The organism is Caulobacter sp. GW821-FHT09B11 (genome assembly GCF_059418205.1).
In genome coordinates this window covers 1-109,612 of the sequence record NZ_JBWKPK010000005.1, presented here as the reverse complement: position 1 = coordinate 109,612, position 109,612 = coordinate 1, and the positions used below count along the sequence as shown (strand labels likewise).

The 109,612-nt window shown below is 69.6% G+C and carries 106 protein-coding genes and 3 pseudogenes; 56 read left to right on the top strand and 53 right to left on the bottom strand.

From position 1 onward, the window contains the following. Positions 1-54 precede the first annotated feature (54 nt). Entirely contained in the window at positions 55-654 is a 600-nt protein-coding gene (gene hslV, locus AC07N1_RS05115) for an ATP-dependent protease subunit HslV (protein ID WP_161934963.1), read from the bottom strand. A 5-nt stretch (positions 655-659) separates the two neighbouring features. Between hslV and AC07N1_RS05110 the strand changes: the two genes are divergently transcribed. Further along, positions 660-1,397, top strand: coding sequence for a HesA/MoeB/ThiF family protein (locus AC07N1_RS05110; RefSeq protein ID WP_494670824.1), 738 nt, complete (start codon positions 660-662; stop codon positions 1,395-1,397). A gap of 26 nt (positions 1,398-1,423) precedes the next feature. Here AC07N1_RS05110 and AC07N1_RS05105 read toward each other — a convergent pair whose 3' ends face one another. Both AC07N1_RS05105 and AC07N1_RS05100 read right to left on the bottom strand, forming a co-directional pair. Further along, entirely contained in the window at positions 1,424-3,385 is a 1,962-nt protein-coding gene (locus tag AC07N1_RS05105) for an alpha/beta hydrolase family protein (RefSeq protein WP_494670823.1), read from the bottom strand. Between the two features lie 122 nt (positions 3,386-3,507). Continuing rightward, positions 3,508-4,494, bottom strand: coding sequence for a 2-hydroxyacid dehydrogenase (locus AC07N1_RS05100; RefSeq protein ID WP_494670822.1), 987 nt, complete (start codon positions 4,492-4,494; stop codon positions 3,508-3,510). A gap of 72 nt (positions 4,495-4,566) precedes the next feature. Here AC07N1_RS05100 and AC07N1_RS05095 point away from each other — a divergent pair, with 72 nt between their 5' ends. From AC07N1_RS05095 to AC07N1_RS05055, 9 genes are all read left to right on the top strand, one after another. Then, positions 4,567-5,112, top strand: a complete 546-nt coding sequence (locus AC07N1_RS05095; protein WP_494670821.1) for an SH3 domain-containing protein — start codon at positions 4,567-4,569, stop codon at positions 5,110-5,112. 107 nt (positions 5,113-5,219) lie between these two features. Next, entirely contained in the window at positions 5,220-5,735 is a 516-nt protein-coding gene (gene fabA, locus AC07N1_RS05090) for a 3-hydroxyacyl-[acyl-carrier-protein] dehydratase FabA (RefSeq protein WP_110119995.1), read from the top strand. Positions 5,736-5,803: 68 nt separating this feature from the next. After that, positions 5,804-7,018 carry a beta-ketoacyl-ACP synthase I gene (gene fabB / locus AC07N1_RS05085; RefSeq protein WP_494670820.1) on the top strand — a complete coding sequence of 405 codons (1,215 nt, stop codon included), beginning with the start codon at positions 5,804-5,806 and terminating at the stop codon, positions 7,016-7,018. Positions 7,019-7,250: 232 nt separating this feature from the next. Next, the gene (locus AC07N1_RS05080) at positions 7,251-7,976 is read left to right on the top strand and encodes a hypothetical protein (RefSeq protein ID WP_494670819.1); all 726 of its coding nucleotides are present in this window, start codon (positions 7,251-7,253) and stop codon (positions 7,974-7,976) included. Between the two features lie 29 nt (positions 7,977-8,005). Then, the gene (locus AC07N1_RS05075) at positions 8,006-8,929 is read left to right on the top strand and encodes a phytanoyl-CoA dioxygenase family protein (protein ID WP_494670818.1); all 924 of its coding nucleotides are present in this window, start codon (positions 8,006-8,008) and stop codon (positions 8,927-8,929) included. Positions 8,930-9,052: 123 nt separating this feature from the next. Next, positions 9,053-9,955: a phytanoyl-CoA dioxygenase family protein gene (locus tag AC07N1_RS05070; RefSeq protein ID WP_494670817.1), complete on the top strand. Its 903-nt coding sequence runs from the start codon at positions 9,053-9,055 to the stop codon at positions 9,953-9,955. Positions 9,956-10,032: 77 nt separating this feature from the next. After that, positions 10,033-10,848, top strand: a complete 816-nt coding sequence (locus tag AC07N1_RS05065) for an enoyl-ACP reductase FabI (protein WP_494670816.1) — start codon at positions 10,033-10,035, stop codon at positions 10,846-10,848. An 86-nt stretch (positions 10,849-10,934) separates the two neighbouring features. Further along, positions 10,935-11,195, top strand: a complete 261-nt coding sequence (locus AC07N1_RS05060) for a ribbon-helix-helix domain-containing protein (RefSeq protein WP_494670815.1) — start codon at positions 10,935-10,937, stop codon at positions 11,193-11,195. After that, on the top strand, positions 11,164-11,481 hold the full coding sequence (locus AC07N1_RS05055) for a type II toxin-antitoxin system RelE/ParE family toxin (protein ID WP_494670814.1): 318 nt from the start codon (positions 11,164-11,166) through the stop codon (positions 11,479-11,481). The genes AC07N1_RS05060 and AC07N1_RS05055 overlap by 32 nt, the downstream gene beginning before the upstream one ends. On the opposite strand, the gene AC07N1_RS05050 is transcribed toward AC07N1_RS05055, so the two are convergent. The 4 genes from AC07N1_RS05050 to AC07N1_RS05035 all read right to left on the bottom strand — a co-directional run bounded on the left by AC07N1_RS05050 (position 11,482) and on the right by AC07N1_RS05035 (position 16,914). After that, positions 11,482-12,090: a TetR/AcrR family transcriptional regulator gene (locus AC07N1_RS05050; RefSeq protein WP_494670813.1), complete on the bottom strand. Its 609-nt coding sequence runs from the start codon at positions 12,088-12,090 to the stop codon at positions 11,482-11,484. Further along, positions 12,090-13,679, bottom strand: coding sequence for a DHA2 family efflux MFS transporter permease subunit (locus AC07N1_RS05045; protein ID WP_494670812.1), 1,590 nt, complete (start codon positions 13,677-13,679; stop codon positions 12,090-12,092). Before AC07N1_RS05045 ends, AC07N1_RS05050 begins: the two co-directional genes overlap by 1 nt. Before the next feature lie 12 nt (positions 13,680-13,691). Beyond that, positions 13,692-14,813, bottom strand: coding sequence for an HlyD family secretion protein (locus AC07N1_RS05040; protein ID WP_494670811.1), 1,122 nt, complete (start codon positions 14,811-14,813; stop codon positions 13,692-13,694). 304 nt (positions 14,814-15,117) lie between these two features. After that, positions 15,118-16,914, bottom strand: coding sequence for a DUF885 domain-containing protein (locus AC07N1_RS05035; protein ID WP_494670810.1), 1,797 nt, complete (start codon positions 16,912-16,914; stop codon positions 15,118-15,120). A gap of 142 nt (positions 16,915-17,056) precedes the next feature. Here AC07N1_RS05035 and AC07N1_RS05030 point away from each other — a divergent pair, with 142 nt between their 5' ends. After that, the gene (locus AC07N1_RS05030; RefSeq protein ID WP_494670809.1) at positions 17,057-18,046 is read left to right on the top strand and encodes a TraB/GumN family protein; all 990 of its coding nucleotides are present in this window, start codon (positions 17,057-17,059) and stop codon (positions 18,044-18,046) included. 172 nt (positions 18,047-18,218) lie between these two features. Here AC07N1_RS05030 and AC07N1_RS05025 read toward each other — a convergent pair whose 3' ends face one another. After that, positions 18,219-19,016 (bottom strand): MipA/OmpV family protein, encoded by a 798-nt coding sequence (locus AC07N1_RS05025; RefSeq protein ID WP_494670808.1) that lies wholly within the window; start codon positions 19,014-19,016, stop codon positions 18,219-18,221. 372 nt (positions 19,017-19,388) lie between these two features. Between AC07N1_RS05025 and ffh the strand changes: the two genes are divergently transcribed. From ffh to rimM, 3 genes are all read left to right on the top strand, one after another. Further along, positions 19,389-20,912, top strand: a complete 1,524-nt coding sequence (gene ffh, locus AC07N1_RS05020) for a signal recognition particle protein (protein ID WP_494670807.1) — start codon at positions 19,389-19,391, stop codon at positions 20,910-20,912. Between the two features lie 24 nt (positions 20,913-20,936). Continuing rightward, positions 20,937-21,452 (top strand): 30S ribosomal protein S16, encoded by a 516-nt coding sequence (rpsP, locus tag AC07N1_RS05015; protein WP_494670806.1) that lies wholly within the window; start codon positions 20,937-20,939, stop codon positions 21,450-21,452. Positions 21,453-21,538: 86 nt separating this feature from the next. Beyond that, positions 21,539-22,090, top strand: a complete 552-nt coding sequence (gene rimM, locus AC07N1_RS05010) for a ribosome maturation factor RimM (protein ID WP_494670805.1) — start codon at positions 21,539-21,541, stop codon at positions 22,088-22,090. A 220-nt stretch (positions 22,091-22,310) separates the two neighbouring features. On the opposite strand, the gene AC07N1_RS05005 is transcribed toward rimM, so the two are convergent. Genes AC07N1_RS05005 through AC07N1_RS04995 form a run of 3 tightly spaced genes read right to left on the bottom strand, consistent with a single transcriptional unit; the run spans position 22,311 to position 24,808 of the window. Next, positions 22,311-23,411, bottom strand: a complete 1,101-nt coding sequence (locus tag AC07N1_RS05005; protein WP_494670804.1) for a dipeptidase — start codon at positions 23,409-23,411, stop codon at positions 22,311-22,313. A 50-nt stretch (positions 23,412-23,461) separates the two neighbouring features. Next, positions 23,462-23,968, bottom strand: a complete 507-nt coding sequence (locus AC07N1_RS05000) for a MarR family winged helix-turn-helix transcriptional regulator (RefSeq protein ID WP_494670803.1) — start codon at positions 23,966-23,968, stop codon at positions 23,462-23,464. A gap of 51 nt (positions 23,969-24,019) precedes the next feature. Further along, the gene (locus tag AC07N1_RS04995; protein WP_494670802.1) at positions 24,020-24,808 is read right to left on the bottom strand and encodes an alpha/beta hydrolase; all 789 of its coding nucleotides are present in this window, start codon (positions 24,806-24,808) and stop codon (positions 24,020-24,022) included. A gap of 127 nt (positions 24,809-24,935) precedes the next feature. Here AC07N1_RS04995 and thpR point away from each other — a divergent pair, with 127 nt between their 5' ends. From thpR to AC07N1_RS04965, 6 genes and pseudogenes are all read left to right on the top strand, one after another. Then, positions 24,936-25,502: an RNA 2',3'-cyclic phosphodiesterase gene (thpR, locus tag AC07N1_RS04990; RefSeq protein ID WP_494670801.1), complete on the top strand. Its 567-nt coding sequence runs from the start codon at positions 24,936-24,938 to the stop codon at positions 25,500-25,502. Then, positions 25,499-25,610, top strand: a pseudogene (locus AC07N1_RS04985) (hypothetical protein); the annotation flags it as partial. The gene thpR and the pseudogene AC07N1_RS04985, both read left to right, overlap by 4 nt. A 99-nt stretch (positions 25,611-25,709) precedes the next feature. Further along, the gene (locus tag AC07N1_RS04980; RefSeq protein ID WP_494670800.1) at positions 25,710-26,174 is read left to right on the top strand and encodes a DUF4126 domain-containing protein; all 465 of its coding nucleotides are present in this window, start codon (positions 25,710-25,712) and stop codon (positions 26,172-26,174) included. Next, positions 26,174-27,556, top strand: coding sequence for an FAD-containing oxidoreductase (locus tag AC07N1_RS04975; RefSeq protein WP_494670799.1), 1,383 nt, complete (start codon positions 26,174-26,176; stop codon positions 27,554-27,556). Before AC07N1_RS04980 ends, AC07N1_RS04975 begins: the two co-directional genes overlap by 1 nt. Positions 27,557-27,651: 95 nt before the next feature. Continuing rightward, complete coding sequence (locus AC07N1_RS04970; protein ID WP_494670798.1) at positions 27,652-28,230, top strand: TetR family transcriptional regulator; 579 nt, start codon at positions 27,652-27,654, stop codon at positions 28,228-28,230. A gap of 27 nt (positions 28,231-28,257) precedes the next feature. Then, positions 28,258-29,292, top strand: coding sequence for an NAD-dependent epimerase/dehydratase family protein (locus tag AC07N1_RS04965; protein WP_494670797.1), 1,035 nt, complete (start codon positions 28,258-28,260; stop codon positions 29,290-29,292). On the opposite strand, the gene AC07N1_RS04960 is transcribed toward AC07N1_RS04965, so the two are convergent. Beyond that, positions 29,226-29,675 carry a MerR family transcriptional regulator gene (locus AC07N1_RS04960; RefSeq protein WP_494670796.1) on the bottom strand — a complete coding sequence of 150 codons (450 nt, stop codon included), beginning with the start codon at positions 29,673-29,675 and terminating at the stop codon, positions 29,226-29,228. The genes AC07N1_RS04965 and AC07N1_RS04960 overlap by 67 nt on opposite strands. Positions 29,676-29,747: 72 nt before the next feature. On the opposite strand from AC07N1_RS04960, the gene AC07N1_RS04955 reads away from it, so the two are divergent. Then, a complete protein-coding gene (locus AC07N1_RS04955; protein WP_494670795.1) occupies positions 29,748-30,731 on the top strand; it encodes an aldo/keto reductase in 984 nt (327 codons plus the stop codon). 9 nt (positions 30,732-30,740) lie between these two features. Here the strand turns inward: AC07N1_RS04955 and AC07N1_RS04950 are convergent, their stop codons facing one another. Both AC07N1_RS04950 and AC07N1_RS04945 read right to left on the bottom strand, forming a co-directional pair. Further along, positions 30,741-32,114: a sensor histidine kinase gene (locus AC07N1_RS04950; RefSeq protein ID WP_494670794.1), complete on the bottom strand. Its 1,374-nt coding sequence runs from the start codon at positions 32,112-32,114 to the stop codon at positions 30,741-30,743. Positions 32,115-32,149: 35 nt separating this feature from the next. Beyond that, on the bottom strand, positions 32,150-32,545 hold the full coding sequence (locus tag AC07N1_RS04945; RefSeq protein WP_487291304.1) for a DUF2237 family protein: 396 nt from the start codon (positions 32,543-32,545) through the stop codon (positions 32,150-32,152). A gap of 156 nt (positions 32,546-32,701) precedes the next feature. On the opposite strand from AC07N1_RS04945, the gene AC07N1_RS04940 reads away from it, so the two are divergent. The 3 genes from AC07N1_RS04940 (at position 32,702) to AC07N1_RS04930 (ending at position 35,447) form a co-directional block, all read left to right on the top strand. After that, positions 32,702-33,580, top strand: a complete 879-nt coding sequence (locus AC07N1_RS04940) for an HpcH/HpaI aldolase/citrate lyase family protein (protein WP_494670793.1) — start codon at positions 32,702-32,704, stop codon at positions 33,578-33,580. 11 nt (positions 33,581-33,591) lie between these two features. Beyond that, positions 33,592-34,686: a hypothetical protein gene (locus tag AC07N1_RS04935; RefSeq protein ID WP_494670792.1), complete on the top strand. Its 1,095-nt coding sequence runs from the start codon at positions 33,592-33,594 to the stop codon at positions 34,684-34,686. Between the two features lie 62 nt (positions 34,687-34,748). Continuing rightward, complete coding sequence (locus AC07N1_RS04930; RefSeq protein WP_494670791.1) at positions 34,749-35,447, top strand: endonuclease NucS domain-containing protein; 699 nt, start codon at positions 34,749-34,751, stop codon at positions 35,445-35,447. On the opposite strand, the gene AC07N1_RS04925 is transcribed toward AC07N1_RS04930, so the two are convergent. The 3 genes from AC07N1_RS04925 to AC07N1_RS04915 all read right to left on the bottom strand — a co-directional run bounded on the left by AC07N1_RS04925 (position 35,439) and on the right by AC07N1_RS04915 (position 37,635). Next, entirely contained in the window at positions 35,439-36,500 is a 1,062-nt protein-coding gene (locus AC07N1_RS04925; RefSeq protein WP_494670790.1) for a proline iminopeptidase-family hydrolase, read from the bottom strand. The two genes, AC07N1_RS04930 and AC07N1_RS04925, sit on opposite strands and share 9 nt — an antisense overlap. A gap of 170 nt (positions 36,501-36,670) precedes the next feature. Further along, positions 36,671-37,015 carry a DUF5076 domain-containing protein gene (locus AC07N1_RS04920; protein WP_494670789.1) on the bottom strand — a complete coding sequence of 115 codons (345 nt, stop codon included), beginning with the start codon at positions 37,013-37,015 and terminating at the stop codon, positions 36,671-36,673. 35 nt (positions 37,016-37,050) lie between these two features. Beyond that, positions 37,051-37,635, bottom strand: a complete 585-nt coding sequence (locus AC07N1_RS04915; protein ID WP_494670788.1) for a hypothetical protein — start codon at positions 37,633-37,635, stop codon at positions 37,051-37,053. Positions 37,636-37,809: 174 nt separating this feature from the next. On the opposite strand from AC07N1_RS04915, the gene coaBC reads away from it, so the two are divergent. Together coaBC and dut are read left to right on the top strand one after the other, a co-directional pair. Further along, positions 37,810-39,021, top strand: coding sequence for a bifunctional phosphopantothenoylcysteine decarboxylase/phosphopantothenate--cysteine ligase CoaBC (coaBC, locus tag AC07N1_RS04910; protein WP_494670908.1), 1,212 nt, complete (start codon positions 37,810-37,812; stop codon positions 39,019-39,021). Then, positions 39,018-39,479: a dUTP diphosphatase gene (dut, locus tag AC07N1_RS04905; RefSeq protein ID WP_487291294.1), complete on the top strand. Its 462-nt coding sequence runs from the start codon at positions 39,018-39,020 to the stop codon at positions 39,477-39,479. Before coaBC ends, dut begins: the two co-directional genes overlap by 4 nt. 171 nt (positions 39,480-39,650) lie before the next feature. On the opposite strand, the gene AC07N1_RS04900 is transcribed toward dut, so the two are convergent. Continuing rightward, the gene (locus tag AC07N1_RS04900) at positions 39,651-39,761 is read right to left on the bottom strand and encodes a hypothetical protein (protein ID WP_494670787.1); all 111 of its coding nucleotides are present in this window, start codon (positions 39,759-39,761) and stop codon (positions 39,651-39,653) included. 383 nt (positions 39,762-40,144) lie between these two features. On the opposite strand from AC07N1_RS04900, the gene AC07N1_RS04895 reads away from it, so the two are divergent. Further along, positions 40,145-41,941 carry a methyl-accepting chemotaxis protein gene (locus tag AC07N1_RS04895; RefSeq protein ID WP_494670786.1) on the top strand — a complete coding sequence of 599 codons (1,797 nt, stop codon included), beginning with the start codon at positions 40,145-40,147 and terminating at the stop codon, positions 41,939-41,941. A gap of 260 nt (positions 41,942-42,201) precedes the next feature. Here AC07N1_RS04895 and AC07N1_RS04890 read toward each other — a convergent pair whose 3' ends face one another. Then, complete coding sequence (locus tag AC07N1_RS04890; RefSeq protein ID WP_494670785.1) at positions 42,202-44,328, bottom strand: M3 family metallopeptidase; 2,127 nt, start codon at positions 44,326-44,328, stop codon at positions 42,202-42,204. Positions 44,329-44,484: 156 nt separating this feature from the next. Between AC07N1_RS04890 and AC07N1_RS04885 the strand changes: the two genes are divergently transcribed. Both AC07N1_RS04885 and AC07N1_RS04880 read left to right on the top strand, forming a co-directional pair. Further along, positions 44,485-45,336: a glutamate racemase gene (locus AC07N1_RS04885; RefSeq protein WP_494670784.1), complete on the top strand. Its 852-nt coding sequence runs from the start codon at positions 44,485-44,487 to the stop codon at positions 45,334-45,336. A 183-nt stretch (positions 45,337-45,519) separates the two neighbouring features. Then, positions 45,520-46,053, top strand: a complete 534-nt coding sequence (locus tag AC07N1_RS04880; protein ID WP_494670783.1) for an SRPBCC family protein — start codon at positions 45,520-45,522, stop codon at positions 46,051-46,053. Positions 46,054-46,240: 187 nt separating this feature from the next. Here AC07N1_RS04880 and AC07N1_RS04875 read toward each other — a convergent pair whose 3' ends face one another. The 5 genes from AC07N1_RS04875 to AC07N1_RS04855 form a co-directional block, all read right to left on the bottom strand. Then, complete coding sequence (locus tag AC07N1_RS04875) at positions 46,241-47,326, bottom strand: GNAT family N-acetyltransferase (protein WP_494670782.1); 1,086 nt, start codon at positions 47,324-47,326, stop codon at positions 46,241-46,243. Between the two features lie 93 nt (positions 47,327-47,419). After that, positions 47,420-49,564: a prolyl oligopeptidase family serine peptidase gene (locus AC07N1_RS04870; protein WP_494670781.1), complete on the bottom strand. Its 2,145-nt coding sequence runs from the start codon at positions 49,562-49,564 to the stop codon at positions 47,420-47,422. Then, on the bottom strand, positions 49,565-51,718 hold the full coding sequence (locus AC07N1_RS04865) for a prolyl oligopeptidase family serine peptidase (RefSeq protein ID WP_494670780.1): 2,154 nt from the start codon (positions 51,716-51,718) through the stop codon (positions 49,565-49,567). Between the two features lie 188 nt (positions 51,719-51,906). Further along, on the bottom strand, positions 51,907-52,683 hold the full coding sequence (locus AC07N1_RS04860) for a potassium channel family protein (protein WP_494670779.1): 777 nt from the start codon (positions 52,681-52,683) through the stop codon (positions 51,907-51,909). After that, positions 52,676-53,275, bottom strand: a complete 600-nt coding sequence (locus AC07N1_RS04855; protein ID WP_494670778.1) for a hypothetical protein — start codon at positions 53,273-53,275, stop codon at positions 52,676-52,678. Before AC07N1_RS04855 ends, AC07N1_RS04860 begins: the two co-directional genes overlap by 8 nt. A 59-nt stretch (positions 53,276-53,334) precedes the next feature. On the opposite strand from AC07N1_RS04855, the gene dapF reads away from it, so the two are divergent. Genes dapF through AC07N1_RS04835 form a run of 4 tightly spaced genes read left to right on the top strand, consistent with a single transcriptional unit; the run spans position 53,335 to position 57,309 of the window. Continuing rightward, complete coding sequence (dapF, locus tag AC07N1_RS04850) at positions 53,335-54,189, top strand: diaminopimelate epimerase (protein WP_494670777.1); 855 nt, start codon at positions 53,335-53,337, stop codon at positions 54,187-54,189. Then, positions 54,102-55,016, top strand: coding sequence for an SDR family NAD(P)-dependent oxidoreductase (locus tag AC07N1_RS04845; RefSeq protein WP_494670776.1), 915 nt, complete (start codon positions 54,102-54,104; stop codon positions 55,014-55,016). Before dapF ends, AC07N1_RS04845 begins: the two co-directional genes overlap by 88 nt. Then, on the top strand, positions 55,013-56,344 hold the full coding sequence (gene mtaB, locus AC07N1_RS04840; protein WP_494670775.1) for a tRNA (N(6)-L-threonylcarbamoyladenosine(37)-C(2))-methylthiotransferase MtaB: 1,332 nt from the start codon (positions 55,013-55,015) through the stop codon (positions 56,342-56,344). The genes AC07N1_RS04845 and mtaB overlap by 4 nt, the downstream gene beginning before the upstream one ends. Beyond that, positions 56,341-57,309 (top strand): endonuclease/exonuclease/phosphatase family protein, encoded by a 969-nt coding sequence (locus AC07N1_RS04835; protein WP_494670774.1) that lies wholly within the window; start codon positions 56,341-56,343, stop codon positions 57,307-57,309. The genes mtaB and AC07N1_RS04835 overlap by 4 nt, the downstream gene beginning before the upstream one ends. A 2-nt stretch (positions 57,310-57,311) precedes the next feature. On the opposite strand, the gene AC07N1_RS04830 is transcribed toward AC07N1_RS04835, so the two are convergent. Then, a complete protein-coding gene (locus tag AC07N1_RS04830; RefSeq protein WP_494670773.1) occupies positions 57,312-57,713 on the bottom strand; it encodes a thermonuclease family protein in 402 nt (133 codons plus the stop codon). 178 nt (positions 57,714-57,891) lie between these two features. On the opposite strand from AC07N1_RS04830, the gene AC07N1_RS04825 reads away from it, so the two are divergent. Continuing rightward, positions 57,892-58,326: a GFA family protein gene (locus AC07N1_RS04825; RefSeq protein WP_494670772.1), complete on the top strand. Its 435-nt coding sequence runs from the start codon at positions 57,892-57,894 to the stop codon at positions 58,324-58,326. A 114-nt stretch (positions 58,327-58,440) separates the two neighbouring features. Here the strand turns inward: AC07N1_RS04825 and AC07N1_RS04820 are convergent, their stop codons facing one another. After that, positions 58,441-59,073, bottom strand: a complete 633-nt coding sequence (locus tag AC07N1_RS04820) for a trimeric intracellular cation channel family protein (RefSeq protein ID WP_494670771.1) — start codon at positions 59,071-59,073, stop codon at positions 58,441-58,443. A 115-nt stretch (positions 59,074-59,188) separates the two neighbouring features. On the opposite strand from AC07N1_RS04820, the gene ftsY reads away from it, so the two are divergent. Both ftsY and AC07N1_RS04810 read left to right on the top strand, forming a co-directional pair. Then, complete coding sequence (gene ftsY / locus AC07N1_RS04815) at positions 59,189-60,130, top strand: signal recognition particle-docking protein FtsY (RefSeq protein ID WP_494670770.1); 942 nt, start codon at positions 59,189-59,191, stop codon at positions 60,128-60,130. 4 nt (positions 60,131-60,134) lie between these two features. Beyond that, the gene (locus tag AC07N1_RS04810) at positions 60,135-60,743 is read left to right on the top strand and encodes an inner membrane-spanning protein YciB (RefSeq protein WP_494670769.1); all 609 of its coding nucleotides are present in this window, start codon (positions 60,135-60,137) and stop codon (positions 60,741-60,743) included. A gap of 56 nt (positions 60,744-60,799) precedes the next feature. Here the strand turns inward: AC07N1_RS04810 and AC07N1_RS04805 are convergent. Beyond that, positions 60,800-60,943: pseudogene (locus AC07N1_RS04805) on the bottom strand (hypothetical protein). Between the two features lie 84 nt (positions 60,944-61,027). On the opposite strand from AC07N1_RS04805, the gene AC07N1_RS04800 reads away from it, so the two are divergent. Further along, complete coding sequence (locus AC07N1_RS04800; RefSeq protein ID WP_494670768.1) at positions 61,028-61,597, top strand: MarR family winged helix-turn-helix transcriptional regulator; 570 nt, start codon at positions 61,028-61,030, stop codon at positions 61,595-61,597. A gap of 138 nt (positions 61,598-61,735) precedes the next feature. Here AC07N1_RS04800 and AC07N1_RS04795 read toward each other — a convergent pair whose 3' ends face one another. From AC07N1_RS04795 to AC07N1_RS04775, 5 genes are all read right to left on the bottom strand, one after another. After that, positions 61,736-62,020: a hypothetical protein gene (locus tag AC07N1_RS04795; protein WP_494670767.1), complete on the bottom strand. Its 285-nt coding sequence runs from the start codon at positions 62,018-62,020 to the stop codon at positions 61,736-61,738. Positions 62,021-62,098: 78 nt separating this feature from the next. After that, positions 62,099-62,611, bottom strand: coding sequence for a DsbE family thiol:disulfide interchange protein (locus AC07N1_RS04790; protein ID WP_494670766.1), 513 nt, complete (start codon positions 62,609-62,611; stop codon positions 62,099-62,101). After that, complete coding sequence (gene ccmD / locus AC07N1_RS04785; protein WP_494670765.1) at positions 62,608-62,784, bottom strand: heme exporter protein CcmD; 177 nt, start codon at positions 62,782-62,784, stop codon at positions 62,608-62,610. The genes AC07N1_RS04790 and ccmD overlap by 4 nt, the downstream gene beginning before the upstream one ends. A 7-nt stretch (positions 62,785-62,791) precedes the next feature. Beyond that, entirely contained in the window at positions 62,792-63,538 is a 747-nt protein-coding gene (gene ccmC / locus AC07N1_RS04780) for a heme ABC transporter permease CcmC (RefSeq protein ID WP_494670764.1), read from the bottom strand. A 49-nt stretch (positions 63,539-63,587) separates the two neighbouring features. Further along, positions 63,588-64,229: a Spy/CpxP family protein refolding chaperone gene (locus AC07N1_RS04775; RefSeq protein WP_494670763.1), complete on the bottom strand. Its 642-nt coding sequence runs from the start codon at positions 64,227-64,229 to the stop codon at positions 63,588-63,590. A gap of 276 nt (positions 64,230-64,505) precedes the next feature. Here AC07N1_RS04775 and AC07N1_RS04770 point away from each other — a divergent pair, with 276 nt between their 5' ends. Next, positions 64,506-65,399, top strand: a complete 894-nt coding sequence (locus AC07N1_RS04770) for a DMT family transporter (RefSeq protein ID WP_494670762.1) — start codon at positions 64,506-64,508, stop codon at positions 65,397-65,399. On the opposite strand, the gene AC07N1_RS04765 is transcribed toward AC07N1_RS04770, so the two are convergent. Both AC07N1_RS04765 and AC07N1_RS04760 read right to left on the bottom strand, forming a co-directional pair. Beyond that, positions 65,396-65,836 (bottom strand): putative signal transducing protein, encoded by a 441-nt coding sequence (locus AC07N1_RS04765; RefSeq protein WP_494670761.1) that lies wholly within the window; start codon positions 65,834-65,836, stop codon positions 65,396-65,398. The genes AC07N1_RS04770 and AC07N1_RS04765 overlap by 4 nt on opposite strands. A gap of 13 nt (positions 65,837-65,849) precedes the next feature. Then, positions 65,850-66,341 carry a hypothetical protein gene (locus AC07N1_RS04760; protein ID WP_494670760.1) on the bottom strand — a complete coding sequence of 164 codons (492 nt, stop codon included), beginning with the start codon at positions 66,339-66,341 and terminating at the stop codon, positions 65,850-65,852. A 107-nt stretch (positions 66,342-66,448) separates the two neighbouring features. On the opposite strand from AC07N1_RS04760, the gene AC07N1_RS04755 reads away from it, so the two are divergent. Continuing rightward, the gene (locus tag AC07N1_RS04755) at positions 66,449-66,976 is read left to right on the top strand and encodes a surface-adhesin E family protein (protein WP_494670759.1); all 528 of its coding nucleotides are present in this window, start codon (positions 66,449-66,451) and stop codon (positions 66,974-66,976) included. Between the two features lie 190 nt (positions 66,977-67,166). On the opposite strand, the gene ccmB is transcribed toward AC07N1_RS04755, so the two are convergent. After that, on the bottom strand, positions 67,167-67,832 hold the full coding sequence (gene ccmB, locus AC07N1_RS04750) for a heme exporter protein CcmB (RefSeq protein ID WP_494670758.1): 666 nt from the start codon (positions 67,830-67,832) through the stop codon (positions 67,167-67,169). Continuing rightward, a complete protein-coding gene (gene ccmA, locus AC07N1_RS04745) occupies positions 67,829-68,446 on the bottom strand; it encodes a heme ABC exporter ATP-binding protein CcmA (protein ID WP_494670757.1) in 618 nt (205 codons plus the stop codon). The genes ccmB and ccmA overlap by 4 nt, the downstream gene beginning before the upstream one ends. A gap of 181 nt (positions 68,447-68,627) precedes the next feature. Here ccmA and acnA point away from each other — a divergent pair, with 181 nt between their 5' ends. From acnA to AC07N1_RS04730, 3 genes are all read left to right on the top strand, one after another. After that, the gene (gene acnA / locus AC07N1_RS04740; RefSeq protein ID WP_494670756.1) at positions 68,628-71,315 is read left to right on the top strand and encodes an aconitate hydratase AcnA; all 2,688 of its coding nucleotides are present in this window, start codon (positions 68,628-68,630) and stop codon (positions 71,313-71,315) included. Between the two features lie 181 nt (positions 71,316-71,496). Then, entirely contained in the window at positions 71,497-72,204 is a 708-nt protein-coding gene (locus AC07N1_RS04735; RefSeq protein ID WP_494670755.1) for a DUF1223 domain-containing protein, read from the top strand. Between the two features lie 623 nt (positions 72,205-72,827). Continuing rightward, positions 72,828-73,157, top strand: a complete 330-nt coding sequence (locus AC07N1_RS04730) for a DUF2794 domain-containing protein (protein WP_494670754.1) — start codon at positions 72,828-72,830, stop codon at positions 73,155-73,157. 96 nt (positions 73,158-73,253) lie between these two features. On the opposite strand, the gene AC07N1_RS04725 is transcribed toward AC07N1_RS04730, so the two are convergent. Then, on the bottom strand, positions 73,254-74,000 hold the full coding sequence (locus AC07N1_RS04725) for a Bax inhibitor-1/YccA family protein (RefSeq protein WP_494670753.1): 747 nt from the start codon (positions 73,998-74,000) through the stop codon (positions 73,254-73,256). A gap of 141 nt (positions 74,001-74,141) precedes the next feature. Between AC07N1_RS04725 and AC07N1_RS04720 the strand changes: the two genes are divergently transcribed. Next, positions 74,142-75,194 carry an aldo/keto reductase gene (locus AC07N1_RS04720; protein ID WP_494670752.1) on the top strand — a complete coding sequence of 351 codons (1,053 nt, stop codon included), beginning with the start codon at positions 74,142-74,144 and terminating at the stop codon, positions 75,192-75,194. A 165-nt stretch (positions 75,195-75,359) separates the two neighbouring features. Here the strand turns inward: AC07N1_RS04720 and AC07N1_RS04715 are convergent, their stop codons facing one another. Continuing rightward, on the bottom strand, positions 75,360-76,556 hold the full coding sequence (locus tag AC07N1_RS04715; RefSeq protein WP_494670751.1) for a CaiB/BaiF CoA transferase family protein: 1,197 nt from the start codon (positions 76,554-76,556) through the stop codon (positions 75,360-75,362). A 116-nt stretch (positions 76,557-76,672) separates the two neighbouring features. On the opposite strand from AC07N1_RS04715, the gene AC07N1_RS04710 reads away from it, so the two are divergent. Next, on the top strand, positions 76,673-77,266 hold the full coding sequence (locus tag AC07N1_RS04710) for a DUF4142 domain-containing protein (protein ID WP_494670750.1): 594 nt from the start codon (positions 76,673-76,675) through the stop codon (positions 77,264-77,266). Positions 77,267-77,507: 241 nt separating this feature from the next. Here the strand turns inward: AC07N1_RS04710 and AC07N1_RS04705 are convergent, their stop codons facing one another. Then, positions 77,508-81,107 (bottom strand): ABC transporter permease/M1 family aminopeptidase, encoded by a 3,600-nt coding sequence (locus AC07N1_RS04705; protein ID WP_494670749.1) that lies wholly within the window; start codon positions 81,105-81,107, stop codon positions 77,508-77,510. Between the two features lie 13 nt (positions 81,108-81,120). Next, positions 81,121-81,999, bottom strand: coding sequence for an ABC transporter ATP-binding protein (locus AC07N1_RS04700; protein WP_494670748.1), 879 nt, complete (start codon positions 81,997-81,999; stop codon positions 81,121-81,123). Between the two features lie 176 nt (positions 82,000-82,175). Here AC07N1_RS04700 and AC07N1_RS04695 point away from each other — a divergent pair, with 176 nt between their 5' ends. The 4 genes from AC07N1_RS04695 to AC07N1_RS04680 all read left to right on the top strand — a co-directional run bounded on the left by AC07N1_RS04695 (position 82,176) and on the right by AC07N1_RS04680 (position 84,979). Continuing rightward, a complete protein-coding gene (locus AC07N1_RS04695; RefSeq protein WP_494670747.1) occupies positions 82,176-82,856 on the top strand; it encodes a fumarylacetoacetate hydrolase family protein in 681 nt (226 codons plus the stop codon). A 16-nt stretch (positions 82,857-82,872) separates the two neighbouring features. Next, on the top strand, positions 82,873-83,517 hold the full coding sequence (maiA, locus tag AC07N1_RS04690) for a maleylacetoacetate isomerase (RefSeq protein WP_494670746.1): 645 nt from the start codon (positions 82,873-82,875) through the stop codon (positions 83,515-83,517). Beyond that, on the top strand, positions 83,510-84,139 hold the full coding sequence (locus AC07N1_RS04685; protein ID WP_494670745.1) for a carbonic anhydrase: 630 nt from the start codon (positions 83,510-83,512) through the stop codon (positions 84,137-84,139). Before maiA ends, AC07N1_RS04685 begins: the two co-directional genes overlap by 8 nt. Before the next feature lie 213 nt (positions 84,140-84,352). After that, on the top strand, positions 84,353-84,979 hold the full coding sequence (locus AC07N1_RS04680; protein WP_494670744.1) for a DedA family protein: 627 nt from the start codon (positions 84,353-84,355) through the stop codon (positions 84,977-84,979). On the opposite strand, the gene pbpC is transcribed toward AC07N1_RS04680, so the two are convergent. The 4 genes from pbpC to AC07N1_RS04660 all read right to left on the bottom strand — a co-directional run bounded on the left by pbpC (position 84,976) and on the right by AC07N1_RS04660 (position 93,833). Continuing rightward, the gene (pbpC, locus tag AC07N1_RS04675) at positions 84,976-87,081 is read right to left on the bottom strand and encodes a penicillin-binding protein 1C (RefSeq protein WP_494670743.1); all 2,106 of its coding nucleotides are present in this window, start codon (positions 87,079-87,081) and stop codon (positions 84,976-84,978) included. The two genes, AC07N1_RS04680 and pbpC, sit on opposite strands and share 4 nt — an antisense overlap. Before the next feature lie 76 nt (positions 87,082-87,157). Beyond that, complete coding sequence (locus AC07N1_RS04670) at positions 87,158-92,188, bottom strand: alpha-2-macroglobulin family protein (RefSeq protein WP_494670742.1); 5,031 nt, start codon at positions 92,186-92,188, stop codon at positions 87,158-87,160. A 220-nt stretch (positions 92,189-92,408) separates the two neighbouring features. Continuing rightward, complete coding sequence (locus AC07N1_RS04665; protein ID WP_494670741.1) at positions 92,409-93,278, bottom strand: carbonic anhydrase; 870 nt, start codon at positions 93,276-93,278, stop codon at positions 92,409-92,411. An 81-nt stretch (positions 93,279-93,359) separates the two neighbouring features. Further along, entirely contained in the window at positions 93,360-93,833 is a 474-nt protein-coding gene (locus tag AC07N1_RS04660; RefSeq protein WP_110122207.1) for an Lrp/AsnC family transcriptional regulator, read from the bottom strand. 120 nt (positions 93,834-93,953) lie between these two features. On the opposite strand from AC07N1_RS04660, the gene ald reads away from it, so the two are divergent. Further along, on the top strand, positions 93,954-95,066 hold the full coding sequence (gene ald / locus AC07N1_RS04655) for an alanine dehydrogenase (RefSeq protein ID WP_494670740.1): 1,113 nt from the start codon (positions 93,954-93,956) through the stop codon (positions 95,064-95,066). Between the two features lie 173 nt (positions 95,067-95,239). Here the strand turns inward: ald and pyrF are convergent, their stop codons facing one another. Next, a complete protein-coding gene (gene pyrF / locus AC07N1_RS04650; protein ID WP_494670739.1) occupies positions 95,240-95,929 on the bottom strand; it encodes an orotidine-5'-phosphate decarboxylase in 690 nt (229 codons plus the stop codon). A gap of 87 nt (positions 95,930-96,016) precedes the next feature. Between pyrF and AC07N1_RS04645 the strand changes: the two genes are divergently transcribed. Both AC07N1_RS04645 and AC07N1_RS04640 read left to right on the top strand, forming a co-directional pair. Next, a complete protein-coding gene (locus AC07N1_RS04645; RefSeq protein WP_494670738.1) occupies positions 96,017-96,715 on the top strand; it encodes a MarC family protein in 699 nt (232 codons plus the stop codon). A 1-nt stretch (position 96,716) separates the two neighbouring features. Further along, positions 96,717-96,851 (top strand): annotated as a pseudogene (locus tag AC07N1_RS04640) (hypothetical protein); the annotation flags it as partial. A gap of 20 nt (positions 96,852-96,871) precedes the next feature. Here the strand turns inward: AC07N1_RS04640 and AC07N1_RS04635 are convergent. From AC07N1_RS04635 to AC07N1_RS04625, 3 genes are all read right to left on the bottom strand, one after another. Further along, positions 96,872-97,672 carry an SDR family NAD(P)-dependent oxidoreductase gene (locus AC07N1_RS04635; protein ID WP_494670737.1) on the bottom strand — a complete coding sequence of 267 codons (801 nt, stop codon included), beginning with the start codon at positions 97,670-97,672 and terminating at the stop codon, positions 96,872-96,874. A 158-nt stretch (positions 97,673-97,830) separates the two neighbouring features. Continuing rightward, entirely contained in the window at positions 97,831-98,439 is a 609-nt protein-coding gene (locus AC07N1_RS04630; RefSeq protein ID WP_494670736.1) for a flavodoxin family protein, read from the bottom strand. 132 nt (positions 98,440-98,571) lie between these two features. Beyond that, positions 98,572-99,021 (bottom strand): Rrf2 family transcriptional regulator, encoded by a 450-nt coding sequence (locus tag AC07N1_RS04625; protein ID WP_110133029.1) that lies wholly within the window; start codon positions 99,019-99,021, stop codon positions 98,572-98,574. Between the two features lie 175 nt (positions 99,022-99,196). On the opposite strand from AC07N1_RS04625, the gene AC07N1_RS04620 reads away from it, so the two are divergent. The 3 genes from AC07N1_RS04620 (at position 99,197) to AC07N1_RS04610 (ending at position 102,905) form a co-directional block, all read left to right on the top strand. Then, positions 99,197-101,191, top strand: a complete 1,995-nt coding sequence (locus AC07N1_RS04620; protein ID WP_494670735.1) for a potassium transporter Kup — start codon at positions 99,197-99,199, stop codon at positions 101,189-101,191. 30 nt (positions 101,192-101,221) lie between these two features. Beyond that, entirely contained in the window at positions 101,222-101,584 is a 363-nt protein-coding gene (locus AC07N1_RS04615) for a hypothetical protein (RefSeq protein ID WP_494670734.1), read from the top strand. A 94-nt stretch (positions 101,585-101,678) separates the two neighbouring features. Further along, positions 101,679-102,905: an argininosuccinate synthase gene (locus AC07N1_RS04610; protein WP_494670733.1), complete on the top strand. Its 1,227-nt coding sequence runs from the start codon at positions 101,679-101,681 to the stop codon at positions 102,903-102,905. A 65-nt stretch (positions 102,906-102,970) separates the two neighbouring features. Here the strand turns inward: AC07N1_RS04610 and AC07N1_RS04605 are convergent, their stop codons facing one another. The 3 genes from AC07N1_RS04605 to AC07N1_RS04595 form a co-directional block, all read right to left on the bottom strand. Continuing rightward, complete coding sequence (locus tag AC07N1_RS04605) at positions 102,971-103,369, bottom strand: hypothetical protein (protein WP_494670732.1); 399 nt, start codon at positions 103,367-103,369, stop codon at positions 102,971-102,973. 5 nt (positions 103,370-103,374) lie between these two features. Further along, positions 103,375-103,824, bottom strand: a complete 450-nt coding sequence (locus AC07N1_RS04600; protein WP_494670731.1) for a hypothetical protein — start codon at positions 103,822-103,824, stop codon at positions 103,375-103,377. 96 nt (positions 103,825-103,920) lie between these two features. Next, a complete protein-coding gene (locus tag AC07N1_RS04595; RefSeq protein ID WP_494670730.1) occupies positions 103,921-104,742 on the bottom strand; it encodes an acid phosphatase in 822 nt (273 codons plus the stop codon). 142 nt (positions 104,743-104,884) lie between these two features. Here AC07N1_RS04595 and AC07N1_RS04590 point away from each other — a divergent pair, with 142 nt between their 5' ends. Together AC07N1_RS04590 and AC07N1_RS04585 are read left to right on the top strand one after the other, a co-directional pair. After that, complete coding sequence (locus AC07N1_RS04590; RefSeq protein WP_494670729.1) at positions 104,885-106,960, top strand: TonB-dependent receptor; 2,076 nt, start codon at positions 104,885-104,887, stop codon at positions 106,958-106,960. Between the two features lie 168 nt (positions 106,961-107,128). Beyond that, the gene (locus AC07N1_RS04585; protein WP_494670728.1) at positions 107,129-107,920 is read left to right on the top strand and encodes a SapC family protein; all 792 of its coding nucleotides are present in this window, start codon (positions 107,129-107,131) and stop codon (positions 107,918-107,920) included. Positions 107,921-108,006: 86 nt separating this feature from the next. Here the strand turns inward: AC07N1_RS04585 and AC07N1_RS04580 are convergent, their stop codons facing one another. Together AC07N1_RS04580 and AC07N1_RS04575 are read right to left on the bottom strand one after the other, a co-directional pair. Continuing rightward, positions 108,007-108,273: a DUF1150 family protein gene (locus tag AC07N1_RS04580; protein WP_110122192.1), complete on the bottom strand. Its 267-nt coding sequence runs from the start codon at positions 108,271-108,273 to the stop codon at positions 108,007-108,009. A gap of 79 nt (positions 108,274-108,352) precedes the next feature. After that, entirely contained in the window at positions 108,353-108,775 is a 423-nt protein-coding gene (locus AC07N1_RS04575) for an Hsp20 family protein (RefSeq protein WP_494670727.1), read from the bottom strand. Between the last annotated feature and the right edge of the window lie 837 nt (positions 108,776-109,612).

Genomic DNA, 109,612 nt, shown 5'->3' with positions numbered 1-109,612 from the left:
CCCTGGGTCCCGGATAAGCGCTGCGCGCTTTCCGGGATGACGGAGGTGAGGAAGCTACAGCCCTTCCACCGTCAGGTTGCCGTTGGTGTAGACGCAGATCTCGGCGGCGATGGCCATTGCGCGCCGGGCGATCTCTTCCGCCGTCAGGTCCTGGTCGATCAGCGCCTTTGCCGCCGCGAGCGCGTAGTTGCCGCCCGAGCCGATGGCCGCCACCGCGCCGCCGCCGGGGCTTTCGCCGGGCTCCAGCACGTCGCCGACGCCCGTGACGGTGTAGATGGCGTCCTTGTCGGCCACCAGCAGCATGGCTTCCAGACGGCGCAGGTAGCGGTCGGTGCGCCAGTCCTTGGCCAGGTCTACGCAGGCCCGGGCCAGCTGGTTGGGATATTGCTCGAGCTTGGCTTCCAGCCGCTCGATCAGGGTGAAGGCGTCGGCCGTGGCCCCGGCGAAGCCGGCGACGACCGCGCCTCCGGCCAGGCGGCGCACCTTGCGGGCGTTGCCCTTGACGACGGTTGGCCCCATGGAGACCTGTCCGTCGCCGGCGATCACGGTCTGGCCGTTCTTGCGCACCGCGAGAATGGTGGTGCCGTGCCAGTCGGGGAACGAGTTCGAGCTTTGCATGGCTTCGCATGTGGCGAGGCCGGCCTGGAGGGTCAAGCGCCATGAGCTTTTCGGAACGCGAAGTCGAGCGCTACGCCCGCCACCTGGTGCTGCGCGAGATCGGCGGGCCGGGGCAACAAAGGTTGAAGGCGGCCAGGGTGCTGCTGGTCGGCGCCGGGGGCCTGGGCGCGCCCGCGGCCCTCTACCTGGCCGCCGCCGGCGTTGGCACGATCGGTTTGATCGATGCCGACACGGTGTCGCTGTCGAATCTGCAGCGGCAGGTGCTCTACGCCGAGACTGACCTCGGCAAGCTGAAGGTCCAAGCCGCCGCCCAGCATCTGGCTGCGCTCAATCCGAACGTCACGGTTGTCCCCCACCCCGTCTGGCTGGACGCGGCCAACGCCCGCGAGATCGTCCGCGGCTACGACATCGTGCTGGACGGCGCCGACGATTTTTCCACCCGCTTCGCCGTCAGCGACGCCTGCCTGGCCGAGGGCAAGACCCTGGTCAGCGGGGCCCTGGGCCGCTGGACCGGCCAGGTCGGGGTGTTCCACGGCCGGCCCTGCTATCGCTGCCTGGTGCCCGAGGTTCCGCCCGACGCCGAGACCTGCGCCCTGGTCGGCGTGGTCGGGGCGCTGGCGGGGGTGATCGGCTCGATGATGGCGCTGGAGGCGGTGAAGATCATCGCCGGGGCGGGCCAGCCGCTGTCAGGACGCCTCTTGATCTACGACGCCCTGGCGGCCGAGACCCGCACGGTGCGGATCGGCGCGGACCCGGCCTGCCCCAGCTGCGGCGCATAGGGCGGCAAGATCTCGGCCATCGTCCCTCAGGCGAAGGCCGTCTTCAGGTGGGCGATGGCGGGGTTCAGCACCGCCTTGAAGGCGGCTTCGTCCCAGTTGCGGTGGCCGATGTCGCGCAGTTCGACGTGCTGCACGGTCTTGCCGGCGTCGCGCAGCGCCTTGGCCATGATCCGCGACTGCCGGGCCGGCACGATGCCGTCGTCGGCGCCGTGGATCAGCAGCACCGGGACGGCCACCTTGGCGGCGTTGCGGGCCGGCGAGGCGGCTTCCAGCATGGCCTTGTCCTTGGCCGGGTCGCCGATCGTCTCGACCCAGTACTTGTAGGACGGGGAGTCGTCGCCGTCCTCGCGCTCATAGGCCAGCATGTCGAGCAGGTCCGACACGCCCGCGATCGACACGGCGGCCTTGTAGAGCTCGGGCTTGCGCACCGCGCCCATCAGGGCCGCATAGCCGCCGTAGCTGGCGCCGCAGATGGCGATCTTGCCGGGGGCGACGCCGCCGGCCTTGACCACCTGCTCGACGGCGTCCTCGATGTCCTCCTGCATGCGGTCGCCCCAGCGTCGCCGGCCGGCCTCGACGAAGGCGCGGCCATAGCCGGACGAGCCGCGGAAATTGACCTGCAGCACCATCCAGCCCTGGGCCGCGAAGCTCTGGACGAAGAGGTCGAACTCCACGCTGTCGCGGATCTCGGGCCCGCCGTGCGGCAGCACCACCAGCGGATGCGGGCCGGGCTTCAGCGGCCGGGTCAGGTAGCCGCGCAGCTTGACGCCGTCGCGGGTGGCGACGTCCAGCGTCTCCATCGGCGCCAGGCGCGCCTCGGTCAGCCACGGCTGGCGCTCGCCCAGGGCCTCGAAGCGCTTGGCCTGCTTGTCGTAGAAGAAGAACGAGCCGGGCAGGCGCGGCCCATAGACATAGGCCAGCAGGCGCTGGCCGTCCGCGCTGGCCCCGGTCAGATAGACGTTGGCCTCGTTGCCGAAGAAGGCGTTCATCGCCTTGTAGTGGGCGTTCATCTTCGGGTCGGCGAACTGATAGACGACGCGGTCGTCGGTATAGCGGGCGCCGACGAAGCGGCCCTTCTCGTCGACCAGCACGTCTTCCAGGTCGCGGCCGAGGCGCTCGGAGACGGTCTCGCCGAAGCTCAAGGTGCGCAGGTCGAACTTGCGCAGGATCCGGGCCTCGCCGTCTTCCAGGCGGTTGGCGACCAGCAGGACGCCCGGCTCTGGCGAGGCGCCCAGCACCTCGAAGTCCATCTTCTCCCACTCGCTGCGACGGATCTTGCGGATGAAGGTCCACTTGTCGTCGCCGGGCGGGCGGCCGAACAGCGACAGCACCGAGCCGCGGCTGTTGAAGTCGTAGCGCAGCACCGGCCGGCCGTCCTGCACGTCCCAGCCGCGGGTGGAGCTGCCGCCGTACTCCACCAGCTCGGCCTCGCCGGTGTAGACATCGACCTTGTAGACGCCCAGGGCGTCGCGGGTCAGTTCCCACACCGCCATCAGCACGTGGCGCGGGTCGTCGCGCAGCATGTCGACGACATAGCCGAGGTCGAAGTTCTCGCGCAGCTTGATGCGCTTGTTGCCGAACAGCACGACCTCGTCGCCGCCGCCGACATTGATCGCCAGGATCCGACGCACCGAAAGGCCGCCGTACGAGCCGCCGATCCGCGAGCCGGTCGAGGTGAACGAGGCGGCGTTGCTGTTGTTGATCCAGATCAGCAGCCGCTCGTCGTTGGCCCAGGCGATCCGCTCGACATTGATCGAGCCGATGCGGATGGTCTTGGGCCCGTCGGCGGGATCGGCCGCCTTCAGGAAGGTGACGGTGGCGATCTTCTTGCCGTCGATGTCCTGCAACGCCAGCAGGGCGATCTTCTCGCCGTTGGGCGACAGGGCGGCGCTGCGCACCCGCGAGGGCTTGAGCAGCTCGTCCAGGCTGGGCGGTCCCTGCGGGGACTCCGCCGCCATCGAACCCCAGGCCGACAGGATAGCCGGCACGCCAAAAGCGCCCCCCACGACGCCGCGACGCGAAATCATCGAACTCTGAACCCCCGATACAGGGGTCTAGCTAAAGCTTGGCCTTGGACAAGGTCAAGTTGTCCGCCGCCGAAGGCTCTCGCCTACAGCATGGCCGGGATCACGCGGTCCGGCGGGCGATGGCCGTCCATGAAGGTCTTCACGTTGACGATGACCTTCTCGCCCATGTCGATGCGGCCCTCGACCGTCGCCGAGCCCATGTGCGGCAGCAGCACGACGTTGGGCAGCTTCAGCAGCTTGGGATTGATGGCCGGCTCGTGCTCGTAGACGTCCAGGCCCGCGCCGGCGATCTCGCCGCGCGCCAGCATGTTGGCCAGGGCCCCTTCGTCGATCACCTCGCCGCGGGCGGTGTTGACGACGATGGCGTGCGGCCGCAGCAGCTTCAGGCGACGGGCCGACAGCAGGTGGTAGGTGGCCGGGGTGTGCGGGCAGTTGATCGAGATGATGTCCATCCGGGCCAGCATCTGGTCGAGGCTTTCCCAGTAGGTGCAGCCCAGCTCCTCGGCGATGCGCGGGCTGACGGGCTTGCGGTTGTGATAGTGCACCTGCATGCCGAAGGCCTTGGCGCGGCGGGCCACGGCCTGGCCGATGCGACCCATGCCGACGATGCCCAGGCGCTTGCCCCACAGGCGGCGGCCCAGCATCCAGGTCGGCGACCAGCCGTGGAAGTCGCCGGCCTTGACCACCTCGGCCCCCTCGACCACGCGGCGCGCTGCGGCCATGATCAGGGTCATGGTCAGGTCGGCGGTGTCTTCGGTCAGGACGCCGGGGGTGTTGGTGACGATGATGCCGCGGGCGTTGGCCGTGGCGACGTCGATATTGTCGACCCCGGCCCCGAAATTGGCGATCAGCTTGAGCCGTTCGCCGGATCGCGACAGAAGGCGCGAGTCGATCCGATCGGTGATGGTGGGCACCAGCACGTCGGCTCGTCCCATGGCGTCGACGAGCTCGTCGGGCGTCAGGGGCTTGTCGGCCAGGTTCAGTTCTGTGTCGAACAGCTCGCACATCCGCGTCTCGACGGGATCGGGCAGCTTGCGCGTGACGACGACTTTGAGCTTGCGAACGGGCATGGGCGGTCTGAAAAGCCTTCCCTGACGGGCGTTCCAAATCTGTAGCAAAGGGGCCGGAAGCGGCCAAGCAACATGCCGGTGAAAAGCAAACATCGTTCGCTTGGTGGTTTTCGCGGCTTGGGCGGTCTGATCCCGGTCGCCGCCCTGCTGGCGGCGGGCGCCGCGCTCGCCCAGCCGCCGACCACCACCCCGTCGGGCCTGCCGGTGCCGCGCTACGTCGTGCTGAAATACGGCGAGGTCAATGCGCGCCAGGGTCCGGACGAGCAGCACCGCCTGCTGTGGATCTACAAGGCCAAGGGCCTGCCGGTGCAGGTGGTGGCCGAAACCCGCGAGTGGCGCAGGATCTGCGATCCCGAGGGCGGCTTGGCCTGGGTGCACAAGCGCACCACCGACGGCCGCCGCACCGCCATTCGCGTGCAGGACAGTCCCCTACCCCTGCGCGCCTCGCCCAAGGCCGAGTCGCGTATCAGCGCCTATCTGCGCGGCCGCTCGATCGCCACGCTCGACAAGTGCGAGAAGGGCTGGTGCAAGCTGAAGGCCGACGGGGCCTCGGGCTGGGCGCCAGAGGGCGAGTTCTGGGGCGCCAAGGAGGCGCTGCAGTGTTCCGAAGGGCGCTGACCCGGACGATCTTCGCCCCAAAAGAGCCGCTTGAATGGGCGGTCTTCACCAATTGTCGCCGAATGTAACATTGAGGCCCGCCCCGGCGCCGTGCTAGGGGCGTTCGCATGCAAAAGAGCGCCTACACCTTCGAAGAGCTCCTGGCCTGCGGCCGGGGCGAATTGTTCGGACCCGGCAACGCCCAGCTGCCCGTGCCGCCGATGCTGATGTTCGATCGCATTGTCCGCATCGAGGCCGACGGCGGCGCGCACGGCAAGGGCTATATCGAGGCCGAGTTCGACATCAATCCGGACCTCTGGTTCTTCGGCTGCCACTTCATCGGCGACCCCGTCATGCCTGGCTGCCTGGGCCTGGACGCCCTGTGGCAGCTGGTCGGCTTCTTCCTGGGCTGGTCCGGGGCCCCCGGCCGCGGCCGCGCCCTTGGCGTCGGCGAAGTGAAGTTCACCGGCCAGGTGACGCCGGACATCAAGAAGGTGGTCTACAAGATCGACCTGAAGCGTGTGATCATGCGTAAGTTGGTCATGGGCATCGCCGACGGCGTGCTGGAAGCCGACGGCAAGGTCATCTACGAAACCAAGGACCTCAAGGTCGGCCTGTTCACGGCCGAACAGATGGCGGGTTGATCCAACCGGCTAGCCGGCCGTTCTGCAAGGAGCCGGCTCCGGCGGATCGGGGAGAAAGAGGTACTGATATGCGTCGCGTCGTCGTCACGGGACTGGGCGTCGTCTCGTCCATCGGCAACAACGCCAACGAGGTGCTGGCTTCGCTGCGCGAAGCCAAGTCTGGCGTCATCGCCGCGCCGGAATACGCCGAGCTGGGCTTCCGCTGCCAGGTGCACGCCGCGCCCCAGATCGAGTGGGAAGGCCTGGTCGATCGCCGGGCGGCGCGTTTCCTCGCGCCCGGCACGGCCTACGCCCACATCGCCATGGAGCAGGCGATCGCCGACGCCGGCCTCGAGGAGGCCGACGTCTCCAACGAGCGCACCGGCCTGATCGTCGGTTCGGGCGGTCCGTCCACCCGCGTCATCGTCGAGGCCGCGGCCACGACCAAGGAGCGCGGTCCCAAGCGGATCGGTCCGTTCGCGGTGCCCAAGGCCATGAGCTCGGGTCCGTCGGCGGTGCTGTCGACCTGGTTCAAGATCCGCGGGATCAACTATTCGATCAGCTCGGCCTGCGCGACCAGCGCCCACTGCATCGGCGCGGGCGCCGAGCAGATCCAGCTGGGCAAGCAGGACGTCGTCTTCGCCGGCGGCTGCGAGGAGCTGGACTGGACCCTGTCGAACCTGTTCGACGCCATGGGCGCCATGAGCAGCAACTTCAACGACCGCCCCGCCGTGGCCAGCCGCGCCTACGACAAGGACCGCGACGGCTTCGTGATCGCCGGCGGCGCCGGCATCGTGGTGCTCGAGGAGTACGAGCACGCCAAGGCGCGCGGGGCCAAGATCTACGGCGAACTGATCGGCTACGCCGCCAATTCCGACGGCTACGACATGGTCGCCCCGTCGGGCGAGGGCGCGGCCCGCTGCATGAAGCTGGCCATGGCCCAGACCGGCGGCCGCACCATCGACTACCTGAACCCGCACGGCACTTCGACGCCGGTCGGCGACAGCAAGGAGATGGGCGCGGTGCGCGAGGTGTTTGGCGACAAGGCCCCGCTGATCTCGTCGACCAAGTCGCTGACCGGCCACAGCCTCGGCGCGGCCGGCGCCCAGGAAGCGATCTACTCGATCCTGATGCTCAAGAACGGCTTCGCCGCCGAGAGCGCCCACATCGAGAACCTCGACCCCGAGTTCGCCGACCTGCCGATCCTGCGCGAGCGGTCGGACAAGCCGCTCGACGCGGTGATGTCCAACAGCTTCGGCTTCGGCGGCACCAACGGCACGCTGATCTTCGGCCAGGTCGACTGACCTGGCCCGCGCCGCGTTTCTGGACACGATCCGGCGCGGCGCGGATCTGCTGTGGTCGCCGTCGGTTCCGGCCGGCCCGGCGGCCGCGGCCCTGGCCCTGCTGGGCCGCGCGCCGCCCAATCGCAAGCTGGACGGCGTCTGGACGCTGACCGGCCTGGCCGCCGGCGGACCCGGCGCGGCCTTCGAAACCCGCCTGCCCGCGCTGCGCGCCCTGGGCGCCCGCCCCTACGCCGTGCTGGGCGACAGCCATTCGCGCATGCTGGTGCGCCGCGGATCGCGCGGCGGCCGCTGGCTGGCCCCCCTGGCGACCCTGGAGACCGGGGCCTCGGCGCGCGGCCTGGCCGGTGACGGCGGCCGCTCCGGGGCCGGTCCGCGCGTGCGCGCCGCCCTCGCCCGGCTGCTGGCCGTCGAGGACCTGCCGATCCTGCTGAAGTTCGGCCAGGTCGACGTCGAGTTCGTCCACACCTTCAAGCGCCTGGCCGCCGGCGAGCGGGCCTTCGACGAGGCCGGCTTCGACGCCTTCGTCGACGAGACGGTCGCCCGCTATGTCGGCTTCCTGGCCGAGGCGACGCCGGCCGCCGACCGCGCCCGCGTGCGGGTGATGTCGCTGTTTCCCCCTACCCTGTCGGACGCCGCCTGGCGGACCGGCTATCTCAACGCCCACATCGTCGACCTGCACGGGCCTGCCGGCGGGGCCGGCCTGGCCGAGGCCCTGGCGGGGCTGGAAATCCCCGACCTCGCGCGGCGCACGGCCCTGCACGTCCGCGCCGGCGAGCGCCTGCGCCAGGCCGCTCAGGCCGAGGGCTTCGCCTTCGAGGACGACCTTTCCCCCCTGCTCGGACCGGCCGGCGTGGTCGATCCGGCGCTGCTGGGCGCGGCCGGCGGCCAGGACCACCATCTCGACTTCCACGCTTCGCGCGCCGCGATGCTTGACCGGATCTGGTCGATCGTCGATTGAGTGTCCTGAGGTTTCAGGGCGTGCTTCACATGACATCTCGCGTAGCGGGCGCGGCGGCGCCGAAGGCTTCCACGCCTTGGATCGAGTCCGAGGGCCTGGAGGATCGCCTGGCCCAGGCCGACGCGCCCGAGGCGCACAAGGCCTTCGCCCGCGACCTGGCCCGCGACGGCCTGGCGATCATCGACCTAGGCGATGAGCTGCTGGATCTCTGCGATCGCATCGACGCCGAGACCGCCCACCATTTCGAGGCCGGCGCGGCGCGGGTGCATGACGCCTGGCGACGGTCCGAGGCCATCCGCCGGGTCGCGACCCATCCAGAGATCCTCGCCCGCCTGGCCCTGGCCTACGGCCGCAGGCCCTTTCCGTTCCAGAGCCTGAACTTCCACCGCGGCAGCCAGCAGGACGTCCACGCCGACACCCTGCATTTCCACGCCGAGCCGGGCGGCTTCATGTGCGGCGTCTGGCTGGCGTTGGAGGACGTGCGGCCCGAGGCCGGACCGCTGGTCTACTATCCGGGCAGCCATCGCCTGCCGGTGCTGACCATGGCGCAGGCGGGCGCGGCCGACGGCCAGACGACCTCGGCCAACTACAACGACCTCTATGGCCCGGCGATCCTGCGCCAGCTCGACGAGGCCGGCTTCCAGCCCAGCCTGGCCATGCTGAAGAAGGGCCAGATCGCGGTGTGGGCGGCCAATCTGGCCCATGGCGGCTCGAAGATGCTCGACCCGGACTCCACGCGGCGCTCGCTGGTGCTGCACTACTATTTCGACGACTGCGTCTACTACACGCCGATGCTGTCGACGGCCGACCGCCAGGCCCGCCGCCTGCCGGCCGACATCGCCACAGGCGGCTGGCGCTGGCCGCGCCGCGCGGGCCGTCGCGTGGCCATCCCCGCCAAGCAGCTGGCCGCGGCGATCGTCCACCGCCTGACCCGGCGCACGCCGCGCTTCTGAGGGCGTGGTACGGCCACGCGAACACGTTTCGTGGGTGGAAACGGCGTCTTCGTTTCGCCGACCGGTTGATCCCCAGGCCGCCGCCAAGCTATGACCGACTTGGTTGTGGGGCGGCGAGTTATCATGCGTAACGCGAAACAGGCGCCGACGCCTTGGGTCGAGACCGAGGACGTCGAAACCTATCTGGCGCAGGTGGGCGCCGACGAGGCCGGACGCCGGTTCGTCACCGACCTGCATCGCGACGGGGTCGCGGTGCTGGATCTCGGCCCCGAGAGCCTGGCCCTGTGCGACCGGGCCGTGGCCGAGACCGAGAAGTATTTCGCCGGCGGCGCGCGCCGGGCCCAGGACGCTTGGCGCCGATCGGCGGCGGTGCGGGACCTCTCGAACCTGCCGATCGTCGAGAAGATGCTGGCCCTGGCCTATGGCCGCCGCCCCTTCCCGTTCCAGACCCTGAACTTCATCGTCGGCAGCGAGCAGCACGCCCACGCCGACGCGGTGCACTTCCACAGCGAGCCGCAGCGGTTCATGTGCGGCGTCTGGTTCGCGCTCGAGGACGTGGCCGTCGATGCGGGTCCGCTGTTCTATCACCCGGGCAGCCACAAGCGGCCGGTGTTCGGCATGCGCGAGGCCGGGGTGGTCGACCGCGATCCGGCGCCGGGCGACTACGAGACGCACTATGTGCCCGCCTTCGGCCGCCAGTTCGAGACGCCGCCGCGCCTGGCCCTGCTGAAGAAAGGCCAGGCCCTGGTGTGGACCGCCAACGTCGCTCACGGCGGCACGGCGATCAGCCGCGCGGGCGCCACGCGCCGGTCGCTGGTGACGCACTATTATTTCGAGAACTGCCTCTACTACACGCCGATGTACTCGCGTCCCGAGGAGGGCCGTTTCCACGTGCGCCTGCCTCCGAACCTGAAAACCGGCGGCTGGGTCTGGCCGCGGCGGGACGGAAAGCGGGTCGGGCTCGGCCCCAAGACGATCGCCATCGCGCTCGCCGAAGCGCTGCGGCGGTCGGTCTATACCGCCTGACCTCACGTTTCCCCGGGGTTCCGCCGCGCGGCCTGTCCTGCTAGCTAGCGGGTCAAGGATACCAGGAGAGCCGAGCTATGGCCGACGACTACGCATTCCCCAAGGGCGAGCTGATGGCGGGCAAGAAGGGCCTCGTCATGGGCGTGGCCAACCACAACTCGATCGCCTGGGGCATCGCCAGCCAGCTGGCCGCCCAGGGCGCCGAGATGGCCTTCACCTATCAGGGCGAAGCGCTGGAGCGCCGCGTGCGCCCGCTGGCCGAGAGCATCGGCGTCAACACCCTGATCCCGGCCGACGTCACCGACGACGCCTCGATGGACGCGGCCTTCGCCGCCATCGAAGAGAAGTTCGGCACGATCGACTTCGTCGTGCACTCGGTGGCCTTCGCCAACAAGGACGAGCTGAAGGGCTCGTTCGTCGACAACACCACCCGCGAGGGCTTCCTCACGGCGATGAACATCTCGGCCTTCAGCTTCGTCGACGTGGCCAAGCGCGCCGCCAGGATCATGCCGAACGGCGGCTCGCTGATCACCATGACCTACCTCGGGTCGGAGCGGACCATCCCGAACTACAACACCATGGGCGTGGCCAAGGCCGCCCTGGAAGCGGCGACCCGCTACATCGCCCGCGACCTGGGTCCCAAGGGCATCCGCTGCAACGCCATCTCGGCCGGCGCCATGCGCACGCTCGCGCTGGCCGGCATCGCCGGCGGCCGCGGCATGATCGCCCAGGGCCGGGCCTTCAGCGCCATGAAGGAAGACACCTCGATGGAAGGCGTCGCCGGCGCCGCCCTGTGGCTGGTCTCGGACCTGGGCCGCTCGACCACGGGCGAAGTCGTCCACGTCGACGCCGGCTTCCACATGATGGGCATGCCCGACGAAGCCGAGGGCTGATCCCCTTCGGTTCTCGCTGACGAAGGAGCCCGGCGGAGCGATCCGCCGGGCTTTTTCATGGGCGTCGACAGTGTTAGCGTGCATGCATGAGCACGCTGAACATCGCTCTACCCGAAATGCTCCAGGCCTTTGTCGAGGAGCAGACCGCCGCTCAAGGCTATGACGGCGAGGCGGACTATGTGCGCGAACTGATCCGTCGCGAGCAGGATCGCGAGACCCTCAGAGCAAAGGTGCTTGAAGGCGCTCAATCGCCTCTCGGACCACCCGCCGATGATGCCTATTTCGATGAACTGCGCGCCAGGGCCATAAAGGCCAGTGACCGCCAAACCGGTCGTCCCCACCGTTAAGGCCAGAGCCGATATCAACGCGGCGTTCGAATGGTATTTGCGGGAAGCGGGATCGTCCGTCGCCGTCGGTTTCGTTGATGCCCTGCAGAACGCCTACCGAACCATTGCCGCTCGTCCGGCGGCTGGATCGCCACGCTACGCCCACGAACTGAAGTGGCCCGGTCTTCGGACGTGGCCGCTCAGGCGCTATCCGTACCTGGTGCTCTACGTCGAGCAGTCCGATCAAATCGAGGTCTGGCGCGTGTTTCACACCAGGCAGGACATACCCGCTTGGATGCGGCGATAGCTAAGGCGCGTAGGCCCGCATGAACCGCGCCGCGGCGGCGGCGGCCTGGGCGTCGAACTGGGCGGGGGTGCGGTCCGACGGCAGGCGGAGCAGGGCGCGCAGCTGGCTGTGACCCAGCACCATGCCGGCGAAGAACTCGGCGGCCTGTTCGGGATCATCGACGGCCAGGCGGCCGAGCTTCGTCTCGGTCTCGAGGAACACGGCCAGCTGGCGGCGGGCCTGGCGGGGGCCGGCCTCGAACACCTCGTTGGCGACGTCGGGCATCTCGCCCGCGCCCTGGATGATCACCCGCAGCACCGAATAGCCGTTGGTGGTGATCACCGTCTCCAGCATCGAGCGGGCGAAGGCCTCCAGGGCCTCCTGCGGATTGTCCACGGCGCCCGGCTCGTGCAGCGGCGCCGTTATGCGCGCGACGCGGCGGGCCATCAGCGCCTTCACCAGCTCGGCCTTGGAGCCGTAGTGGTTGTAGACCGTCTGCTTGGAGACCCCCGCGCGGCGGGCGATCTCCTCCATGGGGGCGGAAAGGCCGCGCTGGCCGATCACCTCGACGGCGGCGTCGAGGATGGCTTCGGTCTTGGCGACGTCGATCTGTCCGGCGATCCTGGGCATCAGTGGGCGTCCGAAGGCGGCGGCGGCAGCACCTTGGGCGGGGCCGCCAGCAGGCTGACCACGGCGGCGACGAAGCAGCCGTAGGCCAGCAGGGTGAAGCTGTCGCCGAAGGCCAGCACGGTGGCCTGCTGGTTCAGCATCTGGCCGATCGCCTTGCGCGCCGCGCCATCGGGATCGGTGACGCCCAGCTGCTGCATGCGCGCGGCCAGGCCGGCCATCATGGTCGAGGTCTCGCCGCCGGCCATCACCTTCGACGACATGTCGTTGAAGTAGAGGGCGGTCTGTTGGGTGATGCTGGTGGCCAGCAGGGCCAGACCGATGGCGCCGCCGGTGTTGCGCGCCAGGTTCACGAGGCCGGAGGCGTTCTTGACCATGTGCTGGGGCAGGGTGCTCATCGTGATCTGCTGGGTGGCGATCATCGCGATCATGACCCCGACGCCGCGACAAGCCTGGACCCCGGCGAATTCCCAGAAACCCCAGTTTTTGGTCACGCCGTGGGCCATGTACATGCCCCAGCCCGCCAGCAGGAAGCCGATGCACATGGGGATGCGGGGATCGACCTTGCGCACGATGCGGCCGGCGATCGGGCCGGTGGCGAACATCGACAGGCCCGAGACGACCATGGTCGTGCCCACTTCCGAGGCCGAATAGCCCCGCACGCGGCTGAGGAACTGCGGCAGCAGGAAGGTGCCGCCGAACAGGCTGGCGCCCGAGATCGCGGTCATCAGCACGCCGATGCTGAAGTTGCGGTTGGCGAAGGCCCGAAGCTCGACGATCGGGTTCTTGTAGGACAGCTGCCGCCAGATGAAGACCACGCCGGTGGTCACGGCCACGACGGTCAGGCCCAGGATCAGGTCGTCGTCGAACCAGTTCTCCTTGGCGCCTTCCTCCAGCACGTACTGCATGCTCATCAGGAAGGCGGCCATGACGGCCAGGCCCGTCCAGTCGAAGCCCTTGGCGAGGCTGGGGTCGCCCTTGTCGAAGTCGCCCCAGCGGGCCACGGCGAACAGCACCAGGATCCCGGGCGGGACGTTGATGAAGAACAGCCAGCGCCAGGAAAGCCACTCGGTCAGGTGGCCGCCCAGGGTGGGGCCGACGGTCGGGGCCAGGGTGACGATCAGGCCCATGATGACGCTGGCGGTGATCCGGCGTTCGGGCGGGAAGGCGGTGAAGGCCACGGCGAACACCGTCGGGATCATCGCCCCGCCGATGAAGCCCTGCAGGGCCCGCGTCAGGATCATCATGTCGATCGACGACGACAGGCCCGTCGCCACGCTCATGACGATGAAGCCCAGGCACGAGGCCATGTAGAGGCGCTGGGTTCCCCACAGCCGCGACAGATATCCCGACAGCGGGATCATCACGACCTCGGGGATCAGGTAGGCGGTCTGGATCCAGCTGACCTGGTCGGCGCTGGCCCCGACGCCGGCCTGGATCTGCGGCAGCGAGGCGGCCACGATCTGGATGTCGAGGATGGCCATGAACTGGCCGATGACCATGGCCCCGAAGCCGAGGAACAGCTTGGTCCAGTCGACTTCCGGCTTGGCCGGTGCGGGCCTGGCGGAGGCGGGGAGGGCGGCGTCGGTCACGACGGCGCGGCCTTAGCGGTTCTGGGCCGAAGCGGGGGCCGGGGCGTCCTGGCGGGCGACCTGCGGGCCCTGGGCCGCGTCGGCGAACGAGGCGCCGGAGCTGTCGCGGACGTCGACCTTGACCTCGACCGACAGGCCCGGACGCAGGGCCGCGCCCAGCTGGCTGCGGTCGACGACGATCTTCACCGGCAGGCGCTGGGTGATCTTGGTGAAGTTGCCGACGGCGTTCTCGACCGGGATCAGAGCGAACTCCTGGCCGGTGGCCGGGGCGAAGCTGTCGACCTTGCCGACGATCTTCTGCTTGCCGAAGGCGTCGGCCTTGATCTCGACCGGCTGGCCGATGCGCAGGCGCGAGACCTGGGTTTCCTTGAAGTTGGCGACCACGAAGCTCTGGCCCAGCGGCACCACCGACATCAGCGACGTGCCCGGCTGCACCAGCTGGCCCGGGCGCACGCTGCGGGCGCCGACCACGCCGGCGGCGGGGGCGCGGATCACGGTGCGCTCCAGGTCGATGCGGGCCTGGTCGACGGCGGCGTGGGCGGCGGCGGCCTGGGCGATGGTCTGGGCGCGGGCCGAGCCCAGCGCGCCGGCGGTGCGGCGCTCGGCCTCGAGGGCGGCCTGGGCGCTGGCGACGGCGGCGTCCGACTGCTTGGCGCCGGCGCGTTCGGTCTGCACCTTCTGCTGCGACACCCAGCCCTGCCTGGCCAGGGCGTCGTAGCGCTCGACGTCGGCGCGGGCCCGGCCGGCGTCGGCCTGGGCGCTGCTCACGCCGGCCTGGCGCTGCTGGATCAGGGCCTGCTCGAGAATGGCCTTGTCGTCGACGCCCTTGATGGCGGCGTCGAGCGCGGCGGCGTTGGCGATCGCCTGGTCCAGCTTGGCCTGGAAGGTCGAGGGATCGATCTTGGCCAGCACCTGGCCGGCCTCGACCCGTTGGTTGTCGGCGACCAGGACCTGGACGATGTAGCCGGTGACTTGAGGACTGACCGAGACGGTGTCGGCCTGGACGAAGGCGTTGTCGGTGCTCTCGAAGCGCTGCTTGTCGATGTACCAGAACACGCCGCCGACCAGGATGGCCGCGCCGGCGACGCCGGCGATCAGCATCGGAACCAGCTTCTTCTTCTTCGCCTCGGCCATGGCCTGATCCTGCAAGAGAGGAGGGCGTCCGGACGGGGCGAATGTTCGCCTGGCGGACGCGTCGCGGGATAAATGGACGACTTCGTCCAAAAATCAAGCCGCTTCCGCCGCGTCATTGTGCGGCGCCGCATATGTTTCTTTCTCCCCTTGCGGGAGAAGGTGGCGGCGAAGCCGTCGGATGAGGGGTTTCTCAGATCTGCGACGCCTTACCCGGCCTGACCGCTGCACGCAGTGTTGATTTCTGAGAGACCCCTCACCCGACCTCGCTCCGCGAGGCCACCCTCTCCCACAAGGGGAGAGGGGGTCAGGCCGCCTTCTTCTCCGCGATCCAGGCGTCCACCTGCGTCTCCAGCACGTCCAGCGGCACGGCGCCGTTCTTGAGCACCGCGTCGTGGAAGCCGCGGATGTCGAACTTCGGGCCCAGGACCGTCTCGGCCCGCGCCCGCAGCTCGCGGATCTTCAGCTCGCCCAGCTTGTAGGCCAGGGCCTGGCCGGGCCAGGTGATGTAGCGGTCGACCTCGGCCTCGATGTTGGTGCGCGTCAGGGCCGTGTTGTCGAGCATGAAGGCGATGGCCTGGTCGCGGGTCCAGCCCTTGGAATGGATGCCGGTGTCGACCACCAGCCGGCAGGCGCGCCACATCTCGTAGGACAGGCGGCCCATGTCCTTCTCGGGGGTGTCGTAGAGGCCCATCTCGATGCCCAGGCGCTCGGAATAAAGGCCCCAGCCCTCTACGAAGCCGGTGAAGAAGGCCGCGTTCTTGCGGAACTCCGGCAGGTCCAGCTCCTGCTGCAGCGAGATCTGGTGGTGATGGCCGGGCACGGCCTCGTGCACCGTCAGGGCCGGCATCTCGTAGAGCGGCCGCTGGTCCAGGTGCGTGGTGTTGACGAAATAGACCCCCGGCGCGCCGGTGCTGGCGAAGCCGGCGTTGTAATAGGCGGTGGTGTTGCCCTCGGCGATCTCGGCCGGGATCTCGCGCACGGTGTAGGGCAGGCGGGGCAGGGTTCCGAACAGCTTGGGCATCCAGCCGTCGATGGTCTTGGCCAGGAACGTCGCCTCGCGCATCAGCTCGCCCGGCGTCTTGGCGTAGTACTTGGGGTCGGTGCGCAGCTTCTCGATGAAGGCCTTGCGGTCTGGCGCGATGCCGCTCTTGCGGGCCACCTCGTCCATCTCGGCGCGGATGCGGGCCACTTCCGACAGGCCCAGCTGGTGGATCTCGTCGGGCGTCCGGGTCGTCGTGGTCATCACCCGCACCTGGTAGGCGTACCAGGCCGCGCCTTGCGGCAGGGCCGAGGCGCCGATGCTGGTCCGGCACCTGGGCGCGTAGTCCTTCTCGTAGAAGTCCGACAGCGCCTGGTAGGCGGGATTGATCTTGGCCGTGATCGCGGCCTTGGCCCGGGCCTGCATGGCCGCCCAGTCGGCGTCGCTGATGGTCGAGGGCTTCTTGGCCTTGAACGGCTTGTAGAAGGCCGAAGCCTCCGGATCCTTGGCGATCGAGGCGGTGATCGTCGCCCCGAAGGCCTTCATCGGCTCGCACGGCTGGACATAGCCCTTGTTCAGCCCGTCGCGGACCGTCTCGATCGAGGCCTTGTTGTAGGCCGGATAGCGGTCGAGCCGGGTCAGGTAGCTGTCGTAGTCGGCCCTGGTGAAGAACGGCAGCATGTCGGGCAGGGCGGCGAAATACTGGTGCCAGCTGCCGATGCTGGAGAACAGCATGGTGCGCTGGCCGAAGGCGTTGCCCTCGACCTGTTCGCTCAGCATGCGGTGCAGGATCGCCTTGTTGACGCGGTCGGGCCGGGAAAGACCGGCGTCGGGAATGGCGTCGAGACGCTTGAGGAAGGCGGCGGCCTCGGCGGCGCGGCGGTCGGCGAAGGCCAGGGACGGATCGTCCAGCTGGTCGTCATAGGTCCGCACGCCCAGCAGGGTGGCTTGCAGCGGCGAGCCCTTCAGCCACCAGGCCCAGTGCTCGTCGATCAGGGTCTTCAGCGCCGTCGTGGCGGGGGAGGGCGCGGCGGCCGGAGCCGTCGTCTGGGCCAGGGCCGGCGACATGATCGCCCCGGCCAGCACCGCGGCCATGCAGGCCGCGCTCATCAATCCGCGCATGTTTCCCCCTCCAGGATCGCCGAACAGCGCAGGCAGACAGCCATGCGTCGGCCGCTTCGCGCAAGACGGGCCCCCTTCAGGCCCCCGTTTCGCCATCCGCCGACGTGCATTATGTCTGCGAGCCTACGCAGGAGAACGACGCATGGCCTCGAAGACCGCCCGCATCGCCGCCGTCGCCGCGCTCGCCTTCGCCGTTTCGGTTCCGGCCCTGGCCCAGACGCCGCCCCCTTCGCCCACCGTCGAGCTGCAGCCGACCGATCCCGGCAGCGCGGTGGTCGAGGAACTGCTGGTCGTGGCCCGGCCGCCGGGCCCGGCCCTGTGGCTGGTCGAGAAGAACGGGGCCAAGCTCTATGTGCTCGGCTCGGCCGCGCCGCTGCCGCACCAGCTGAAGTGGGACAGCCCGCGCCTCAACCGCGCCCTAGACCAGGCCAGCCTGGTGCTGGTGCCGCCCGAGGCCTCGGTGGGGCCGATGCAGATCACCAAGTTCGTGCTGACCGGCGGGGGCGGGGTGCGCCAGGGCTTCGGCAAGAAGCTGGAGGACCGCCTGCCGCCCGACGTGAAGGCCCGGTTCATCAACGCCCGCACCCAGGCCCGCCGCACCGCCGTGCCCTACAAGGACTGGAAGCCGGCCGTGGCGGGCTTCCTGGTGCTGTCGGACTTCCGCCAGGCCGCGGGCCTGTCGGAGGCCAAGCCGGTCAGCACCATCGAGCGCATGGCCAAGGCCAAGGGCGTCAAGATCAAGGCGATGAGCCAGTATCGCCTGGGCCCGGTGCTCTCCAGCGCCGGCAAGCTGTCGGACGAGGCCAACCTGGCCTGCCTGAAGGACGCGCTGAACGAGATCGACTACGAGGCCCCCCGCTCGCAGACCCTGGGCCGCGACTGGGCCGACGGCGACATCGCGGCCGTCCGCGCCCGCTACTCGTCCAGCGCCGCCCAGCGCTGCCTGCTGCGCGCGCCGGGCGGGGCGGGCCTGCTCGACGACCAGATCGGCCAGTCGGCCAAGGCGCTGTCGGAGGCCCTGGAGCGGCCGGGGGTGACGGTGGCGGTGGTGGACCTGGCGTTCCTGCTGCCCAGCAACGGCGTGCTCGACCGGCTGAAGGCCCAGGGCGCGACGGTGACGTCGCCGAACTAGCCTCTCCATCCTCCCGTCATTCCCGCCCTTGTGGCGGGAAACCCTGGTTCCTTCCGCACGTGAGGCTGAAGCGGCGTGCTCCGCACGCCGCCCCATTCGCCCTTGCGGCTGACAGAGGGGTTCCCGCCACAAGGGCGGGAATGACGGGAGTGAGAGGGGCGCGTTGCGCCGCCTACCGCCCGATGAACCGCCGCACGACGATCAGGCCGCCGCGGTATTCGTCCTGCTGGCCGTAGCGCTCGGTCAGCGGGCTGTCGGCGGCCTCGCCCAGGATGCGTTCGTAGTTGGCGAAGGTGCCGATCGCGTACTTGTCGCCGATCGGGGTCATCATCAGGAAGGCGACGCCCACCTGGTTCAGGCCGGCCTTGGGATCATACGTCGTCAGGCTGGGCACGGCGGCCACGTCCTTGGCCGACACGCCGTAGAAGGTGCGGTTGGTGTTCTTGTCGCCGCCGCGGGCGTAGAGCATCGACTGCAGCAGGCCCACGGGCGTGATGTCCTGGCGCGAGACCGAGCCCCAGAAATCCCAGCCGTCGGAGACGCCGGTGACGTCGCGGCCGATACGGCCGCCGACCACCCAGTCCTTCCAGGTGCGCTTATAGGCGTAGAGCGCCAGGTCCGCGCCGGTGTCGGGGCTCTCGATGCCGCTCGAGGTGTCGTCCGGACCGCCCCAGCGCGGGCGCAGCTGCACGCCGGCGCGCAGGTCGTCCTGCTTGACGACGTTGTAGCCCAGGCCGTCGAGGCCGTTGGCGTAGACCTTGTCCTTCCAGGTGGCGCTGCCCCAGAGGGTGAAGTTGGTCTTGTGCGGGTCCTTGCCGCCGGGGCTGAAGCCATAGACGGGACCGCCGCCGACATCGACCTCCCAGGTCGAGGGGGCTTCGATGTCCTTGTAGGGCAGGGCTTGAGCCAGGGCGCTGGCGGGCAGGGCGAGGGCGACCGCCATCACGGCGGTCAGGCGCTTGGTCGACATGGAGTCCTTGCGATCAAACCAGAAGAAACGGGACCCCAATCCCTGACCGCATCCCGTCGAACGCGTTCAATGAAGCCCATAATCCTCCGCAGGCGGAAAGGCAAAGGCTCGGCCTTCCTTGTCGGAGCGGTTCCGGCCGCACCGTGTCTTCCCGGCCGCAGCCCCGCAAGCGACTCGAAATCCTTGCATTTTCCACAGCCGCCCGGCATAAGCGCCCACTTCCGGCGCTTCATCAGCAGCGCCTCCACCGTCACGACCCCGCCCCGGTAGCCCGGGATCCCATGCGGACGAGGACGGCGAGGACCCCCGTCGACGTTATCGTCCACGGGGGCTGATCGCGTTTGGTCTTTGGTTTGGGTTTGAAGGTTCGAGATGTTCGACGGCCTTACAGAGCGACTTTCAGGGGTCTTCGACCGCCTCGGCGGTCGCGGCGTGCTGTCCGAAAAGGACATCGACGAAGCCCTGCGCGAAGTCCGCGTCGCCCTGCTGGAAGCCGACGTCGCCCTGCCGGTGGTCAAGGACTTCATCGCCAAGGCCAAGGAAAGCGCCGGCGGCGAAGCCGTCATCCGGTCGGTCAAGCCGGCCGACCAGGTGGTCAAGATCGTCTATGACGGCCTGGTCGACATGCTGGGCGGGGAAGTCCCCACCGGCCTGAACCTGGCGCTGAACCCGCCGACCATCATCCTGATGGCCGGCCTGCAGGGCTCGGGCAAGACCACCACCACCGGCAAGCTGGCGCTGCGTCTCTCCAAGACCGAGCGCAAGAAGGTGCTGGTCGCCTCGCTCGACACCCGCCGCCCGGCGGCCATGGAGCAGCTGGCGACCCTGGCCCAGCAGGTCGGCGTCGAAAGCCTGCCGATCGTCGCCGGCCAGAGCGCCACGGACATCGCCAAGCGCGCCATGACGGCCGCCCGCCTCAGCGGCTACGACGTCCTGATCCTCGACACCGCCGGCCGCACCACGCTGGACGAGGCGATGATGAGCGAAGCGGCGGAAATCGCCCGCATCGCCAATCCGTCCGAGACCCTGCTGGTCGCCGACAGCCTGACCGGCCAGGACGCCGTGCGCACGGCCAAGGCCTTCCACGAGCGCCTGCCGCTGACCGGCCTGATCCTGACCCGCGCCGACGGCGACGGCCGCGGCGGCGCTGCGCTGTCGATGCGCCACGTCACCGGCCTGCCGATCAAGTTCCTCGGCGCCGGCGAGAAGATCGACCAGCTCGACGTCTTCGACGCCCGCCGTGTCGCCGGCCGGATCCTGGGCCAGGGCGACGTCGTCGCGCTGGTCGAGAAGGCCGCCGCCGACCTCGACGCGGCCGAAGCCGAGCGCATGGCCAAGAAGCTGGCCAAGGGCCAGTTCGACCTCAACGACCTGTCGGCCCAGCTCTCGCAGATGCAGAAGATGGGCGGCATGGAAGGCATCATGGGCCTCCTGCCGGGCGTCCAGAAGGTCAAGAAGCAGATCGCCGACAGCGGCATCGACGACAGCATCTTCCGCCGCCAGCAGGCGATCATCAGCTCGATGACCAAGCTGGAGCGCAAGAAGCCCGACGTGCTGGCCGCCTCGCGCAAGCGCCGCATCGCGGCCGGCGCCGGCGTCGACGTGGCCGAGGTCAATCGCCTGCTCAAGCAGCACCGCCAGATGGCCGACATGTTCAAGTCGATGAGCAAGGACGGCGGCAAGGGCCTGGCCCGCATGGCCGGCATGCTCGGCGGCGGCGACATGGCTCGTTTGAAATCCCTCGGCGGCGGCAAGGCGCCCGCGGCCGATCCCAACGCGACGGGAGGCCAAGGCCTTTCGGGGCTGCCCGGTCTGCCGGGCCTCGGGGGCGGGGCCAACCCGCTCTCCGGCCTGGGCGGCCTGCCGCCCGGCTTCAATCCGTTCAAGAAAAAATAGCTTTAGATCCAAGGACTAACGAAAATGCTGAAGATCCGTCTCGCCCGTGGCGGCGCCAAGAAGCGCCCGTACTACTCGATCGTCATCGCCGACAGCCACTCGCCCCGCGATGGCCGTTTCATCGAGAAGGTCGGCACCTACAACCCGCTCCTCAAGAAGGACGACCCGGCTCGCGTGACCCTGAAGGTCGAGTCGATCCAGGAGTGGCTCAAGAAGGGCGCCCAGCCGACCGACCGCGTCGCGCGCTTCCTGGCCGCCCAAGGCCTGTCGACCTGGACCGCCGGCAGCAACCCGAAGAAGGGCGAGCCGGGCAAGAAGGCCAAGGAACGCACCGCCGAGCGCGCCCAGCGCGAAGAAGAGCGCGTCGCCGCCGAAGCCCAGGCCAAGGAAGACGCCAAGGCCGCGGCCGCCGCCGCCGCTGAAGCCGCCGCCGCCGCGGCCGCCGAAGCCGCCGCTGCTCCGGCTCCGGCCGAAGAGGCTCCGGCTGCTGAAGAAGCCCCGGCCGCCGAGGCCCCGGCTGAAGAAGCCTCGGAAGGCTAAGGGATACGGCGCCGCTCTCCTGGTGGGGGCGGCGCCATTCTCTTTTCTACCCCAAAGACCGGCCTCGTCCGGAAAGTTTCCCGTCGATGCCCACTTCTCACTCCGATGACCCGTTGATCCTGGTCGGCCGCGTGGCCGGCGGCTTCGGCGTGCGCGGCGAGGTGCGGATCTCGACCTATACCGAGGAGCCGATGGCCCTGAAGGGCTTCAAGCGGCTCCTGCGCCAGGACGGTTCGACCGCTCTGAGCCTGTCCCAGGCCCGTGCGGTCAAGGACGGCCTGATCTGCCGCTGCGCTGAAATCACCACCAAGGAAGCCGCCGACGCCCTTCGCGGCCTCAAGCTGTTCGTCCCCCGCTCGGCCCTGCCCGAGCCCGAGGAAGACGAGTTCTACCTCACCGACCTGATCGGCCTGGCCGTGCGCCACATCGTCACCGGCGAGGATCTGGGCAAGATCAAGAGCGTGCAGGACTTCGGGGCCGGCGACCTGCTCGAGATCACGCCTCCGCTCGGCGGCCAGACCTGGTACCTGCCCTTCACCCGCGCCGCCGCGCCGGAAGTGAAGCTGGCCGAACGCGTCGTGCTGGCCGATCCGCCGAACCTGGTGGGCGAGCCCGAAGGCCCGTCGGAAGACGAGTAGACCGCGCGATCGCGGCCTGGCGCTTCAAAAGCTCAAATTCATCGTCATCCCGGCCGCACGCCCGCGAAGGCGGGCGGGAGAGCCGGGACCCAGGGGCCGCCGCATTGGTGTTGGCCACCGCCTGGGCGTTTGATCGACCCTCTGAGCCCGGTCCCCTGGGTCCCGGGTCTGCGGTCCGCTGCGCGGCCCTCCGCCCGGGATGACGAATTGAGGGGTGGGCTCACCCCGTCCAGGTCTCGTTGAAGACCCGCTGGAAATTGCCGCCCAGCACCTTTTCCGCGACCCGCGCCTTGTAGCCCCGCTTCAGCAGGGCGTCGGCGACGATCGCGCAGCGGTCGGGCCGGTTCAGTTCGGTGACGAACGGCGGAGGCCCTTCGCCCGGGGCGGCGACGCCGGCGGCCTTGCGCTCCTCCAGGCTCCTGTTCCACTCCGCCATGCTCTCGGGCGAGGTGTCGAAGGGCCACAGCAGCGCGTCGCTGCCGATGCCGACATGATCCTCGCCGCAGACCTTCAGGGCGTGGGTCAGGTGGGCCAGATAGATCTCCAGCGACGGCTGGGCCGGCGCGGTCGTCAGGTAGCTCAGCTCGTAGATCCCGATCACCCCGCCGCGGTCGGCCAGTTCGCGCAGCAGGTCGTCGGACTTGTTGCGCGGATGGGCGTGCACGGCGCTGCAGCCGGCGTGGGTGATCAGCACCGGCCGGTCGGAGACTTCGATGGCGGCCAGGCTCGACTTCTCGTCGCTGTGGCTGACGTCGACGGTCACGCCCTTGGCGTTCATCCGCGCTACCGCCTGGCGGCCCAGGGCGGTGAGGCCCGTGGACTCCTTCGACATCGTGCCCGAGGCGAACGGCGTGGTGCGGTTGTAGCTGAGGCCCATGATCAGCACCCCGGCGTCGCGGAACTGGTCGATGGCGGCCAGGTCGCCCTCCAGCATCTCGGCCGCCTCGAACGAATAGATCACGCCCAGCCGGCCCGAGGCCTTGGCGCGGGCGAAGTCGGCCGGCCCCGTGACCTTCATGTAGAGGTCGGGGTTGAGACTGATGGCCTTGTCGAAGCCGGCGATGCCTTCGGCGACCTCGGCGCGGGTCTCGCCGCCCGAGCCGCCGATCGTCATCTTCGCCGCCGTCAGGCCCGAGGCCCGGATCTGGTCGCGGGTCTCCTTGTCCAGCGGCTTGGTGTCGTCGATGGGCAGGAGCAGGTTGCCGTTGATCACGACGGCGTTGCGATAGAAGTCCGCTCCAGAGGGCGCGGCGAGCGCCGATCGGCTCAGGCAGGCCATGGCGGGCAGGGCGCCCAGCAGGGCGCGTCGGGTAGGGGTCATGACCAGCGATCTCCGTTCGGCGGCCATTTATGTAGGTGCCTACATATCTGTCAATCGTCGGTCTCGCGGGCCGCCATCTGGGCCATGATCCGGTCGAACATCGACCGGTTCTCCAGGGCGTCGTCGAGGCGGTCGAGCAGGCGGGTGACCTCGCCGGCCTCGGTGTCCAGTTCGTGGGCGGCGGCGTTGAAGGCGTTCCACAGCGGGGTCAGCCGCGCCGCCAGGGTCCGGCCCTCGTCGGTCAGGCCCAGCAGGCGCCGGCGTCCGTCCTCGGCGGCGGTGATCGAGGCGATGATCCCGGCCTTTTCCATCGACCGGCTGGTCTCGCTGACCGAGGCGTGGGTGATGTGCAGGATGGCGGCGATCTCGCCCACGGCCATCGGCCGGCCATGCTCGATCAGCTGGCGCAGCACGCCGTACCAGCGCTGCTCGAAGCGCACGCCGTGGGCGGCGTAGACCCGGGCGCCGTCCCGGTCGATGCGCTCGGACGCCCGCCGGAGCCGCGCGCCCAGAGCCTCTCCGCCGAAGCCGCGGCTGTAGTCAGGATCGTCGGACATCACCAACCCTTATCCAAGCGCGCCATCATCGGCCAGCGACGGCCTCCCGCGCTAGCCCCTCGCCTTGCGGGCCATCCAATCGGCGGCCAGGCTGGGCCAGGCGCCTTGCGGGCCGTCGAGCTCCCGCAGGGCGAAGCCGTGCGGCGCGGTTCCGAACACGTGGGCGTCGAGATCGAGCTTCAGGTCGCGGGCCGTCCTGATGAAGTTCAGCGCGTGCTCGACCGGCACGGCCTCGTCCAGCAGGGCGTAGGCCAGGAACACCGGGCAGGCCGGCACGCCGTGCGGCTGCGCGGCGATCCCGATCGGCCAGGCGTCGTAGAAGGCTTGCTTCTCTACCGGCGGATAGTCGGGCTTGCCGGCCGGGGCCTTGTAGTCCCTGTGGTTGGCGTTGATCGGGGCGTAGGCGATCAGCACGCCAGCCGCGTCGACGCCCGGCTGGCAGGCGATGGTTCCGGCCAGGTGGCCGCCCGACGACAGGCCCATGACGAACAGCGGCAGGCCGCGCGGGATCTGTTCGATCGCCGCCAGGGCGTCGGTCAGGGCGATGTCGGCCGGATGCACGCCGTCGTCGGCGGGGGCGCCGGGCAGGCGGTGGGCCAGCACATAGGCGTCATAGCCCAGGCCGTTGAGCCACAGGGCCACCTCGACGCCCTCGCGGTCGAGCATCAGCCGCAGATAGCCGCCGCCGGCGCAGACCAGCACCCGGCCCCTGGGCGCATCGACCCGGAAGGCGTGCAGTTCGGCGCGCGAGACGGTGTCGATCACCCGGTCGGGCCACTGACCTTCGACGAGGTTGGGCGATCCGGCGCTGAGCGCGATGATCTGCGGCGACGGCGACATGGAAACGTCCTCGACTCTCACGGCCGGGGAGGAAGCCGCCGCCCGCCCTTATCGGTTTGTGTTCCCCGGCGGAAGTCCGGGCGCAGCCGCATGGACGCCCTGCCCGCCGGGCGTCTAAGCTGGCGGCATGATCCGTCTGTTCACCGCGATCGCCGTCCCGCCCGAGATCGGCGCGCACCTGCAAGACCGCCAGTCCGGTATCGAGGGCGCCCATTGGCGGCCGCTGGAGGCCTTCCACATCACCCTGCGCTTCATCGGCGACGTGGCCGAGCCCGACGCGGCCGATCTCGACGAGGCGCTGGCGGAGATCCAGGCGCCGGCCTTCGACCTGGAGCTGAAGGGCGCCGGCCATTTCGGCGAGGGACCCGACATGCACGCCGTCTGGGCGGGGGTCGAGGAGCAGCCGCTGCTGCGCCGCCTGCAGAAGGCCAACGAAAGCGCCGTCCGCCATGTCGGCCTCAAGCACGAGACCCGCACCTACCTGCCGCACGTCACCCTGGCCTATCTGAATCGCGCGACCGTTCCCGAGGTGGCCGCCTGGATCCAGCGCAACAACCTGCTGCACTCGCCGTCGTTCCACGTTGACCGCTTCGGCCTCTATTCCAGCTGGCGCACCAAGGAAGGCTCGGCCTATCGGCTGGAGCGGGAGTATCCGTTGGCTGAGAGCAACCGGGTCGGTGAGGGGATCGGATAGGGCGTGCGTCCTTCGAGGCTCGGCTGCGCCTCGCACCTCAGGATGAGGATCGTGTTGCATTGAATTCCTCATCCTGAGGCGCCCGCGCAGCGGGCCTCGAAGGACGCACGACCCTTTCGCCAAAGCCGAAACGTCCAAGCCTGCACGCTGCGCTTGCGGTTTGCTCCCAGGGCGCGCCTGATCGCGGCGACGCTCGGGAGTTCTCGCATGACCCTCTACGTCCTCGCCCTGCTGATCGGCGTGATCGCCGGCCTGCGGGCCATGACCGCCCCCGCCGCCGTCGCCTGGGGCGCGCATCTCGGCTGGATCCCGCTGGCCGGAACGCCGCTGGCCTGGCTGGGCGGCAATATCGCCACCTGGATCTTCACCGCCCTGGCGGCGGTCGAGCTGATCACCGACCAGCTGCCCTTCACCCCCAGCCGCAAGGTTCCGCCGCAGTTCGGGGCGCGGATCGTCAGCGGCGGCTTCTCCGGCGCGGCCATCGGCTTCGCCGGCGGCTCGTGGATCGTCGGCGCCGTGCTGGGCGTGGTTGGGGCCGTGATCGGCACCCTGGGCGGAGCCGAGGCGCGCGGACGCCTGGCCAAGGCCTTCAAGCGCGACACGCCGGCGGCCCTGATCGAGGACGTCGTAGCCCTGGGCGGCGCGTATCTGATCGTCTCGGCGGTGTCGTGATGGCCGCGCAGGTGTTCGACGCGATCATCGTCGGCGCGGGCCAGGCCGGGCCGTCCCTGGCCGGCCGCCTGACCGCCGTCGGCTGGAAGGTGGCCCTGGTCGAGCGCAAGCTGTTCGGCGGCACCTGCGTCAACACCGGCTGCATGCCGACCAAGACCCTGGTCGCCAGCGCCTACGCCGCACATCTGGCCCGCCGCGCCGCCGACTACGGCGTCGTGCTGCAAGGCGAGGTCGCGGTCGACATGAAGGCGGTCAAGGCCCGCCAGCAGACCGTCGTCCACAACGCCCGCGGCGGCGTGGAAAAGTGGCTGAAGGGCATGGACGGCCTCACCGTCTTCGAAGGCCATGCCCGCCTGACCTCGCCCACCACCGTTCAGGTCGGCGAGGCGGTGCTGGAAGCCCCCAAGATCTTCCTCAATGTCGGCGGCCGCGCCAACGTGCCCGACATGCCGGGGGTGAACGACGTCTCCTACTTGACCAACACCGGCATGATGCAGCTCGACGTGCTGCCCGAACACCTGGTGATCGTCGGCGGCAGCTATATCGGGCTGGAGTTCGCCCAGATGTACCGGCGCTTCGGCGCGGCGGTGACGGTGGTCGAGATGGGGCCGCGCCTGATCGGCCGCGAGGACCCCGAGGTCTCCGACACGGTGCGCGAGATTCTCGAGGCCGAGGGCGTCGCCTTCCGCCTCAATTCCGAGTGCATCAGCTTCTCGCCCTCCGAAGGCGGGGTCAGCGTCCACGTCTCCTGCCGCGAGGGCGAGCCGGCCGTGAAGGGCTCGCACGTGCTGCTGGCCGTCGGCCGCAAGCCCAACACCGACGACCTGGGCCTGGACGCGGCCGGGGTGACGCTCGACAAGCGCGGCTACATCCAGGTGGACAACGCCCTGCGCACCAACGTTCCGTCGATCTGGGCGATGGGCGACTGCAACGGCCGGGGCGCCTTCACCCACACCGCCTACAACGACTTCGAGATCATCGCCGCCAACCTGCTGGACGACGATGCGAGGAAGGTCACCGACCGCCTGACCGCCTACGCCCTCTACACCGACCCGCCGCTGGGCCGGGTGGGGATGACCGAGGCCGAGGTCCGTAGCAGCGGCCGCCCCGCCCTGGTCGGGACCCGTCCCATGACCCGCGTCGGCCGCGCCATCGAGAAGGGCGAGACCCAGGGCTTCATGAAGGTGCTGGTCGACGCCGAGAGCAAGCAGATCCTCGGCGCCTCGATCCTCGGCGTCTCCGGCGACGAGGCCATCCACGGCATTCTCGACATCATGTACGCCAAGGCCCCCTACACGGTGCTCCAGCGCACCGTGCCGATCCATCCGACGGTGTCGGAGCTGATCCCGACGGTGCTGGGCGAGCTGAAGCCGCTGGCCTGAGGAAGCGACATAACGCCCTGAATCCACGTCCCGGCCTTTACGGATCGCCCGCTCTTCATTTATAACCATCCGGTCGGTTATGAATTGGAGCCAAGATGGGACGCAAGCGCGTCATCGACCAGCAGGTCATCCTCGACGCCGCCGAGCGCGTCGTCGCGCGGGATGGGGCGGCGAACCTGACGCTGGACGCCGTGGCCAAGGAGGCCGGGGTCGGCAAGGCGACGGTGATCTACGACTTCAAGACCAAGCAGGCGCTGATCGAGGCGGTGGTCGATCGCTCGTTCGCGGCCGACAACGCCCGCCACGCCGCGCTGGAGGCCGAACTGGCGGGCCAGGACAGCCCCGTCATCCGCGGACGGATCCGCGGCGGCGCCCACGCCCCGCCCGAGGACTTCCGCGCCGTCGCCCTCAATCTGAGCGCCGCCCTGGTGCTGGACGCCGACCTGCGGCGGAAGATGCAGGCCAACCAAGCCGGCGTCGTCGCCCGGGTGCTCGACACCTCGGCCGCGCCGCGCGGGGCGCTGCTGGCCTATCTCGCCCTCGAGGGCCTGAAGTTTCTCGAGTTCCTCGACTTCCACCACTTCCCGCCGGCCGAGCGCGACAGGATCGTTCGCGAGATCGAATGGCTGTCCTCGGCGACGCCGCCGGACCGCTCGCCGCCGACGGGCGACTGACCCCTCCCCCAAACCGGACTTCAGAACATGACCCATCCTTCCTCCGCCGCCCTCGGGGCGGCGACGAGCGCGCACGCCTGCCCGCGACGCCTCTTCGTGACCGGCGCGGCCGGCTATGTCGGCCGCAACCTCGTGCGCCGCTTCCTGAACGACGGCGTCGAGGTCGTCGCCCTGGCGCGCAGCCCCGAGGCCGCCGACCGCCTGCGGGCCCTGGGTGCGATCGCGGTGGTCGGCGACATCCTCGATCCGGGGATCGGCCAGGCCATGGCCGGCTGCGACGCCCTGGTCCACGCGGCCGCCGACACCGACCATGGCCACGGCGGCGCGGCGCAGATGCGCACCAACGCCGAGGGAACCCGAACTGTCCTGCGCGCCGCGCGGGCCGCCGGCGTGCGCCGCGTCGTGCACCTGAGCACGGAGTCGGTGCTCAGCGACGGGCGGCCGCTGCGCCAGGTCGACGAGACCCGACCCTATCCGGCCCGGCCCGCCGGCTCCTATTCGCGCAGCAAGATCGCCGCCGAGAAGATCGCCCTCTCCATGAACGACGAGACCTTCACGGTCGTCGTCGTGCGCCCGCGCTTCGTCTGGGGGCGCGACGACACGACGGCCCTGCCGACGCTGGTGGAGGCGGCCCGTTCCGGCCAGTTGGCCTGGATCGACGGCGGCGGCTATCGGACCTCGACCACCCATATCGACAACCTCTGCCACGGCGTCGACCTGGCGCTGCGGGCCGGACGCGGCGGCGAGGTCTATTTCCTGTCGGACGGCGAGCCGATGGCGTTCAGGACCTTCGTCTCGGCGCTGCTGGAGACGCAAGGCATGGCGGCGCCGGACAAGGTCGTTCCGCGCGGCGTGGTGCGCGCCGTCGCGGCCGTGGGCGACCTGATCGGCCTGGTCACGCGGGGCGCAAAGCCCGCGCCGCTGACCCTGCAAGGCTTCGCCGCCTCGGCCGTGGAGGTGACGCTCGACATCGGCAAGGCCCGCCGCGAGCTCGGCTATGCGCCGGTCGTCTCCCTGGCCGAAGGGCTCTCGGAACTGGCGGCCTCGGCGCGGCAGAGATAGTCCTCCAGGCGCGGGACGTCGCCGGGGCGTCCCGCCGCCAGCCAGTCGAGCTTTCCCTGCAGAAAGTCGAGACCGGCGTCGAGTTCGGCCCGACGTTGCAGCAGGCGCTCGATCTGCAGGCGCAGGACCTGCGCCGTGCGCTCGTCCCCGCCGCCGCCCGCCCGGTATTCCTCGTTCAGCGCCGCGATCTCCCGCAGCGAATAGCCGAGCGACTGCTGCAGGCGGATCATGCGGGCGGCGGTGACGTCGTCTCGGGTGAAGACCTGGTACGGATTGCCGCCGCCCTTGCCGCCCCGTTCGGGCCGCAGCAGCCCCTTGCCGACATAGAAGCGGACGGTGTCGACGGGCAGGCCGGCGACGCGGGCGAACTCCGAGATCAGCATGCCGGCAGCTCCTTGACCATGGACCATGGTCCATACTTATAGGGCTGTTCGTCATCCATCCGGAGCCTTTCCATGACGAACCTTTCGCGCGCCCTTCCCCAGGTCGAACTCGGGCGCGGCGGCCCCTCCGTTGGCGCCCAGGGCCTGGGCTGCATGGGCATGAGCGAGTTCTACGGCGCCACCGACGAGGCCGAGGCCCGCGCCACGCTGGACCGCGCCCTGGACCTGGGCGTCACCCTGTTCGACACCGCCGACATGTACGGGCTGGGCGCCAACGAGGCCTTCCTGGCGGATTTCCTGCGCCGGAACCGGGGCGCGGCCCTGATCGCCACCAAGTTCGGCTATGTCCGCACGCCCCAGACGCCCGACGACTGGAGCCTCAGCAACCGCCCCGAACACATCCGCGCGGCCGTCGAGCGCTCGCTCCAACGCCTCGGGGTCGAGGTCATCGACCTCTATTATATGCACCGCCGCGACAAGGCCGTGCCCCTGGCCGAGTCCGTCGGCGCGATGGCCGACCTGGTAAGCGCCGGCAAGGTGCGCCGGCTGGGCCTGTGCGAGGTGGAACCCGACGAGCTGCGCGAGGCCCATGCGATTCATCCGATCGCCGCCCTGCAATCGGAATGGTCGCTGTTCAGCCGCGACATCGAGGATGAGATCGCCCCGCTGGCCGCCGAACTGGGCGTGACCCTCGTGCCCTTCGCGCCGCTGGGCCGTGGCCTGCTGACTAGCCGCGACTTCGCCCGCGCGCTGCCCAAGGACGATGCGCGCCTGAACTTCCCGCGCTTTGCACTGGAGAACCTGGAGGGCAACGACCGGCTGGTCGCCGAGGTCGAGGCGATCGCCGCGGCGCACGGGATCACGGCGGCCCAGACGGCCCTGGCCTGGCTCTACGCCCGGGCCCGGGCGCTGGGCGTGGCCATGGTTCCGATCCCCGGCACGCGCCGGCGGACGCGCCTGGAGGAGAACGTCGCGGCGACGACGCTGGCGCTGTCGGAGGCCGACATGGACAGGCTGGAGACACTGGCCGCGAAGGTCAGGGGCGTGCGGGTCTGACGCCTCGTCTCAGGCCGCCAGCGGCAGGGTGACCCGGAACGCCGAGCCCTCGCCGGGGCGGCTGTCGACGCCCAGGCGGCCGCCGTGGGCTTCGACGATCGCCTTGCTGATGGTCAGGCCCAGGCCGTTGCCGTGCGGGGCGGCGGCGTCGGTCTGCCAGTTGCGGTCGAAGATCCGGGCGGCCTGCTCGGCGGTCATGCCCCAGCCGGTGTCGCGCACCTCGACCACCACGGCGGCGTCGGAGACCTCGCTGGTCAACGACACCTGGCCGCCGGGGGCGGTGAACTTGATGGCGTTGGACAGCAGGTTGGCCACCACCTGCTCCAGGCGGGCGCCGTCGGCTTCCAGGATCGGTCCGTCCTCGTCCTGATCGCCGGACGGGGTGTAGGAGAAGGCCACGCCCTTGCGCGCGGCCGAGACCTCGAACTGGCCGGCGACGTCGGCCAGCAGCCGGCGCAGGTCGACCGTCTCCTTCGACAGCACCAGGCCGCCGGCCTCGATCTTGGAATGGTCGAGGATGTTGCGGATCAGCCGGCGCATGGTCTCGGTGGCCAGGCGGATGTTCTCGATCGCCGCCTTGGTGCGCGGCAGGCGGTCGAGGTCGGGCTCGGCCAGCAGGTTCTCGCTGGCGAACAGGATTGTTGTGATCGGGTTGTTGAGATCGTGGGCGACCACCTCGACGGCCTCCTTGCGGGCCAGGGAGACGGCCTTTTCCCGCTGGGCCAGGCGGGCGGCGGCCTGGTCGTAGGTGCGTTTCTGCTCGACCAGGCGCAAGAGCAGCCGGCCCAGGAAGGCGCAGAAGGCGAAGGCGCAGACCGAGGCGACGGCCAGCACCCAGAACACGCCCCGCACCACGCGCTGGCTGTGGGCCCGCTCGGCCTGGTAGCCGGCGGTGGCCTGGTCGGCGAAGCGGTCGATGGCCAGGTTGAGGTCCGCCGACAGGGGAACGGCGGTGCGCTGGAAATAGGCGTTGGCCTCGGCCGACGAGGCCCCGTTCAGCCGCTTGGCCAGGCCGGCGTCCTGCATCGTCAGCAGCCGGCGCTGCAGGGCGGCCACCGTGTCGAGGGTGGTGTGGGCGCCGGTGTCGCGCACCAGGCCGCGCAGCTCGCCCAGCAGGCTTTCGAACCGCCGGTTCGAGCGCTTCAGCTCGTCCAGCGGCGCGGCGTCGCCGCTCAGCACGATCACCGGCACCAGCGAATTTTGCCGCATCTTCTCGCCGCGCAGCTCGTGGGCGAGGATCACCGTGCGGGCGTAGAGGGCGTCCAGCCGGTCCTGCGCCGTCGAGACCTGCGACAGGAACACCAGCGACGCGGCCAGCAGCGGCAGGAAGGCCAGGGCGATCAGCCCGACCAGCATCAGCAGCCTGCGCTCGTAATCGACCATCGGGACTCCCGTCCGGCTGCCAGGCGCGGCGGCCCTCAAGCCGACGCGTGGTCCTTCAGCACGCCCAGCGAGACGATCGCCAGGGTCTCCTCGTGGGTGGCCTCCAGGATGACCTGCGGGGCCATGCCGGCGTCCAGCGCCTCGCGCCAGCGGCCGGCGCACAGGCACCAGCGGTCGCCGGGCCGCAGGCCGCGGAAGGCGAATTCGGGACGCGGGGTCGACAGGTCGTTGCCGGAAGCCTTGGAGAAGGCCAGGAATTCCTCGGTCATCACCGCGCAGACGGTGTGCAGGCCCAGGTCGTGCGGGCCGGTCTCGCAGCAGCCGTTGCGGTAGAAGCCGGTCACCGGGTCCAGCGAGCAGGGGACCAGTTCGCCGCCCAGGACGTTGCGGGCCGTCTCGTCGTATCGCGTGGGCGTGGGGCGCGTCGTCATGCGGCGAGCTTAACCCCGTTTGCCGCTTTCCCGCCATGGCTTCGCCCGCGACGGTAGCGGGCGCGTCGCCCATCGCGATATCTCCGCTTTTCGGCCCGCGCGGCAGGTGCTTTACAGGTTTCGCGACCCCGGCCCATCCCGCGCCTAGAGAGCTCCATGACCGACATCGCCCGGCCACGCCGCAGCGCCCTCTACATGCCCGCCTCCAACGCCAAGGCCGTGGAGAAGGCGCGCACGCTGGACGCCGACGTGATCATCCTCGACCTGGAGGACGCCGTCGCGCCGGAGATGAAGCTCGCCGCCCGCGAGGCCGCCGTGGCCGCGGTCAAGGCCGGGGGCTTTGGCCCGCGCGAGATCGTCATCCGCACCAACGGCCTCGACACCCCCTGGGGCGCCGACGACCTGAAGGCCGCCGCCGAGGCCGGCCCCGACGCCGTGCTCGTGCCCAAGGTCGACGACGCCGCCGACGTCCACGCCTATGACGCGGCTCTGCACGCGGCTCCGGTCCACACGAAACTCTGGACGATGATCGAGACCGCCAAGGCCGCCTTCCACCTGTGGGAGATCGCCGGGGTGTCGAAGACCACGCGCCTGTCGGCCTGGGTGATGGGGATCAACGATCTCGCCAAGGAGATGCGGGCGCGGCAGACGCCGGGCCGCGAGGCCTTCCTGCCGATCCTGTCGCTGTCGGTGGCGGCCGCGCGCAGCCATGGCCTCTCCATTCTCGACGGGGTGCACAACGACATCGAGGATCTGGTCGCCCTGGAGGCCGTCTGCGGCCAGGCGGTCGATTTCGGCTTCGACGGCAAGACCCTGATCCATCCCAAGCATCTGGAGATCTGCAACCGCGCATTCTCGCCGTCCGACGATGAGATCGCCTGGAGCCGGGCGGTGATCGCCGCCTTCGCCGACCCGGACAACGCCGGCAAGGGCGCGCTGCGGGTCGAGGGCAAGATGGCCGAGCGCCTGCACCTGGTTCAGGCCCAGCGCCTGGCAGCCGTGTCCGAGGCCATCGCCGCGAAGACGGCGGGCTGATAGGGAAATCCATGCGTCGCCTCGTCTTGCCGCCCTTTTCCCTGTCGGCCTCGCTGGTCGCCCTGCTGTCGATCCCGGTCGTCGCCCTGGCCCAGGCCTCGGCCCCCGCCGCTGTTCCGGCCGCTACCGCCTCTGATGCGGTGGTGACCACGGCCCCGCAGGCGCCCGTTTCGGCTCCGGCTTCCGCGCCGGCGATCCCAGTGGTCGCCGCGCCGCCGGCCGCCCAGCCTGGAGCCTCGCCCGCGGCCGCGCCGGCCTCCGCCGATCCGCTGGCCGACCTGATCGCCGCCAGCGGCCCCCAGACCACCGACGAGGAGGACGAGGCCCCGGCCGCGCCCGCCCCGCGTCATAAGGCCACCATCCTGCCGATCCCGGCCCCCGAGCCCGCCGCCCCGGCCGCGGCCGGCGGGGCGATGAGCGTCGAGCAGGCCTATGAGCTGCGGGTGAAGGGCTCGATCGCCGCCGCGCAAGGGCTGCAGGGTCCGCTCGACGGCGGCTGGACGATCCGGGGGGCCGACGGAACCGCCCTTTACGCCCTGCAGATCGTCGATCCGGCCGGCGGCTACGGCCCGGTCGAGGGCGCCTGGCGCGACCTGCGCCGCAAGGGCGCGGTCGGCTCCACCGGCCTGATCGACAGCGTCGAGCGCACCTATGACGGCGGCGCGGCCGTGCGGTTCATGGCCAAGGCCGGGGTCGGTTCGACCCTGTCGCTGAGCGGCGGCTCCGACGGCGGCTGGAGCGGCCGCCTGGCCGAGGACGGCGCGGCCCCGGTGGCCGTCAGCGTCGAGCGCACCGGCATGCCGATCCTGCCGGCCGGCTACGCCGGCGCCGCGCGCGGGCCGGTGATCTGGCCGCCCCGGATCGCTCCCGCGGCCCGTCCCGCCGCCGCCGCCCCGGCCAAGGCCGCGCCCTGCGTCACCAGGGGCAAGAAGGGCAAGGCCCTGAAAGCCGCCAAGGCCAAGTGCGCCGCCGCCGCGAAGAAGGGCGGCAAGGCCTCGGCGCTGCGCTCGGGCAAGGCCGCCAAGGGCAAGGCGGTGAAGGGCAAGTCCGCCAAGGGCGCGAGCAAGAAGAAGACGACCGCCGCGAAGGGCAAGAAGCGAAGATAATCCAGGGTTGAGCGGACGATCGGCGTCATGCACTTATCCCGCCGAGAGTGGGGAGATCGCCGATGTATCGTGTCGCGGAATTCAGGGATTATTTTCTGAACAAGGTCGGGGCCAAGCGCTCCAGTTACAACACCTACAATTCCTATCTGTCGCGGATCGACCTTGCGATCGGAGGGCTCGATGAGACCATTGGCAGGGATGGCATAGACGCAGTCATCAATTGGGGCCAGACCGCGAACGTCGGCCCATTTTTGACCTATCCAAGTCATGCTCGATCGGTGCTGAAGCGCTATATCCAGTTCGTCGTCGAAATCCGCTCGCCGCTGGACGAAATGGACGAGGAAGATCTGGTTGCGGGTGAGGCGTTGATTGACGAGGAGATGGCTGAGGGAGCCGTCTTCAAGGTCGAGCGAGAAATGCAGGCCGCCGTTCGCAAGCAGCTCGGCGCCCTGGAGTCGGGTCTCACCGAAGCTGATGGGGGCGTTGAAGTCAGGGTCGCGACTGGCCGCATCGATATCCTGGCCAAGGATCGAGAGGACAAGCTGGTCGTGATCGAGTTGAAGGCGGGGTCCTGTCCTCCCGGAGCTCTCGAGCAGACGCTGGGTTATGCTGAGGCCTTGGCCGAGGAACGCGGAGAGGCGGTCAGGGCCTATCTGATCGCGGCCGAATTTTCCGATCGCATCCGCGCGGCGGCAAAACGTGTCACCGGCCTTCAGCTCAGGACCTACGAATTTTCTCTGCGATTTGAAGCTCTACGTTGATCGAGCGATCCGATCCTGCCGCCGCAGCCACTGGCGCAGGACGGCCACCGTCTCTTCCGGGCGGTCGGTGAAGGTGGCGTGGCCGGCGCCGGGGACGACGGCCAGTTCGGCGCCGGCCACGCGGCGGGCGAAGCGTTCGGCGGTGACCGGCCGGGCCTCGTCGTACTGGCCGACCATGAACAGGGTGCGCCTGCCGTCCAGCCGGTCGAGTAGCGGCTCGCCGTCATAGGTCTTCAGCGTTCCCGTCGCCGAGAACTCGGTCGGTCCCCACATGGCGCGATAGAGGGTCTCGTTGAAGCCGCGATCGCCGGGCGGGCGATAGGCGCGGTGGGCCGGCGAGGGCCGCTCGCGGGTCAGGAAGGCGGCGTAGAAGGCGTCGGTGGCGGCCGCGCAGGCCTGTTTGGGCGGCGCCGGCGCCGGGGGCGGCGTCTCGCACAGCACCAGCTGGTCGCGCACCGGCGCGGGCAGGTCGCCGCGCAGGGTTTCCGCATCAGCGATCCAGCTGCGGGTCGAGACCAGGGGACTGGCCAGGCACAGCCCCGCCTGGGCCGGCAGCCGCCGCGCGCCGTATTCCAGGGCCACCGTCCCGCCCCAGCTGTGGCCGACGACGTGCCAGCGCGACACCCCCAGGCCGGTGCGCACCGCCTCCAGTTCGTCGACGAAGCGCGGCACGGTCCAGTTGGCCGGATTCATCGGATGGTCCGACAGGCCGGAATCCAGCTGGTCGTAGAGGATCACCGCCCGCTCGTCGGCCAGGGCGAGGGCGTCGAGGAAGCCCGCATGCGTTCCGCCCGGGCCGCCATGGACGAAGACCACCGGCGCCAGCGGACCGTCCAGCGCGCCGTTGATCCGCACATAGGCCCGGCCGCCGGGAACCTCGACCTTCAGGGCGCGATCGGGCGGCGCGAAGGTCGCTGGGCGCCCAGCTGGGCGCGCCTCCGGGCGTCCCGCCGGCCGCGCTTCCGGCGCCAGTCCGCGCGCCACCGCCCGATCGAGCGCCGTCGCGGTTCCCCCCGCCGCCAGAAGGCCAAGCAGCGCCCGGCGATCAATCATGGTCCTTCCCCCTCATTCACGTCCGCGTCCACGCCCCGGCGGCGCGGACCCTTGGCCCGGCAGAATCCTGGCCCCTTAGCCGCGAAGCCCGATCCGTGACTGTGACCTATCGCACGCCCCGACCCGGCGCACGCCGCTCCTTGCTTATCCGGCCGTGCTTATCCGGCCCTTCAGTGCGACCGGGTCGGCGCGCCCTTGGGCTCGATCTCCGGCGGTTCGGCCAGGTCGCCCTCGATCGGCGTGGTCGGGGCGGCCAGCTCGTCGCGCATGGCTTCGAGCACCGCCTCGACCACCTCGCCGGCCTCGCGCTGGTAATAGGCCGACAGACCCCGGCCGACATGGCGCAGCAGGTCGGCCAGCATCATCCCCCAGGCCCGGGCCTCGTCGATCGGGGTCTCGTCATAGACCCCTATGCTCAGGCTGCAGTGCAGGCCGTGCTCGGCCACCCAGATGCGCGCCATCTCGGTGGCCCCCGCGTCGCGCAGGGCCGCGTCCGGAACCGGTTGCTCCCTCATGGTCGTCTCCCCCCGTTCGTTTCGGGCGCCGGCGCTCAGCCGTTCCCGCCTTCGCTGCCCCGCCGGTCGGACGCCGCCGTGCGGCGGGTCTGGCCTTCCTTCTGCTTGCGCCAGTAGTCGGCCCCGTCGTCGGGCTTGAACATGGTGCGCGGCGCCCCGGCCCGGGTGACCACGGCGAAGACGTTGCCGGCCGGGTCGTAGATCAGGGTGTCGCCGTTGCTGCGCTTCAAGGTCTGGCTGCCGGCCGGCGGCTTGGCCACGAAGGCGTGGGTCTTCTTCACATAGTCGTCGACGTTTCGGGCGCCGAACGCCTCGCCGAACCGCTCGAAGCCGCGCTGGGCGTTCTCCTCGGCGGTGCGCGTCCTGTTGGCGGCCCACATCGGCCGGCCGGCGATCAGCTGCACCGGCGCATCGCGCGGGTCGGCCGCCTGCCGGGCCGCGCTGGAGGCGTCGGCGACCTCGCCCGCGACCGCCGGAGCGCCGCCCCCGCTGCTGCTGGTTCCCTCGCTGGAGGCGATCTGGCCCCCCTTGGACGCCTTCACCGCTGACGCCCCGCCGTCGCAGCCCGCCAGCAAGGCGGCCGAAAGGGCCAGAAATCCGAAACGCAACGCTCCCGTCATGCTCGCTCGCTCCCCGATTTTGCAATCTTAACGATTGGTGAACGAAAAAGGAACGCGAGTCGAGTCCCCTCGTGCATCTTCGGCGCGCGGCCCGCCAGCGCGATTGCCTGCGGGCGCGAGGCGCTCTATGCGCGGAGGGGAACCGGCGGACGAGAGGCCTTCAAGGTGAGCGACATCCCGGGCGGCAAGCGCGTGCTCCTGATCGTCGGCGGCGGCGTGGCGGCCTACAAGGCGCTGGAGCTGACCCGCCTGCTTCGCAAGGCCGGCGTCGGCGTGCGGCCGATCCTGACCAAGGCGGGGGCGGAGTTCGTGACCCCGCTGTCGCTGGCCGCGCTCTCCGAGGACAAGGTCTATGACGACCTGTTCTCGCTGACCGACGAGGCCGAGATGGGCCACATCCAGCTGTCGCGCTCGGCCGACCTGGTGGTGGTGGCGCCCGCCACCGCCGACCTGATCGCCAAGGTCGCGAACGGCCTGGCCGGGGACTTGGCGTCGACGACCCTGCTGGCGACCGACAAGCCCGTGCTGATGGCCCCGGCCATGAACGTGCGCATGTGGCTGCACCCGGCCGTGCAGCGCAACGTGGCGACCCTGAAGGCCGACGGCGTGAGCTTCGTCGGGCCCGACGAGGGGGCCATGGCCTGCGGCGAGTTCGGCCCGGGGCGCCTGGCCGAGCCGCCCGAGATCTTCGCCGCCATCGTGAAAATGCTGAACGCGCCGGCCGAGGAGATCTTCGAGGCCTGGCCGCTGGCCGGCAAGCACGCCCTGGTCACGGCCGGTCCCACGTTCGAGCCGATCGACCCGGTGCGCGGGATCACCAACCGCTCCAGCGGCCGCCAGGGCTACGCCATCGCCGGCGCGCTGGCCAAGCTCGGCGCCAAGGTCACCCTGGTCAGCGGGCCGGTGTCGCTGCCGACCCCGCCGGGCGTCACCCGCGTCGACGTCGAGACCGCGCGCGAGATGCTGGCCGCAGCCCAGGGCGCCCTGCCGGCCGACGTGGGGGTGTTCGTGGCCGCCGTCGCCGACTGGCGGGTCGACGAGGTGTTCGGCTCCAAGCTGAAGAAGGACAAGGGCGGCCCGCCGGCCCTGACCTTCGTCGAGAACCCCGACATCCTGGCGACCCTGGCCGCCGGCGGCCCGAACCGGCCGAAGCTGGTGGTCGGCTTCGCGGCCGAGACCGACGACGTCGAGGCCCATGCCCGCGCCAAGCTGGCGCGCAAGGGCTGCGACTGGATCATCGCCAACGACGTGACCGAACCGGGCGTCATGGGCGGGACGGAAAACGCCGTCCTGCTGATCGCCAAGGACCACACCGAACGCTGGGAACGCGCGTCCAAGGACGACGTCGCCCGCTCCATCGCCCAACGCATCGCGGAAGCTCTATGACCACCACCCCCCACATCCCCGTTGTCCAGCTCGCCCACGCCCACGGCCTGCCGCTGCCCGCCTACGAGACCGTCGGCGCCGCCGGCATGGACCTGCGCGCCGCCGTCGAGGAGGACGCGCCCCTGACCCTGAAGCCGGGCGCCCGGTTCATGGTGCCCACGGGTCTCGCCTTCGCCGTGCCGGCCGGTTTCGAGGCCCAGGTGCGGCCGCGCTCGGGCCTGGCGGCCAAGGCGGGGATCACCTGCCTGAACTCGCCGGGCACCATCGACAGCGACTATCGCGGTGAAGTGAAGGTGATCCTGGCCAATCTGGGCGCCGAGGACTTCGTGATCCGTCGCGGCGACCGCATCGCCCAGCTGGTCATCGCGCCAGTGGTGCAGGCGGCCTGGAGCCTGGTCGCCAGCCTCGACGACACCGACCGCGGCGCCGGCGGCTTCGGCTCGACCGGCGGGCGGTAACTCTAGTTCTTATTTCCCGTCATTCCCGCCCTTGTGGCGGGAACCCCTGGTTCCGCTTGCACGTGAAGCGCAAGCGGCGTGCCGAGCACGCCGCCTCGTTCGCCCTTGCGGCTGATGGAGGGTTTCCCGCCACAAGGGCGGGAATGACGGGAAGACTATGAGGCGCCGCGCTCAGTGGGCGCTCAGGCCCACCAGCAGGTAGCCGCCGAAACCGGCCGCGAAGGCGGCGGCGGCCAGCCACAGCATGGGGCGCACCAGGGGCAGGGGCGGGGGAGCGTTCATCGGGGGCGCGTCCTTGGCGCGTTCGGCCGAAGCTCGGCCTTGTTCGAATACGCGCGGCCCCGTCCCCCGGTTGCGGCCGTGCGCCGTTTTTATCTCACGATTCGCGTCAAAGATGCAAAATCGTCGAATGCCCCAAGGTGGAGAGCACCTCTCCACTGTATTCGAAAATACTCAGAACACGGATCAATATCGCCCGCTTCGACCTGCGGAGTCAAAGCCTGCGACCACACGTCGCACCCTATGGTCTATCCTTGCGGCAGAATGATTTGATTGCACGAAACAATCAAGAACGTCGTTCGATACGCGCTTCGTGTGTTCATGAATAATATCCATTAATCCGCATCGGCGAAACTCCTCCCAACACTCTCCTGGGAAGTCTCGTGATGCTCAGCAACCTCAAGGTGGCGCACAAGCTGCTTCTGGCCTTCGCCGTGCTGGTGGCGGCCGTGGCCGGCGCCGGGGCCCTGGCCTGGAGCGGCCTGGCGTCGATCCAGCGGGTCACCGCCCTCAACGCCCACAGCTACGACTATCTGGCGTTGGTCGAGAAGGCGGGCGCGGATCTGGTCGAGCAGCAGAACGCCGCGCGCGGCTTCGTGGCGAGCCTGGATCCGTCGTTCGTCGAGAAGTACCAGAGCTACCAGGGCAAGTACGACGAGGCCTTCCAGGCGCTGACGGCCGGCGCCGAGGACGAGGCCGAGAAGGCCAATCTCGATACGCTCACCCAGGCCGTGACCGTGTTCCGCGCCGAGACCCTGGCCCAGATCGCCGACGCCAAGGACCCCGCCAAGCTGGAGGCTTCCCGGGTCGGCATCGGCAAGAGCGGCCGCCTGACCAATGTGCGCAAGGCGCTGAAGACCATCGACGAGACCGAACAGGCTCAGCTGGCCCAGCGCATCGAGGAACAGAAGCGCGCCTTCGCGGGCGCCGGTCTGGCCCTGGCCCTGGGCGGCGCGGCCGCCGTCGGCATCGCCGTGCTGATGGGCTGGCTGCTGGCCCGCAGCATCGCCGCCCCGGTCGACGCCATGACCTCGGCCATGCGCCGCCTGGCCGATGGCGACAACGCCGTGGCCGTGCCGGCCCTGGGCCGCAAGGACGAGATCGGGGCGATGGCCCAGGCCGTGCTGACCTTCAAGGACGCGGCGATCGAGAAGCTGCGGGTCGAGGGCGAGGCTGTCGAGCAGCGCCGCCGGGCCGAGGCCGAGCGCGGCGCCAACGAGGCCGAGCGCGCCGCGTCGGCCCGCGAGCAGGCCGGGGTCGTCGCCCAGGTCGGCGAGGGCCTGGAGCGCCTGGCGCAGGGCGACCTGACCGCCCGCCTCGACCACGCCTTCCCGCCCGCCTATCGCAAGCTGCAGGACGACTTCAATGCGGCCATGCAGCGGCTGCAGGAGACCATGAGCGTGATCACCGGCGCGGTCGGCGGCATCCGTGCCGGCTCTGGCGAGATCAGCCACGCGGCCGACGACCTGTCGCGCCGCACCGAGCAGCAGGCCGCCAGCCTGGAAGAGACCGCCGCCGCCTTGGACGAGATCACCGCCACCGTCCGCCGCGCGGCCGAAGGCGCGGGCACCGCTCGCAGGTCTGTCGACGCCGCCCGCAAGGACGCCGAGGCCGGCGGGGCCGTGGTCGAGCGCGCCGTCGCCGCCATGACCCAGATCGAGGCCAGCTCGCGCGAGATCGGCAACATCATCGGGGTGATCGACGAGATCGCCTTCCAGACCAATCTGCTGGCCCTGAACGCCGGGGTCGAGGCGGCCCGCGCCGGCGACGCCGGCAAGGGCTTCGCGGTCGTGGCCTCCGAGGTTCGCGCGCTGGCCCAGCGCTCGGCGGAAGCGGCCAAGGAGATCAAGGGCCTGATCGGCGCCTCCGGCCAGCAGGTGGACGAAGGCGTCGCTTTGGTCGGCCAGACCGGCGAGGCCCTGCGCCGCATCACCGCCGGGGTGCTGGAGATCAACCACACCGTCGCCGAGATCGCCGCCGGCGCCCAGGAGCAGGCCACAGGCCTGGCCCAGGTGAACGTCGCCGTGAACCAGATGGACCAGGCCACCCAGCAGAACGCCGCCATGGTCGAACAGTCGACGGCGGCCAGCCACTCGCTGTCCAACGAGGCGGCTGAGTTGGCGCGGCTGGTGGGCCGGTTCAAGATTGGCGGCGGCGCGAGCGCGGCGAGGCGGGCGGCTTAGAGAAGACCCTCTACCTATTCTCCTCCCCCGAGAAACGGGGGAGGTGGCGCGGCGCTATCAGCGCCGTGACGGAGGGGGCGAGGGACAGAGCGCCGAGCCCAGTCTCGCCCCCTCCACCGCTTCGCGGTCCCCCTCCCCCGCAAGCGGGGGAGGAGTTCGACACCGGCGCCGCTCACTTCCGGCCGGCTCCAGAAAACAAAAACGCCCCGCCAGGCTTTCACCGGGCGGGGCGCTCTTCATTCAGACGCTGTCGAAGGCGATCACGCCCCCGGGGGAACCGGGAAGCCGCGGTCGCGCATCAGGGCGCCGATCTTGACGTCGCGGCCGCGGAAGGCGCGGAACTGCTCGGCCGGATCGACGGAGTTGCCGCGCGACATGATCGTCTTGATCAGGCGCTGGCCGGTGGGCTTGTCGTAGAAGCCGCCCGGGGCCTCCTGGAAGGCCTCGGCGACGTCGGCGGTCAGGGTGTCGGCCCACAGGTAGCTGTAGTAGCCGGCCGAGTAGCCGTCGCCCGAGAACACGTGACCGAACTGCGGCGTGCGATGCCGCATGACGATCTCCTTGGGCATCTTCAGCTTGGTCAGCTCCTCGCGCTCGAACTTGTCCGGATCGATGTCGACGCCGCCGGCCAGGTGCAGCTTCATGTCGATCAGGGCGCTGGCCAGGTACTCGGTGGTGTCGAAGCCCTGGTTGAAGGTCGAGGCCTTCTTGATCTTGTCCACCAGGGCCTGCGGGATCGGCGCGCCGGTCTTGTAGTGGACGCAGAACTTGTTCAGCACTTCCGGCGTCGAGAGCCAGTGCTCGTTCAGCTGGCTGGGGAACTCGACATAGTCGCGGGCGACGTTGGTGCCCGAGACGGTCGGGTAGGTGACGTCGCTGTTGAGGCCGTGGATGGCGTGGCCGAACTCGTGGAACAGGGTGTTGGCGTCGTCCCACGAGATCAGCACCGGCTCGCCGGGCTTGCCCTCGATGAAGTTGGAGTTGTTGGAGACGATCGTCGAGACCGGCTTCTTGAAGCGCTCCTGGTTGCGGTAGGCGTTCATCCAGGCGCCCGAACGCTTGCCCTGGCGGGCATAGGGGTCGAAGTACCACAGGCCCACGTGCTTGCCGCCGCGCAGCACCTCGTAGACGGTCATGTCGTCCTGGTAGACGGGCAGGCCCGACACCTTCTTGAACTCGAAGCCGTAGACCTGGCCGGCGGCCCAGAACATGCCTTCGCGCAGCTTCTCAAGCTGCATGTACGGCTTCACCTCGTTCATATCGAGGTCGTACTTCGCCTTGCGGACCTTCTCGGCGTAGAAGCGGTAGTCCCAGGGCTCGATCTTGAAGCCGCCGCCTTCGGCGTCGACGATCGCCTGCATGTCGGCGACGTCCTTGGCGACCTGCTCGATGGCGGGCGTCCAGACGGCTTCCATCAGGGCCATGGCCTTGTCGGGCGTCTTGGCCATGGCGTTCTCGAGGCGCCAGTGGGCGTGGGTCTCGAAGCCCAGCAGCTTGGCGCGCTCGGCGCGCAGCTTGAGGATCTTGGAGATCAGGGCGTTGTTGTCGGTCGCCCCGCCGTTGTCGCCGCGGTTGACGAAGGCCTTCCAGACCTTCTCGCGGGTGGCGCGCACCGGCGAGTTGGTCAGGTAGGGGTCCACGCTGGAGCGCGTGTTGACGATGATGTTCTTGCCCGGGAGCTTGCGCTGCTCGGCGCTCGAAGCCGTCGCCGCCTTGATCGCGTCGGGCAGGCCGGCCAGGTCGGCCTCGGTCAGCTCGATATAGGTCTCCTCGTCGGCCAGCAGGTTCTGGCTGAACTTGGTGAAGAGGCCCGACAGCTCGGTGTTGATGGCCGCGACCCGGGCCTTGGCGGCCGGGTCCAGCTTGGCGCCCGAGCGCACGAAGTTGGTGTAGTAGATCCAGACGAGGCGCTGCTGCTCAGGCGTCAGCTTGGCCTTCTCGGGGCTGTTGTATACCGCCTCGATGCGGGCGAAGAGCCCGGCGTTCTGGGTGATCTTGTCGCCGATCTCCGAGAACATGGTGTCGATCTCGGGCTCGATCGCCTGGTACTCGGGCGAGCTCATGTTCGAGCCCCAGATGCCGTAGTAGCAGGCCACGTCGTTCAGGGTGCGGCCGGTGTCTTCCAGCGCCACGATGGTGTTGGCGAAGGTCGGGGCGGCCTTGTTGGCGACGATGGCGTCGATCTCGGCCAGGTTCCGGCGCATGGCCTCCTGGACGGCCGGCTTCAGGTCGGCGACCTTCATCTTGTCGAAGGCGGGGACGCCGCCGTACGGGCCGGTCCAGGGAGCGAGCAAGGGATTGGTCTCCGCGGCGAAGGAAAGGGCGGGCGCGGCGGCGCTCGCGGCGGCGGCCGCGGCGGTCGAGAGAAGGAAGGTGCGACGTTGCACGGATGGCTCTCCGATAAGTGTGCGGGGACCCTAGGCCATGCCCAAGCGCCCGTCACATGACAGGACCGTAACCTTTTCAAAGCCGACGCCTTTTCGGCCCCTTTCCCCCGTGCGGGCGCATGGACGGAGGCCCTCGGCGCGGCTAATGCTCAGGCCATGACCATCGGCGTTTTCGACTCCGGCGTGGGCGGCCTCAGCGTCCACCGCGCCCTCGTGCAGCGTCTGCCGCAGGCGGACTTCGTCTATCTGGCCGACCAGGCCAACGCCCCCTATGGCGGCAAGCCGGGGGAAGAGATCGTCGACCTGACGCGGGCCGGCTGCGAGCGCCTGTTCGAGGCCGGCGCTAGCCTGGTGGTCCTGGCCTGCAACACCGCCAGCGCCATCGCCCTTCGCCGCCTGCAGCAGACCTGGCTGCCGGGCTATCGCAAGCAGCTGGGCCGTCCGGTCAACATCCTGGGCATCATCGTGCCGACCATCGAGGCGGCCACGGGCCTGCCCTGGGAGCACGAGGCCGAGCGCCGCGGCGACAAGGTCGAGCAGCTGGACGTGCTGGGGGTGTTCTCCACCCAGGGCACGACCAATTCCCGCGTCTACGAGATCGAGATCGACAAGCGAAAGCAGGACCTGGCGGTGTTCTCGCAGCCCTGCCCGGACCTGGTGCCGATGATCGAGGCCGACGCCGGCGTCGTCGATCTGGCCAAGGCTGTCGAGGGCTATGTCCAGGCGCTGAAGACCCGCATCGGCCGCTATCCCGACCGCGCCGTGCTGGGCTGCACCCACTACGAGATCATCGCCGACATCTTCCGCGCCGCCCTGCCGGCCGGCACCCCGGTGATCCACCAGCCCAAGTCGACCGCCGACTCGCTGGAGCGCTACCTCGAGCGTCATCCCGAGTACGACCCGGGAACGGGCGGCGGCCGGGTGTTCCTGACCACCGGCCAGCCGGGCCCGCAGAACGGCCTGGTGCAGAGCTTCTGGGGCGGCCCGCTGGTGTTCGAGAAGGCTTAGGCTTTTCGATCGGTGCATGGTCCTCGTCCTTCGACAAGCTCAGGATGAGGACCAGGGCGAGGCCTTGCATTCGAACCTCATCCTGAGCTTGTCGAAGGACGAGGTTCGGCTGCGCGGCGTTTCTGCTTGTCTCTGTTCTCACGGCGGCGCTTGATCCCGGAACACCGTTGCCGGAGACGCGCCATGAAACTCGCCGCCCCCGTTCTCGCCGTCCTGACCCTGCTGGCGGCCGGCGCCGCGCGCGCCGAGGTGGTCGACGCCCAGCCGAACGGTTTCGAGACCAGGCGCGCGGTGGTGATCGCCAAGCCGGCCGCCGAGGTCTGGGCGGCGCTGGTGCAGCCTTCGAAATGGTGGAGCTCGGCGCACACCTGGTCAGGCTCGGCCGCCAACCTGTCGCTGGGCGCGGCGCCGGGGGCCTGCTTCTGCGAGAAGATGCCCAATAGCGGCGCGGTGCTGCACATGACCGTCGTCAACGCCCAGCCGGGCAAGCAGCTGACCCTGTTCGGCGGCCTTGGCCCGCTGCAGATGTCGGGCGCCAGCGGCCACCTGGTCTGGGCCCTGGCGGAGGCCGACGGCAAGACCACCCTGACCTGGAGCTACGACGCCGGCGGCTACATGAAGGGCGGCCTCGACAAGATCGCCCCGATCGTCGACCGCGTGCTGGCCGAGCAGCAGGACCGGCTGAAGGCGTATGTGGAGACGGGGAAGGCGCCTTAGCCTCGCGGTCCTTCCGCCGATTATGCTCCCGTCATTCCCGCCCTTGTGGCGGGAACCCCTGGTTCCGCTCGTACGTGAGACGCCAGCGGCGTGCTGAGCACGCCGCCCCATCGGCCCTTGCGGTTGTTAGAGGGTTTCCCGCCACAAGGGCGGGAATGACGGGCGTAGGGAGCGCCTTTCAGGGCGCTCAGTGCAGCCCGCGCAGCAGGTCGATGCGGCGCATGGCCTTGCCGGGCAGCGCCGACATTCGGCCCAGCGGCAGGGCCTCGGCGACCTGGCGCACGCCCCAGGCGGCCGAGCGCACGAAGGTGGCCGGCGAGGGCGCGCCGTAGAAGCCGAACACCACGGTCTGGCGGGCGTTGGAGAGCTCGCGCTTGAAGCGGTAGTCGCCGGTGCCCAGGTCCAGCCGCGTATGGGGGCCGCCGTCCATGCCCTTGAGGATGTCCTGGAACAGCAGCAGGCCGGGTGAGTAGCGCTCGAACTTGGCGTTGTGGGCGATCAGCCAGCCGTGGATCGTGTGCGCCCCGCGCAGGTGCAGGTGCACGGCGGCCAGCTCGTCGCCCAGGTGCAGGGTGTAGAGGCCGCCGCCGAAATCGGCGTCGCGGCGGGCGAACATGTCCTCGACCAGGCGGGTGACCCAGTCGGTCTTGAAGAGATCGGTCTGGCCGGTGGCCAGCAGCTGCTCGCGCTTCCAGGCGATCAGCTGGTCGAAGTCGGCGCGGCTTTCGGACATGGCGGCGTAGCGGGCGGGGCCCACCTCGCGCTCGGCCTTGCGGCGCTTCTTGTCGATGTCCTTGAGCACGCCGACGCCGGCGCTCTTGCGGTCGGCGGCGTAGGCCTCGTAGCCGGCGGCGATGTCGACGATCCACGAGTCGGCCTGGCCGCGGCCGTGCCGGGCCAGGGTCTCGTCGTCGGCCAGCATGTGGCAGAAATCCAGGCGCTGGGCCTTGAGCGCGGCGAGCAGGCGGCGCGGATCGACGGCGACGTCGTGGTCGGAGACCAGGGCCTGGTAATCGCACATCGGCGCGCCGGCCGGCATGGCCACGCCCGCCTTCACCCGCACCGGCAGGTAGGCCAGGGCCTTGCCGTCGTCGTCGCGGATCACGGCGACCTTCACGCGATCGCCGTTTTCGCCCTGGGCCGTGGCGACGGCCTTGGCCCATTGGGGCGACAGGAATGGAGAGTCGAGGCGCGGCTGCAACGCCTGAAGCGAGGTCCAGCGCGCGCTGTCCTCGGGCGAAAGCTGCAGGGCCTGGACGACGTCGATAATCACGGGCGCCCCCCGAGCGCTATCACGGGACCTCCAGAAGGCCTGGTCCCGTGATAACGCCCAGAGATTGCGGTCCGGTTTACGGACGTTGCGGCGTCAGTCCATCAGTTTGCGGGTCAGATACGTGTATTCGAGGGCCACCCGGCGGGCGGTCTCGGCCAGGTTGGCGCTGGCCGCGTGGCCGCCGTCGACGTTCTCGTAGTAGAGCACCGGATACCCCAGGGCCTCGAGCCTGGCCGCCGCCTTGCGGGCGTGGGCAGGGTGGACGCGGTCGTCCTTGGTCGAGGTCTCGATGAACACCTCGGGGTACTTCTGGCCGGCCTTGAGGTTCTGGTAGGGCGAGTACTTCTCGATCACCGCCAGCTCGGACGGGATCTGCGGGTCGCCGTACTCGCCGATCCACGACGAGCCCGCGCCGATCTGGCTGTAGCGGACCATGTCGAACAGCGGCACCTGGATGACGACAGCGTTGTAGAGTTCCGGACGCTGGGTCAGGGCCACGCCCATCAGCAGGCCGCCGTTGCTGCCGCCCATGATCCCCAGCCGACGCGGCGAGGTGATCTTGCGGGCGATCAGGTCTTCGGAGACGGCGAAGAAGTCGTCATAGACCCGCTGGCGGTTGGCCTTCAGGCCCTGCTCGTGCCAGCTGGGCCCGAACTCGCCGCCGCCGCGGATGTTGGCCACCACATAGGCGCCGCCGCGTTCGAGCCAGAGCTTGCCGGTCACGCCGGAATAGCCGGGCGTCATCGAGGCCTGGAAGCCGCCGTAGGCGTAGAGCAGGGTCGGGGTCGAGCCGTCGTACTTGAGGCCCTTGGGTCGGACCAGGAAGTACGGGATCTTCGTGCCGTCCTTGGAGGTCGCCTCGAACTGCTCGACCACGTGGGTCGAGGCGTCGAACTTGGCGGGCGCGGCCTTGACCTTGTCCAGCTTGCCGGTGGCGGCGTCGGCCAGCCAGTAGGTGGTGGGCGTCAGGTAGCCGGTCACGCTGACGAAGATACGGTCGTCCTTGTCGGAGGCCGACCCCAGTCCGACCGTCGAATTGGTCGGCAGGTCCAGCTTGGTGCGGGTCCAGGCCCCGCCCTTGAAGTCGTAGACATGGGCGCCGCCGGTGACGTTCTGGAACAGGGCCACCACCAGGCGGTCACGGGTGGCGCTGACGCCCTCGATCGCCTCGCGGGCGGTCGGGTGCAGGATCAGCGTCGCCTTGGCGGCGTCGGGCGCGGCCTTGAAGGCGGCGAGGTCGAAGGCGGCCAGGTCGCCGGTCTTCAGGCCCTGCTCGGCCCAGTCCTGCTCGACGCTGAACACCAGCTGGCCCTTGACCAGGGCCTGGATCGACGACTTCAGCGGGAAGGGCAGCTTCACCGTCTTGTCGCCGACCACCATGTGGGTCTCGGCGTTGAAGGTGTCGAGCGGCCGGTTGACGAACACCCCCTGCACCACGCCGTCATGGTCGCGCAGGGCGTAGGGCGACACGCCGTAGCCGCCGTCGTCCTTGGTGCCGCGGTAGATCTCCTTGGCGGACGCCAGGGGCTGACCGCGTTTGACCAGCTTGACCACGTAGGGATAGCCGGACGTCGTCACCTCGCCCGGGGTCCAGTCGGTGGCGACGATCAGGGTGTCCTTGTCGATCCAGTCGAACCGGTGTTTGCCCTCCGGCAGCTCGAAGCCGCCGGCGACGAAGGTCTTGGTCTTGACGTCGTACTCGCGCACGACCACGGCGTCCTTGCCGCCGTTCGACAGCTGGACCAGGCAATACCGGCTTTCCGGGGCCAGGCAGCTGGCGCCCTTCCAGACCCAGTTCTTGCCTTCCGCCTTGGCCAGGGCGTCGAGGTCGAGGATCGTCTCCCAGGCCGGCTGCGCGGTGCGGTAGCTCTCCAGGGTGGTGGTGCGCCAGACGCCCCGCACGTGGTCGGCGTCCTGCCAGTAGTTCCGCAGGTCGTGGTCGTCGATGAAGGCCACGCCCGGGATGCGGTCCTTGGCGTTGACGATCGCCAGGGCGGAGTCGTGCAGGCCCTGGTAGCGCGGGTCGCCCTGCAGGATCGGCAGGGTGCGGTCGTTCTGGGCCTTGGCCCAGTCGAGCGCCTTCGTCCCCTCGATTTCCTCCATCCAGATGTAGGGATCGTCCTTGCCCAGCTCGGTCAGCGGGGTGCGGGCGGCGGTGTCGGCGGGGGCAGGGGCGGCGTGGGCGGAAACGGTCATCAGGCTCGATGCGGCAAGGAGGGCCAGGACAAGGCTACGCATTTAGTGATCCATCAGCTGGCGTGACAGGTAGGTGTAGTGCAGCGCCCAGCGCTTGGCGTTGGCCGCCGGGTCGGCGCCGTTGGCGTGACCCCCGTCGGTGTTCTCGTAGTAGAGGTAGGGCTGGCCCAGATCGCCGAGCCGGGCCGCGAACTTGCGGGCGTGGCCGGGGTGCACCCGGTCGTCCTTGGTCGAGGTGGTGATGTAGGCCAGCGGGTATTTCACGCCGGGCTTGAGGTTCTGGTACGGGCTGTAGCGCTCGATCCAGACGCGTTCGGCCGGGATGGCCGGATCGCCATACTCGCCGATCCACGAGGCCCCGGCCGGCAGCTGGGTGTAGCGGATCATGTCCAGCAGCGGGCTTTCCACCACCACCGCGTTCCACAGGTCGGGCCGCTGGGTCAGAGCCACGCCCATCAGCAGGCCGCCGTTGGAGCGGCCATAGGCGCCCAGGTGACGGGGCGAGGTGACCTTGGTCGAGATCAGGTCTTCGGCCACGGCGAAGTAGTCCTCGTAGGCCCGCTGGCGGTTGGCCTTCAGCGCCGCCTCGTGCCAGGCCGGACCGAACTCGCCGCCGCCCCGGATATTGGCCACCGCGTAGCTGCCGCCGCGCTCCAGCCAGAGCTTGCCGACCAGCGGGTCGTAGACCGGCAGCTTCGACAGCTGGAAGCCGCCGTAGGCGTGCAGCAGGGTGGGGGCCGAGCCGTCGAGCTTCGCGCCCTTCTGGCTGACCAGGAAGTACGGGATCTTCGTGCCGTCCTTGCTGGTCGCTTCCTTCTGCTGGACCACCAGCCTGGAGGCGTCGAAGCGGGCCGGCAGGGTCTTGACGGTGTCGGCCTTGACGGTGGTCGCGTCGGCCAGCTTCAGCTGGGTCGGCGTCACGAACCCCTCGACCGAATAGAACAGCTGGTCGCCGCTATCGGCCGTCGAGACGATCGAGACGGCGGCGTTGTCGATCACCGGCAGGGTCTGGTCGCGCCACCCGAACTCGCCGTGGTCGCTGAAGCTGCGCAGGCCGCCGCGGACGTTGTCGTAGATCACCGCAACCACGTGGTGGTCGGTCACCGCCACCTGGTCGATCGATTGCCGCGGGCCGGGGGCGAAGATCTGGCAGGGGCTGCAGTCGTTGCTGACGGTGATGTCGCCGTTGGCGTCGAGCTTGAGCGGGAACAGCCGGTCGGGGGCGACCGCCACCAGGGCGCCGGCCGGGAAGACCCTCGGCGCGGCCCCCTTGTAGCGCGGGGTGAAGGTCCAGGGCTCTTCGACCGTCAGGATCAGTTCGCCGCCGATCAGGCCGCGGATCGACGAGCGCTCGGGGATCGGCAGCTGGGTCGCCTTGCCGTCCTCCAGCAGGAAGGTCTTGGTGTGGAAGAAGTCGGTGGCGCGTTCGATCAGCACCACCCGGTGCCCCTCCGCGTCGCGCAGCACGTGAGGACGGGCGCTGACGTCGGCCTTTTCGCCGCGGAACACCTCGACGGCTTCGCTCAGCGCCTGGCCGCGCTTGAGGGTCTTCACCACCATGCCGTAGCCGCTGTCGGTGGTCGTGCCCGCGCCCCAGTCGCGGGTCAGGATCAGGGTGTCGGCGTCCAGCCAGTCGACGGTCTGCTTGCTCTCGGGCAGCAGGAAGCCGTCCTTGACGAAGCTCTTGGTGGTCAGGTCGAACTCGCGCACCTCGACGGCGTCCTTGCCGCCGTTCGACAGGTTCACCAGGCAGCGGTCATGGGTCTTGGGGCGGCAGTCGGCGCCCTTCCAGATCCAGTTCTTGCCTTCCGCCTTGGCCAGGGCGTCCAGGTCGATGACCGTCTCCCACTTGGGATCGGTCGAGCGGTAGCTCTCCAGGCTGGTGCGCCGCCAGACGCCGCGCACGTGGTCGGCGTCCTGCCAGAAGTTGAACACCGTGGTCCCGACGAAGCTGGGGGCGGCGATGCGGTCCTTGGCGGCCAGCACCTTCAGCGCCGCGTCGTGCAGGCCCTGGTAGCGTGCATCGCCGGTCAGGACGGGCAGGGTCTTGGCGTTCTGCGCCTTCACCCAGTCCAGCGAGGACGGCGTCTCGACGCCTTCCAGGGCCAGGTGGGGATCCTCCTGGGCGCGGGCGGGGCCGGCGGCGAGGAGGGCGAGGGCCAGGACGGCGGGCGAAACGGAGCGGAGCGTCAGCATGGCGCGGGACGTTAATGCCATTCCCGGCGCTGGCTAGGCCATTTTTGACCCTGGACAGGGTGGACTGCTCTCTCCTCCGTAAAACCCCCGCGAAAGCGGGGGCCCAGGCTTTTTCTGAAACGCGCGGCGCTCGACGATAAAACACCTGGGTCCCCGCTTTCGCGGGGATTTTACGGATCAGGTGAGCCTCACGCCCCGTCGTCCGGAATGCACAGCAGCTTGCCGCAGGCCTTGCAGTGCACCGCGTCCGGATCGTGCTTGCGCAGGCCGCAGTCGGAGCAGGGATAGGTCACCTTGTGCGGCCGCAGGATCGACTGGATCAGGCCGATGAACAGCGACACCCCGCCCAGCATCACCGCCATCGACAAGAGCTTGCCCCAGACGCCCGGCAGGGTGACGTCGCCATACCCTGTCGTCGTCAGGCTGGTGACGGTGAAATAGAGGGCGTCCACATAGCCGGCCACGCCCTCGTGCCGGCCCGCGAAGCTCGTATAGACGAAGCCCGTGACCACGAAGACGAAGGTCAGCAGCGACGAGGCCGCCTTGGTGACGTCCTCGATGCGGGTGTCGTCGTAGCGTCGGGCCACCGTGCGCCAGAAGAACTCGCTGCGCACCAGGGTCCACAGCCGCAGCACCCGCAGGAAGCCGAAATTGAACAGCCAGGCCGGAAACAGCAGGGTGGCCAGCACGAAGAGGTCGACCCAGACGATCGGCTTCTTCAGCCAGCTCTTGATGTCGCCGTGGGCGATGGCGCGGGCGACCAGGTCGGCCGCCAGGAACGCCGCCACCCCGTAGTCGATCAGGTAGAAGGTCGCGCCGTGGCGATGCATCAGCGGCGCGGCGATGAAGAAGGCGATGATCGCCAGGTCGATCAGGATCACCGCATAGCGGAACCGCACCGCCGCCGGCGAAGCCCCGTGATAGAGCGCCCGCAGGCGCGCTCTCAGGCGAAGATCCTCAGCCATTGTCCGAGACCAGCCGCAGGGGAAGGCGCTCGGCCTCGACAGGGCCGGGCGGCGCGCCGCCGACCAGGGTCAGGGCCGTCTCGTAGCCGCCGCCGAAATCGACCCGTGTCAGGGTCTCCAGCCGCCGGGCGGTGGGCTGGGCGTCCCAGGCCGCGTCTGGGCCGATGTCCTGCATCCACACCACGCCGCCTTCGACGCTGACGATCGCGCCGATGTAGCAGACGTTCGGATCGGCGATCTCCGCATGCACGGTGATCACCGGAAACAGGCGGCCGGCGGTCGCCAGGATGTCGCCGACGCTGTTCAGCGCCACGGCCGGCGTTTCGGGCGCGACGTCGCCGCGCTTGGCGAGCGCGGCCTCGACGAAGGCGGGATAGGGCGCGGGCTGCAGGTTCTTGACGTCGGCCAGCCGATAGCAGCCGAAGCCGTTGAAGCGGATGTGGTCGCTCACCTCCAGCAGCATCAGGAAGGCGGGGCCGATCCCGACCACGTAGCCGTTGGCCCAGCCGTCCTCGAAACGGCGATGAAAGCGCATCAGGCGGCGGTCGTGCATGGCGGCGGTCAGCTGTTCTCGAATGTCCTTGGCCGTCATCTCACTGCGTCGCCTCGCTGCGGTGCATTTTGCATCGCTTTCGACTATATAGCCGCCTTATGAGCCGCACCTTCCTGAAGATGAACGGGCTCGGCAACGACTTCGTCGTCATCGAGACCCTCACCCAGCCGTTCGAACCCTCCGCCGAGGAGATCCGCCAGATCGCCAAACGCGGCCAGGGCGGGATCGGCTGCGATCAGGTGGTGGCCATCGATCCGCCGAAGGCGGAAGGCGCATCGGCCTATGTGCGCTTCTGGAACGCCGACGGCGAGCCGGCCGGGGCCTGCGGCAACGGCACCCGCTGCGTGGCCTGGCTGCTGATGCAGTCGGGCGGCAAGAACGAGGTGGCCTTCGACACCGTCGCCGGGCGCCTGTCGGGCGTCATGGCCGGCGACAAGCGCGTCACGGTCGACATGGGTCCGCCGCGCCTGGACTGGAACCAGATCCCGCTGTCCGAAGAGATGGACACCGCCCGCGTCGAGCTGCAGGTCGGCCCGATCGACGCCCCGTGGGTGCACACCCCGGTCTGCGTCTCGATGGGCAATCCGCACGTGGTGTTTTTCGTCGACGCGCCTGTCAGCGACGAGTTCGCCGAGAAGACCGGCAGCCTGGTCGAGCACCACCCGCTGTTTCCCGAAGGCGTCAATGTCGGCTTCGCCCACGTGGTGTCGCGTGACCACATCAAGCTGAAGGTCTGGGAACGCGGCGCGGGCCTGACGCTGGCCTGCGGCACCGGCGCCTGCGCCGCCCAGGTCGCCGCCGTGCGCCGGGGCCTGACCGATCGCACCGCCACCGTCGAGTTCGAGAGCGGCCCGCTGGTCATCGAATGGCGCGAGGCAGACGGCCACGTGATCATGACCGGCCCGGTGGCTTTGGAGTTCACCGGCAAGCTGCCGGAGACCGTGGCCGCATGAGCGAGCTGCATCCCGCCCTCGCGCCCGGCAAGACCGCCATCGTCACCGGCGCGGCCGACGGCATCGGCCTGGCCGCCGCCAAGGCCTTCGTCGAGCTGGGCCTCAACGTGGTCATGGCCGACGTCACCGGCCGCAAGCTCAAAGCAGAAGCCGAAGCCATCGGCGCCCTGGCCGTGCCGACCGACGTCGCCGACCGCGCCGCCGTCGAGGCCCTGCGCGACGTCGTGTTGGAACGCTTCGGCGCCGTCGACGTGCTGATGAACAACGCCGGCGTGGGCGGCGGCGGCGACGCCTTCTCGGGCGACGACGCCTGGAAGCGCATCCTCGACGTCAACCTGTGGGGCGTGATCAACGGCGTCCAGGTGCTGGGCGAGACCATGGCCGAGAGCGGCCGGCCGGGCCTGATCATCAACACCGGCTCCAAGCAGGGCATCACCCAGCCGCCGGGCGACACGGCCTACAACGTCTCCAAGTCGGCGGTGAAGGCTCTGACCGAGGGCCTGGCCCACACCCTGCGCGAGATCGTCGACTGCCAGGTGACCGCCCACCTGCTGATCCCCGGCTACACCTTCACCGGCATGACCAAGCGCGGCCCCGGCGGCAAGCCCGACGCGGCCTGGACCGCCGAGCAGGTCGTCCACTTCATGCTGGCCCGCATCGCCGCCGGCGACTTCTACATCCTCTGCCCGGACAACGACGTGTCGCGCGCCGTGGACGAGAAGCGCATGGCCTGGGCCATGGGCGACGTCATCGAGAACCGCCCGGCCCTGTCGCGTTGGCACGACGACTGGAAGGACGCCTTCGCGGCGTTCGTATCCCAGCCGTGACCGTCTACACCGTCATCAAGGCGACCCCCGCGCCCAAGCCTGAAGTCGGCGAGGAGGGCGGTCCGGCGGTGGTCGCCTCGGGTCCGAACGGCGTCGACGTCGTCACCTTCGGCTGCCGGCTGAACGCCTATGAGAGCGAGGCCATCCGCGCCCGCGCCGCCGCCGACGGCCTGTCGGACGCGGTGGTGTTCAACACCTGCGCGGTGACCAACGAGGCCGTGCGCCAGGCCCGCCAGGCGATCCGCAAGGCTCGCCGCGAGCGCCCGGGCGCGCGGGTGATCGTCACCGGCTGCGCCGCCCAGATCGACCCGGCCGCCTTCGCCGCCATGCCGGAAGTGGACCTGGTGCTCGGCAACGCCGAGAAGGCCGCCCCCGGCGCTCTGATCGAGACCACGACCCGCGTGCGGGTCAACGACATCATGTCGGTCAAGGAAACGGCCGGCCACCTGATCGACGGCCTCAAGGACCGCGCCCGGGCCTATGTCGAGGTCCAGAATGGCTGCGATCACCGCTGCACCTTCTGCATCATCCCCTATGGCCGGGGTAACTCGCGCTCGGCCCCGGCCGGCGAGGTGGTCGAGCAGGTGCGCAAGCTGGCCGCCGAGGGCTATCGCGAAGTGGTGCTGACCGGCGTCGACGTCACCTCGTGGGGCACGGACCTGCCGGGCGAGCCGACCCTGGGCCAACTGGTGGGACGGATTCTGCGCATGGTCCCCGACCTGCCGCGCCTGCGCCTCTCCTCCATCGACGCCGCCGAGATCGATCCGGACCTGCTGAAGCTGTTCGCCGAAGAGCCCCGGCTGATGCCGTACCTGCATCTCAGCTTGCAGGCCGGTGACGACATGATCCTCAAGCGCATGAAGCGCCGGCACAATCGCACCGACGCGCTGAACCTGGTGGCCAGCGTGCGGGCCGTGCGGCCGGACGTGGCCTTCGGCGCCGACCTGATCGCCGGCTTCCCGACCGAGAGCGAAGAGGCCTTCGCCAACACCGTCCGCCTCGTCGAGGAGGCGGGTCTCGCCTTCCTGCACGTCTTCCCCTACAGCGCCCGCCCCGGCACCCCGGCCGCGCGGATGCCGCCGGTGAAGGGACCGGTGATCAAGGACCGCGCCAGGCGCCTGCGTGAAGCGGGCCAGCGCGGCCTGGAGCGTCACCTGGCGGCCCAGGTCGGCCGCACCCTGGCGGGCCTGGTCGAGCGCGACGGCCTGGCCCGAGCCGAGGACTTCACCGAGATCGCCTTCACCGGCGAGGCGCCGGCCGGCCAGATCGTCGACTTCCGCGTCACCGGCCACGACGGGACCCGGGTCATCGCCGAGCGGGCGGCTTGAGGCGCTGGTTCGCGGCCGCCCTGGCCGCCTTCCTCGCCCTGCCGATCGCTTCGCGGGCGGACGACGCCGTCCGTCTCAGCGTCATGAGCTACAACGTCGCCGGCCTGCCCTGGCCGGTGAAGGCCGGGCGCGGCGAGGCGCTGAAGAAGATCGGCGACGAGCTGGCCAGGATGCGCGCCGCCGGGACCGAGCCCGACGTCATCCTGATCCAGGAGGGCTTTCGCAAGGAGATCGGCGACCTGATCGACCGCTCCGGCTACCCCTATGTGGCGCGCGGTCCCAAGAAGGGCCAGCGCGACGCCAGCCTATGGCCCAAGGGCCAGAAGCCCGACTATCGCCGCGTCGCCTATCGCCGCAAGGGCGAGGGCCTGGGCAAGTGGGGCTCCAGCGGCCTTTGGGTGCTGAGCAACTTCCCGATCGAGGACGTGAAGTCCCACGCCTATCACTACTGCGCGGGCCTGGACTGTCTGGCCAACAAGGGCGTGATGCTGGTGACGCTGAACGTGCCGGGCCTGCCGACGCCCGTCGAGATCGCCAACACCCACCTCAATTCCAAGGGCGCCTCGCGCGTGCCCCGCCCGCGCAACCGCATGGCCCACCACCTGCAGGCCGACGAACTGAAGATGTTCATGGCTGCGGACCGCACGCCGGGCGCGCCACTGATCGTCGGCGGCGACTTCAACGTCATGCACGCGCCAGACCGCTTCGACTACGTGATGGCCGACTATCCGTTCGAGGTGGTCAGCCGCTGGTGCCACGCCCTGCCGGGCGCCTGCGACACCCAGATCTCGTATGACGGCGACGCCCCCTGGCTCGACACCCAGGACCTGATCGGCTTCCTCGACGGGACGCGGGTGCAGGTCACGCCGGTCAAGGTCGAGGCCACCTTCGACGGCGCCAGCGAGCCGGTGCTGTCCGATCACGACGGCTATCGGGTGACTTTCCGCCTGGCGCCGAAGGGATAGCCCTACCGCCGGCCCCGGCCGCCCTCGACGCCGCCGCGTGCCCGCAGCAGGTCGCCCACCCCGGCGCCGCCGATCGTGCAGCGGGCCACGACCCGGTCGTAGGAGTGCTTCAGCGCCCGGCACGACAGGTACTGGCGCCAGACCACGTCCTCCAGCCGGTTCTTGGCCTGCCGACCGCCCGCATCGTGCAGTTCGGGGGCGTAGAAGTCCGCCAGCCGCACCTCGATCCAGGTCGACGGGTCGCTGGTCGGGCCGACGCACAGGCTGTCGCCGTCGCCGACATAGCGCACGGGGCCTTCGAAGCGGGTGTTCGGGGCGGGCAGCGGAGCCTCGCAGGGATCGGCCAGGGCGAGGGAGGGCAGGGCCAGCGCCCCCGCCGCCAGGATTGCACGCCAACCGATCATCGACTCCTCCGCTCTGTACGGGAGGAACCGGTACGCTCTAACGAAGCGGTTGTATTTTCTCACGATTTACTAACTCGAACGCATTACTGCATTCGTTGGACACCGCGTCGGCCCTTGCTGTCACGCCCGATCTCGCCTCTGGTGCGGCTGCGCCTGTGGAAGGGATGTGGAGGGGTTCGTGGGCCTGAGCGGCGGCTGCCAGTGCGGCGCGGTGCGGTTCCGGGTGGAGGGCGAGCCCGGCCGGGCTTCGATCTGCCATTGCCGGATGTGCCAGAAGGCGTTCAGCGGTCCGTTCGGGGCGCTGGTGACGGTCGCGGTCGCCGACCTGACCTGGACCCGCGGCGAGCGCTCGGTCTTCCAGAGCTCCGACGCCATCAGGCGCGGCTTCTGCGCCGCCTGCGGCTCGCCCCTGACCTTCGAGTGGAGCGACGACAAGATCGACCTCGCGGTCTTCGCCTTCGACGATCCCTCGGCGGTGGCGCCGGTCGTCCAGTTGGCGATCGAGACGCGCCCGGCCTGGATGGAGCATCTGGCCGACATGCCCGTGCGCCCGCCCGCCGGCGGCTCGGCCGTGGCGGTGGTGTCGCGGCAGCACCCGGATTTCGACACCTGATGAACCCCCTCAGTCGCTCCGCGACAGCTCCCCCAGAGGGGGAGCATCTTGAAGGGCGCCGCGCCGACCAGATCCTCCCCCTCTGGGGGAGGTGGCCCGGAGGGCCGGAGGGGGTTAGTCCGCAGCCTTCTCTTCCCCGCCCATGAACCCCGGCAGGCTCCAGCCCAGCTTGATGGCGCAGGCCCGCAGGCCGAAGGCCGCCGCGAACCCCGCGATCCCGGCCGGCCAGAACGGCACGTGCAGCCATTGCAGCACAGCGAACACGGCCGCGCCCAGCAGGGCGGCGGTGATGTAGATCTCGCGGCGCAGCAGCAGGTTGGGCTCCTCGGCCAGCACGTCGCGCACCACGCCGCCGAAGGCGGTGGTCAGAACGCCCATGATCACGGCGGTGAAGGGATGCACGCCCAGGCTCAGGGCCTTGGCGGTGCCGACCACGGCGTAGGCGGCCATGCCCAGGGCGTCTAGCCACAGCAGGGCCCGGAAGCGCCAGCCGCGCTGGCCCAGCAGCCACACCACCAGGGCGGCGGCCAGGCACGCCAGGATGTAGCCCGGCCGCTGGATCCAGAACACCGGCGCCCCGATCAAGAGGTCGCGCAGGGTGCCGCCGCCCACGCCGGTGATGGCGGCGAAGAAACCGAAGGTGACGATGTCGTGTTTACGCCGCGCGGCGGCCAGGGCGCCGGTCGCGCCGAACACGGCGGCGGCGGCGTAGTCGAGCCAGAAAAGGGCGGCGGCCAAGGGATCCATCGGCCCTAGACGCCATGAGCCGGCGCCAAGCGCAACCTTGTGGTCGCTCGCGCCGCTAACCTCGAATCGTAAATCGCGTCTTCACTTTTCCCCAGGGGTCGCTACAGGAGCGCGGATGAGCGAAAAGCCCTCGCAGAAACAAGGCTGGTTCCAGCGCCTTACGGCCGGCCTGACCCGGTCTTCCCAGCAGATGACCGAACAGGTCACCGGCGCCTTCACCAAGAAGCCGCTGGACCAGGAGCAGCTGGACGCGCTGGAGGAGATGCTGATCGAGGCGGACCTCGGGCCGCAGATCGCCGCCCGCATCGCCGACGCCTTCGGCAAGGCCCGTTTCGGCAAGGCCTCGACCGACCACGAGATCAAGGAAGCCCTGGCCGAGCTGATCGCCGCCGAGCTGGCCGACCGCGAGGGCCGCTTCGACCCGCTGGGCGGACCGCGCCCCTATGTGGTGCTGTTCATCGGCGTCAACGGCTCGGGCAAGACCACGACCCTGGGCAAGATCGCCGCCGACCTGACCGAGAAGGGCGCTCGCGTCCTGATCGCCGCCGGCGACACCTTCCGCGCCGCCGCCGTCGAGCAGCTGAAGGTGTGGGCCGATCGGGCCGGCGCCGACTTCATATCCCGCCCTACCGGTTCGGACGCCGCCGCCCTGGCCTACGAGGCCGTCGAGCGCGCCAAGGCCGAGGCCTATGACGTGGTGCTGATCGACACCGCCGGCCGCCTGCAGAACAAGCAGGGCCTGATGGACGAGCTTCTGAAGGTCATCCGGGTGGTCAAGAAGGTCGATCCCGACTTCCCGCACGAGACCCTGCTGGTGCTCGACGCCACCGTCGGCCGCAATGCGCTGGCGCAGGAAAAGGTGTTCGGCAACAGCGTCGGCGTCTCGGGCATCGTCATGACCAAGCTAGACGGCACCGCCCGCGGCGGCGTGCTGGTGCCGGTCGCCCGCGCCTCGGACAGCCCGATCAAGCTGATCGGCGTCGGCGAAGGGGTCGATGATCTGCAACCGTTCGACGCCCGCGCGTTCTCGCGCTCGCTGGTCGGACTGGAGGACTGAGCGCGTGACCGAGCAGACCTCCGAAGTGAAGAAGAAGGCCGCCTGGGTGCGGACCGCCGTCGACTACGGCGCGCCGATCGCGTTCGCGGCCACCTATTTCGTCACCAAGAACTTCCAGACCGCCACCTGGGTGCTGGTCGCCGCCTCGGCGCTGGCCCTGGTGGTCGGCTACGCCCTCGAGCGCCGCGTGGCCCTGCTGCCGCTGTTCTCGGGCCTGATGGCGCTGTTCTTCGGCGTGCTGGGCCTGGTGTTCCACAGCGACGTCTTCGTGAAGATCAAGGTCACGGTGGTGAACGGCCTGCTGGCCGCCTTCATGATCGGCGGGGCGCTGATGGGCCGCGCGCCGCTGAAGGCGCTGATGGGCGAGGCCCTGCACATGTCGGACGCCGCCTGGCGGACCCTGACCCTGCGCTACGGCGGCTATTTCGCGCTGGCGGCCATCGCCAACGAGGTGGTGCGCCTGACCCAGGACACGCCCACCTGGGTGAAGTTCCGCATCGCCCTGCTGCCGCTGGCGATCGTTTTCTCGCTGACCCAGACGCCCTTCATCATGAAGCACATGGCCAAGCCGGACGACCAGAAGACGCCCGAGCCGCCGGACGCGGGGTTCTAAGGGCTCTTTCGAACCCTTTTCTCAAATTCATCGTCATCCCGGAAAGCCCGAAGGACTTATCCGGGACCCAGGACTGGGCGCGGCCTGGTTCGCCGCCCCGGCGCTTGCCGGCGCAATGCGGCGGCCCCTGGGTCCCGGCTCTACGCTGCGCTTCGGCCGGGATGACGGCGAAGGTGCGGGTTGGAAGCTGGAAAGCGCAATCCGCCGCCCACGGACCATCTGTCGTCAAACCGACGCGTAACCGTGCTAGCTGGACGTCCGTCAACGGAAACGGGGCGGACGACATGGCCAAGCACAAGAGCGACAAGACCGCGTCGCGCGAGGTCGGGGTTCTCGACCGCTCGCCCAGCCACCTGCTGCACAGGGTGCTGCAGACGGCGCTCGACATCTATGTGGAAGAGACCGGCGCGGGCGGAATCACCCAGCGCCAGTTCGCCGTGCTGGCCGCCGTGGCCGAGCACGAGGGGGTCACCCAGACCGGCCTGGTCCGCGCCACCGGCATCGACCGCTCGACCCTGGCCGACATGGTCGCCCGGATGATCGCCAAGGGTCACCTGGAACGTCAGCGCTCGGAACAGGACGCCCGCGCCAATTCCGTGCGCCTCACCGACGCCGGCCGCCTGGTGCTGGAAGAGAGCCTGCCCAAGGTCGGCGCGGCCGACGCCCGCATCCTTTCGCTGCTGAAGGCCAGCAAGCGCGACGGCTTCCTCGACCTGCTGGCCGAGATGGCCGCCGTCGACCTCCACGCGCCCCCGCCCGAGCCCAAGGCCAAGAAGCCCAAGGCCGAGAAGGCGGACAAGCCGAAGAAGGAAAAGAAGGCCAAGAAGGACAAGGACGCCAAGAAGGCGGCCTGAAATAGATCCTCCCCCTCTGGGGGAGGTGGCCCGTAGGGCCGGAGGGGGGACGTTTTCAGCTAGCGAGGCGGCGGATCGTCCTTGCGGTCCTCCCCCCACCGATCGCTGCGCGATCGCCTCCCCCACAGGGGGAGGTTCCTAGACCACGATGTTCAGCAGCGAGCCCGGGCGCAGCATCTTCTGCGGCGGCTCGGCCGGGGCGGTGAAGGTCTTGGGGGCCGTGCGCTGGGCTTGCGGCTGGGTCTGGGTCTGAAGCTGCACGCTCATCGCCGACTGGGTCGGACGCGTGGTGGTCGTGCCGGTCGCCTCGGTGACCGCCGCCTGGAAGAACGCCGCCGCGCGCGACTGGCCGGCCGGAGTCACGCCGCCGGACGAGGGTCGGGCGGGGACGGCAGGCAGGCCGGTGGGGCGAACAGTGCTCATGACGCGCAAGCTAGCATGGTTAATGCATGGTGCGCGAGCGTGGTTAACGAGGTTCTAAGGTCGTCGGCGCGCGGCCGTTTACCGCAGTTTGGCCACCAGGGCGTCGAGGTCGGCCGGGGTGATCGGGCCGGTGTGCTTGGCGATCACCGTGCCTTGGGCGTCGACGACGAAGGTCTCGGGCACGCCGGTGACGCCGAACTCCACGCCCGCGCGGCCGTCGCGATCGACCAGTCGGGCGGCGAACGGATCGCCCAGGCGGCCGATGAAGGCCTCGGTGTTGGCCGGGGCGTCCTTGTAGGCCACGCCGACGATGCGCACGCCGCGCGCCTTCAGGGCCATCAGCTGCGGGTGCTCAACCTCGCACGGGGCGCACCAGGAGGCGAAGAAGTTAATCAGCATCGGCCCGTCGCCGGCCTGGCGGATCGGCGCCGGCGTGCCGCTGTCGAGATCGGGCAGCGACAGGGCCGGGACCGGCTTGCCGACCAGGGCGTCGGGGCTGACCTGGGGATTGCGCTTGAGGGCGTAGCCGGCGAACAGCACGGCCAGGGCGGCCAGAACGATCAGCGGCGCGAAGGCCAGCCAGCGTTTCACTGCGATCGGTCTTTCGCTTGCGCCTCGCGGCGCTCGACCTCGGCGCGCCAGCGGCGGGCGGACGCCAGGGTGTCGGCGATCATCCAGACGAACACCGCCGCCGACAGGGCGAAGGCGGGCCAAACATAGACGGCGTACTTGCCGGCGTCGAAATCGAAGTGTCCCAGAGTCATTCGGGCGTCAGGCCTCCGCCGCCTTGAGGGCCAGGGCCCGGGCCTTGCGCCGCCAGACCAGGGCGCGGATCCGCACCAGCCACAGCGACCCGAAGGCCGACAGATAGGCCAGACTCATCACCAGCATCGGCCAGGCGTAGATCGTCGGCAGGCGGTTCTCGGGCTTGGCGAACAGGGTCGAGGAGCCCTGGTGCAGGCTGTTCCACCAGTCGACCGAGAACTTGACGATCGGCAGGTTGATCAGGCCGACCAGGGCCAGGATGGCCGCGGCCCGGGCGGCCTTCTGCTCGTCGTCGAGCGCGCCGCGCAGGGCCAGATAGCCGAGATAGAACAGCAGCAGCACCAGCACCGAGGTCAGGCGGGCGTCCCACACCCACCAGGTTCCCCACATCGGCTTGCCCCACAGCGAGCCGGTGGCCAGGGCCAGCACGGTGAAGGCCGCGCCCAGCGGGGCGCAGGCCTGGGCGGCGGCGTCGGCCAGGGCGTGGCGGAACACCAGCGCCAGAAAGCTGGCGATCCCCAGGCAGAGATAGACGAACATGGACAGCGAGGCGGCCGGCACGTGGATGAACATCATCCGCACGGTGTCGCCCTGCTGGTAGTCCTCGGGGACCGTGAAGGTCAGGACGAGGCCGATCGCCGCCAGCACGCCGGCGATCGCGCCGAACATGGGCGCGGCCCAGCGCGAGAAGGCCATGAACCGCTCGGGGTTGGCCAGGAAGTCGAACGGGTTCTTGTTGTTGCGGGCGCCCATCGACCTTGACTTAGATCGGCTGAAGGACGCCCGCAATCGTCTCGGTTGTTTATGAGCCCGACTTGCGCTCGATGATCACGCGACGCTCGTCGCGGCGCTCGAAGCCGGGGCCGCCCTGAAGGCCTTGGGGACCACGGGTTTCGATACGGCGCACCGAGACGCCGGGGCCGCCGCCGACCTCCGGACCGAGGACGTCGAAGGCCTTCTTCTGGCTGGGCGACAGGGCGTTGTAGAAGGTCCGCGTGGCGTCGGCCCGGGCCTTGAACTCGGCGGCGACCTTGGCCAGCTGCTCGGCCTGGCGGTCGAGGCGCTCCAGCGTGGTCGGCGGGGCCCTGTCGGCGCCCTCGGGACCGTCGTCCTTGATCGGCCGGGGCTCGGGACGCTCCTTGGGGCCGGTGGCGGCGATATAGGCCTTCAGCGCGCCTTCCTGGCGATCGGTCAGTTGCAGCACGTCGCGCAGATGCTTGGCGCGGGCTTCCGGATCGCGATGGGCGCGGATGGCCATCGGCGGCGGGCCGCGGAAGGTCAGGTGGTCGACGCCGGGCGGCGGCGGGGGCGGCTCGGGCGCTTCCGGCGGGGCGGGCGGCCTGGGCGGAGCCGGGGGCTCGGTGGTCTGGGCCGCGGCGGCGACGACGCCGGCCGTGAGCGCGGCGCCGGCGGCGAGCGCGAGGGACTTGAGGGCGGGGCGCATGGCGATCTCCTTGGACAAGGGCGGATACGAACTGCGGCCTAGGTTGAAACCCGTTGTGGCGCGAAAATGTCTGAAGATGTGAACAATGTTACACGAGTGAAGCGATACTCGGACCGGCGATACGAACGACTGACAAATCAATCACTTGGCGGTGTGGCCCGCACGCCGCGCCTGGACTCATTTCGATAATTTCATGTTCGGCGCCGGTCTGCTGACAGGTCCTGTCACGAGCAAGGCCCATATCCCCCAGCACCCGAATGCGGCATGAGGCCCCCGATGAAACGCGTCGCCTTCCTCGCCCTGATCCTCGCCGGCCTGCTGTGGGGGCTCGGCTTCCCGCTGGGCAAGCTGATCCTGCGCGAGACCGACGCCGCCCACATGGTGCTGCTGCGCTTCGCCGTCGCCGCCGTGGTGGCCGCGCCCTTCGCCCTGAGGACGAAGGAGGCCCGCGCGCTCTTCCGTTCGCCGGTTATGCTGCTGTCGGGCGCGCTCTACGGCGTGGCCTTCATGGTGCAGTTCGAGGGCCTGGCTCATGTCAGCGTCACCCTGGCGGCGCTGCTGGTCGGAGCCATGCCGGCCCTGATCGCGATCTGCGCCAAGGTGATGGGCGAAAAGGTCAGCCGGGCCTCGTGGATGGGCGTCGGGGCCGCGACCCTCGGCGCGGCCCTGATCGCCGGCAAGCCCGACGGGGCCGGCTCGCCGCTGGGCGTGGCCCTGTCGTTGGGCTCCCTCTTCATCTTCCTGGCCTGGCTGGTGGTGCTGAAACGCGCGCCCAAGCCCGCCTCGCCGATGGCCGTGCCGGCCGCCACGGTGATCATCGCCGCCTTCACCGTGCTGCCGATCGCCCTGGTCATGCACGGACCGCCGACGCTGGATCTCTCGCCGACGGCGTGGATCGGGGTGCTGGGCCTGGGCGTGCTGTCGACCCTGCTGGCCACGGCCGCCTGGCAGTTCGGCTCGGCCCGCGTCGGCAGCGCCAGCGCCGGGGTGTTCATCAATATCGAGCCGCTGATGGGCGCCTCGATCGGCGTGCTGCTGTTCGGCGACCACCTGACCCTGGCCCTGGGCGTCGGCGGCCTGATGATCATCGCCGGCAGCTTCGTGACGGTGCTGGGCGAACGCCACGCCGATCCGGACGGCCTGCAGGCCGTCCCGGCCCCCGCGCCTTAGCCGGCCAGCACGACCAGCCAGACGCCCAGGCCCGCCAACAGGAAGAGGCCCGTGACGCCGGCCGCGACGAGACGGATCCGGCCGTCGTGGCGCTTGCCGTCCAGCAGCAGGCCGCCGGCCGGGCCGAACGCCGCGGCCAGCAGCAGCGCAGCCCCGGCCTTGCCCGCCGAAGCGCCGTGGTCCAGCACGTCGGGCTTGGGTGCCTGCTCCGGCGGCGACGGGCCGCCGCGCAGATCCTCGATCAGCTGCCGGGCCTCCTCGGCGTCGCTGTCGGGCGCCCACAGGCGAAAGCCGCCCATGGCGATGGTCATCAGGTAGTCGCTGGCGCCCCAGTGCTCGTTCTGCAGCAGCACCGGCACGCCCTCGGCCCGCAGCCGCGAGGCGGCGATCTGGGCCTCGGCCAGGTCGGCGAAGCGAGCGATCTCGGTCAGGCTCATGGGCCTGCCCTCCTCAGCGCGGCTCCGAGCCGAGCCGCCACAGATAGAGGTGACGCGCCGGCGTGCCGACGCGCAAGTCCTTCAATTCCTTCTGCTCGGCGTCGCTGAGCTTGAAGCGGCTGTAGCCGCGCTCGGTCAGGCACTTCTCCAGGGCCGGCGTGGCCTGATCGCGGACGTTGCGCCAGTTGCGGTTCATCCGCAGCCGATAGGCTTCGGCGTAGTTCTGGGCGGCCTGCCCGGCCCCGGACGCCGAGGGCTCGCGCGAGCCGACGTCGGGATCGACGGGGATGTCCATGCCGAAGGTCAGGTCCACCAGGGCCAGCTTCACCGGCGCCAGGGTCTCGACATAGTACAGGCACTCGGCCGCGTCGGTGCGGTACTTCAGATAGCTGACGCCGGGCTTGCCCCAGCTTTCCTTGCGGGTCGGCGCCGCCTGGGCGGCGCCAGCCAAGGCGAGGGCGGCCAGCAGCGACAGCGCCTTGCCGACCGTTCGGGTCCTGGTCATTCGCGACGGCCTCCCCTGCCGGCCGGTTGATCGTTCGTTGACCCATGTTACCGTGACCATGGAAGAAGAAAAGGGCGCCGCACGCGCGCCCGACGGGAGGCCGCAGGGTGGACGCTCATTTTCTCATCGCCGCCGGGGTCGCGGGGCTGCTGCTGGCCGTCCAGGCGCCCGCCGCTCCCCAGGCTGACTCCAAGGCCGCCGCCGACCATGACGTCGACGGCGTCACCGTCACCGCCCAGGAGCGGGCCAAGGCCATGCCGCCCTGGGCCGAGCGGGTGCGGGCCGACGGCTGGCCCTATTTCGCCGCCGCCGAGGAGGGAGCGGTGCTGATGTTCGCCAAGACCGCCAGGAGCAACGACGGCCTGAAGCCGAAAGGCCAGGTGTGGGTCCGCCACGAATTCCGCATGCCGCGCACCGAGGCCCAGGCGCCGGACGCCCCGGCCTTCCGCTCGGAGAAGGTGCTGGTCGAGGTGGACTGCGCGGCCGGCCGCTTCCGCAACGCCGCCGCCTTCCGCTACCCGAAGAACAATCTCGAAGGCGCGGAGGACTCCTACCGCTTCGAGCAGGACTGGCAGGCCCCGGCCGCCGGCACGCTGGACGCCACAGTGGTCGAGGCGGCGTGCCTGACGCCTTAAGTCTTCGGATCTTCAAAAAGTTCGTCATCCCGGCCGTAGCGCGCAGCGCGAAGAGCCGGGACCCAGGGGACTGGGCTCTGCGGGTCGATCAAGCGCCCCAGCGGTAGCTGATACGATGCGGTCGCCCCTGGGTCCCGGCTCTACGCTGCGCTTCGGCCGGGATGACGGCTGAAGGGGCGTGGATGCGAGATCAGTCCAGCGCGTTCCTGCAGGCCGCGGCCATGGCCAGCGGGCTCAGCGCCACGGCCGCGGCGCTGTAGGCCAGCAGGAACAGCAGGCCGCCCGTCCAGGGCAGGCCGCCGGCCAGGCTGTCGAGCGCGCCGGCCCCGAAGATCACGGGCGGGGCGTAGAGCGGCAGCACGATCACCGCCACCAGCAGGCCGCCGCGACGGCTGCCCAGGGCCAGGCTCGCGCCCAGTCCGCCCAGGAACGAGAACGCGAGTCCTCCCGCCAGGGCGCAGACGAACAGCAGCGGCGCGATCGACGGCGAGGCCCCGAGCGCCACGGCGGCGATGGGCGCGGCCAGGGCCAGGGGCGCGCCGGCCGCCAGCCAGTGGGCCAGGCACTTGGCCACGGCGACCGCTTCGAGGGGGGCGGGGCCGAGGGCCAGCAGGTCCAGCGCCCCGTCCTCGAAGTCGCGCTCGAACAGGCGCTCCAGCGAGAGCAGGGCCGACAGCGCCAGGGCCAGCCAGGCGATGCCGGGGGCCAGGGCCGCGAGACGTTCGGGCGCGCGGCCGGCGGCCAGCGGCAGCAGGGTGACGACGCAGGCGTAGAAGGCCAGGGCCAGCAGCGGTCCGCCGCCCCGGCCCCAGGCCAGGGCCAGTTCGCGGCGCAGAAGGATGGCGAAGGCCCTCATCCGCCGATCTCCACGCTTCTTGCTGGTATCGGCAGCGGATCGTGGACGGCGGCCAGCAGCATGCCGCCGCCGGCCAGATGCTCGGCCAGGATCTCGCCGAACAGGGCGCGGTGGCCGGCGTCCAGCGGGGCCATCGGCTCGTCGAGCAGCCACAGGGAACGGGGGCTGGCCAGCAGGCGGGCCAGGGAGACCCGCCGACGCTGGCCGGCCGACAGGCGGCGGACCTCCAGGTCGAGCAGGCGTGAAAGGTCCAGTCGCTCGACCGCGGCGCGGGCGCCGGCCTCGGTTCCGCCGGTCCAGCGGGCCTGGAACAGCAGCTCCTCCCAGGCGGTGCGGGCGGTCTTCAGGCCGTCGTGGTGGCCGGCCAGATGCAGGCCTTCGGCGCGGGCGGTTTCCGCCTCCAGCGGGGCGCCGTCGGCGCCCTCGAACGTGATCGTTCCGGCCTGGGGCCGCAGCAGTCCGGCGACGGCTCGCAGCAGGCTGGTCTTGCCCGCGCCGTTGCGGCCCAGAAGGGCGGCGGCCTGGCCGCTTTCGAGCGCCAGATCGAGCCCCGAAAACAGGGTCCGCTCGCCCCGCGCGAGGCTCAAACCCTTTATGCGAACGGCTCTCATCATCGCAAGTCCATGCGCCGTGCATGGACGTTGTGGGTAACCGGCGCTAAGAAGCGCACGGCCGTCACCCTCCGCTTTGGATGGGGCGTACGCGGCGCGAGGATGGACGCTGTGGGTCCCCCTCGATCGCGCGATCCCGGGAGTGGTTTTCCGGCGGCCGTGAACAGAGAAGGGATCCTTCCAAATGGCGTCAGTGGACAGCCTCAAAACCCGCCGCGAACTCGTCGTCGGCGGTAAGACCTACGTCTATTACAGCCTTCGCGCCGCCGAGGAAGCCGGTCTGGCCGGCACGGGCTCGCTGCCCGTCTCGATGAAGGTGCTGCTGGAAAACCTGCTGCGCTACGAAGACGGCGTCTCGGTCAACGAAGCCGACCTGAAGGCCGTCGCCAACTGGCTGGAAAACAAGGGCTCGGTCGAGCACGAGATCAGCTTCCGCCCGGCCCGCGTGCTGATGCAGGACTTCACCGGCGTGCCCGCCGTCGTCGATCTGGCCGCGATGCGCGACGCCATGGTCGCCCTGGGCGCCGACCCGGCCAAGATCAACCCGCTGAACCCCGTCGACCTGGTCATCGACCACTCGGTGATGGTCGACAACTTCGGCGACTCCAAGGCCTACGACGCCAACGTGAAGCGCGAATACGAGCGCAACATCGAGCGTTACCGCTTCCTGCGCTGGGGCTCGTCGGCCTTCAACAACTTCCGCGTCGTTCCTCCGGGCACCGGAATTTGTCACCAAGTGAACCTTGAGTACCTTGCACAGACCGTCTGGACCGCCCTGGTCGACGGCGCCGAGGTGGCCTACCCCGACACCGTCGTCGGCACCGACAGCCACACCACCATGGTCAACGGCCTGTCGGTCCTGGGCTGGGGCGTCGGCGGCATCGAAGCTGAAGCCGCCATGCTCGGCCAGCCGATCCCGATGCTGATCCCGGAAGTCATCGGCTTCAAGCTGACCGGCGCTCTGCCGGAAGGCGCGACGGCCACCGACCTGGTGCTCACCGTCACCCAGATGCTGCGCAAGAAGGGCGTGGTCGGCAAGTTCGTCGAATTCTACGGCGACGCCCTGGCCAACCTGACCCTGGAAGACCAGGCCACGATCGCCAACATGGCTCCGGAATACGGCGCCACCTGCGGCTTCTTCCCGATCTCGGCCGCCACCATCGCCTTCCTGAAGGGCACCGGCCGCGAAGCCGACCGCGTCGCCCTGGTGGAAGCCTACGCCAAGGAACAAGGCCTGTGGTGGGAGCCCGGCGTCGCCGAGCCGACCTTCACCGACGCCCTGGAACTCGACCTGTCGAGCGTCCTGCCGTCGCTGGCCGGCCCCAAGCGCCCGCAGGACCGTGTGCTGCTGTCGGACGCCGCCTCGAAGTTCGCCGAGTCGCTGGCCGGTGAGTTCGGCAAGGCCGAAGCCCCCGAGTTCCGCGCTCCGGTGGAAGGCGAGGACTTCGACGTCGGCCACGGCGACGTGGTGATCGCCGCCATCACCTCGTGCACCAACACCTCCAACCCCTCGGTCCTGATCGCCGCCGGCCTGCTGGCCAAGAACGCGGTCGCCAAGGGCCTGAAGGCCAAGCCGTGGGTGAAGACCTCGCTGGCCCCCGGCTCGCAGGTCGTCACCGACTACCTGGCCAAGGCCGGCCTGACCAAGCACCTCGACGCCCTGGGCTTCAACCTCGTGGGTTATGGCTGCACGACCTGCATCGGCAACTCGGGCCCGCTGCCGGAAAACATCAGCAAGACGATCAACGACAACGACCTGGTCGCCTGCTCGGTGCTCTCGGGCAACCGCAACTTCGAAGGCCGCGTGAACCCGGACGTGCGCGCCAACTACCTGGCCTCGCCGCCGCTGGTGGTGGCCTACGCCCTGGCCGGCTCGCTGAAGATCGACCTGAACACCCAGCCGATCGGCAAGGACAAGAAGGGCAACGACGTCTTCCTGAAGGACATCTGGCCCTCGAACGAAGACATCGCCGCCCTGCAGCGCAAGTCGATCAACGAGAAGATGTTCGCCACCCGCTACGGCGACGTCTTCAAGGGCGACAAGAACTGGCAAGGCATCAAGGTCACCGGCGGCCAGACCTACGCCTGGGAAGGTGACTCCACCTACGTCCAGAACCCGCCCTACTTCCCGAACATGTCGATGACCCCGACCCCGGTCACCGACATCGTGGAAGCCCGCGTCCTGGCCGTGTTCGGCGACTCGATCACCACCGACCACATCAGCCCGGCCGGTTCGATCAAGACGTCCAGCCCGGCTGGCCAGTACCTGGTCAACAACGGCGTCGAGCCGATCGACTTCAACGGCTACGGCGCCCGCCGCGGCAACCACGAAGTCATGATGCGCGGCACCTTCGCCAACATCCGCATCCGCAACAAGATCACCCCGGAGATCGAAGGCGGCGTGACCAAGCACTTCCCCTCGGGCGAAGTGATGCCGATCTACGACGCGGCCATGAAGTACCAGGCCGAAGGCCGTCCGGCCGTCGTGTTCGCCGGCAAGGAATACGGCACCGGCTCGTCGCGTGACTGGGCCGCCAAGGGCACCAAGCTCCTGGGCGTCCGCGCGGTGATCACCGAGAGCTTCGAGCGCATCCACCGCTCGAACCTGGTCGGCATGGGCGTGCTGCCGCTGCAGTTCATCGCCGACGGCTGGCAGAAGCTGGAACTGACCGGCGAAGAGCTGGTCTCGATCCGCGGCCTGCAGGACCTGGCGCCGCGCAAGCAGCTGATCGTCGAGCTCTACCGCCCGACCGACGGCCGCATTGCGCGCTTCCCGGTGCGCTGCCGCATCGATACGCCGACCGAACTCGAGTACTTCAAGAACGGCGGCGTCCTGAACTACGTGCTGCGCAACCTGGCCAAGGCCGACTGAGCAGCCTCTTCAGGCGCTGACTAACGAGACGGCCGGTCCCCCTGGGGCCGGCCGTTTTGCTTTGTCATCCCGCTCAAACGGCGCCGACATCGTTGTCGTGTGGATTTACCGGGCCCGAAGCGGCCATTTCACGGCCTCGTGAGCGGCGACGCAGCGGTTTCTTGGCTTAAGTGCGCCGCACATGCGTACGGCCTTGATCTCTGTTGTCTCCCTCGCCCTGACGAGCCTCGTCGCCGCCCCGGCCGCGGCCAAGTCTCCCGTGCTGGTCGAGCTGTTCACAGCCCAGGGCTGTTCGTCGTGCGGCAAGGCCAACCAGGCCGCCGCCGAGCTCGCCGAGCGCGAGGACGTCCTGGCCCTGACCTATTCGGTCGACTACTGGGACTATCTCGGCTGGAAGGACACCTTCGCCAAGCCGGCCTTCGTCGAGCGCCAGCGCGTCTACGCCAAGGCCTTCGCCCTGCGGGACGTGCCCACGCCCCAGGTGGTGGTGGCCGGCAAGGTCCAGGCCTCGGGCGCCAAGGCCGAGACGGTCGACAAGCTGATCGAGACCACCCACCTGCCGCCGGCCCCGGACATGGAGTTCGTCGGGACCAGCCGCGTGGCTGTCGGCTCGGGCGTCGTGCCGCGTGGCGGGGCCGAGGTCTGGCTGGTGCGCTTCGATCCGCGCAAGCAGGAGATCGCGGTCAAGCGCGGCGACAACCGCGGCCAGACCATCGTCCACCGCAACGTGGTGCGCGAACTGGTCAAGCTGGGGACCTGGTCGGGTCGTTCGCGGATGTACCGCCTGCCGCAGGGCCATGACGACGAGCTGCAGACGGCGATCATCGTCCAGGGCGTCAAGGGCGGCCGGGTGCTGGGCGTGCTGCCGCCGGGCGGCAAGAGCCGCTAGAGCCCCCTTCCAGCGCTTCCTTCCTGCCTTCCGCGCAAAAGAAACCCCGCCTCGCCTTAGGGGATGATCGGCGAAGCGGGGTCTTTAGGGGGAGGGGATAGAAATACGCGTCGGCCGAGCGGCGCGCCTCGTGGCCCGGAGGGCTGGAGGGGCTGTTCAGGATCCCGGACCGCTTGGCGTTCCGATCGACCGACCATGACAATCTGATCCTCGTCCGAGGCCGGGGAAGGGCGCGATCAGGGTCGTTTCGCGACGGGTTGAGGCGCCTCTGTGGCCATCTTTGCAGGCCCGGAACAGGCCTCGGAACAGGCGGGGTCCAGACATGCGAAAGCCCGCACGGGAGGGGTGATCCGTGCGGGCTCTGCAAGAAGAGAGGGGTTCTCTTGTAGTCTGTCGGCCGACCGGCCCGCGATCGAGGGGGGCTGGGGGGGCTGTTCAGGATCCAGGACCGTGGGGTGTCCGATCAGCCGACAATCACTTTTTCGACCCCCAAACGGGCGGGCGCAGGACCAAAACAAGGTCATTTCGTGGCCTGGTGCAGCTTGGTTTGGCGGTTCGTCGAACGATGTTGCGGATTTGCGACGCTCGCCTCTCGGCCTGATTTGGGGTTAGGATTCGCATCCATGGCCCTTGATGCTCCCTCCCCCGTCGGCGGCGTCGTGTTCTTCGAGCGGCGCGAGATCGACCAGCTGCTGCGGCTGTACGGCCGCATGGTCGCGGCCGGCGAATGGCGCGACTACGGCATGGGCGGCGCGACCGACCACGCGGCCTTCTCGATCTTCCGCCACGCCGCCGAGGCGCCGCTCTACCGCGTCGAGAAGTGGCCCGACCTGGCCCGCAAGCAGGGCCAGTGGCTGGTGCGCGGCCAGGGCGGCATGGTGCTCAAGCGCGGCCACGACCTGGCCCAGGTGCTGCGGCTGTTCGACAAGGGCAGGTTCAAGGTCGTGGACTGAGGCGGCGGTCGAGGCGCCGCGCCCACGAAAAAGCCCCGGCGGAGCGATCCGCCGGGGCTTCGTTCGTCTGGTCCGGATCTTGTCCAGAGCGTCCGCTTAGCGGCGGTCGCCCAGGAAGTAGAGCAGGAAGCGGAACAGGTTGATGAAGTCCAGGTACAGGTTCAGCGCGCCGTAGTTGGTGGCCACCGACTTGGCGGCTGCATCGCCACCGACCTGGTAGTAGGTCATCTTCAGGTTCTGCGTGTCGTAGGCGATCAGGCCGGCGAAGATCAGCACGCCGATGGCGTTGATCGCGAAGACCAGCGGACCCGACGGGAAGAACATCGACACGATCGAGGCCAGGATCAGGCCCACCAGACCGATGATCAGGAAGCTGCCGAAGCCCGACAGGTCCTTCTTGGTGGTGTAGCCCACGAGGCTCAGCGCGCCGAAGGCGGCGGCCGTGATCAGGAAGGTCGAGGCCACGCTGCTGCTGGTGTACATCAGCACCACGGTGCCGAGCGAGGCGCCGATCAGCGACACGATGGTCCAGTAGATCACGCCGGCGGTGCGCGGGGTGATCGACTTCATCACGAAGCCCGAGAACAGCAGGATGCCCAGGGGCGCGAACGAGATCACGATCCCCAGCAGGGTGTAGCTGATGCGGTTGCCATTGACCTGGAACAGCAGGTCGCGGACCGGCGGGAACGAGCTGGTCGTCCAGGCCAGGGCGGCCGACAGCAGCAGGCCCAGCGCAACCTTGTTGTAGACGCCGAGCATGAAGCTGCGCAGTCCGGCGTCAACCGACATGTCCGCGCGATCCGTCGGGATCGAGCGCGCATAGTCGCGGTTGAAGTCGTTCATCGAAGGAAGCCCTTTATGTTTCCGTCCCCAAGGGGACACGTGTGAAATATCGTGTCGAAACGCGCCGGGCGCAAGGCCGCCAGCCTTGGGTTGAAGCCGATCGCGCCTAAATAGTCGCGTTACAGCCAAGCAGGGGACTTCATGGACTACGTCGAACTCGGCCGCACCGGCATCCAGGTGTCGCGCTGCTGCCTGGGCACCATGACCTGGGGCTCGCAGAACACCGAAGAGGAAGCCCACGCCCAGATGGACTACGCCCTGGGCCGCGGCGTGACCTTCTGGGACACGGCCGAGATGTACGCCAGCCCGCCCAGCCCCGAGACGCAGGGCCATACCGAGCGCTACATCGGCTCGTGGCTGAAGAAGACCGGCAAGCGCAACGAGATCGTGCTGGCCTCCAAGGTCGCCGGGCGGGGTTCGGCCTTCGGCGGCCTATCGTGGATGCGCGCCGACGGCGCGACGACCCGCCAGACCAAGGCCCAGATCGATGAAGCGGTGGAGGGCTCGCTGAAGCGCCTGCAGACCGACTATCTCGACCTCTACCAGTTGCACTGGCCCGACCGCGCCGTGCGGGTGTTCGGCGGCCAGACCTACAAGGACTACGATGACGACTACCAGCGCTTCGGCGACATCCTCGAGGCCCTGGACGCCCATGTGAAGAAGGGGACGATCCGGGCTCTGGGGGTCTCCAACGAGTTCCCTTGGGGGGTGATGAAGTTCCTGGCCGAAAGCGAGGCGAAAGGCCTGCCGCGCATCGCCTCGATCCAGAACGCCTATCACCTGGCCAACCGGGTGTTCGAATACGGCCTGGCCGAGATCGCCATGCGCGAGCAGGTGGGCCTGCTGGCCTATTCGCCGCTGGCCCAGGGCCAGCTGACCGGCAAGTACCTGGACGGCAAGCTGCCGGAGGGCTCGCGCAAGGCGCTCTACAACCGCATGCACCGCTATGAGGGGCCGGGCGCGCTCGAGGCCTTCCGCGCCTATGTCGATCTGGCCGCCCAGCACGGCCTGGACCCGGCCCATCTGGCCCTGAAGTTCGTCGACGCCCGCCCGTTCGTCACCGCCACCATCATCGGCGCCACGAGCATGGCGCAGCTGAAGACCGACATCGACGCCTTCGACGTCACCTGGACGGAGGAGCTGGAGACGGCCGTCAACGCCATCCACGCGGTGCACCCGAACCCTTGTCCGTGAGGATTGGATAGGGCGTTCGCCTACCCTCATTCGCTTTCCTGGGCCTTGTGCCCAGGACCCATGGTTCAGCCGCTCAGACCTTTGCGAGGCGACCAAGGTCTGAGCTGGCGCCGGCATGGACCCTCGCCACAGGGGCGAGGGAGGCGAACTTGCAGTGCTGGCGGCCTAAACCACCCCCCGCGCCTTCAACTCGGCCACCTTCTCCGCCGCCATCCCCGCCACCTCGGCCAGCACCCCTTCCGTATGCTCGCCCAGCGTCGGGCCGGTCCAGCGGACGCCGCCGGGGGTGTCGGTGAGGCGGGGGAAGGCGTTCTGCATCTTCACCTGACCGAACACCGGGTGGGGCGCCGAGACGATCGAGTCGCGGGCCTGGAACTGCGGGTCGGCCAGCATCTCGGGCGCGCGATAGATGCGGCCGCAGGCCAGGCCGGCGGTTTCCAGCTTGGGCAGCAGGTCGTCGATGTCCTGGTCCAGGGTCCAGGCGGCGATGCGGGCGTCCAGTTCGGCCTGGTTGATCCCGCGGGCGGCGTGGTCGCGATAGCGAGGGTCCTCGGCCAGGTCCGGCCGGCCCATCAGTTCGCACAGGCGCTTGAACAGGGTGTCCTGGTTGGCGCCGATCAAAACGAGTTCGCCCGACCGGGTCGGATAGACGTTGGACGGGGCGATGCCGGGCAGCACGGCGCCAGAGCGCTCGCGGATGTAGCCGGTCAGGTCGTATTCGGTGACCAGGTTCTCCATCACCGTCAGCACGCTCTCGTAGATCGCCACGTCGACCACCTGGCCCTTGCCGGTGCGCTGGCGGGCGTGCAGGGCCATCATCACCCCCAGCGCGGCGTTGAGGCCCGACAGGCTGTCGCCGATCGAGATGCCGGCCCGGGCCGGATTGCGGTCGGGCTCGCCGGTGATGTGGCGCAGGCCGCCCATGGCCTCGCCGACCAGGGCGTAGCCGGCCCGCTTGGCATAAGGACCCGTCTGGCCGAAGCCGGAGACGCGGGCCATGACCAGCCCCGGGTTGGTCGCCGCCAGGGCGTCAAAGGCCATGCCCCACTTCTCCAGCGTGCCGGGGCGGAAGTTCTCGACCACCACGTCGGCCTTGGCGATCAGGGCGCGGGCGATGTCGCGGCCCTCGTCGGTGCGCAGGTCGACCGTGACCGACTTCTTGTTGCGACCGATCACCGGCCACCAGGGCGACAGGCCCTGGGGCTTGGAGCGCCCCCACTGGCGCATCGGGTCGCCGGTCTTGGGATCCTCGAGCTTGATCACCTCGGCGCCGAAGTCGCCCAGCACCTGGCCGCAGAACGGACCGGCGATCAGCTGGCCCATCTCGATCACGCGGACGCCCGCCAACGGCCCTTGGTTCATTTTGTTCCTCTCCCCGATCACGGAACCATCACGCGGCCGTGAACCTTTTTGCTGCCACACGGCGACGCGCGACGCCGACCCTTCTTGCCCAGAAAAACGCGCAGGGAAAGAAAGCCATGACCCGCAAGCTCCTCATCGTCGGCGCCGCCTTCGCCGCCCTCAGCCTCGCCGCCTGCGGCCAGAAGGAAGAGACCAAGGGCGCCGCAACCCCGGCCGAGCAGGCCGCCACTCCGGACGCCAACCCGGCCGCCACCGTCCCGACCCCGTCGGACGAGGCCAAGGCCCCGGACTTCGCCGCCAAGGCCGCCTCCAGCGACCAGTTCGAGATCGAGGCCGCCAAGGTCGCGCTGAAGCGTTCGACCAACGCCGAGGTCAAGAAGTTCGCCCAGGACATGATCGACGCCCACACCGCCACCAGCGCGGGCCTGAAGGCCGCCATCGCCGCCTCGGGCGTCAGCATCACCCTGCCGACCGCCCTGCCGTCGGACCTGCAGGACAAGCTGGACGACCTGAACAAGGCCGACGCCAAAGACTTCGACAAGACCTACGCCGACGACCAGGTCGACGCCCACCAGGCGGCCCTGAACCTGCTGCAGCGCTACGCCCAGGACGGCGACGTCGCCGCCATCAAGACCTTCGCCGCCGAGACCGCGCCGAAGGTGCAGGAGCACCTGAACCACGCCGAAGGCCTGAAGAACGGCCTGAAGTAAGGACTAGGCTTCGGCCTGAATACGGAAATCCCCCGATCGAAAGGCCGGGGGATCTTCTTTGCCCGCTATCTCCGCTCCACAGTTCGTCATCCCGGCCGCAGCGAAGCGGAGAGCCGGGACCCAGGGGCCGCCGCACCGCGCCGGCCGCCGGGAGGGCGGCGAACCTAGGCGGCGTGTCCAGTCCCCCTGGGTCCCGGATAAGCGCTATGCGCTTTCCGGGATGACGAACTTAGAGAGCGCCTCAGTTCGCTGTCTTGATGACGTTGTCGTCGCCGTTGCGGTCGATCACCAGGTTGTAGGGATCCACCCCCGCCCAGCGCGGCGCGACCTTGGTCACGAAGGTCAGGGTCTGGGTCCCGGTGCGGATCGGCCGGCGCTCGAAGGCGACGACGTTCTTCTGCTCGAAGCCCGCCTTGCCCGGCTCGGCGGTGAACAGGCCGACGTCCAGCGCCTCGCTCAGGGGCGCATCGGTCTCCTTGCCGCGACCGTCGGCGTACATCTTGCGGGCCTCGACCACGAGCTTGACGTCGAACCGGCCGTCGGCGCGCTTCTTCACCGAGGCGCTCTTGGTCTTCAGGTCGTAGAGCGTGATCTTCTCGAAGAGATCGGTGACCAGGGCCTGCTTGTCGGCCGGGACCTCGGCGCGCAGGGCGGCCAGGAAGTCCAGCGTGGTGGGATAGGGCGCGCCCTTGAAGCCGTGGTCGGCGATCAGCTTGCGCAGCACCCGATTGACGGTCTCCTCGCCCACCTCGTGCTGCAGCCTGTACATGACCAGCGAGCCCTTGCGGTAGTGGATGTAGCCCTGGTTCTCGACCCGGGCCAGCGGCTGCTCTTCCAGAACGTCGCCGCCCCGCGCGCGCAGGTAGCTGTTGAGCTCGAACTTCAGGAACTTGCGGATCCGGGCCTCGCCGTACATCCGCTTCATGACCATCAGGGCCGAGTACTGGGCGAAGGTTTCCGACAGCATGGTCGAGCCCTGCTGGTCGGCGCCCAGCACCTGGTGGGCCCACCACTGGTGGCCGATCTCGTGCGCGCCGACATAGGTGACCATGTCGATCTTCTCGGGGTCGCGGTAGTCGGCGATGAAGAACATCCCCTCCGACCACGGGATCGTGCCGGCATAGGCCTGGGCGAAGTCGGCGTAGGCGGGGAACTCCTGGAAGCGCAGCTGGCGGAACTGGTAGGGGCTGAACTCGGCTTGATAGTAGTCGAGCGAGGCCTTCATCGCCGTGCGCATGCGGTCGATGTTCCAGGCGTGCTGCGGGTCGTAGTAGACGGCCAGGTCGACGCCCTTGTAGGCCTCGCGCGAGACGGCGTAGCGGGCCGACTGGATCGACAGGAACGGCAGGATCGGGGCGTCGGCCACGAAGCGCACCGTGCGGCGCTCGTGGTTCCCCGATTTCCACACCCTTTCGGAGACCTGGCTGCCGGGCGCGATCGGCGTCTGGTCGCCGTCGGTGGTCACGGTGATGTCGGAGGCGACGAAGTCGGCGTCCTTGCGCAGGCCGTTGAATTGCCGGCTCGGCACGTCGCCCAGCCTGGCCATGCGCAGCTCGGGCGGCAGCCCGTACTTGCGGCGCTTGGCGCGGTCCTGCAGCAGGCCTTCGCGCGACATGCCCAGGATCGGCGCGATCTCCATGTTGTTGAGGAAGGTCCCGTTGGCGACCACGCGGGTGTCGTTGCCGCCGTTGCGGAAGCCCTTCTGGCTGCGCTCGGTGATGAAGCTCATCCGGCGGGTCTCGCCGGGGGCCATCGGCGTGTCGAAGGCGAAGATCCGGTAGTTGAAGCGCTCGAAGGTCTGCTTGGGCCGCGCGCCTTCGATCGACAGGCCGCGCACCACCAGGTCGCGGTCGAAGCGGACGTGGATCTCCTTGATCGGCTGGCCGGTCTTGTTCTGGAAGACGTAGGCGCCGCGGGTCACCGCCTTGGGCTCCCGAGGGTAGAGGTCGACGTCCAGCTTCATGCCGGTGATCTTCGGCTGGGGCGTGGCCTCGTACTTCAGCAGCGCCTTCTCGAAGTCGGCCGTCCAGCGCTCGTCGTCCAGGCTGGTGCGGTACTCGTTCCAGACGTTGGTGTTGACGAAGATGAAGCCGCCCAGGCCCGCGAAGGCGGCCAGGAAGACGCCGAAAGCGATCCCGTTGGCGCCGCGCAGGCGGTGGGGCAGGCGTCGCAGGCGCGGCAGCAGCCGCGTCTCGGTCCCGCGTCGCCACAGGGCGTAGGACAGCAGCGCCAGCAGCACCCCGCAGGCGCTCCAGTAGGCGCGGAACCACCAGGCGCCGATCCAGAACTTGCCCAGGCCGTTCATGTCGGAGAACGGCACGTCGGGGACGCCGCCGTAGTTGTAGAGGTTGTGCTGGAAGCCGAGGTTGCTGAAGGTCAGGGTGGCGACGATGTAGATCACCATCAGGCCCCAGCCGACGAACTTGTGCGGGCTCAGCACCTGCAGGAACACCGACAGCACCGCCAGCAGGATCCAGTCGACGCTCTGCGGCAGCACGTACCACAGCAGGTACTTGCCCAGCTCCAGCCGGTCGTAGCCGTGGCTCAGCTGGCTGGCGACCGCCGCCAGCACGCTGACCAGCAGGGTCGACAGCAGCACCAGCGAGATGGCCGCCAGCTTGGGGGCGACGAAGGCCCAGTCGCCGACGGGGGTGGAATCGACGATCTCGTGGGTGCGCCGCTCGCGCTCGCGCCAGACCAGTTCGCCGGCGTAGTAGATGGCGATGATCATCGGGATCAGGCTGAACGAGCCCATCAGCGGCCGCAGCAGGACGCGGGTGACCGGGTGGACCACGCCGCCGTAGCCGGCCGCCTCGGTGGCGAACCACAGGGCGCCCGAGGCGTTCGACAGGCCCAGGGCCAGCAGCACGAAATATGCCGGGCTCTTGAGCACCTGCACCATGTCGAAGCGGGTGCGGGCGATGAACTGGGCGAGGGCGGCGGTGCGGTCGTGGCGCGGCTTGGCCAGCGGCTTGATGACCGGCATGACCTCGACCGGCGGCGGCAGGCCGTTGGAGCGCGGCGCTTTGCGCTGGCCCGAAAGCTCGGCCGACTGGAACCGGAAGAGGCCGTAGGCCGTCGCCAGGAAGCCCGCCGACAGCGCCAGGACATAGAGGCGGTTGAACAGCAGCGGGCCGGTCAGGTGCGGGATCAGGCTGTTGCGCTCGCTGGCCGTCCAGTACTTGGTCGCCAGGCTGAAGGCGCTAGCCCCCAGCGGGTCCCAAAGCGCCGCGCCGTGCTCGAACTCGGGCTTGTCGAGGGCGATGTTGGCGATGATCCACACCACCATGACGCCGACCACGCCCAGATAGGTCCACATCATCGAGCGGGTGACGGTGGCCAGGGCGAAGAACATCGCCGAGGTCAGCAGCAGGGCCGGCAGGGCCAGGACGAAATAGGAGAAGACGTAGGCGTCGAGCAGGTTGGGACCCAGCTTCTCCGGGTCGATCCACGGCATCAGCGAGCCGATGAAGATCGCCAGGGGCACGGCCAGGAACGACACGGCGGCGGCCAGGAAGGCGCCGACGAAGCGGCCGTAGAGATAGTCGAACTTGCCGATGCGGGTGGTGCGCAGGATCGGGCCGTAGCCGGTCTCGTCGTCGCGGACGATGACGTTGGCCACGAAGGCCGTCGTCACGAACATGTAGAAGATCGACAGGATCAGGTTGGTCTGGGCGACGGCGAAGGGGGCGTTCTTGTGGATCGAGCCGCCGCCGCCGATCGAGATCTGGTCGATGGTCACCGACCCGAAGGTCAGCAGGAAGAACAGCACCGCCACCACCCAGAACACCGGGGAGCGCAGCTGGTAGCGGAACTCGAAGCCCGCGATCTTGCCGAACATGATCTCGCGCCCCCTACGCCGCGCAGCGGGTCGTGGCGAGGGTCGAGAAATAGACGTCCTCGAGCCCGCCGGGCACGGGCGCGAAGCCCTGCCCCGGATCCTGGTCGGCGAGGACGTGGATGACGGTGCGGCCGCCCAACAGCCGGGTCGAGATCACCTGGTGGGCCGCCTTGGCGTCCTCCAGCTCGGCCTTGTCGATGGTCTTCTTCCAGATCCGGCCGTCCAGCTGGCGGATCAGGTCGGTGGGCGCGCCCTCGCGCACGATGCGGCCGTCGCAGATGATGGCCATGGCCGGGCAGAGGTCGGAGACGTCCTCGACGATGTGGGTCGAGAGGATCACCACCACGTTCTCGCCGATCTCGGCCAGCAGGTTGAGGAAGCGGTTGCGCTCTTCGGGGTCGAGGCCGGCGGTGGGCTCGTCGACGATGATCAGGCGCGGGTCGCCGATCAGGGCCTGGGCGATGCCGAAGCGCTGGCGCATGCCGCCCGAGAAGCCGGCGATGGCCTTGTTGCGGACGTTCCACAGGTTCACCTGGGCCAGCAGGCTCTCGACGGTGTCCTTGCGTTCCTTGCGGTTGGCGACGCCCTTCAGCACGGCCATGTGGTCGAGCATGTCGTAGGCGCTGACGCGGGGATAGACGCCGAAGTCCTGCGGCAGGTAGCCCAGCACGCGGCGCAGGGCCTCGGGATCCTTCAGCACGTCGATGTCGCCGAAGCGGATGTGGCCCGAGGTCGGGGCCTGCAGGGTGGCGATGGTGCGCATCAGGGTCGACTTGCCCGCGCCGTTGGGGCCGAGCAGGCCGTACATGCCGCGCGGAATGGTCAGGCTGACCTCGTCGAGGGCCCGCACGCCATTGCCGTACACATGCGTCAGATTTTCGATGATCAGCATCGTCGCTCGCCGCCCCCTAGTGTTAACGCCACAGTCCCCACTTCGTCATGACTCGACGGCGCAACCATGGGCAAGTGAAAGAACGTTTAGGCTGTCGGGTTCCCGACGAACGGCGTTCGGTTCGTCGTTTTCGGCCGGGGTTCCGATCGCGAGCGTTTGGGTCTAAGCAGGCGGCCATGACGACCTTCGCCTTCCCCCCGCCCGTCCAAGCTTCGGTTCCGGTGGAAGGGACCGATGCGCTCTTCCCGGTTCGCCGCATCCTGTGCGTGGGCCGCAACTACGCCGCCCACCGCGCCGAGATGGGCGGCGACGAGCGCGATCCGCCGTTCTTTTTCGCCAAGCCGGCCGACGCCGTCGCGCCGCTGCTGGAAGACGTGCCCTATCCGCCGCGCACCGCCGACCTGCACCACGAGATCGAGCTGGTGATCGCCCTGAAGTCGGGCGGCGCCGACATCGCCGTCGACGACGCCCTGGACCACGTGTTCGGCTACGCCGTGGGCGTGGATCTGACCCGTCGCGACCTGCAGGGCGCGGCCAAGGCCAAGGGCCAGCCTTGGGAAGCGGGCAAGGCCTTCGACTTCTCCGCCCCGATCTCGGCCATCCGCCCGGTCGCGGACGCCACGCTGGACGGCGCCATCTGGCTGACCGTCAACGGCGTGCAGCGCCAGACCGGCCTGATCGCCGACATGATCTGGAACATCCCCGAGATCATCGCCGAGGCCAGCAAGCTGTGGACCCTGGCGGCCGGCGACCTGATCTTCACCGGCACGCCCGAGGGCGTCGCCGCGGTGGTCAAGGGCGACAAGATCGTCGGCGAGGTCGACGGCGTCGGCGCCCTGGCCTTCACCCTGGTCTGACGGGAGGGCGGAAGCCGTGACCCTGACGCTGTTCGGCTACTGGCGGGCGGCCGCGCCTTATCGCGTGCGCATCGGCCTCAATCTCAAGGGCCTGGCCTACGACCAGAGCCCGGTGAACCTGTTGAAGGGCGAGCAGCGGCAGGGGCCGTATCTCGACCTCAACCCGCAGGGCCTGACGCCGGCCCTGGCGATCGGCGATGGTGTCGTGCTGACCCAGAGCCTGGCCATCCTCGAATGGCTGGACGAGACGCATCCGCAGCCGCCGCTGCTGCCCGCCGATCCGCTGGGCCGGGCGCGGGTGCGGGCCATGGCCCAGACCATCGCCTGCGACATCCATCCGCTGAACAACGTGCGGGTCACCGGCGAGCTCGCCGCCCGCGGCCAGGACGAGGCCGCCCGCACCGCCTGGATGGCCCGCTGGCTGAACGAGGGCTTCACCGCCCTGGAGGCCGCCGTCGCCGCCCATGGCGGAACCTATGCCTATGGCGACGCGCCGACCCTGGCCGACATCTGCCTGGTGCCGCAGGTCTACGGCGCGCGCCGGTTCAAGATCGACCTTTCACCCTTCCCGCGGATCGTCGCGGCCGCCGACCGCGCCGCCGACCATCCCGCCTTCGCCGCTGCTCACCCCAGCCTCCAGCCGGACGCCGCCGATGCTTGAAGATCTGAAAACCAACAACGCCAACTGGTCCAAGGGCAAGACCCAGGTCGATCCCGAGTTCTTCAAGCGCCTGGAGAACCAGCAGAGCCCCGAGTACCTGTGGATCGGCTGCAGCGACAGCCGCGTTCCGGCCAACGAGATCGTCGGCCTGGATCCGGGCGAGCTGTTCGTCCACCGCAACGTCGCCAACCTGGCCCCGCCGCAGGACGCCAACTACCTGTCCGTGCTGCAGTTCGCGGTCGACGTGCTGAAGGTCAAGCACGTGATGGTCGTCGGCCACTACGGCTGCGGCGGCGTGGCGGCGGCCATCGACGGCAAGCGCCGGGGCCTGGTCGATCACTGGCTGCACCCGATCCGCGAGGTCCACGCCGAGCACAAGCACGAGCTGGAAGCCATCCCCGAGGAGCGCGACCGCCTCAACCGCCTGTGCGAGCTGAACGTCATCCGCCAGGTGCGCAACGTCGCCTCGGACGTCTTCGTGCAGGACGCCTGGGCGCGCGGCCAGAACCTGGCCGTCCACGGCTGGGTCTATTCGCTGTCGAACGGCCTGGTGACGGACCTGAACGTCGGCATCGCCAGCATCGAGGACTACGAGCGCGTGCTGGCGGGCAAGCCGGAGTAGGGCTCTCCAGATCCTCCCCCTCTGGGGGAGGTGGCCCGGAGGGCCGGAGGGGGTAGCGCCGGCCGATGCCGAGCAGACCCCCTCAGTCGCTCCGCGACAGCTCCCCCAGAGGGGGAGCATCTAGTCGCAAGCACCCCGCGCCGTATCGCCGCACCTTACAAAAACCGCGTTCGCCCTTACCTGTTCGTCACCTTGTTGCGGCACGGTGAGCGCATGGACGCCTTCCTTCAGACCCTGCACGAGATGGTCGTCGAGCACCGCCTGCTGGTGTGCGCGATCCTGGCGCTCGTCACTCTGCTGGAAGCCCTGATGCTGGTCGGGGTGCTGATCCCGATCATGGCGGTGATGCTGACGGCCGGGGCGCTGATCGCCACCGGCTCGCTGCATCCGGTCGAGGTGATCGTCTGGTGCAGCATCGGCGCGGCCGCCGGCGACGCCATCTCCTATCTGATCGGCCAGAAGATCGGCGCCAGGGCCGTGCGCCATCCGGCCGTGGCCCGGCACCGCCGCACCGTGGCCCGCGCCCGCCTCTACACCCGCCGCTACGGCGTGCTGGCCCTGCTGGTCGCCCGCTATCTGGGCCCGCTGCGGCCGTTCGTGCCGATGGCCGCCGGCATGACCCGCATGCGCGACTGGACCTTCCACGCCGCCAACACGATCACCGCGCCGCTGTGGGTGGTGTCGGTCCTGGCGCCCGGTTATCTCGCCGCCCGCAATCTCGGCTACTGGAAGCCCGATCCCCAGCTGCTGACGGCCCTGGCCGTGGGCGCCTTGCTGCTGGTCGCCACGGTGGCGATCGTCCGCGCCGCGCCGTTCAAGGCCCAGCCGGCGAAAGCCTAGCCCGGCGCCTTGATGCGCACCCGGGCGCTGGCCGCCCGGCCCTGGGCGTCGACCACGCGCAGCCGATAGAAGCCCGCCGCCGGGGGGCGCCAGACCGGCTTGCCGCTGACCGTGTCTTCCGAGAGCGGGGCGCCGTTCACGTACCACGACAGGTTCTCGCCGCCGGCCGCCAGGACGAGGCCGCGCGATCCCTTGCCCAGCCCCTCGACCTGCACCGTCGCTCCGTCCGGCGGGAAGATCAGGCGCGGACCTTCGTCGGCCAAGGTCTGGAGACGCTGCAAGGCGCCCGGGGCCGACTTCGGCGCGATCGGACGCGGGGCGGTGGGCGGAGCGCCCACCAGGTCGGCGACGTCGAACAGCAGGGGCAAAGCCGCGTCGCGCCCGGTCAGCCCGCCGCGCGCGCCGCCGTCGGCGCGGCCGGTCCAGACGAGGATGGCGTGGCCGCCCACGACTCCAGCCGCCACCGCGTCGCGGAAGCCGTAGGAGGTGCCGGTCTTGAAGGCCATGGCCGGTCCGCCCCGGGTCAGGGCCGAGGGGGCGCGGCCGCGAGGGCCGGGGGCCTCGCGCAGGATGTCGAGCACCTGGTTCACAGCCTCGGGCCGGGCGATGCGGGTTCCGCCGGAGCGTTCGCGGGCCTTGGCCTCGTCCACGGTGTAGGCCAGCGGCTTGGCCACCCCGCCGTCGCCGAGGGCGGCGTAGAGGGTGACGAGGTCGCGCAGGGTGATGCCGGCGCCGCCCAGGGCCAGGGCCAGGCCCGCCGCCTTCACCTCGGCCTTGGGCCGCAGCAGCTTGACCCCGCCGGCTTCCAGGCGGGCGGTGAAGGCCTCGGGGCCGATCTTCTCCAGGGTGGCGACGGCCGGCACGTTCAGCGAATAGGCCAGGGCCTCGCGCGCCGTGACCTTGCCGTGGAAGACGCGGTCGAAGTTCTCCGGCTGGTAGTCGGCGAAGCGGGTCTGGGCGTCGTCGATCTGGGTGTCGGGGGCCAGGGCGCCGTCGTCGAAGGCGAAGGCGTAGACGAAGGGTTTCAGGGCCGAGCCGGGCGAGCGGGCGGCGCGGGTCATGTCCACCCAGCCGCCGGGCCGGTCGCGGCCGGCCGAGCCGACCAGGGCCCGCACGGCGCGGTCGCGGATCCGCACCACGATGATGGCGGCGGTGGCTTCGGGGCCCTGGCTGGCGGCGACGGCGGCGGCCATCGGCTCCAGGCGTGACTGGAGATCCGGGTCGATCGTGCTGGCGACGCTGGGCTGGCTGGCTGGCGCGGCGGCGGCCAGCTGGCCCGCCAGGTGCCAGGCCATGGCCGGAAAGACGCTGCGGCGGGGGATCGGCTCGCCCTCGGCTTCGACGGCGGCGATGTCGGTCAGCACGCGGGCGCGGACCATCTTGTCCAGCACCGCCCGGCGAGCCTCCCGCGCGGCTTCCGGCCGGCGGTCGGGGCGGCGGCCTTCGGGGGCCTGGGGCAGGGCGATCAGCAGGGCCTGCTCGCCGTCGGTCAGGCTCGACGGCTCGTGGCCGAAATAGGAGAGGCTGGCGCCGCGCACGCCCTCCAGATTGCCGCCGTAGGGGGCGAGCGTCAGGTAGAGGGCGAGGATCTCGTCCTTGCTCAGCCGGCTCTCCAGCTGCACGGCGCGGACCATCTCGATCAGCTTGGAGCCGAGATTGCGCGGCCGGGGCTCCAGCAGGCGGGCGGTCTGCATGGAAAGGGTCGAGGCCCCGCTGCTGATCCGGCCATGGACGATCGCCGAGCCCGTGGCGCGGACCAGGGCGATCGGGTCGACGCCCAGGTGCCAGCGGAAGCGGGCGTCCTCGACCGCGACCAGGCGCCTGAGGAAGGTCGGGTCGGTGCGTTCGAGGTCGGCCCGCACGCGCCAGCGGCCGTCCTCGACCGGCAGGGCGCGCAGCCACGCCCCGCGCTCGCCCAGCACGACGGGCGAGGAGCGTTTGGCGCGGCCCATGTCCGGCGGGAAGGCGGCGCTGAGCGCGAACAGCACGACCTGGGCGGCGAGGAAGCCGGTGAGGATGCGCGTGATCAGCGGGGCCTTCCCCTCCCCCTCGATGGGGGAGGGGGCAGGGGTGGGGGTGGCTTCGGAGACGGCGGCAGTCACGGCGCTTCACCTTCAAGCGCTGTCACCCCCATCCCCGGCCCTTCCCCCATCGAGGGGGAAGGGAGAACGCTGAGCATCACTGCCCCGCGATCGTCGTGCGGCCGGCGTCCGACCGGGCGGCGATGCTCGGGCGGTACATGTCCTTGGCCACGGCCCCGGGCAGGAAGAACTCGCCCGGCGTCACGGCCCGCGCGATGTAGGCCATGGCGAAGGGCTTGTTGCCCTCCAGGTCCAGCGCGGCGATGTAGCGGTCGTCGCGGCTTTCCTGGGCGTCGGGGCTGGAGAGTTCGCCGAGGAACTTGAACGGTCCGTTCTGGGCGTCGTCGGCGCCCAGCGGGGCCTCGATCTCGAAGCCGGCCGGCAGGGCGTCGTCGACCACCAGGGCGGTCGAGCGAGCCTGCAGAGACCGGCCCTGGATCAGCACGATCACCCGTTCGCCCTGGCGGATGGCGAAGGGATCGACCGCGCCGCCGCTCATCGTGAACAGGCGCTTGCTCACCGTCAGGCCGTTGCTGGAGGCTCCGGGGGCGAGGATCGGCGTGCCGCGCACGCTGACCGTCCGCCACAGGGCGCCCTTGCCCTTGTTGGTGAAGCGGGCGTCGGTCAGCTTGCCCACCGCCCAGCGCGGCGCCCCGCCCGCGGGGGGCAGGCCGATCACGCCCTGGGCGTCGATGCTGATCGGGCCGGCGGCCTTCATCAGCTGGTGGGCGGCGAACAGCAGCTGGGCCTGTTCCTGGGTGTTCAGGGCGTCGGGATCCTTGACCACGTTCTCCAGGCGGCCTTGCAGGCGGGCGGCGACGTCGGTCTGGCCGGCCTGGACCGCCAGGGCCGTGACCGCGGCCACGTCGCGCAGCGGGCTCTGGTACCAGTCGTACTCGTCGCGCCAGTTCAGCGAGTTCACCGCCTGGCGCATGGCCGAACGGGCCCGGGCGTGATCGCCCATCAGGGCGAGGCCGGCGGCCACCTGGGCTTTCGCCAGCGGCTGGTCCTCGTCCTTCATCTGCACGTCATGCCACCAGCGCAGGCGGGCCAGGTCCCCGCGTCCGGCCTTGGCCAGGACGTAGAGGGCGTAGGCGCTGGCGCGGCGGCGCATGCGCTCGGTGGCCTTCTTGCTCTCCTCGGGAGTGCGGCCCCACCAGGCCGGATATTCCAGCCGGTAGGAGACCGAGCTCCAGCCGTCGGGACGGCTGATCTGGCGCATGGCGTTCAAGGCCTTGTCCAGGGCCTCGTCCGGCACGGCCACGCCCTGCGCCTTGGCTTCCAGCAGGAAGTCGGTGGCGTAGGCGCCCAGCCACGCGTCGGCCTCGCCGTCGCCCACCCGCCACAGGCCGAAGGCCCCGTCGAGGGTCTGGCGATCGAGCAGTCGGCCCACCGCGCCCGCGAGGGCGGCCGGGGTGCGCTTCAGCTTCGGGTCGCTGGAGACGCTCTGGGCGTAGAGCAGCGGATAGGCGGTCGAGACCAGCTGCTCGGTGCAGCCGTACGGGTAGCGCTGCAAAGCCACCGCGATCGCCGACGGGTCGAAGCCCTTGAACGGCGAGTAGCTGACCTGCAGCGTCACGTCCCCGGCCGCCAGGCCCGAGAGCAACTGGTAGTTGGGCGTGTAGGTCGTGCCCGGCGCCTGCAGCTCGGTGGTGGTGCGCACCACGTCGCCCCAGCCCAGGCGGGTCTGGATCGGATAGTCCTTGGCGGTCGAGAAGCCGGGGCCGCTGACCTTGAAGCCGATCTTGCCGATGCCGGTGACGTCGGGCGCCAGGAAGGGGATCTTCTCGGCGACGCGCTGGCCCAGGATCAGGGTGATCACCTTCCTGAAGGCGACCTTCAGCCCGCCCGACGCGCTGGCCTCGGCGGTGTAGGCGCCGGGCTTGCCCTCGACATTGTGCAGCTCCAGCGTCGCGGTCGGCTTGTCGCCGGGCGACAGGAAGCGGGGCAGGTTGAGGTCGGCGACCACCGGCTGGCGCACGGTCATGGCCTTGGAGCCCGAGCCGACGGCCTCGTCGGTCCAGGCCACCGCCATGATCCGCAGTTCGCCGTTGAAGTCGGCCGGCGGCAGCTTGATCACCGCCTTGCCGTCCAGGCCCGTCTCGACCACGCTCGACCACAGGGCCACGGTCTTGATCGGGGTGACCGTCAGGCCCTCGCCGCCCAGCTCGTCGCCGCCGAAGTTGACGTTGGCCGGCGCGCCCATGTTCGGGTCGAGCAGGCGGCCGTAGTCGTCGCGGTAGTCGAGCGTCAGGGCCCGCTTGCCGAAGTACCACTTCACCGGATCGGGGCTTTCCTGGCGTGTCAGGCGCAGCACGCCCTCGTCCACCGCCGCGACGGTGACCCGGGCCTTCTGGCCAAAGCCCAGGCCCTGCACCTTCAGCGGGATCTCGACCGGCGCCTTGGAGTCGATCTTGGCCGGCGTGCCGATGTCGACCACCAGCTTGCGGCCCTTCGGCTCCAGCGGCACGTAGACGAGGCCCAGGGCCCGCTTGGGCTTGGGCGAGGCCACCGGGTCGCGCGGCTGGATGACGGTGACCATCACATAGGCCCCGCCGCCCCAGGCGGCGCTGGTCTTCAGCTTCACGGTCGCGCCGTTTTCGCCGACCGACACGGTCTTGAAGTCGATCAGGCGGTCGGTGGCCACGGCGACCTGGGCCTGGCCGGCATAGGGCGCCTTCAGCGTGATCTCGACGGTGTCGCCCTGCGCATAGGCCTTGGTCCCGGCCGACACGCGGACATAGTCGGGGGCCTCGGCGTCCTTGGCCGGCGAGCCCCAGCCCGACGAGAAGCGGGTGATCGTCTTGCTGCCGTCGGCGCCCTCGACCACCAGGCGGTAGTCGCCCCAGCCCAGGCGGCGGTTCACGCGCCCCGCCTGGCCGGCCGAGAGGTTCAGCGCGCCCTTCATGACCACGGCGTCGCGGCTGGTGCGCCGCCACTGCCAGCGGCCGTCCTGTTGGAACCAGTCGTAGTTCCAGTTCTCGCTGATCAGGGTGTAGTTGGCGGTGGTCGAGATCCGCTTGCCGGCGGCGTCGACGGCGATGATCTCAAGGCTGACGGGCGGATCGCCGTTCTTGGCCTCGCCCTGCTCGATCTTGACCCCGTAATAGACCGGCTTGCCGCGTACCTTGATCTCGAGACCCTCGCGCACCGGACGGCCGCCGGGCTCGAACACCGAGGCCGTGACGGCCGCGACCAGCGGCTGGCCGGTCTCGCCGACGTCGGACGTCGCCAGGTTCAGAACCGCCCGGCCCTCGCCGTCGGTGACGGTGTTGCCCAGCTCGATCAGCTTTTCGTCGAACGGCTCCTGGGCGTCGCCCCACTCGAAGCCCTTGTATTGCGGGAAGGGATCGGTGTCGCGGCGCAGGCGGGCCTCGCCTTGCGTCTGCAGGCCCGAGCCCGGCGCGCCGTAGAGGAAGCGGGCCGAGACGTCGATCTGGCGGGTCTCGCCGATGCGGACCGGCGCGCTCTCCTGGCCGGTGGCGGTGACCGCCAGCCGCTGGGGCGCGAAGTCCTCGACGCTGAAGTTCAGCGAGCCGGACGAGGCCTCGATGCCTTCGATGTGCAGCTCGGCGGTCCAGCGGCCGCGCGGGGCGCTGCGGGGCAGGGCGATGTCGATCGGCACGGCGCCGGCGTTGGCCTGGCCGAACCACCAGCGCTTGTACTCCACGCCCGAGGGGCGCTTGACTAGGATGTAGCCCTTGCGGTCGTTCACCGCCTTGGCCAGGCGGTCGCGGACCATGGCCGTCAGGTGCACGGTCTCGCCGGGGCGATAGATGCCGCGGTCGGCGTAGAGCCAGCCGTCGATGTCGGTCTTGGCCTCGCGGCCGCCCTCGCTCTCGGTGCGGCCGCCGACGCCCTGCTTGGACAGGTCCACCGGCGAGCGGTCGAGGTCGAGCACCGACAGGTCGCCTTGCGGGCCATAGGCCATGACCATCTTGGCGCGCTCGGCGCCTTCGCCTTCCAGCAGCGGGCGGGCGAAGCGCACGCGGCCGTCGGCGTCGCTCTTGACCTCGGCCAGGGGCTCGCCGTCGCGGGCGACCAGGGCCACGCGCACGCCCGACACCGTCTTGGCGGTCTTCAGCGAGCGGACCACGACGTCCAGCGCCTCGGAACCGTCATAGGCGATCAGGGCCATGTCGGTGAACACGATCCAGCGCCGGGCCTGGGCTGGCGGGGTGTCGCCCTCGCCGTCGGGATCGCGACCGCCCGAGGCGTCGCGGGCCTTGATGACATAGGCCCCGGCCTTCATTTCCTTCAGCACCGCGCCGAGCGGGAAGACGGTGGTCGCCTTCTGGCCGGCCGCGCCGTCGACCGACACTTCGCCCTTCCAGATGCGACGGCCGTCGTCATTGGGGCTGTCGTCGCCGTAGTCGCTGTTCCAGTCGCCTTCGCCGGTGGGATCGGGGGCGCTGATCGACTTGCGGACCAGGTTGCGGTCCGACACGCGCCAGACCTCCACGGCCAGCTTGGAGACGTTCATGGTCTCGATGGCGACGCCGTCGGACTCCTCGCGCGGCAGGATCACCCCGTCGCCGGCGAAGCCGACATAAGGGGGCTTTTCACCAAACGTGAAGTCGACGTCGGCGTTGGCGCCCAGGGTGTCGCCGCCCTTGGCGGGCAGGCCCTTCAGCAGGGTGACGCGGTGGTCGGTGAAGCCGATCCCGCCGACGCACAGCTCGTCGCCCTTGACCCGCACGGCCGGGGTGCGGCCGAGGTCGGGCGAGACCATGACGAAGTCGGCATAGGTCTTGGACGGGTCGAGGTCCCGGCTCATCTGGATGCAGGCCAGCGGATCGCCGCCGGAGCTGTCGATGCGGGTGCGCCAGACGGCGAAGCCTTCGGGCTTGGGAACGCCGCGCCGGCGGGCGCCGGCGTCGCGCGGCTTGCCGAACAGCGACCAGGCCTCGCCCTTCACGGCGCCGCCGCTGGCCGAGGCCTTGCCGCCGCCGCCGCCGCCGAACCAGCCGAGATCGGCGGTCTTGGCCGCCACGAAGCCGCCGCCGAAGCCGAGAACCAGGGCGACCGCCGCCACGGCCGCGGCCGGGGTCAGCAGGTGGGGTTTCAGACGGGTCCAGACGGAGGACTTGGCCGTGCCGCTGCCTTGCGGCGTCTCGTCCGTCGACATCCGTCGTCTCTCCCAAATCGCATGCGAAAACAGCGAGGTTTGGGGGGACTTGAACCTAAGCGCGAGCGGGGGTCAACGGCATCTCAATGATGTTTTTGAGAGCGAGTTCGGGGAACCGAAAACCTCGTCCTTCGACAGGCTCAGGATGAGGTTTTCTACTGACCACCAGCGTCGAAAATGGTCCTCACCTTGAGCTTGTCGAAAGGCGAGGACCACGGTCTCAGACGTCGAACTTCACCTGCGCCGTCGACAGGTCGTAGCAGGCCGAGACGATCTTCAGCCGGCCCTTGGAGATGCGCTCGGCGAGCGTGCCGTCGGCCACCTTCAGGCGGGCGGCGGTGTTGCGGACATTGCGGCGGATGGCGGCGTCCTGCAGGTCGGCGGGATGCTCGGCGTCGGCGTCGAACACCGCCGGCAGGATCGGCAACACCATGTCCTGCAAGGCCCCGTGCAGGTGGGCGTGCTTGGTGGCGACATCCACGGCCGCGCCAACGGCGCCGCACTTGGTGTGGCCCAGCACGACGACCAGCGGCGCGCCCAGGTGCTCGACGGCGTAGAGGATCGAGCCCAGGCCCTCGGGGCCGACGGTCGAGCCGGCCACCCGGACGATGAACAGTTCGCCCAGATTGCAGTCGAAGATCAGTTCGGGCGCGGTGCGGCTGTCGCTGCAGCCGACGACGACGGCGAACGGCTTCTGGCCGCCGGCCATCTCGGAGATGCGGGCGGCCGAGGGGAGCACCAGGCTGGCGCCGCCGCGGGCGAAGATGGCGTTGCCGTGCTTGAGTCGGCCCAGGGCCTCGTCCGGGCTGACGGCGGGAACGGGCTCGACGCTGACGCCGGAGACCTGGGTCGGGCCGGCCGGAGCGCCGTGGCCTTCCTGGCCTTCCATCGGCGGCACGCCGGCGACGGCCTTGTCCAGCGCGGCCTTGTCGGCCGGCTGGGTGGCCAGCGCCTTGGTGACGCGGCGGGCCTTGCGCGCGGCAGGCGTCACCGCCGGCAGCGAAGGCGCGTGCAGGCCTTCGGCGTAGGCGATGGCGGGCGCGGCCAGGCCAACGCCCAGCGCGCCCAACAGGGTGCGTCGTGAAAACATGGTCTTCCCCCGAAGCCAGTGAATGTCGGGGCAGACCCTATCCGCGGGAGGGTTAATCCCCCGGCAACGCTGACGCTGTCGCTAAAGCGGCAATTCGACGCGTTTGACCACGGTGCGCATGGCGATCGACGAGCTGACCCGCACCACGCCCGGGATCCGCGTCAGTTCCTGGCTGTGCACCCGCTCCAGGTCGTCGACGTCGGCCACCACCAGCCGCAGCAGATAGTCCGAGCCGCCGGTCATCAGGTAGCACTCGGCCACCTCGCGCACGCTCGCCACCGCTTTCTCGAAGGCGGTCAGGGCGGCCTCGGCTTGGGACGACAGGGTGACGGTGACGAAGACGCTGAGCGGCAGGCCCACGGCCCGCTCGTCGATCACCGCGGCGTAGCGGCCGATGACCCCGGAATCCTCCAGCGCCCGCACCCGCCGCAGGCAGGCCGATTCCGACAGATTGGCCGCCCTGGCCATGTCGACATAGCTGGCCCGACCCTCGCGCTGGAGCAGGCGGAGGATCTTTCGGTCAAAGACGTCAAGCGTCACCGGGGATTTCTTCAACGAACCGGCCCTTTCGCGCAAGATTCCTGCATACACCGTTATCTCACGAACGAAAGAACCAAGAAACCTGCGAACGGAGAGGCGTACACCAGCGTTAAAGCGATAAAGCGAGGAAACATCATGCGCGTTGGCGTCCCCTCCGAGATCAAACCGGGCGAGCACCGGGTCGGCCTGACCCCCACAGCCGTCCGCGAATATGTCGCCCACGGCCACCAGGTGCTGGTGCAGCAGGGCGCAGGCTTGGGCGCCGGCTATGCCGACGACGCCTACGTCAAGGCCGGGGCGACCATCGCCCCCGACGCCGACGCGGTGTTCGCGGGCGCCGAGATGATCGTGAAGGTCAAGGAGCCCCAGAAGATCGAGTGGGAGCGCCTGACCGATCGCCACATCCTCTTCACCTACCTGCACCTGGCGCCGGATCCGGCCCAGACCGAGGGCCTGCTGGCTTCGGGCTGCGCGGCCATCGCCTACGAGACCGTGACGGACGCCAAGGGCGGCCTGCCGCTGCTGGCCCCGATGTCGGAAGTGGCCGGCCGTATCGCCGTGTTCTCGGCCGCCGAGACCCTGCTCAAGCACAATGGCGGCATGGGCCTGCTGCTGAGCGGCGTGCCCGGCGTGCCGCCGGCCCGCGTGGTGGTGCTGGGCGGCGGCGTGGTCGGCTCCAACGCCGCCCGCATGGCCGCCGGCCTGGGCGCCGAGGTCGTGGTGCTGGAACGCTCGATCCCGCGCATGCGCGAACTGGACGACCTCTATCAGGGCCGCATCCTGACCCGCTATTCGACCTTCGCCGCGGTGGAGGAAGAGATCCTCAAGGCCGACGTGATCATCGGCGCGGTGCTGACCGCCGGCGCGGCCGCGCCCAAGCTGGTGCGTCGCGAGCACCTCTCGAAGATGAAGCCGGGCTCGGTGCTGGTCGACGTCTCGATCGACCAGGGCGGCTGCTTCGAGACCAGCCACCCGACCACCCACGCCGAGCCGACCTACACGGTCGACGGCGTCGTCCACTACTGCGTGGCCAACATGCCGGGCGCGGCCCCGCGCACCTCGTCGGAAGCCCTGGGCAACGCGACCCTGCCGTTCGGTCTGGCCTTGGCCGACAAGGGCCTGGACGCGCTGAAGACCAACGTCCACCTGGCGCGGGGGCTCAACGTCCTGGCCGGCAAGCTGACCCACCCGGCCGTCGCTCAGGCGCTGGGCAAGGAGTCGGTGGATCCGTATGGGGCCTGGGCGTAGGCCCATTCCCCTCAACTCCCGTCATTCCCGCCCTTGTGGCGGGAACCCCTGGTTCCGCCCGCAGGTGAAGTGCAAGCGGCGTGCTGAGCACGCCGCCCCATCCGCACCTGCGGCTGACAGAGGGTTTCCCGCCACAAGGGCGGGAATGACGGGAAGTAGGGGATAGGCGAGGCCTACGCCCCCGCCATCTCCCCGATCACCTTCAGCGCCGCTTCGCGCGGATCGTTCGCCGCCGTGATCGGGCGGCCGCAGACCAGGTGGCTGGCGCCGGCGGCGATGGCGTCGGCGGGGGTGGCGGCGCGGGCCTGGTCGTTCTTGGCCGACCAGAAGGGGCGCACGCCCGGCGTCACCACCAGGAAGTCCGGACCGCCGATCTCGCGGGCCAGGGCGGCCTCATGCGGCGAGGAGACGATGCCGTCGACGCCGCATTCCACGGCCTGGCGAATCCGACGCTCGACCAGGGCGCGGGCGCTGAAGGCGTAGCCCATCTCGATCAGGTCGGCGTCGGTCAGGCTGGTCAGCACGGTGACCGCCAGGATCTTCAGGTCCGAGCCGGCCTTGGCCTTCACGGCCGAGCGCATCACCTGCGGCTCGGCGTGGACGGTCAGCAGGTCGCAGCCCGCCCCGGCCAGCACCCGGGCCGAGCGCTCCACCGTCGCGCCGATGTCGTGCAGCTTCCAGTCCAGGAACACCTGCTTGCCGGCCTTCTTCAGGTCGCCGGCGAAGCTCATGCCGTCGGTGGCCAGCAGCTCCAGGCCGATCTTGTAGAACGACACCGCGTCGCCGAGCTGGTCGACCATGTTCCGCGCATCGGCGACCGTGGGCAGGTCCAGCGGGACGATCAGGCGCGGATCGGCAGTCATTTCAAGGCTCCGGTGTTGGCGCGCGAGCCCGCATCGCTCTAGAGAGAGCGACGTTTCCCGCACAGGCATGAAGGTTGAGGACGTCGAATGAGCCAGGCCGAACTCGCCGTCAACTTCTTCGTCGCCCTGTTCGCGCTGATCGACCCGATCGGCAACGTGCCGCTGTTCGCCGCCGCCACCCTCGGCGCGGCCTCGGCGGGCCGGCGGATGGTGGCCGTCTATATCGGCCTCTTCGTCCTGGCCTTCCTGGTGTTCTTCTACTTCACCGGCGTTTCCCTGCTCGAGTTCTTCGGCATCTCGATGCCGGCCTTCCGCATCGCCGGCGGCATCATCCTGTTCATTCTCGGTCTCGACATGGTGCGCGACGACTTCACCACCATGTTCGCCGACGCCGCCGAGGGCGAGACCGAGGTGCTGTCGGCCCGGGTCTACGCCAAGAAGCGGTTCGAGCGGCTGATCGTGCCGTTCGCCATGCCGCTGCTGATCGGCCCCGGCGCGATCTCGACCGTGATCATCTACGCCAGCGAGGCCAAGCACCTGGGCCTGACCGGCATGGCCCTGGGCGTCGGCGTGATCGCGGCGGTGTCGGTGGTGCTGGTCGCCACCTTCTGGGCCGCGCCGGTGATCAGCAAGGTGCTGGGCCGCATCGGCATGAGCATCGTCGTGCGGGTGCTGGGCCTGATCCTCTGCGCCCTGGCGGTGCAGTTCGTGCTGATCGGGGTGGGGGACGCCACGCGGGGCCTGATCCGGGCGGACGCGAAGGCGCCGTACGCGGCGGAGAAATAAGGAGCGCAAGTTCCTCCCCCGTGAAACGGGGGAGGGGGACCGCGAAGCGGTGGAGGGGGCGGGACTGGGCTCGGCGCTCTGTCACTCGCCCCCTCCGTCACGCTGCGTATCCGCAGCGCGCCACCTCCCCCGCTGAAGCGAGGGAGGAGCTAAGGGCTAAACCTTCCGGAACTTGCCGCCCTGGCTGGCGATCAGGGCCAGGGCCCATTCGTCCGGGATGATCTTGGCCAGCACGGCGATGGCCTTGTTGGGCGCGCCGGTGACGCAGACGGGGCGGTTGGCCTCGGCGGCTTCGTAGCCGGCGGCGGCGACCTCGTCGGCGCCCAGCCACATCCAGGCCGGCAGGCTCTGGCTGACCTGGGCGCGGGTGCCGTTGACGTCGTGGAATTCCGACAGGGTGAAGCCGGGGCACAGGGCGCTGACGTGCACGCCGGTCGACAGGTTCTCCAGGTGCAGGCTCTGGGAGAACTTCACCAGGAAGCTTTTCGTCGCCGCATAGAGGGTGTGGCCGGCCGAGCCGGGCGCCAGGCCCGCCAGCGAGGCGACGTTGACGATGCGGCCGAAGCGGCGCTCGACCATGCCGGGCAGCACCTTGTGCGTAAGGCCGCACACCGAAGTCAGCATCACCTGCAGGAAGGTCGACTGGTCGGCCCAGGTGGTCTTGTCGTAGGCGCCGGGCAGGCCGTAGCCGGCGTTGTTCACCAGGGCGTCGATCTCGCGGCCCTCGGCGGCGATCCCGGCCAGCACCGTGTCGACTCCGGCCGGATCGGCCAGGTCGGCGGGAATCGCGTAGGCCTCGACCCCGAAGCGCATGCGGATCTCGGCGGCCAGGGCCTCCAGCCGGTCGAGCCGGCGGGCGGTCAGGGCCACGTCATAGCCGTGGCTGGCGTAGATGCGGGCGAAGGCGGCCCCGATGCCGGCGGAGGCGCCGGTGATCAGGGCGAGGCGGCGGGCCATGTGGGTCGAAGATCCTGCGAACGAAGCGTCACAGGAGTCGAGCACGCCGAAGGTTATGGTTCAAGCGGGGGCGGAGGAACGACCGTCGGGGGGGCGGGGTCGATCGTTCCTCCGCGAGGGGCGCGCCTCTGAGGGGAGGGCGGCGCGCCTGGTATCGCTTAGGCGGCTTCTTCCAGCGCCGGTTGGGCGCCGCGGGTCCAGCGGACGGCGGCCTCGGCCACGCGCACGCCGAGCAGGCGGGCGGTCTCGCGGTCGCCGGCCGGCGGGGTGATCTCGGGCGAGGCGTTGTCCGACTGGGCGGCCAGGCCGACGAACGAGCCGACGCGGTTGATGGTTTCCGGACCACGCTCGGCGGCGGTGACGCTCGGCGGGGCGATGCCGAGGTTGATCCAGTTCATGCCGTGCTGCGCCGCCAGGATCGCCAGGCTGTTGAGGGCATGGGCCTTGTCGCCCGAGAAGCTGTGCGAGTTGGTGAAGCCCGCGGCCAGCTTGTCCTTCCAGGCGCCGGTGAAGAAGGCGGCCGAGGTGGCGTCGGCGAAGACTTTGAACACGCCTGAAACGTCGCCCATGTAGGTCGGCGCGCCGAACACGACGGCGTCGGACTCGGTCACGGCGTCGAGGATCGGCTTGAAGTCCTGGCCGGCGCTCTCGATGGCCAGCAGGACCGGGGTCTGGCCGGCGTCGCGGACGCCCTGGGCGACCTTGTCGGCGAGGACGGCGGTGTGGCCGTAGCCCGAGTGATAGACGATGGCGACCTTGGTGGTCATGGCGGATGTCCCCTGAGGAGAATGATGTTTTCCGAACAGGAACTGTATCGGTAGCGATTACGTAATAACGCCCTCGAATGGCGCCAGGGGTAATCGCAACAATTTCGGGTGCAGTTTTTCTGCAGGTCGCCTTCAGGCGCTCTGCAGCACGGCCTCGCGCTCGGCCGGGTCGGCCAGCAGGTCGGCCACCGAGATGCGCGACAGGCGCTCGGCGGCGGCGGCGTCGGCGGCGATCAGGGCCGCGCGGACGGCGTCGGGGATCCGCGCGCCGACGGGACAGCCCTTCACCCCCGGAGGAGCGGTGCCGAGGTTGGCGCAGCCGTGGACGGCCCGCAGCACGGTGTCGAGGGTGATGTCCGTCGCCGGCTTCAGCAGCCAGGCGCCGCCGTTGGCCCCGGCGCGCGCGCCGATCAGCCCCGCCTTGCCGAGCATGGCGGTGACGCGCCGCACCACCACCGGATTGGTGGGGACGGAGGCCGCGAGTTCGGCGCTGGCGACGGCGCGGTCGGGGCTGAAAGCCTCCTTGTGCGCCAGATAGGCCAGGGCGTGAGCGGCGACGGGGAACTTCTGACTGTCGGACATGATCTTCTGCTAAGTCCGGAACGTAAGGGGGTAACGCGCGCGTTGAAACAAAAACCGTAAAGGCGCGCGGCCAAGGTCGCGATTGAACCCGGATCGGATTGGGTGTATCGCGCCCCGCTTGATCGATATGGGGCTTCGCGCGAGATTTTCGAGGGCGCGGTCCCGGAGGGATTGAATGGCTTCCGAAGCCTCCGGCGTTTCGACCTCTGAGAACGCCTCCGTCGCGGCGTGCGACATTCCCCAACAAGGCGGCTCCGCCAATGGTCACGGTCCAAAGGGCCATGGCGTGTTCGCGCTCGCTTTGGGCTCCGTCGGCGTCGTGTTCGGCGACATCGGCACCAGCCCGCTCTACGCCTTCAAGGAGGCGCTGCACGTCACCGCCGCCGACGGCGTGACCCGGGCGGAGATCCTGGGGATCGTGTCGCTGGCCCTGTGGGCGCTGATCCTGGTCGTCACGATCAAGTACGTGCTGTTCATCATGCGCGCCGACAACAAGGGCGAGGGCGGGGTGCTGTCGCTGATGGCCCTGGCCCAGCGGGCCATGGGCCGGCGCACGGCCCTGGTGTTCGGCCTGGGCGTGATCGGGGCGGCGCTGTTCTACGGCGACGCGGTGATCACCCCGGCGATGTCGGTGCTGTCGGCGGTCGAGGGCCTGCGGACCATTCCGGCGCTGGAGCACAGCATCAGCACCCAGGCGGTGCTGCTGATCGCCACGGTGATGCTGCTGGGCCTGTTCTTCATCCAGAGCCGGGGCACGGCCAAGGTCGGCCAGCTGTTCGGTCCGGTCTGCGCCCTGTGGTTCGCGGTGATGGCGGCGCTGGGCGTCTACCACCTGTTCGACCACCCCGGCGTGTTCCGGGCCATCAACCCCTATTACGCCGTCCACTTCCTGCAGCATCACGGCATGGCCGGCTTCATCGTGCTGGGCGCGGTGTTCCTGACCGTCACCGGGGCCGAGGCCCTGACCGCCGACATGGGCCATTTCGGCCGCTGGCCGATCCAGGCCGCCTGGCTGTTCTTCGTGCTGCCGTGCCTGGCGCTGAACTATCTGGGCCAGGGCGCCCTGGCGCTGAACACCCTGGTCGAGGCCGAGCGGGCCGGCGTGCCGTTCCAGGAGATGAACTGGTTCTTCGAGATGGCGCCCGACTTCCTGCGCCTGCCGTTAGTGATCCTGGCCGGCGCGGCCACCGTCATCGCCAGCCAGGCGGTGATCACCGGCGCCTTCTCGCTGACCCAGCAGGCGATCCAGCTGGGCCTGCTGCCGCGCATGGACGTGCGCCGCACCTCGGAGACCCAGTCGGGCCAGATCTTCGTGCCGCAGCTCAACACCATGCTGCTGCTGGGCGTGCTGGCGGTGATGTTCACCTTCAAGACCTCGTCGGCCATGGCCCACGCCTACGGCCTGGCGGTGACCGGCACCATGGTCGTCACGACCGCCATGGCCTTCATCGTCATGCGCCAGCTGTGGAAGTGGCAGCTGCCGGTGGCCCTGGCCTTCCTGATCCCGTTCATGACGCTGGACCTGGTGTTCCTCAGCGCCAACGCCCTGCGCTTCTTCACCGGCGGCTGGCTGCCGGTGCTGATCGGGGCGGCCCTGTTCACGATCATGGCCACCTGGGTGCGCGGCAGCCAGATCCTCAGCGAGAAGACCCGCCGCGACAGCGTGCCCCTGGCCGACCTGATGGAGATCCTGCGCGCCCGGGCCCCGCACCGCGCGCCCGGCACGGCGATCTTCCTGACCTCCGACCCGGACATGACCCCGGTCGCCCTGATGCACAACCTCAAGCACAACAAGGTGCTGCACGAACGCAACGTGGTGCTGACCGTGCGCACGGCCGAGACGCCGCGCGTGCCCGAGGAGGAGCGGATCAAGACCTTCAAGGTCAACGAGGACTTCAAGAAGGTCGAGATCTACTACGGCTTCATGGAAAGCCCGAACGTGCCCAAGGCGCTGGCGCTGCTGCGCAAGCAGCAGGGGCTGAAGTTCGACATCATGGCGACCAGCTTCTTCCTCGGCCGCCGCTCGATCGTGCCGTCGGCCAATTCGGGCATGCCCCTGTGGCAGGATCGGCTGTACATCTTCCTGATGAAGAACGCGGCCAACCCGACCGACTTCTTCAAGATCCCGCCGGGCCGCGTCGTCGAGCTCGGCGCCCAAGTGACCGTATAAGCAAGCGACCGCGTGAGGCTGACCTTCTAGATGGATATTCTCGGCGTCATCGGCGACGTGTTGTGGATCCTGGCCCTGTCGATCATGGCCGGGGCGTCGCGCATGGCCTGGAGCAAGATTCCCAAGGGCGAGCCGACCCCGGTGGCCTGGTCGCCCAGGGGCGACACCCTGCTGCGGCTGCCGCGCGCTCCGGCCCTGGTGCTGCTGCCGGCCGGGGCCTTCGCCATCAGCCTCTACCTGCTGGTCGAGAGCCGGCAGGCCGAGGAATTGACCCTGCGGCTGACCATGCTGGGTCTGCGCGCCACCCTGGCGGCGATCCTGGCGGTGATCCACCTGACCCAGGTGCGCCGGGCGCTGAACCAGCTGGCCGCCGAGGGCAAGATTCGTCTGTAGCCCGGCTTCGCACCCTGCTCGTGTTTCCCTCGTCGCAAAAGCGCGCTAAACGCCCCGCGACTTTGTGTTTTCGCCTTCGACAAGGACCCCGCTCATGGCCGACAAGCCCGTGAAGAAGGTCGTGCTCGCCTATTCGGGCGGTCTCGACACCTCGATCATCCTCAAGTGGCTTCAGACCGAGTACGGCGCGGAGGTCGTGACCTTCACCGCCGACCTGGGCCAGGGCGAAGAGATCGAGCCCGCCCGCGCCAAGGCCCTGGCCGCAGGCGTGAAGCCCGAGAACATCTTCATCGAGGACGTGCGCGAGGAGTTCGTGCGCGATTTCGTGTTCCCGATGTTCCGCGCCAATACGGTCTACGAAGGCCAGTACCTGCTCGGCACCTCGATCGCCCGCCCGCTGATCGCCAAGCGCCAGATCGAGATCGCCCGCCAGGTCGGCGCCGACGCCGTCAGCCACGGCGCCACCGGCAAGGGCAACGACCAGGTCCGCTTCGAGCTCGGCTATTACGGCCTCGAGCCCGACATCCACGTGATCGCCCCGTGGCGCGAGTGGGACTTCAAGTCGCGCGAAGCGCTGCTGGAGTTCGCCGAGAAGCACCAGATCCAGATCGCCAAGGACAAGCGCGGCGAGGCGCCGTTCAGCGTCGACGCCAACCTGCTGCACTCCTCGTCGGAAGGTAAGGTCCTGGAAGACCCGGCGGTCGAGGCCCCCGAGTTCGTCCACATGCGCACGATCGCGCCGGAAGACGCGCCGGACAAGCCGACCGTCATCACCATCGACTTCGAGAAGGGCGACCCGGTCGCCATCGACGGCGTGGCCCTGTCGCCGGCCGCCCTGCTGACCAAGCTGAACGAACTGGGCCGCGACAACGGCGTCGGCCGCCTCGACCTGGTCGAGAACCGCTTCGTCGGCATGAAGTCGCGCGGCGTCTACGAGACCCCGGGCGGGACCATCCTGCTGGCCGCCCACCGCGGCATCGAGAGCATCACGCTCGATCGCGGCGCCATGCACCTGAAGGACGAGCTGATGCCGAAGTACGCCGAGCTGGTGTACAACGGCTTCTGGTTCACGCCGGAGCGCCAGATGCTGCAGGCGGCCATCGACTACAGCCAGGAGAAGGTCACCGGCCGCGTCCGCGTGAAGCTCTACAAGGGCAACGTCACGGTCATCGGCCGCGAGAGCTCCTACAGCCTGTACGACCAGGACCTCGTCACCTTCGAAGAGGGCAAGGTCGCCTACGATCACCGCGACGCCGGCGGCTTCATCAAGCTCAACGCCCTGCGCCTGCGCGTGCTGGCCAAGCGCGACCAGCGCGGCTGAGGCTTTTCGAGGCGTCGACGAGATCGAGCCCCGCCGGAAACGGCGGGGCTTTTTCTTTGGCCGACCTAGCTCGCCGCCGCCGTCCCGCCGCCCGCCGGCTGCACCAGGTTCGGGGCCAGGTTGATCCCGGTCCTGTTGTAGATCGCCCAGCCGACCACCTGGAACACCGTGTTCAGCACGGTCTGGCTCAGCGCCAGGGTCATGAACTTGGTGAACTGCAGGGTCTGGTTCAGGGCCAGTTCCTGGTTGTGCAGGATCAGGTCGGCGGCTTCGGGCGTGAGCTGGTGGTTGGCCAGGGCGGTGCGGGTCTGGATCGCGGCCTCGGCCAGGCTGCGCAGATAGCCCGGCACGACGCTCTTGTTGGCGTTCCACCAGTCGGTGGCGGTGGCGCCCAGCTGCTGTTCCAGCGCGGTCGCCAGCTCGTCGGCGTTGTCGACCTGCAGGGTGGAGAAGTCGATCGTCATCGGGGCTACCTCGGCTTCATGGCGGTGACGGCCTTGGCCGCTTGATCGCAAGCGACCATCATGGCGGCGGTCGCGCCGGTGTTGGGAATGATCCCGGCCATCTGATGCAGCTGGGCCAGGCCCTTGACCTGGGCGCTGCAGCCCTGGATCAGCGACACTTCCGCGGCGATGGCCTTCTGGGCGGGGCGGGCGGCGTAGGGCTGGCTGCCCGCGCGCACGGCGGCGACGGCCAGGGCGGCCTGGATGTCGGCATAGGTTCCGATCGCGCCGGCATAGGTGGTCTTGTCGGCGTAGAGGCCCATCTCGCCCTCGGCCGCCAGCTTGGCCACCCCCTCGTAGGCGGTGGTGATCTTGCTATCGAGGACGGGGTCGTCGGGCGGCGCGAACACCGCGCAGCCGCCCACGGCGATGATCGACAAGGCGCAGGCCGCGCCGCGTCGCATGGTCTGGAACATTCAGCCCTCCCCCGAAAGGGCGCCAAGGTGGCGCCCCGCCGAAGGGGGCTCAAGCGCGAAGTTGCATCGCTCCGTCGCGCGTCCTTGGGACGAGCCTCAGCCGCCGCAGCCGGCCGGCGGGCCCTCTGCCCTGGAGGCGGCGATCTCGACCCTGGCCTTTTCCAGGTCCGCCTCGAAGGCCGGGTCGGCGTGCAGCCGCGCCACCATCACCCCGCCCAGCAGGCGGCCGGCCTCCAGGTCGCTGGGGAAGTGGACGCCGCAGATCACCCGGCTGTCGCCGAACTCGCGACCGCGGGCGGTGATCTGGGCGGCGCGGTCGGGCACGAGCTCGGCCAGGACCAGGCCCCATGACCAGCCGACCAGGGCGTGGCCGGATGGATAGGAGCCCTCGGTCTGGATCCAGCTCTCGCGCGGCACGCAGATCGGCTTGGTGTTGCCCACCGGCGGACGGGGCCGCGAGAAGGCCTGCTTGGCCGGGCGATAGATGGTCCCGGCGTCGTCGGTCATGCGCAGCAGCAGGTTGGCCAGGGTCGGGGTCTTCTGCGGATTGATCGTCACTCGCGCCGCGCAGGAGAAGCTCTTGAAGCCGTTGGCGCCCGACAGGTCGGCGTCGGCCACCGCCTTGTCCCAGGCCGGCGTGCCGGCCAGCTTGCGGGTGTCGTCATAGGCGGCGCGGTCGGCCTTGCCGCGCGGCGAGTCCGGCGTCGGCGGCGGACCGACGATCCCCGGCGCGTCGAACGGTTCGGCCAGGGTCAGGTAGCCCTTCGGCGGCTTGGTCCAGGTGCTCGACCCGCCGGCCTCGGCATAGGTCTTGGCCGGGGCCTTGCCCTGCGTTTCGCCGGTCAGCTGGGCGCAGCCGGCGAGCAGGCCAGCGACCGAGATTGCGGCCGAAAAGGGGAGCAGAGACGAGAAACGCATCATGGAGAGCCCGAACTGAGGTCGTGAAGACACAGAAAGCCGCCTCGTGCTCGCGTCAAGCGAAAGCGGATTGACGGCGAGATATGTTATTTCATAACAGAAAGCGAGCCGCTCCCTCGGCCAGTTCCAGGATCCGTCGTTCATGACCCGCCGCCTTCCGCTCCGCCGTAACGTCTTCGCGGCCGCCAGCCTCCTCGCGCTCGCAGCCGCGACCATGGGCGCGGCTCCTGTATGGGCCGCCGATACGGCCGCCGCCCCGGCCGATCCCGCCGCCGACCCGACCGACACCGCCGTCTCGCAGGTGGTGGTCACCGCCGCGCCCTACGCCGTCTCGCTCGACACCGTGACCAGCAGCGTCAACGTGCTGACCCGCGACAAGCTCGACACCGCCCCGCCGGCCGGCCTGGGCGACGTGCTCAACGGCCTGCCCGGCCTGCGCTCGACCTTCTACGGCCCCGGCGCCTCGCGCCCAGTGATCCGGGGCCTGGCCGGTCCGCGGGTGATGGTGCTGCAGAACGGCGTCGGCCAGGTCGATGCCTCGTCGCTGTCGCCCGACCACGCCGTGGCCTCCGACCCGGCCGAAGCCTCGCGCATCGAGGTGCTGCGCGGCCCGTCCACCCTGGCCTATGGCGGCTCGGGCATCGGCGGCGTGGTCAACATGATCGACGATCGCGTGCCCGCCAGCCGCGCCGAGAACGGCATCGAAGGCCGCATCGCCGCCTCGGCCTCGTCCGTCGATGACGGCTGGGGCGTCAGCGGCGCGGCCAAGTTCAACGCTGGCCCGCTGGTCTTCGCCGTCGACGCCGACCGTCGCCGCAGCGACGACTATTCGGTCCCGACCTCGCCGGTCTCCGCGCGCCTGGCCGCCCGCGACGGCCTGACCGTCGACCCGGAAAAGACCGTCCGCAACACCGACGTCGAGATGGACGCCTACGGCGCCGGCGTGTCCTACGTGCACGACCGCGGCTTCTTCGGCCTGTCGGTCAAGCGCACCGACACCACCTACGGCGTGCCCTACGAGCAGATCCTGGCCCCCATCGACCCGGACGCCGAAGGCCCCGTCTCGATCCACCTGCAGCAGACCCGCTACGACCTGCGCGGCGAGCAGGAACTCGACAATCCGTGGTTCGAGAAGGTGCGCGTCTCGATCGGCCACGCCGACTACGAGCATGCCGAGGTCAGCGTCGAGGACGGCGAGGTCGGCACCCGCTTCCTGTCGGACGGCACCGAGGGCCGCGTCGAGCTGGTTCACCGCGAGCATGACGGCCACCAGGGCGCCATCGGCTTCCAGGCCCTGAGCCGCAGCTTCGAGGCGATCGGCGACGAGGCCTTCGTGCCCAGCGTCGACATCAAGGAATACGGCGTCTTCACCCTGCAGCGCCTCGATCGCGGCGACTGGGGCGTGGACGCGGGCCTGCGCTTCGACACCCGCTCGCTGGAGACGGCGACCCAGAAGCGCGAGTTCGACAACGTCTCGGCCTCGCTGGGCGTGTTCTACAAGCCGGCCGAACACCAGTTCTACGCCCTGACTCTGTCGCACAACGGTCGCGCCCCGACCGAGTTCGAACTGTTCGCCGACGGCCCGCACCCGGGCACCGGCGGCTACGAGAAGGGCGACGACAGCCTCGATTCCGAGAAGGTCACCTCGCTGGAGGGCACCTATCGCTGGACGGGCGAGCGCCTGCGCGTCGAGGGCCACCTGTGGGGCGCCTGGTACGACAACTTCATCGAGGAAGCCCCGACCGGCGCCGAGGAAGATAACCTGCCGGTGTTCCAGTACTACCAGACCGGCGCCAAGTTCCACGGCGCCGAGCTGGAGGTGGGCTGGAACGCCTGGCGCTCGGGCGAGCAGGCCGTGCGCCTGGAAGGCGTGGCCGACTATGTGCGCGGCTCCACCGACCTGGGCGCGCCGGCCCGCATCCCGCCGTGGTCGGTGACCGGCCGGGCGATCTGGACCGTCTCGCGCGTCGAGAGCGAACTGGAAGTGCGCCACGTCGCCGAGCAGGACCGCGTGGCGACCTACGAGCTGCCGACCGACGCCTATACGGTCGTGAACCTGAAGGTGACGGTGAAGCCCTTCGCCGACCAGCCGCTGCGCCTGTTCCTCGAAGGCCGCAACCTGACCGACGAGGAGGTGCGCGAGCACGCCTCGTTCCTGAAGGACATCGCGCCCTCGCCGGGCCGTTCGGTCCGCACCGGGATCGCCTGGAAGTTCTAGGCTCGTCCGGGTCCCGGCCTTCGCTCGCCAGGCGAGGGTCGGGACGGCGATTCTCTCTCCGGAGGTGTCGATTGCCGGGATATCGCAGATCGGCTAGAAGCGCTGACCACCAAAGGCCGCCTAAGCGATAGAGCGTCCGTTCTTCTTAGCCCTTCTGTAGAGCTTCTTATGGAAACGACCCAGTCCGCCGGCGGCATCTCCGGCAACGTTCTCTTCTATTCGACGCCGGAGCCGCTGAACCGCGAGCAGCACGGCAAGCTGGGCCTGGTCCACAAGGACAAGCCCTACGGCTTCGCCGCGGCGGGCACCGCCGTGCCGCTGACGGTCACCGAGTTCGGCCCCGCCGGCCTCTCCTACCCGATCATCTTCGCCGGCGACGAGCGCATCCCGCTCGCCGTGATGGGCCTGAACCAGGGCGAGAACCTGTTCATCCACGCCGACGGTTCGACCGAAGTCGGCGTCTACATCCCGGCCTATGTCCGTCGCTATCCGTTCGTGCTGGCCAACGACGACGCCGAAGGCCGCATGATCGTCTGCATCGACCGCGGTTCGAACCTGCTGGCCGAAGGCGGCGAGACCGCGCTGTTCGACGCCAAGGGCGAGCCGACCGAATACACCCAGAACTGCATCAAGTTCTGCGACGACTTCGAAGTCGAACGCCGCCGCACCGACTCGTTCGTGCAGCTGCTGAAGGACAACGACCTCTTCGAACTGAAGAAGGCCACCTTCACCCCGCAGGGCCCCGACGGCCAGCCGGGCGAGCCGCAGGTCGTGGCCGAGTACTACGGCGTCTCGGAAGAGAAGCTGAACGCTCTGCCGGTCGAGAAGCTGAAGGAGCTGCAGAGCACGGGCGCCCTGGCCCAGGTCTATGCTCACCTGGTGTCGCTGGTCGGTTGGGATCGCCTGATCGCCATCACCATGTTCCGCCAGCAGCAGGCGCCGGCCGCCAACCTCAACTGAGGTCGGTAGTCGCATAAAAGAAGAAGGGCGGCGGATCGCAGGATCCGCCGCCCTTTTCGTTTGGGCCGTCTTCCGGTCCGAAGGCCCTAGTGCACCGAGACCGGGGCCAGTTCATGGGCCAGGGCGGCCGCCACGGCCGCGTCGCGGTCGGTCAGCACCGCCAGGCGGGCCCCGTCGGCCCGGCACACCGCATAGAGCGTCTGGTCGGGGGCGAGGTCGAAGTCCTCCACGCCCTCGGGGGCGTCGGCGAGGATCTCGGCGGCCTTGATCGGGCGCACATAGACGAGGTCGGGCGCGCCCAGCGCGGCGAAGGCCTCGGTCGAGAAGAACGGCGTGTGCGAATTGGGCGTCATGTGACCACCTCCTTCGATAGGGGAACGCTCCGAAGGCCCTGCGGTTCAGCCGAGCTTCGAAGGCGCGATGGCATGGGCCTCAGCCCTGCGAGCGGATGGGGATTTTCCTGACCAGCCGTTCGGGCGGCGGGCGGGCGACGTCGACGTGAAGCAGGCCGTGCTCGAGGGTGGCGGCCGAGACCTCCATGCCTTCCGCCAGCACGAAGGTGCGCAGGAAGCCGCGGGCGGCGATTCCCCGGTGCAGATAGGCCCGGTCGATCTCGCCCTTGCCGTCGCCGTCGCGACGGCCGGCGACGACCAGCTGGCCGCCCTCGACGGTGACCTGCAGCTGGTCGGGCGAGAAGCCGGCCACGGCCAGGGTGATGCGCACCCCTTCGTCGGTCTGCTCGACATTATAGGGGGGATAGCTCTCGCCGGCGGCCTTCGCGGCGCGCTCGATCAGGTCTCGGGTGTGTTCGAAGCCCAGCAGGAAGGGGCTGTCGAACAGGATGGTCCGGGTCATGCGAAGTCCTTCGCTCTGAGCGACTTCGTTCGCGGAGGTCCGGGGCCCTGGAGCGGCGCCCCGATTCCGCAACGTCTCCAGTGAAGTGGCGACGCGGCGGCGGCGGTTCAAGGCGGAGGTCCTGTCTCACCCTTATAGAGAGGGGGGCGGAGGCGGCCCGGCGCGACCCCGCGTCGCGCTATCCCCAGGTCTTGCCTGGGTCTTCGAAGGGGCGTGCGGATTCACGCTTGTCATCCTTCCGTCACGCGCCTATATGCGCCCCTCGCTCGGAACGGCGCTGACGAAGACGCTCGAAACGAGGCCGAAAGGCCCTTGCTTCGGTCGGATCTCATCGCTAAGTTCCGCGGCCTCAATCGACTCGGGCAGCTGGATTGCCGACGACCTTTAGGTCTTCGGGAGGGAGCGCTTTTGTTGCTTTCTGGAGGGCTTCGGTTCTTCGGAAGATGATGGAAAGAGTTGGTTGACTGGGTGGGGTTGCTTCAGTAGGAGCGCCAACCCAGTCGCGGAGATGGAAGAGTTCGCAAGAATTCGGAAGTTGAAGCGAAGAAGTCGGGCAAGACTTTCTTAGAAAGAATTGCTTGACAGGGTTTGGTGGTTTCTTTAGAAGCTGCCAGCTCGCCGGCCCCGGGTTCTTCCCTGGTTCGGCACTGGGTCAGAAAGTTTTGAAAAAAACGATTTGACACGGAATTCGAGGTTGGATAGATAGCCGCCTCCGCCGACATCGGGCGCTAAACGATGGGCTCACCGGAAGGTGTGTTCGGGTCTTTGACATTGTTGATTTGGAAAGAGAAACGCAGGCGGCGGCGCTCTGGCGGTCACCCTTAGGGGTGACGCAAT

What these genes read in the sequence shown, in the direction of transcription:
- AC07N1_RS04765 (WP_494670761.1), bottom strand. Translation starts at nt 65,836, where the DNA reads ATGAGCCTGACCGAGATCGCTCGCTTCGCCGACCTGGCCGAGGCCCAG.
- AC07N1_RS04820 (WP_494670771.1), bottom strand. Translation starts at nt 59,073, where the DNA reads ATGGATCCCTTGGCCGCCGCCCTTTTCTGGCTCGACTACGCCGCCGCC.
- AC07N1_RS04995 (WP_494670802.1), bottom strand. Translation starts at nt 24,808, where the DNA reads ATGTCGCCGTCGCCGCAGATCATCGCGCTCAGCGCCGGATCGCCCAAC.
- AC07N1_RS04800 (WP_494670768.1), top strand. Translation starts at nt 61,028, where the DNA reads ATGGCCAAGCACAAGAGCGACAAGACCGCGTCGCGCGAGGTCGGGGTT.
- AC07N1_RS04940 (WP_494670793.1), top strand. Translation starts at nt 32,702, where the DNA reads ATGACCGACATCGCCCGGCCACGCCGCAGCGCCCTCTACATGCCCGCC.
- AC07N1_RS04895 (WP_494670786.1), top strand. Translation starts at nt 40,145, where the DNA reads ATGCTCAGCAACCTCAAGGTGGCGCACAAGCTGCTTCTGGCCTTCGCC.
- AC07N1_RS04795 (WP_494670767.1), bottom strand. Translation starts at nt 62,020, where the DNA reads ATGAGCACTGTTCGCCCCACCGGCCTGCCTGCCGTCCCCGCCCGACCC.
- AC07N1_RS05005 (WP_494670804.1), bottom strand. Translation starts at nt 23,411, where the DNA reads ATGACCCCTACCCGACGCGCCCTGCTGGGCGCCCTGCCCGCCATGGCC.
- ccmA (WP_494670757.1), bottom strand. Translation starts at nt 68,446, where the DNA reads ATGATGAGAGCCGTTCGCATAAAGGGTTTGAGCCTCGCGCGGGGCGAG.
- AC07N1_RS04900 (WP_494670787.1), bottom strand. Translation starts at nt 39,761, where the DNA reads ATGAACGCTCCCCCGCCCCTGCCCCTGGTGCGCCCCATGCTGTGGCTG.
- pyrF (WP_494670739.1), bottom strand. Translation starts at nt 95,929, where the DNA reads ATGACTGCCGATCCGCGCCTGATCGTCCCGCTGGACCTGCCCACGGTC.
- AC07N1_RS05040 (WP_494670811.1), bottom strand. Translation starts at nt 14,813, where the DNA reads ATGGCCGAGGCGAAGAAGAAGAAGCTGGTTCCGATGCTGATCGCCGGC.
- AC07N1_RS04855 (WP_494670778.1), bottom strand. Translation starts at nt 53,275, where the DNA reads ATGACGGCCAAGGACATTCGAGAACAGCTGACCGCCGCCATGCACGAC.
- AC07N1_RS04950 (WP_494670794.1), bottom strand. Translation starts at nt 32,114, where the DNA reads ATGGTCGATTACGAGCGCAGGCTGCTGATGCTGGTCGGGCTGATCGCC.
- AC07N1_RS04635 (WP_494670737.1), bottom strand. Translation starts at nt 97,672, where the DNA reads ATGGCCCGCCGCCTCGCCCTGATCACCGGCGCCTCCGCCGGCATCGGG.
- AC07N1_RS04865 (WP_494670780.1), bottom strand. Translation starts at nt 51,718, where the DNA reads ATGCTGACGCTCCGCTCCGTTTCGCCCGCCGTCCTGGCCCTCGCCCTC.
- AC07N1_RS04610 (WP_494670733.1), top strand. Translation starts at nt 101,679, where the DNA reads ATGGCCGACAAGCCCGTGAAGAAGGTCGTGCTCGCCTATTCGGGCGGT.
- AC07N1_RS04965 (WP_494670797.1), top strand. Translation starts at nt 28,258, where the DNA reads ATGACCCATCCTTCCTCCGCCGCCCTCGGGGCGGCGACGAGCGCGCAC.
- AC07N1_RS04590 (WP_494670729.1), top strand. Translation starts at nt 104,885, where the DNA reads ATGACCCGCCGCCTTCCGCTCCGCCGTAACGTCTTCGCGGCCGCCAGC.
- AC07N1_RS04620 (WP_494670735.1), top strand. Translation starts at nt 99,197, where the DNA reads ATGGCTTCCGAAGCCTCCGGCGTTTCGACCTCTGAGAACGCCTCCGTC.
- AC07N1_RS04695 (WP_494670747.1), top strand. Translation starts at nt 82,176, where the DNA reads ATGACGACCTTCGCCTTCCCCCCGCCCGTCCAAGCTTCGGTTCCGGTG.
- ftsY (WP_494670770.1), top strand. Translation starts at nt 59,189, where the DNA reads ATGAGCGAAAAGCCCTCGCAGAAACAAGGCTGGTTCCAGCGCCTTACG.
- AC07N1_RS04980 (WP_494670800.1), top strand. Translation starts at nt 25,710, where the DNA reads ATGACCCTCTACGTCCTCGCCCTGCTGATCGGCGTGATCGCCGGCCTG.
- AC07N1_RS04935 (WP_494670792.1), top strand. Translation starts at nt 33,592, where the DNA reads ATGCGTCGCCTCGTCTTGCCGCCCTTTTCCCTGTCGGCCTCGCTGGTC.
- AC07N1_RS04685 (WP_494670745.1), top strand. Translation starts at nt 83,510, where the DNA reads ATGCTTGAAGATCTGAAAACCAACAACGCCAACTGGTCCAAGGGCAAG.
- AC07N1_RS04930 (WP_494670791.1), top strand. Translation starts at nt 34,749, where the DNA reads ATGTATCGTGTCGCGGAATTCAGGGATTATTTTCTGAACAAGGTCGGG.
- AC07N1_RS04870 (WP_494670781.1), bottom strand. Translation starts at nt 49,564, where the DNA reads ATGCGTAGCCTTGTCCTGGCCCTCCTTGCCGCATCGAGCCTGATGACC.
- AC07N1_RS04585 (WP_494670728.1), top strand. Translation starts at nt 107,129, where the DNA reads ATGGAAACGACCCAGTCCGCCGGCGGCATCTCCGGCAACGTTCTCTTC.
- AC07N1_RS04605 (WP_494670732.1), bottom strand. Translation starts at nt 103,369, where the DNA reads ATGACGATCGACTTCTCCACCCTGCAGGTCGACAACGCCGACGAGCTG.
- AC07N1_RS05100 (WP_494670822.1), bottom strand. Translation starts at nt 4,494, where the DNA reads ATGCCCGTTCGCAAGCTCAAAGTCGTCGTCACGCGCAAGCTGCCCGAT.
- AC07N1_RS04645 (WP_494670738.1), top strand. Translation starts at nt 96,017, where the DNA reads ATGAGCCAGGCCGAACTCGCCGTCAACTTCTTCGTCGCCCTGTTCGCG.
- acnA (WP_494670756.1), top strand. Translation starts at nt 68,628, where the DNA reads ATGGCGTCAGTGGACAGCCTCAAAACCCGCCGCGAACTCGTCGTCGGC.
- ccmC (WP_494670764.1), bottom strand. Translation starts at nt 63,538, where the DNA reads ATGGGCGCCCGCAACAACAAGAACCCGTTCGACTTCCTGGCCAACCCC.
- AC07N1_RS04700 (WP_494670748.1), bottom strand. Translation starts at nt 81,999, where the DNA reads ATGCTGATCATCGAAAATCTGACGCATGTGTACGGCAATGGCGTGCGG.
- AC07N1_RS04880 (WP_494670783.1), top strand. Translation starts at nt 45,520, where the DNA reads ATGAAACTCGCCGCCCCCGTTCTCGCCGTCCTGACCCTGCTGGCGGCC.
- AC07N1_RS05095 (WP_494670821.1), top strand. Translation starts at nt 4,567, where the DNA reads ATGCCGGTGAAAAGCAAACATCGTTCGCTTGGTGGTTTTCGCGGCTTG.
- AC07N1_RS04955 (WP_494670795.1), top strand. Translation starts at nt 29,748, where the DNA reads ATGACGAACCTTTCGCGCGCCCTTCCCCAGGTCGAACTCGGGCGCGGC.
- AC07N1_RS04760 (WP_494670760.1), bottom strand. Translation starts at nt 66,341, where the DNA reads ATGACCAGGACCCGAACGGTCGGCAAGGCGCTGTCGCTGCTGGCCGCC.
- AC07N1_RS05030 (WP_494670809.1), top strand. Translation starts at nt 17,057, where the DNA reads ATGGCCTCGAAGACCGCCCGCATCGCCGCCGTCGCCGCGCTCGCCTTC.
- AC07N1_RS04920 (WP_494670789.1), bottom strand. Translation starts at nt 37,015, where the DNA reads ATGAGGGAGCAACCGGTTCCGGACGCGGCCCTGCGCGACGCGGGGGCC.
- AC07N1_RS05050 (WP_494670813.1), bottom strand. Translation starts at nt 12,090, where the DNA reads ATGCCCAGGATCGCCGGACAGATCGACGTCGCCAAGACCGAAGCCATC.
- AC07N1_RS04625 (WP_110133029.1), bottom strand. Translation starts at nt 99,021, where the DNA reads ATGTCCGACAGTCAGAAGTTCCCCGTCGCCGCTCACGCCCTGGCCTAT.
- AC07N1_RS05035 (WP_494670810.1), bottom strand. Translation starts at nt 16,914, where the DNA reads ATGCGCGGATTGATGAGCGCGGCCTGCATGGCCGCGGTGCTGGCCGGG.
- AC07N1_RS04600 (WP_494670731.1), bottom strand. Translation starts at nt 103,824, where the DNA reads ATGTTCCAGACCATGCGACGCGGCGCGGCCTGCGCCTTGTCGATCATC.
- rpsP (WP_494670806.1), top strand. Translation starts at nt 20,937, where the DNA reads ATGCTGAAGATCCGTCTCGCCCGTGGCGGCGCCAAGAAGCGCCCGTAC.
- AC07N1_RS05070 (WP_494670817.1), top strand. Translation starts at nt 9,053, where the DNA reads ATGCGTAACGCGAAACAGGCGCCGACGCCTTGGGTCGAGACCGAGGAC.
- AC07N1_RS04925 (WP_494670790.1), bottom strand. Translation starts at nt 36,500, where the DNA reads ATGATTGATCGCCGGGCGCTGCTTGGCCTTCTGGCGGCGGGGGGAACC.
- AC07N1_RS04720 (WP_494670752.1), top strand. Translation starts at nt 74,142, where the DNA reads ATGGACTACGTCGAACTCGGCCGCACCGGCATCCAGGTGTCGCGCTGC.
- AC07N1_RS04680 (WP_494670744.1), top strand. Translation starts at nt 84,353, where the DNA reads ATGGACGCCTTCCTTCAGACCCTGCACGAGATGGTCGTCGAGCACCGC.
- AC07N1_RS04830 (WP_494670773.1), bottom strand. Translation starts at nt 57,713, where the DNA reads ATGATCGGTTGGCGTGCAATCCTGGCGGCGGGGGCGCTGGCCCTGCCC.
- AC07N1_RS04730 (WP_494670754.1), top strand. Translation starts at nt 72,828, where the DNA reads ATGGCCCTTGATGCTCCCTCCCCCGTCGGCGGCGTCGTGTTCTTCGAG.
- AC07N1_RS04735 (WP_494670755.1), top strand. Translation starts at nt 71,497, where the DNA reads ATGCGTACGGCCTTGATCTCTGTTGTCTCCCTCGCCCTGACGAGCCTC.
- AC07N1_RS04715 (WP_494670751.1), bottom strand. Translation starts at nt 76,556, where the DNA reads ATGAACCAAGGGCCGTTGGCGGGCGTCCGCGTGATCGAGATGGGCCAG.
- ccmD (WP_494670765.1), bottom strand. Translation starts at nt 62,784, where the DNA reads ATGACTCTGGGACACTTCGATTTCGACGCCGGCAAGTACGCCGTCTAT.
- AC07N1_RS04845 (WP_494670776.1), top strand. Translation starts at nt 54,102, where the DNA reads ATGGCGCGAGGCAGACGGCCACGTGATCATGACCGGCCCGGTGGCTTT.
- AC07N1_RS04960 (WP_494670796.1), bottom strand. Translation starts at nt 29,675, where the DNA reads ATGCTGATCTCGGAGTTCGCCCGCGTCGCCGGCCTGCCCGTCGACACC.
- AC07N1_RS04885 (WP_494670784.1), top strand. Translation starts at nt 44,485, where the DNA reads ATGACCATCGGCGTTTTCGACTCCGGCGTGGGCGGCCTCAGCGTCCAC.
- AC07N1_RS04580 (WP_110122192.1), bottom strand. Translation starts at nt 108,273, where the DNA reads ATGACGCCCAATTCGCACACGCCGTTCTTCTCGACCGAGGCCTTCGCC.
- ald (WP_494670740.1), top strand. Translation starts at nt 93,954, where the DNA reads ATGCGCGTTGGCGTCCCCTCCGAGATCAAACCGGGCGAGCACCGGGTC.
- AC07N1_RS04945 (WP_487291304.1), bottom strand. Translation starts at nt 32,545, where the DNA reads ATGACGACGCGCCCCACGCCCACGCGATACGACGAGACGGCCCGCAAC.
- AC07N1_RS04860 (WP_494670779.1), bottom strand. Translation starts at nt 52,683, where the DNA reads ATGGCTGAGGATCTTCGCCTGAGAGCGCGCCTGCGGGCGCTCTATCAC.
- fabB (WP_494670820.1), top strand. Translation starts at nt 5,804, where the DNA reads ATGCGTCGCGTCGTCGTCACGGGACTGGGCGTCGTCTCGTCCATCGGC.
- AC07N1_RS05065 (WP_494670816.1), top strand. Translation starts at nt 10,033, where the DNA reads ATGGCCGACGACTACGCATTCCCCAAGGGCGAGCTGATGGCGGGCAAG.
- AC07N1_RS04725 (WP_494670753.1), bottom strand. Translation starts at nt 74,000, where the DNA reads ATGAACGACTTCAACCGCGACTATGCGCGCTCGATCCCGACGGATCGC.
- AC07N1_RS04970 (WP_494670798.1), top strand. Translation starts at nt 27,652, where the DNA reads ATGGGACGCAAGCGCGTCATCGACCAGCAGGTCATCCTCGACGCCGCC.
- AC07N1_RS04630 (WP_494670736.1), bottom strand. Translation starts at nt 98,439, where the DNA reads ATGACCACCAAGGTCGCCATCGTCTATCACTCGGGCTACGGCCACACC.
- AC07N1_RS04595 (WP_494670730.1), bottom strand. Translation starts at nt 104,742, where the DNA reads ATGCGTTTCTCGTCTCTGCTCCCCTTTTCGGCCGCAATCTCGGTCGCT.
- AC07N1_RS04575 (WP_494670727.1), bottom strand. Translation starts at nt 108,775, where the DNA reads ATGACCCGGACCATCCTGTTCGACAGCCCCTTCCTGCTGGGCTTCGAA.
- AC07N1_RS04665 (WP_494670741.1), bottom strand. Translation starts at nt 93,278, where the DNA reads ATGTTTTCACGACGCACCCTGTTGGGCGCGCTGGGCGTTGGCCTGGCC.
- fabA (WP_110119995.1), top strand. Translation starts at nt 5,220, where the DNA reads ATGCAAAAGAGCGCCTACACCTTCGAAGAGCTCCTGGCCTGCGGCCGG.
- dapF (WP_494670777.1), top strand. Translation starts at nt 53,335, where the DNA reads ATGAGCCGCACCTTCCTGAAGATGAACGGGCTCGGCAACGACTTCGTC.
- AC07N1_RS05110 (WP_494670824.1), top strand. Translation starts at nt 660, where the DNA reads ATGAGCTTTTCGGAACGCGAAGTCGAGCGCTACGCCCGCCACCTGGTG.
- AC07N1_RS05060 (WP_494670815.1), top strand. Translation starts at nt 10,935, where the DNA reads ATGAGCACGCTGAACATCGCTCTACCCGAAATGCTCCAGGCCTTTGTC.
- AC07N1_RS05075 (WP_494670818.1), top strand. Translation starts at nt 8,006, where the DNA reads ATGACATCTCGCGTAGCGGGCGCGGCGGCGCCGAAGGCTTCCACGCCT.
- AC07N1_RS04975 (WP_494670799.1), top strand. Translation starts at nt 26,174, where the DNA reads ATGGCCGCGCAGGTGTTCGACGCGATCATCGTCGGCGCGGGCCAGGCC.
- AC07N1_RS04775 (WP_494670763.1), bottom strand. Translation starts at nt 64,229, where the DNA reads ATGCGCCCCGCCCTCAAGTCCCTCGCGCTCGCCGCCGGCGCCGCGCTC.
- AC07N1_RS04670 (WP_494670742.1), bottom strand. Translation starts at nt 92,188, where the DNA reads ATGTCGACGGACGAGACGCCGCAAGGCAGCGGCACGGCCAAGTCCTCC.
- AC07N1_RS05025 (WP_494670808.1), bottom strand. Translation starts at nt 19,016, where the DNA reads ATGTCGACCAAGCGCCTGACCGCCGTGATGGCGGTCGCCCTCGCCCTG.
- AC07N1_RS04615 (WP_494670734.1), top strand. Translation starts at nt 101,222, where the DNA reads ATGGATATTCTCGGCGTCATCGGCGACGTGTTGTGGATCCTGGCCCTG.
- AC07N1_RS05000 (WP_494670803.1), bottom strand. Translation starts at nt 23,968, where the DNA reads ATGTCCGACGATCCTGACTACAGCCGCGGCTTCGGCGGAGAGGCTCTG.
- rimM (WP_494670805.1), top strand. Translation starts at nt 21,539, where the DNA reads ATGCCCACTTCTCACTCCGATGACCCGTTGATCCTGGTCGGCCGCGTG.
- ffh (WP_494670807.1), top strand. Translation starts at nt 19,389, where the DNA reads ATGTTCGACGGCCTTACAGAGCGACTTTCAGGGGTCTTCGACCGCCTC.
- ccmB (WP_494670758.1), bottom strand. Translation starts at nt 67,832, where the DNA reads ATGAGGGCCTTCGCCATCCTTCTGCGCCGCGAACTGGCCCTGGCCTGG.
- AC07N1_RS04915 (WP_494670788.1), bottom strand. Translation starts at nt 37,635, where the DNA reads ATGACGGGAGCGTTGCGTTTCGGATTTCTGGCCCTTTCGGCCGCCTTG.
- thpR (WP_494670801.1), top strand. Translation starts at nt 24,936, where the DNA reads ATGATCCGTCTGTTCACCGCGATCGCCGTCCCGCCCGAGATCGGCGCG.
- AC07N1_RS04705 (WP_494670749.1), bottom strand. Translation starts at nt 81,107, where the DNA reads ATGTTCGGCAAGATCGCGGGCTTCGAGTTCCGCTACCAGCTGCGCTCC.
- AC07N1_RS04710 (WP_494670750.1), top strand. Translation starts at nt 76,673, where the DNA reads ATGACCCGCAAGCTCCTCATCGTCGGCGCCGCCTTCGCCGCCCTCAGC.
- dut (WP_487291294.1), top strand. Translation starts at nt 39,018, where the DNA reads ATGACCACCACCCCCCACATCCCCGTTGTCCAGCTCGCCCACGCCCAC.
- AC07N1_RS04770 (WP_494670762.1), top strand. Translation starts at nt 64,506, where the DNA reads ATGAAACGCGTCGCCTTCCTCGCCCTGATCCTCGCCGGCCTGCTGTGG.